Origin of the sequence: Shewanella sp. WXL01 (assembly GCF_012263345.1) — a bacterium.
Classification (GTDB): Bacteria; Pseudomonadota; Gammaproteobacteria; order Enterobacterales; family Shewanellaceae; genus Shewanella; species Shewanella maritima.
In genome coordinates this window covers 865073-980415 of the sequence record NZ_JAAIKQ010000001.1, presented here as the reverse complement: position 1 = coordinate 980415, position 115343 = coordinate 865073, and the positions used below count along the sequence as shown (strand labels likewise).

88 protein-coding genes and 8 tRNA genes (1 of these 96 cut by a window edge) are annotated in these 115343 nt (G+C 44.6%); 21 read left to right on the top strand and 75 right to left on the bottom strand.

What is annotated here, in order from left to right:
* Positions 1-782 precede the first annotated feature (782 nt).
* From G3R49_RS04225 to recA, 13 genes are all read right to left on the bottom strand, one after another.
* The gene (locus G3R49_RS04225) at positions 783-1913 is read right to left on the bottom strand and encodes a sodium ion-translocating decarboxylase subunit beta (protein WP_130598119.1); all 1131 of its coding nucleotides are present in this window, start codon (positions 1911-1913) and stop codon (positions 783-785) included.
* Positions 1914-1922: 9 nt separating this feature from the next.
* Entirely contained in the window at positions 1923-3719 is a 1797-nt protein-coding gene (gene oadA / locus G3R49_RS04220; RefSeq protein WP_167868713.1) for a sodium-extruding oxaloacetate decarboxylase subunit alpha, read from the bottom strand.
* A gap of 8 nt (positions 3720-3727) precedes the next feature.
* Positions 3728-3979, bottom strand: coding sequence for an OadG family protein (locus tag G3R49_RS04215; RefSeq protein WP_167868712.1), 252 nt, complete (start codon positions 3977-3979; stop codon positions 3728-3730).
* A 776-nt stretch (positions 3980-4755) separates the two neighbouring features.
* Positions 4756-4832 (bottom strand) — tRNA-Arg (locus tag G3R49_RS04210).
* Positions 4833-4899: 67 nt separating this feature from the next.
* Positions 4900-4991: transfer RNA gene (locus tag G3R49_RS04205), tRNA-Ser, on the bottom strand.
* Between the two features lie 10 nt (positions 4992-5001).
* Positions 5002-5078, bottom strand: a tRNA-Arg gene (locus G3R49_RS04200).
* A gap of 35 nt (positions 5079-5113) precedes the next feature.
* Positions 5114-5190 (bottom strand) — tRNA-Arg (locus G3R49_RS04195).
* Between the two features lie 35 nt (positions 5191-5225).
* Positions 5226-5302: transfer RNA gene (locus G3R49_RS04190), tRNA-Arg, on the bottom strand.
* Between the two features lie 23 nt (positions 5303-5325).
* Positions 5326-5417: transfer RNA gene (locus tag G3R49_RS04185), tRNA-Ser, on the bottom strand.
* A gap of 537 nt (positions 5418-5954) precedes the next feature.
* Positions 5955-6152: a carbon storage regulator CsrA gene (gene csrA / locus G3R49_RS04180; RefSeq protein WP_011865020.1), complete on the bottom strand. Its 198-nt coding sequence runs from the start codon at positions 6150-6152 to the stop codon at positions 5955-5957.
* Between the two features lie 747 nt (positions 6153-6899).
* A complete protein-coding gene (alaS, locus tag G3R49_RS04175) occupies positions 6900-9521 on the bottom strand; it encodes an alanine--tRNA ligase (protein WP_167868711.1) in 2622 nt (873 codons plus the stop codon).
* Positions 9522-9763: 242 nt separating this feature from the next.
* Positions 9764-10135 carry a regulatory protein RecX gene (locus G3R49_RS04170; RefSeq protein ID WP_245335263.1) on the bottom strand — a complete coding sequence of 124 codons (372 nt, stop codon included), beginning with the start codon at positions 10133-10135 and terminating at the stop codon, positions 9764-9766.
* Positions 10136-10212: 77 nt separating this feature from the next.
* Positions 10213-11265 carry a recombinase RecA gene (recA, locus tag G3R49_RS04165; protein ID WP_130598123.1) on the bottom strand — a complete coding sequence of 351 codons (1053 nt, stop codon included), beginning with the start codon at positions 11263-11265 and terminating at the stop codon, positions 10213-10215.
* A gap of 485 nt (positions 11266-11750) precedes the next feature.
* On the opposite strand from recA, the gene mutS reads away from it, so the two are divergent.
* Entirely contained in the window at positions 11751-14327 is a 2577-nt protein-coding gene (gene mutS, locus G3R49_RS04160) for a DNA mismatch repair protein MutS (RefSeq protein WP_130598124.1), read from the top strand.
* A 129-nt stretch (positions 14328-14456) separates the two neighbouring features.
* Here mutS and rpoS read toward each other — a convergent pair whose 3' ends face one another.
* The 13 genes from rpoS to rlmD all read right to left on the bottom strand — a co-directional run bounded on the left by rpoS (position 14457) and on the right by rlmD (position 29561).
* Complete coding sequence (gene rpoS / locus G3R49_RS04155; protein WP_130598125.1) at positions 14457-15434, bottom strand: RNA polymerase sigma factor RpoS; 978 nt, start codon at positions 15432-15434, stop codon at positions 14457-14459.
* Between the two features lie 77 nt (positions 15435-15511).
* Positions 15512-16429 carry a peptidoglycan DD-metalloendopeptidase family protein gene (locus tag G3R49_RS04150; RefSeq protein WP_130598126.1) on the bottom strand — a complete coding sequence of 306 codons (918 nt, stop codon included), beginning with the start codon at positions 16427-16429 and terminating at the stop codon, positions 15512-15514.
* Positions 16430-16493: 64 nt separating this feature from the next.
* A complete protein-coding gene (locus tag G3R49_RS04145; RefSeq protein ID WP_130598127.1) occupies positions 16494-17129 on the bottom strand; it encodes a protein-L-isoaspartate(D-aspartate) O-methyltransferase in 636 nt (211 codons plus the stop codon).
* Positions 17126-17875 (bottom strand): 5'/3'-nucleotidase SurE, encoded by a 750-nt coding sequence (surE, locus tag G3R49_RS04140; RefSeq protein WP_130598128.1) that lies wholly within the window; start codon positions 17873-17875, stop codon positions 17126-17128. The genes G3R49_RS04145 and surE overlap by 4 nt, the downstream gene beginning before the upstream one ends.
* A complete protein-coding gene (truD, locus tag G3R49_RS04135) occupies positions 17868-18971 on the bottom strand; it encodes a tRNA pseudouridine(13) synthase TruD (RefSeq protein WP_130598129.1) in 1104 nt (367 codons plus the stop codon). The genes surE and truD overlap by 8 nt, the downstream gene beginning before the upstream one ends.
* 94 nt (positions 18972-19065) lie before the next feature.
* On the bottom strand, positions 19066-19545 hold the full coding sequence (gene ispF / locus G3R49_RS04130) for a 2-C-methyl-D-erythritol 2,4-cyclodiphosphate synthase (protein WP_130598130.1): 480 nt from the start codon (positions 19543-19545) through the stop codon (positions 19066-19068).
* A 319-nt stretch (positions 19546-19864) separates the two neighbouring features.
* Positions 19865-20548 (bottom strand): 2-C-methyl-D-erythritol 4-phosphate cytidylyltransferase, encoded by a 684-nt coding sequence (ispD, locus tag G3R49_RS04125; protein WP_130598131.1) that lies wholly within the window; start codon positions 20546-20548, stop codon positions 19865-19867.
* A gap of 15 nt (positions 20549-20563) precedes the next feature.
* Complete coding sequence (gene ftsB / locus G3R49_RS04120; protein WP_130598132.1) at positions 20564-20866, bottom strand: cell division protein FtsB; 303 nt, start codon at positions 20864-20866, stop codon at positions 20564-20566.
* A 115-nt stretch (positions 20867-20981) separates the two neighbouring features.
* The gene (eno, locus tag G3R49_RS04115) at positions 20982-22283 is read right to left on the bottom strand and encodes a phosphopyruvate hydratase (protein ID WP_167868710.1); all 1302 of its coding nucleotides are present in this window, start codon (positions 22281-22283) and stop codon (positions 20982-20984) included.
* A 264-nt stretch (positions 22284-22547) separates the two neighbouring features.
* Entirely contained in the window at positions 22548-24188 is a 1641-nt protein-coding gene (locus G3R49_RS04110; protein WP_130598134.1) for a CTP synthase, read from the bottom strand.
* 223 nt (positions 24189-24411) lie between these two features.
* Positions 24412-25224 (bottom strand): nucleoside triphosphate pyrophosphohydrolase, encoded by an 813-nt coding sequence (gene mazG, locus G3R49_RS04105; RefSeq protein WP_130598135.1) that lies wholly within the window; start codon positions 25222-25224, stop codon positions 24412-24414.
* Positions 25225-25620: 396 nt separating this feature from the next.
* Positions 25621-27831 carry a GTP diphosphokinase gene (gene relA / locus G3R49_RS04100; protein WP_130598136.1) on the bottom strand — a complete coding sequence of 737 codons (2211 nt, stop codon included), beginning with the start codon at positions 27829-27831 and terminating at the stop codon, positions 25621-25623.
* 350 nt (positions 27832-28181) lie between these two features.
* Positions 28182-29561, bottom strand: coding sequence for a 23S rRNA (uracil(1939)-C(5))-methyltransferase RlmD (rlmD, locus tag G3R49_RS04095; protein ID WP_167868709.1), 1380 nt, complete (start codon positions 29559-29561; stop codon positions 28182-28184).
* A gap of 100 nt (positions 29562-29661) precedes the next feature.
* Here rlmD and barA point away from each other — a divergent pair, with 100 nt between their 5' ends.
* The 3 genes from barA to recN all read left to right on the top strand — a co-directional run bounded on the left by barA (position 29662) and on the right by recN (position 35160).
* Positions 29662-32685 carry a two-component sensor histidine kinase BarA gene (barA, locus tag G3R49_RS04090; RefSeq protein WP_245335231.1) on the top strand — a complete coding sequence of 1008 codons (3024 nt, stop codon included), beginning with the start codon at positions 29662-29664 and terminating at the stop codon, positions 32683-32685.
* Positions 32678-33292, top strand: coding sequence for a YjaG family protein (locus G3R49_RS04085; RefSeq protein WP_167868708.1), 615 nt, complete (start codon positions 32678-32680; stop codon positions 33290-33292). Before barA ends, G3R49_RS04085 begins: the two co-directional genes overlap by 8 nt.
* Positions 33293-33501: 209 nt before the next feature.
* Positions 33502-35160 (top strand): DNA repair protein RecN, encoded by a 1659-nt coding sequence (gene recN, locus G3R49_RS04080; protein WP_167868707.1) that lies wholly within the window; start codon positions 33502-33504, stop codon positions 35158-35160.
* Between the two features lie 345 nt (positions 35161-35505).
* On the opposite strand, the gene G3R49_RS04075 is transcribed toward recN, so the two are convergent.
* The 9 genes from G3R49_RS04075 to glyA form a co-directional block, all read right to left on the bottom strand.
* Positions 35506-36000, bottom strand: a complete 495-nt coding sequence (locus tag G3R49_RS04075) for a phosphatidylglycerophosphatase A (RefSeq protein ID WP_167868706.1) — start codon at positions 35998-36000, stop codon at positions 35506-35508.
* The gene (thiL, locus tag G3R49_RS04070) at positions 36000-36956 is read right to left on the bottom strand and encodes a thiamine-phosphate kinase (protein WP_167868705.1); all 957 of its coding nucleotides are present in this window, start codon (positions 36954-36956) and stop codon (positions 36000-36002) included. The genes G3R49_RS04075 and thiL overlap by 1 nt, the downstream gene beginning before the upstream one ends.
* 97 nt (positions 36957-37053) lie before the next feature.
* A complete protein-coding gene (gene nusB / locus G3R49_RS04065; RefSeq protein ID WP_167868704.1) occupies positions 37054-37458 on the bottom strand; it encodes a transcription antitermination factor NusB in 405 nt (134 codons plus the stop codon).
* Positions 37459-37469: 11 nt separating this feature from the next.
* Entirely contained in the window at positions 37470-37949 is a 480-nt protein-coding gene (gene ribE, locus G3R49_RS04060) for a 6,7-dimethyl-8-ribityllumazine synthase (RefSeq protein ID WP_167868703.1), read from the bottom strand.
* A 122-nt stretch (positions 37950-38071) separates the two neighbouring features.
* Positions 38072-39175, bottom strand: coding sequence for a bifunctional 3,4-dihydroxy-2-butanone-4-phosphate synthase/GTP cyclohydrolase II (gene ribBA / locus G3R49_RS04055; RefSeq protein WP_130598144.1), 1104 nt, complete (start codon positions 39173-39175; stop codon positions 38072-38074).
* A 157-nt stretch (positions 39176-39332) separates the two neighbouring features.
* Complete coding sequence (locus G3R49_RS04050; protein ID WP_167868702.1) at positions 39333-39995, bottom strand: riboflavin synthase; 663 nt, start codon at positions 39993-39995, stop codon at positions 39333-39335.
* A 39-nt stretch (positions 39996-40034) separates the two neighbouring features.
* On the bottom strand, positions 40035-41189 hold the full coding sequence (gene ribD, locus G3R49_RS04045; protein ID WP_167868701.1) for a bifunctional diaminohydroxyphosphoribosylaminopyrimidine deaminase/5-amino-6-(5-phosphoribosylamino)uracil reductase RibD: 1155 nt from the start codon (positions 41187-41189) through the stop codon (positions 40035-40037).
* 48 nt (positions 41190-41237) lie between these two features.
* Positions 41238-41687, bottom strand: a complete 450-nt coding sequence (nrdR, locus tag G3R49_RS04040) for a transcriptional regulator NrdR (protein WP_130598147.1) — start codon at positions 41685-41687, stop codon at positions 41238-41240.
* A gap of 174 nt (positions 41688-41861) precedes the next feature.
* Positions 41862-43115 carry a serine hydroxymethyltransferase gene (glyA, locus tag G3R49_RS04035; protein ID WP_130598148.1) on the bottom strand — a complete coding sequence of 418 codons (1254 nt, stop codon included), beginning with the start codon at positions 43113-43115 and terminating at the stop codon, positions 41862-41864.
* 237 nt (positions 43116-43352) lie between these two features.
* Between glyA and ettA the strand changes: the two genes are divergently transcribed.
* The 5 genes from ettA to G3R49_RS04010 all read left to right on the top strand — a co-directional run bounded on the left by ettA (position 43353) and on the right by G3R49_RS04010 (position 52123).
* Positions 43353-45020, top strand: coding sequence for an energy-dependent translational throttle protein EttA (gene ettA, locus G3R49_RS04030; protein WP_167868700.1), 1668 nt, complete (start codon positions 43353-43355; stop codon positions 45018-45020).
* A 373-nt stretch (positions 45021-45393) separates the two neighbouring features.
* Positions 45394-46578 carry a hypothetical protein gene (locus tag G3R49_RS04025; protein ID WP_167868699.1) on the top strand — a complete coding sequence of 395 codons (1185 nt, stop codon included), beginning with the start codon at positions 45394-45396 and terminating at the stop codon, positions 46576-46578.
* A gap of 148 nt (positions 46579-46726) precedes the next feature.
* Positions 46727-47203 (top strand): NYN domain-containing protein, encoded by a 477-nt coding sequence (locus G3R49_RS04020; RefSeq protein ID WP_130598150.1) that lies wholly within the window; start codon positions 46727-46729, stop codon positions 47201-47203.
* A 358-nt stretch (positions 47204-47561) separates the two neighbouring features.
* Positions 47562-51338: an EAL domain-containing protein gene (locus G3R49_RS04015; RefSeq protein ID WP_167868698.1), complete on the top strand. Its 3777-nt coding sequence runs from the start codon at positions 47562-47564 to the stop codon at positions 51336-51338.
* Positions 51339-51661: 323 nt separating this feature from the next.
* Positions 51662-52123 carry a thioesterase family protein gene (locus G3R49_RS04010; RefSeq protein ID WP_167868697.1) on the top strand — a complete coding sequence of 154 codons (462 nt, stop codon included), beginning with the start codon at positions 51662-51664 and terminating at the stop codon, positions 52121-52123.
* Between the two features lie 111 nt (positions 52124-52234).
* Here G3R49_RS04010 and G3R49_RS04005 read toward each other — a convergent pair whose 3' ends face one another.
* A complete protein-coding gene (locus G3R49_RS04005) occupies positions 52235-53827 on the bottom strand; it encodes a bifunctional diguanylate cyclase/phosphodiesterase (protein ID WP_167868696.1) in 1593 nt (530 codons plus the stop codon).
* 98 nt (positions 53828-53925) lie between these two features.
* Entirely contained in the window at positions 53926-54768 is an 843-nt protein-coding gene (locus tag G3R49_RS04000) for an HDOD domain-containing protein (protein WP_167868695.1), read from the bottom strand.
* A 272-nt stretch (positions 54769-55040) separates the two neighbouring features.
* Here G3R49_RS04000 and yegQ point away from each other — a divergent pair, with 272 nt between their 5' ends.
* Positions 55041-56432, top strand: a complete 1392-nt coding sequence (gene yegQ / locus G3R49_RS03995) for a tRNA 5-hydroxyuridine modification protein YegQ (RefSeq protein WP_130598154.1) — start codon at positions 55041-55043, stop codon at positions 56430-56432.
* A 10-nt stretch (positions 56433-56442) separates the two neighbouring features.
* Positions 56443-56694, top strand: a complete 252-nt coding sequence (locus tag G3R49_RS03990) for a YfhL family 4Fe-4S dicluster ferredoxin (RefSeq protein WP_130598155.1) — start codon at positions 56443-56445, stop codon at positions 56692-56694.
* A 138-nt stretch (positions 56695-56832) separates the two neighbouring features.
* Here G3R49_RS03990 and G3R49_RS03985 read toward each other — a convergent pair whose 3' ends face one another.
* Positions 56833-57342 (bottom strand): SCP2 domain-containing protein, encoded by a 510-nt coding sequence (locus G3R49_RS03985; RefSeq protein WP_130598156.1) that lies wholly within the window; start codon positions 57340-57342, stop codon positions 56833-56835.
* 135 nt (positions 57343-57477) lie between these two features.
* Between G3R49_RS03985 and G3R49_RS03980 the strand changes: the two genes are divergently transcribed.
* Positions 57478-58479: a peptidase U32 family protein gene (locus G3R49_RS03980; RefSeq protein WP_167868694.1), complete on the top strand. Its 1002-nt coding sequence runs from the start codon at positions 57478-57480 to the stop codon at positions 58477-58479.
* 11 nt (positions 58480-58490) lie between these two features.
* Positions 58491-59393, top strand: coding sequence for a U32 family peptidase (locus G3R49_RS03975; RefSeq protein ID WP_167868693.1), 903 nt, complete (start codon positions 58491-58493; stop codon positions 59391-59393).
* A gap of 31 nt (positions 59394-59424) precedes the next feature.
* On the opposite strand, the gene G3R49_RS03970 is transcribed toward G3R49_RS03975, so the two are convergent.
* Complete coding sequence (locus tag G3R49_RS03970; protein WP_130598159.1) at positions 59425-60117, bottom strand: hypothetical protein; 693 nt, start codon at positions 60115-60117, stop codon at positions 59425-59427.
* Between the two features lie 470 nt (positions 60118-60587).
* On the opposite strand from G3R49_RS03970, the gene G3R49_RS03965 reads away from it, so the two are divergent.
* The 3 genes from G3R49_RS03965 (at position 60588) to G3R49_RS03955 (ending at position 66232) form a co-directional block, all read left to right on the top strand.
* A complete protein-coding gene (locus G3R49_RS03965; RefSeq protein WP_165398972.1) occupies positions 60588-61946 on the top strand; it encodes a YjiH family protein in 1359 nt (452 codons plus the stop codon).
* A 157-nt stretch (positions 61947-62103) separates the two neighbouring features.
* Positions 62104-65811, top strand: coding sequence for a two-component regulator propeller domain-containing protein (locus G3R49_RS03960; RefSeq protein WP_167868692.1), 3708 nt, complete (start codon positions 62104-62106; stop codon positions 65809-65811).
* Between the two features lie 49 nt (positions 65812-65860).
* Positions 65861-66232, top strand: a complete 372-nt coding sequence (locus tag G3R49_RS03955) for a PilZ domain-containing protein (protein ID WP_130598161.1) — start codon at positions 65861-65863, stop codon at positions 66230-66232.
* A 115-nt stretch (positions 66233-66347) separates the two neighbouring features.
* Here G3R49_RS03955 and radA read toward each other — a convergent pair whose 3' ends face one another.
* The gene (gene radA / locus G3R49_RS03950) at positions 66348-67709 is read right to left on the bottom strand and encodes a DNA repair protein RadA (RefSeq protein ID WP_167868691.1); all 1362 of its coding nucleotides are present in this window, start codon (positions 67707-67709) and stop codon (positions 66348-66350) included.
* Positions 67710-67874: 165 nt separating this feature from the next.
* Here radA and G3R49_RS03945 point away from each other — a divergent pair, with 165 nt between their 5' ends.
* The gene (locus G3R49_RS03945; RefSeq protein ID WP_167868690.1) at positions 67875-70250 is read left to right on the top strand and encodes a PilZ domain-containing protein; all 2376 of its coding nucleotides are present in this window, start codon (positions 67875-67877) and stop codon (positions 70248-70250) included.
* Between the two features lie 54 nt (positions 70251-70304).
* On the opposite strand, the gene G3R49_RS03940 is transcribed toward G3R49_RS03945, so the two are convergent.
* Positions 70305-71222, bottom strand: a complete 918-nt coding sequence (locus G3R49_RS03940) for an alpha/beta hydrolase (protein WP_167868689.1) — start codon at positions 71220-71222, stop codon at positions 70305-70307.
* Positions 71223-71366: 144 nt separating this feature from the next.
* On the bottom strand, positions 71367-72386 hold the full coding sequence (gene serB, locus G3R49_RS20290; protein WP_348633903.1) for a phosphoserine phosphatase SerB: 1020 nt from the start codon (positions 72384-72386) through the stop codon (positions 71367-71369).
* A 323-nt stretch (positions 72387-72709) separates the two neighbouring features.
* Between serB and G3R49_RS03930 the strand changes: the two genes are divergently transcribed.
* On the top strand, positions 72710-73414 hold the full coding sequence (locus G3R49_RS03930; protein ID WP_167868688.1) for an AhpA/YtjB family protein: 705 nt from the start codon (positions 72710-72712) through the stop codon (positions 73412-73414).
* A 77-nt stretch (positions 73415-73491) separates the two neighbouring features.
* On the opposite strand, the gene deoD is transcribed toward G3R49_RS03930, so the two are convergent.
* The 11 genes from deoD to pnp form a co-directional block, all read right to left on the bottom strand.
* A complete protein-coding gene (gene deoD / locus G3R49_RS03925; RefSeq protein ID WP_130598166.1) occupies positions 73492-74202 on the bottom strand; it encodes a purine-nucleoside phosphorylase in 711 nt (236 codons plus the stop codon).
* Positions 74203-74305: 103 nt separating this feature from the next.
* Entirely contained in the window at positions 74306-75520 is a 1215-nt protein-coding gene (locus tag G3R49_RS03920; RefSeq protein WP_130598167.1) for a phosphopentomutase, read from the bottom strand.
* Between the two features lie 11 nt (positions 75521-75531).
* A complete protein-coding gene (deoA, locus tag G3R49_RS03915) occupies positions 75532-76863 on the bottom strand; it encodes a thymidine phosphorylase (RefSeq protein WP_167868687.1) in 1332 nt (443 codons plus the stop codon).
* Positions 76864-76974: 111 nt separating this feature from the next.
* Complete coding sequence (deoC, locus tag G3R49_RS03910; protein WP_130598169.1) at positions 76975-77748, bottom strand: deoxyribose-phosphate aldolase; 774 nt, start codon at positions 77746-77748, stop codon at positions 76975-76977.
* 393 nt (positions 77749-78141) lie between these two features.
* The gene (locus tag G3R49_RS03905) at positions 78142-78915 is read right to left on the bottom strand and encodes an outer membrane protein OmpK (protein WP_167868686.1); all 774 of its coding nucleotides are present in this window, start codon (positions 78913-78915) and stop codon (positions 78142-78144) included.
* Positions 78916-79248: 333 nt separating this feature from the next.
* Positions 79249-80523: a NupC/NupG family nucleoside CNT transporter gene (locus G3R49_RS03900; RefSeq protein ID WP_130598171.1), complete on the bottom strand. Its 1275-nt coding sequence runs from the start codon at positions 80521-80523 to the stop codon at positions 79249-79251.
* A 177-nt stretch (positions 80524-80700) separates the two neighbouring features.
* Positions 80701-81462, bottom strand: coding sequence for a TatD family hydrolase (locus G3R49_RS03895; RefSeq protein WP_167868685.1), 762 nt, complete (start codon positions 81460-81462; stop codon positions 80701-80703).
* A gap of 23 nt (positions 81463-81485) precedes the next feature.
* Positions 81486-81683 carry a hypothetical protein gene (locus G3R49_RS03890; protein ID WP_167868684.1) on the bottom strand — a complete coding sequence of 66 codons (198 nt, stop codon included), beginning with the start codon at positions 81681-81683 and terminating at the stop codon, positions 81486-81488.
* Between the two features lie 88 nt (positions 81684-81771).
* The gene (prfC, locus tag G3R49_RS03885) at positions 81772-83355 is read right to left on the bottom strand and encodes a peptide chain release factor 3 (protein WP_167868683.1); all 1584 of its coding nucleotides are present in this window, start codon (positions 83353-83355) and stop codon (positions 81772-81774) included.
* Between the two features lie 90 nt (positions 83356-83445).
* Complete coding sequence (gene nlpI, locus G3R49_RS03880) at positions 83446-84357, bottom strand: lipoprotein NlpI (protein WP_130598175.1); 912 nt, start codon at positions 84355-84357, stop codon at positions 83446-83448.
* 193 nt (positions 84358-84550) lie between these two features.
* On the bottom strand, positions 84551-86650 hold the full coding sequence (gene pnp / locus G3R49_RS03875) for a polyribonucleotide nucleotidyltransferase (RefSeq protein ID WP_130598176.1): 2100 nt from the start codon (positions 86648-86650) through the stop codon (positions 84551-84553).
* A gap of 369 nt (positions 86651-87019) precedes the next feature.
* Between pnp and G3R49_RS03870 the strand changes: the two genes are divergently transcribed.
* The gene (locus G3R49_RS03870) at positions 87020-89098 is read left to right on the top strand and encodes a bifunctional diguanylate cyclase/phosphodiesterase (RefSeq protein ID WP_130598177.1); all 2079 of its coding nucleotides are present in this window, start codon (positions 87020-87022) and stop codon (positions 89096-89098) included.
* Between the two features lie 142 nt (positions 89099-89240).
* Here G3R49_RS03870 and rpsO read toward each other — a convergent pair whose 3' ends face one another.
* The 14 genes from rpsO to rlmE form a co-directional block, all read right to left on the bottom strand.
* Positions 89241-89510, bottom strand: coding sequence for a 30S ribosomal protein S15 (gene rpsO, locus G3R49_RS03865; protein ID WP_130598178.1), 270 nt, complete (start codon positions 89508-89510; stop codon positions 89241-89243).
* Positions 89511-89726: 216 nt separating this feature from the next.
* On the bottom strand, positions 89727-90665 hold the full coding sequence (gene truB / locus G3R49_RS03860) for a tRNA pseudouridine(55) synthase TruB (protein ID WP_167868682.1): 939 nt from the start codon (positions 90663-90665) through the stop codon (positions 89727-89729).
* Positions 90665-91087, bottom strand: coding sequence for a 30S ribosome-binding factor RbfA (rbfA, locus tag G3R49_RS03855; protein WP_130598180.1), 423 nt, complete (start codon positions 91085-91087; stop codon positions 90665-90667). The genes truB and rbfA overlap by 1 nt, the downstream gene beginning before the upstream one ends.
* Positions 91088-91148: 61 nt before the next feature.
* On the bottom strand, positions 91149-93809 hold the full coding sequence (gene infB / locus G3R49_RS03850; RefSeq protein ID WP_167868681.1) for a translation initiation factor IF-2: 2661 nt from the start codon (positions 93807-93809) through the stop codon (positions 91149-91151).
* 25 nt (positions 93810-93834) lie between these two features.
* Positions 93835-95334, bottom strand: coding sequence for a transcription termination factor NusA (gene nusA / locus G3R49_RS03845; RefSeq protein WP_130598182.1), 1500 nt, complete (start codon positions 95332-95334; stop codon positions 93835-93837).
* A gap of 30 nt (positions 95335-95364) precedes the next feature.
* Positions 95365-95820, bottom strand: coding sequence for a ribosome maturation factor RimP (rimP, locus tag G3R49_RS03840; protein WP_130598183.1), 456 nt, complete (start codon positions 95818-95820; stop codon positions 95365-95367).
* A 167-nt stretch (positions 95821-95987) separates the two neighbouring features.
* Positions 95988-96064, bottom strand: a tRNA-Met gene (locus tag G3R49_RS03835).
* Between the two features lie 86 nt (positions 96065-96150).
* A tRNA-Leu gene (locus G3R49_RS03830) sits at positions 96151-96236 on the bottom strand.
* A 34-nt stretch (positions 96237-96270) separates the two neighbouring features.
* A complete protein-coding gene (secG, locus tag G3R49_RS03825) occupies positions 96271-96606 on the bottom strand; it encodes a preprotein translocase subunit SecG (RefSeq protein WP_130598184.1) in 336 nt (111 codons plus the stop codon).
* Position 96607: 1 nt separating this feature from the next.
* Positions 96608-97390: a triose-phosphate isomerase gene (gene tpiA, locus G3R49_RS03820; RefSeq protein ID WP_130598185.1), complete on the bottom strand. Its 783-nt coding sequence runs from the start codon at positions 97388-97390 to the stop codon at positions 96608-96610.
* 134 nt (positions 97391-97524) lie between these two features.
* On the bottom strand, positions 97525-98862 hold the full coding sequence (glmM, locus tag G3R49_RS03815) for a phosphoglucosamine mutase (RefSeq protein WP_167868680.1): 1338 nt from the start codon (positions 98860-98862) through the stop codon (positions 97525-97527).
* Positions 98863-98892: 30 nt separating this feature from the next.
* Positions 98893-99726 carry a dihydropteroate synthase gene (folP, locus tag G3R49_RS03810; protein ID WP_167868679.1) on the bottom strand — a complete coding sequence of 278 codons (834 nt, stop codon included), beginning with the start codon at positions 99724-99726 and terminating at the stop codon, positions 98893-98895.
* 82 nt (positions 99727-99808) lie between these two features.
* Positions 99809-101752 (bottom strand): ATP-dependent zinc metalloprotease FtsH, encoded by a 1944-nt coding sequence (gene ftsH, locus G3R49_RS03805; protein ID WP_167868678.1) that lies wholly within the window; start codon positions 101750-101752, stop codon positions 99809-99811.
* Positions 101753-101798: 46 nt separating this feature from the next.
* On the bottom strand, positions 101799-102428 hold the full coding sequence (gene rlmE, locus G3R49_RS03800) for a 23S rRNA (uridine(2552)-2'-O)-methyltransferase RlmE (protein WP_167868677.1): 630 nt from the start codon (positions 102426-102428) through the stop codon (positions 101799-101801).
* A 92-nt stretch (positions 102429-102520) separates the two neighbouring features.
* On the opposite strand from rlmE, the gene yhbY reads away from it, so the two are divergent.
* Entirely contained in the window at positions 102521-102820 is a 300-nt protein-coding gene (gene yhbY / locus G3R49_RS03795) for a ribosome assembly RNA-binding protein YhbY (RefSeq protein ID WP_130598189.1), read from the top strand.
* A gap of 299 nt (positions 102821-103119) precedes the next feature.
* Here yhbY and greA read toward each other — a convergent pair whose 3' ends face one another.
* The 8 genes from greA to dnaK all read right to left on the bottom strand — a co-directional run bounded on the left by greA (position 103120) and on the right by dnaK (position 114258).
* A complete protein-coding gene (greA, locus tag G3R49_RS03790; RefSeq protein WP_130598190.1) occupies positions 103120-103596 on the bottom strand; it encodes a transcription elongation factor GreA in 477 nt (158 codons plus the stop codon).
* 322 nt (positions 103597-103918) lie between these two features.
* Positions 103919-107137, bottom strand: a complete 3219-nt coding sequence (gene carB, locus G3R49_RS03785; protein ID WP_130598191.1) for a carbamoyl-phosphate synthase large subunit — start codon at positions 107135-107137, stop codon at positions 103919-103921.
* A gap of 27 nt (positions 107138-107164) precedes the next feature.
* Positions 107165-108316, bottom strand: a complete 1152-nt coding sequence (gene carA / locus G3R49_RS03780) for a glutamine-hydrolyzing carbamoyl-phosphate synthase small subunit (RefSeq protein WP_130598192.1) — start codon at positions 108314-108316, stop codon at positions 107165-107167.
* Between the two features lie 172 nt (positions 108317-108488).
* The gene (gene dapB / locus G3R49_RS03775; RefSeq protein WP_130598193.1) at positions 108489-109301 is read right to left on the bottom strand and encodes a 4-hydroxy-tetrahydrodipicolinate reductase; all 813 of its coding nucleotides are present in this window, start codon (positions 109299-109301) and stop codon (positions 108489-108491) included.
* Positions 109302-109414: 113 nt separating this feature from the next.
* Positions 109415-110032 carry an FKBP-type peptidyl-prolyl cis-trans isomerase gene (locus G3R49_RS03770; RefSeq protein ID WP_130598194.1) on the bottom strand — a complete coding sequence of 206 codons (618 nt, stop codon included), beginning with the start codon at positions 110030-110032 and terminating at the stop codon, positions 109415-109417.
* Positions 110033-110119: 87 nt separating this feature from the next.
* Positions 110120-110923: a M48 family metallopeptidase gene (locus G3R49_RS03765; protein ID WP_167868676.1), complete on the bottom strand. Its 804-nt coding sequence runs from the start codon at positions 110921-110923 to the stop codon at positions 110120-110122.
* A 155-nt stretch (positions 110924-111078) separates the two neighbouring features.
* Complete coding sequence (gene dnaJ, locus G3R49_RS03760; protein ID WP_130598196.1) at positions 111079-112212, bottom strand: molecular chaperone DnaJ; 1134 nt, start codon at positions 112210-112212, stop codon at positions 111079-111081.
* A gap of 120 nt (positions 112213-112332) precedes the next feature.
* Positions 112333-114258 carry a molecular chaperone DnaK gene (gene dnaK, locus G3R49_RS03755; protein WP_130598197.1) on the bottom strand — a complete coding sequence of 642 codons (1926 nt, stop codon included), beginning with the start codon at positions 114256-114258 and terminating at the stop codon, positions 112333-112335.
* Between the two features lie 355 nt (positions 114259-114613).
* Between dnaK and G3R49_RS03750 the strand changes: the two genes are divergently transcribed.
* A protein-coding gene (locus tag G3R49_RS03750; protein ID WP_167868675.1) for a DMT family transporter crosses the window boundary here: on the top strand, positions 114614-115343 show its 5' portion. It continues 170 nt past the right edge of the window; 730 of the gene's 900 nt are visible here — the first part of the coding sequence; its start codon is at positions 114614-114616; its stop codon lies beyond the right edge, outside the window.

Sequence of the window (115343 nt, the reverse complement as noted above, 5' to 3'; positions counted from 1 at the left end):
GAGTAAAAACTATGGTGTTCTATAAGGAAATAATTTGTTTTATAGGCTGTTAGCCAACTTGGTTTAACTAACGCCCCCAGTTAAATGTTTCACAATGTATCTCAAAAGGGATATTTCACTATCTGTGCCAATATTCATAAACCTTTGATAGTTAACACTTTGATTACATTTTGAGAGATAAAAGCAGAAATATGCACAGCTAGATTGTGCAGTTTGTGAGCATCTCACTACTTAACTGCACCAAAAGAGGTATATAAAAACCCTAAAAAGTCTAGGGGCAAAAATAAGGGAAAACGAACAAAAACAAGGAGAAACTAAAAAGGAAGGCTTTAGGGTTAATTACGACTAATCAGACAAAAAGTTAATCAATAAGGCTCTGGGTAAATACCGAATGTACCGACCTTTGAAGGCGACCTGTAAGTAGGCGTCAAAGCAGATTTAGACGAACAAAGTAAACGTATACCTGATAAAAAAGGTGGCTTGGTATGAGCTATCTTGAAGCAAGGCGAGATCATGAACATTTATCGCGCGTTATCTTATGTGATTAAGGAGCTTTGAGTAAGCAAGCCTCTTTAGCAGGGATGCTAAAGCGGAGGCATCAGGGATGATTTAACGGCGTCTTGCGCAATCAAAGTTCGTTAATCCTTAGTACATGGCTGATAATCAATCACTCATGCGCTCACCCTGATGCCCAACTAGTGTAGTCGGTGGGCTAAAGCTAAAAACAAAAAGGCGCCCCGATTAAGGTGCGCCTTTCAATACTAAATGGTTAACCTGTTGAGCTAGCCCAGAACCGCAAGCAATACACCTGCAGCAACAGCACTACCTAATACGCCAGCGACGTTTGGCCCCATCGCATGCATCAGCAGGAAGTTTTGTTGGTTAGCTTCAAGACCGACCTTGTTCACCACACGCGCCGCCATAGGTACAGCAGATACACCCGCTGCGCCAATAAGTGGGTTCACCTTACCGCCTGATAGTTTGCACATCAGCTTAGCCATTAACACACCAGCCGCGGTACCAATACTAAACGCCACTGCACCTAGTACCAGAATGCCCAAGGTTTTAATGGTTAAGAATTGATCTGCTGACAACTTAGAGCCCACAGCCAAACCTAAGAAGATGGTCACTATATTGATCAGCTCATTTTGCGCCGTTGATGACAGGCGATCGACCACACCACATTCTTTCATCAAATTACCTAGGCAGAACATACCAACAAGTGGCGTGGCTGCAGGTAAAAACAAAATAGTTAAACCAAGCACCATTAGCGGGAAGATGATTTTCTCTTGCTTACTCACCTCGCGCAGCTGCTCCATCTTAATTTCACGCTCAGCTTTTGTGGTAAGTAAACGCATAATTGGCGGCTGAATAAGTGGTACCAGCGCCATATAAGAGTAGGCAGCAACCGCAATTGCACCTAGCAGCTCAGGCGCAAGTTTGGATGCTAAGAAAATAGCTGTTGGCCCATCTGCGCCGCCAATAATGGCAATCGCTGCAGCGTCAGTCATGCTAAATTCAAATCCTGGAACTAAATTCAAGCCAATGGCACCCAGCAAGGTAGCAAAGATACCAAATTGGGCTGATGCACCTAACAACAGGGTTCTTGGGTTTGCAATCAAGGCGCCAAAGTCTGTCATTGCGCCTACGCCCATAAAGATCAGCAACGGGAAAATACCCGTCTCAATACCTACGTAATAAACGTAGTACAGCAGGCCACCTTCATCGGTAAATCCGCCGTTGGGAATATTCGCCAAAATGGCGCCAAAGCCAATCGGCAACAATAACAGAGGTTCGAAGCGCTTACCTATAGCCAAATAAAGCAGCAATAAGCCAACGCCTATCATCACTAACTGAGTTGCCTCAAAGTTAGCAATACCGGTTTCATTCCAAAATGCAATTAGTCCGTCCATGCCACCCTCTTATGCAATCGCTAATAAAGGTGAGCCGACCGATACGGTATCGCCTTGCTTAACAGCTAGTTGAGTCACAACGCCAGACTGCTGAGCGCGTACTTCAGTTTCCATCTTCATGGCTTCAAGAATAATGACCACCTCGCCTTCTTCAACGCTTTGACCATCACTTACTAGCACTTTAAAGATGTTGCCAGAAAGCGGTGCACTCATAGTTGTAGCAGCGCTATTGGCCGCTTGCGTGGCTGCTACAGGCGCAGTGTTGACTGGAGCTGATACAACTGGCGCGGCAACTGGTGCGATTTGGCTGATATCGCCTCCTTCAGAAACTTCAACCACGTAGCTTTGACCTTGTACATTCACAGTGTAAGTTTCAGGACCAGTTGCAGGCTTGGCCGCAGCAGGTGCGACATCATCAGCACTTGGAACAGGCTCAAAGGTATCAGGGTTACCGCGGTTTTCAAGGAACTGCAGACCGATTTGATTAAACAAAGCGTAAGTCATTACATCATCGTCTGTTTCATCTGCCAGCGTTAACCCTTTGTCTTTAGCAATGTCGCTAAGCTCTTGACGTAGCTTGTCTAGTTCAGGCGCAAGCAAATCGGCAGGGCGGCAAGTAATCGCTTCACTGTCACCCAGCACCCGCTTTTGCAGCTCAGCGTTAACGGCTGCCGGTGTTGCGCCGTATTCGCCCTTGAGCACGCCCTCGGTTTCTTTGGTCAGCGCTTTGTATCGCTCGCCCATCAGCACGTTAATAACCGATTGTGAACCAACAATTTGCGAAGTAGGCGTCACTAATGGCAAATAGCCAAGATCTTCACGTACCCGTGGGATCTCTTCTAACACTTCATCAAGTTTCTCAGCTGCGCCCTGCTCTTTTAGCTGGTTTTCCATGTTGGTTAGCATGCCGCCCGGCACCTGCGCGCGCAAAATACGTGAATCAATGCCTTTTAGTGCACCTTCAAATCGAGCGTACTTCTTGCGTACCTCTCTAAAGTAGGCTGCAATTTCTTCCATAATGGCTAAGTCATAAGTGGTTTCACGCTCTGTACCTTCCACCATAGCAACTAGGGTTTCACTGGCACTGTGACCATAGGTTTGACTCATTGAAGAAATGGCCGTATCAAGCACATCAACACCTGCCTCAATAGCTTTTTGATAGGTTGCAGTGCTCAAACCGGTAGTCGCATGACAATGCAGCGACACCATTAAGTCAGTTTGACTCTTAAGGCGACTAATAAGCTCATAAGCTTCCATTGGCTTGAGCAAGCCAGCCATGTCTTTGATACACAGAGAGTCAGCGCCCATATCTTCAAGGCTTTTTGCCATATCAACCCAGGTATCAAGAGTATGTACTGGACTAGTGGTATAAGAAATGGTGCCTTGCGCGTGTCCGCCTACATTCTTAACTGCTTTTACTGCAGTTTGAAGATTGCGTACATCGTTCATGGCATCAAAAATTCTAAATACATCAACACCATTGGTATGTGCACGCTCAACGAAACGTGTAACTACGTCATCAGCATAATGGCGGTAGCCTAGTAGATTCTGCCCACGAAGCAACATTTGCTGCGGTGTATTAGGCATGGCTTTTTTAAGCTCACGGATACGATCCCACGGATCTTCACCAAGATAACGAATACAAGAGTCGAACGTCGCGCCCCCCCAAGATTCCATTGACCAGTAGCCAACTTTGTCTAGAAGTGGAGCAATAGGTAACATATCGTCAATACGTAGACGGGTCGCCAGAATTGATTGATGGGCGTCGCGCAGCGCTACCTCGGTTAGTGCTAAAGGCTTGGTCATAACGTCTCCTAAGACTGACGATGTTGTTTACGATATTGATGAACAGCTGTGGTAATAGCGGCAACGAGTGCTGGATCTAACGAGCCTGCAGGTGCAGCTTGAGTGTTGGCAGCGGCTTGCGTTGGCTGTTGCGTTGCGGGAAACAATCTGGCAACAATGCTAATCCCTATGATTAAAGTACTTAAGAAGATAAATACCAATCCCATCCCCATTATCATGATGCTAAGAGCTTCAGATAACTGTTGGCTTAACTCTCCCATAATTTGCGACTTCCCCTGTTAATCCGCAATTCAATGCTTTACTACTGCAAGCAATGCGTAAATGTTTTATGAGTCTATTTATACATCTCAGTTGGCAACTTTATTCGAGCCCAAAGCCAATGTTTTGATGGCAAAAGAGGTTAAATCAGCTCGGAACCAATGACAAAACGTATTCAATCTATACCAAGAAAGGTACGCCCGTGTAAAATGGTCTTACCAAAAATAATAATTACTCAATCAAACAATTGAACATACCACAATAAAAACCACAAATTTCTAATGAATATTCAATAACACAAACTCACCAAGGATTATTTTTATAGTTTGTGAAAAACTGCTCAATTCACAGACAATTCGGTCAGCAACAGAATTATTCACCAATTAATGACATGATTAACAAGCTTTGTGTTAGTGATTAAACAAAACACAATACTGGTTAAATTTCTAGATATAAATCTAAGTCTGGCTGACAAATGATTAAGTTTGCTCGAGAAATGTTAGTTAGATAAGTAGTAATGCTTGCACGGTGGATGCAAAGTATTGTTTATGGAAGATTCAGGAACGAACTAGTTAAGTAACGCGATACGGGAAATACAGATTAAAGCAGCATGTTACTACCGCTTAAAAAGTGGGTTATGTGCGAGCAAACTATAAAGAGGGTCTAGCCTAACCAGCTGAAGTAGTAGCCTAATTGAACGATAACCACCTTATGAAATTGATGATCTTGGGTAGAAAACAAAAATGCCCCGCTATAAAGCAGGGCATTTTTGTTGATATGGTACGCGTGAGAGGATTCGAACCTCTGACCGCCTGGTTCGTAGCCAGGTACTCTATCCAGCTGAGCTACACGCGCAAATCAGTTTTGTTCCTTACAGCATAGACGAAGTAATTTAACTTGCCTCAGCTTATGCAGTAAAGAATGGCGGAGAAGGAGGGATTCGAACCCTCGATGGGAGATAAAGCCCATACTCCCTTAGCAGGGGAGCGCCTTCGGCCACTCGGCCACCTCTCCACACAAATAATGGTACGCGTGAGAGGATTCGAACCTCTGACCGCCTGGTTCGTAGCCAGGTACTCTATCCAGCTGAGCTACACGCGCATCTTATATCTTCTTGCAATAGTCCTTAATAAAAATGGTACGCGTGAGAGGATTCGAACCTCTGACCGCCTGGTTCGTAGCCAGGTACTCTATCCAGCTGAGCTACACGCGCATCTTATATCTTCTTGCAATAGTCCTTAATAAAAATGGTACGCGTGAGAGGATTCGAACCTCTGACCGCCTGGTTCGTAGCCAGGTACTCTATCCAGCTGAGCTACACGCGCATCGTTTTTTATCAAGTAAGAAATGGCGGAGAAGGAGGGATTCGAACCCTCGATGGGAGATAAAGCCCATACTCCCTTAGCAGGGGAGCGCCTTCGGCCACTCGGCCACCTCTCCGTTTTCTTGGCGCACATATTACTGTCTGCCGGAAATAAGTCAAACCCTTTTTAGGAAACACTCAGTCATTTGGGGTGTTTTTAATCACATTGCGGAGTTTGACGTCAAATCATGATGAAAACAGTGTTTTAAATTACAAAAATTATACTCGCCCGATAAAAACGGTACAAAATCAAAACACCAAATAAGCTCTTTAGCGCCTATCTACCAGTATAGTGGTGACTCCTTACGGCTTTTGAACTGTGCTAATCGAACTTTATTAAGCAAGTGATCATGTAAAGCGCAAAATGTGGGAATGTTATAATGAGGTATTGCTGGAGGGTTTTAGCGCAACTGCTAAGAAGAAGTTGATGAACCTCTCGCTGACTTGTCCATCACTGAACCTGAAGCCTGATATTAGTAGCGACTGCTAATCAGTTCTGACTATCGAAAAGCTAGGTTTAGGCAAGGACTAACCAATCAATTTGTGCTTTCGCCTTATCCCAAAAACAAAAAAGCCAGCAATGAGCTGACTTAATGTTACGCTTCCAACTTCGATTAGAAGTTGCCACCTTCTGAAGATGAACCTGATTTCTCAGATTGAATGCGCTGATAAATCTCTTCACGGTGAACAGAAACCTCTTTTGGTGCATTGACGCCAATGCGAACCTGGTTACCTTTAACACCAAGAACAGTTACAGTGACTTCGTCACCAATCATTAATGTTTCGCCTACGCGGCGAGTCAAAATCAGCATTCGATTGCTCCTTTAGTTCAATCTGCATAACACTTTGTCCGTAATATGCGCTCATTATAAGGTCAGCTAACGACAAAATCATAGTATCTATTACTAAATACGCCGTATAAATAAGATTTTTTGTTAATTAAGATGCCCTAGCGCTTTTTAACCGCATAAACCACCAAAAAAACCAAAGTATGACAAACATACTTTTAACATAATTTTCAATTTGAACATGTAAAACGTACATTTTATCGACACAAGCATTTACGACCTTATGTAAATGCATCACTTTGACTAAAGCTTAGTCGAAAAAGTGATCTCTAGCTTTATCCACTATGCCAAAACTCGGTTAGAGTCACAAGTAATATACAAATAATTCAAGCTGTTCCGTACACATCAAGCGAATAATTACCCTGACAATTTATAAGTGAATGCAAGCAACGTATACTTTTATTAGCCATTGCCTAATGAGATGCAGCTTTAACTCTTACCTGCGTTGACAGTTAAGGCCATGATAAAAAGACTATTTTCATAAAAACCTTTAAAAAAAACAGACAGAAAGTAGCGTACTTCGAACTTTGAACATCATTGCCATTTGAGTTGATTATTCGTTTAGACACATCGGCAGAGCACAAGCGTTTTCAGGCACATTCTATTTGATGATAATCACGTTTTCTAGTTCAATGGTCTAAGGTTAAAAATCAAAAAAGGCCTTCAAATGAAAGCCTTTTTGTTTATATACCAATGTTCAATGGTAATGAATTACAACTTATCGGTTATCCAAGGAATAACAGATGCAAGTGCAGCATCAAGGTTTTCTGGTTGGCTACCACCAGCTTGCGCCATATCAGGGCGTCCGCCACCTTTACCACCTACTTGCTGAGCGACCATAGAGACTAACTCACCAGCCTTAATTTGCTTAGTTAAGTCATTACTTACACCGGCAATTAAGTTCACCTTATTGTCGCCAGGAATACCTAACACGATAATCGCGGATTTAAGCTTTTGCTTTAACTCGTCTTGCAAGCCGCGAAGCGATTTAGGGTCAGCGCCTTCTAGCTTCTTAACTAAGACCTTAATGCCATTAACTTCCATGGCATCACCAGCTAAATCAGCACTTGCCGCAGCGGCTAGCTTATCTTTAAGTTGTGATAGTTCTTTCTCTAAAGACTTCACTTTATCAAGTTGAGCTTGCAGCTTAGCAACCACTGAAGCTGAATCTGACTTTAATAGTGCCGCAGCTTGATCTAGCTGGGCTTTTTGCTCAGCAACATGCTCCATTGCAGCTGCGCCAGTTACCGCTTCAATACGGCGAATACCAGCAGCGATACCACCTTCAGAGGTAATTTTAAACAAACCAATATCACCAGTGCGGCCAACATGGGTACCACCACAAAGCTCAATCGAGAAATCACCCATAGATACTACACGCACTTTATCATCGTACTTCTCACCAAATAGCGCCATTGCGCCCTTCTCTTTGGCTTCTTCGATGTCCATTTCAGCAGTAGTTAGCTCATGGTTTCGACGAATTTGAGTGTTAACCAAATCTTCAATCGTCTTTAGCTCTTCAGCTTTCACGCCTTCAAAGTGAGAGAAGTCAAAACGTAAACGCTCTGGCTCAACAAGAGAGCCTTTCTGAGTCACATGACTACCTAACACCTGGCGAAGGGCTGCATGCAATAAATGAGTAACCGAGTGGTTTAGCTCTGTGCGATGACGTAATTTTTTATCTACCTGTGCATTAAGCTGCTGGCCCAGTTTAATCTCACCTTGGCTCACTTCACCTTGATGACCTGTCGCGCTACCAAACTTTTGGGTGTCGCTAACTTTAAACTCAATACTATCAGCAGTTAGTAGACCTTTGTCACCTACCTGACCACCTGACTCAGCATAGAATGGCGTATTATCAAGCACGACAATACCTGATTGACCTGCACTCAATACTTCAACTGCGTTGCCGTCAACATAAATACCAGTCACCGCGCCTTGACCCACAAGATCGGTATAACCACAGAACTCAGTATCATTTTCAATAACTAGGCCTGCGTTGTAATCAGCGCCAAAGTTACCTGCAGCTTGAGCGCGGCTACGCTGCTCAGCCATCGCAGCTTCAAAGCCAGCTTCATCAACATTGATATCGCGCTCGCGACATACATCTGCAGTTAAATCAACCGGGAAGCCATAGGTGTCGTAAAGCTTAAATACTGTCTCACCGTCTAAGGTGTCAGATTTAAGTTCATTCAGTGCACCATCAAGAATTTGCAGACCACGTTCAAGGGTACGAGCAAACTGCTCTTCTTCGGCTTTGAGTGACTTTTCTACAATCGCTTGCATCGACACTAGCTCTTTGGCTGCATCACCCATCACTTCAATCAATGTTGGCACAAGTTTGTAGAAGAATGAGTCTGTCGCGCCAAGCTTGTTACCATGACGTACAGCGCGGCGAATAATACGGCGCAGTACATAACCACGCCCTTCGTTAGATGGCATGACACCATCTGCAATTAAGAAAGCACATGAGCGAATGTGGTCAGCAATCACACGTAGTGACTTGTTTTCTAAATCTTTAACACCAATGATTTCGGCAGTTTTGGCAATTAGCTTTTGGAAAATATCGATTTCGTAGTTTGAGTGCACGCCTTGCATAATTGCAGCGATACGCTCAATACCCATTCCTGTATCCACTGAAGGTTTTGGTAGTGGCAGCATTTCACCGTCCGCTTGACGGTTATATTGCATAAAAACGATGTTCCAGATTTCGATAAAGCGATCGCCATCTTCTTCTGGTGTACCAGGGCGACCGCCCCAAATGTGCTCACCGTGATCGTAGAAAATTTCAGTACATGGACCACAAGGGCCAGTATCACCCATTTGCCAGAAGTTATCTGACGCATAAGCTGCACCTTTGTTATCACCAATGCGGATAATATTTTCAGCCGCTACACCAATTTTCTTATTCCAGATTTCAAATGCTTCATCGTCTGTTTCATAAACGGTTACACATAGCTTTTCTGTTGGTAGCTTTAACGTTTGGGTTAAGAAGTTCCACGCAAACTCAATCGCATCTTCTTTAAAGTAATCACCAAAACTAAAGTTACCTAGCATTTCAAAGAAAGTGTGGTGACGCGCGGTATAACCCACGTTATCTAAATCGTTGTGCTTACCACCGGCACGAACACAGCGTTGTGACGTTGTTGCGCGGTTATAGCTGCGCTTTTCCATACCCAGGAAGGTTTCTTTAAACTGATTCATACCCGCATTGGTAAATAGCAGGGTTGGGTCGTTATGCGGGACAAGTGAACTACTGTCTACAACTTGGTGTCCGTTTGACTCAAAGTACTTTAAAAATGCACTTCTTAATTCGGCAGTGGTTTGAAACATGAAATGATCCTGGATATCAGTTTTGAAAACTCAATAAATATAAGCTCAGCGCAAGCCCAGCCTACACATAGAAATGTCGGCATTATATACCTATTGTGCGTCAATAAGCGAGATGATAAAAGCGATTAAATACAGCAGTAATTGCGATGCAAATGGGTAATTTCAAGGACTAGATTTAATTAACAATTGCTAATTAGGATATGCGAAGAAATATTAAGTGAAGGCGTTAAAAAGTTTGCTATTTAGTCTTCAAGATATGGGTCATAATCAAGGGCGTATGCAACTTGATCAAAGCTAAACCCTTGGCCAACTAGATGCCTAACCCGTCTTGCTTTTTCTTTATGATCGCTTGTCTTAGGTGTGCCGTACTTTTTAACCGCTTTTTGCTTGGCAAGTTCAAACCAATCACAATCGCTGGCGTCAATGGCTTGCCTTATCACGTTTTTAGCCAGGCCTTTTTGCGCCATCGCCTGGGAGATGCGCATTACACCATGACCTTTGGCAATGTGACTTTTAAGTAACAAGGCTGCGTAACGATCATCACATTGGAAACCTTGAGCTTCGCAGTAATCTAATGTTTGCTCAATTTCGAGTTGTTCGAAGTCTTTTTGCAGCAGCTTAGAGTAAAGCTGCTGGCGGGAGTAATCGCGGCGCGCTAACAGCGCTACCGCGTATGACTTTGCTGATTGGCTCAGAATACTTCACCAGTCTCTAAGTCGATATTTTCTTCACCTTCAACTGCATCTGCTTTGTTCGCTAGCAACATGCCGCGAAGCGCCGCTTCAATTTCAGCAGCAACTGCTGGGTTTTCGCCTAAGAAACGACCGGCATTAGCACGGCCTTGACCAATCTTGTCGCCTTTATAGCTGTACCAAGCGCCAGCTTTATCAAGTAGCTTGTGCTTGACACCTAGGTCAACTAGCTCACCAGTGCGGTTAATGCCTTCGCCATATAGAATTTGGAATTCAGCTTGCTTAAATGGTGCAGCAATTTTGTTTTTCACCACTTTGACGCGTGTTTCGTTACCTACAACTTCATCACCATCTTTAATTGCACCTGTACGGCGAATATCTAAGCGAACAGAAGCGTAGAACTTAAGTGCGTTACCACCGGTTGTTGTTTCAGGGTTACCGAACATAACGCCAATCTTCATACGGATTTGGTTAATGAAGATAAGCAGGGTATTTGACTGCTTTAAGTTACCTGCAAGTTTACGCATTGCCTGACTCATCATACGAGCAGCAAGACCCATGTGCGAATCACCAATTTCACCTTCAATTTCAGCTTTTGGTGTTAGCGCCGCAACTGAATCGACAATAATTACATCAACAGCACCCGAGCGAGTTAGCGCATCACAAATTTCTAATGCTTGCTCACCAGTATCTGGCTGAGAACAAAGTAGGTTATCAATATCAACACCTAGCTTTTTAGCATAAATTGGGTCAAGCGCGTGCTCAGCATCGATAAAGGCACAGGTTTTACCTTCTTTTTGCGCTGCAGCGATCACTTCAAGGGTTAATGTCGTTTTACCAGAAGACTCAGGACCATAAATCTCAACGATACGCCCCATAGGTAAACCGCCCGCGCCTAGCGCTGCGTCTAATGATAATGAACCGGTAGAGATAGTCTCAACGTCCATGGTGCGGTCTTGGCCAAGCTTCATAATTGAACCTTTACCAAATTGCTTTTCAATCTGACCTAATACAGCGTTCAGTGCTTTCTCTTTATTCGGATCAACCTTCATTGTAAAACCCTCTAAGGTATTCAATATTATGCAAAATATTCGTATTAACTTGTGATTACAGCTAACTAGGTGCTGCTCAATATGATGATAAGTATACTGTACAATCATACAGTATCAATAGCTGGATCGACTTTTTTTTAACAGTTAACTATTTCTTACATCGATTCAATTAATTACCTATGTAGTTAACCTGAACTCGGGATTAGAAAATGCCAATAAGTCCTTCGTACAGAGTTATACTCAGCATTAAGTTTCTAGCGAGATAGTTTTATTTAGTTCAAGGCGAAGCTACGCGTCAATAGCTAGCCTATTGCAAGTAGCTTCAACATCTTCACTTTACTAAGAGACAGCCAAAAATTACCGTTGAAAACCGATTTATTATCCTGTGCTCAGGTTAGTTACTCCTAGCTGATTCTACTCTTGCCATTAAATTGCTAAGATAGCCCCTTTGCGATTTCCCATCGAATAAAGAGTTCCAACCAAGCATGACACAAGTAGATACCTCAAATTTAGATAAACACACCCCTATGATGCGCCAGTACCTAACATTAAAAGCCGCCCACGCTGACATGTTATTGTTTTATCGCATGGGTGACTTTTATGAGTTGTTCTACGACGATGCCAAAGACGCTTCAGAGATGCTTGGTATCTCGCTCACCGCACGTGGCAAAAGTGGCGGTGACCCAATTCCTATGGCAGGCATCCCGTATCACTCAGTTGAGAACTATCTCGCTAAACTTGTGCAACTAGGTCAATCAGTTGCGATTTGTGAGCAAGTTGGTGACCCTGCTACAACCAAAGGCCCAGTTGAGCGTCAGGTTGTGCGCATCGTAACGCCAGGTACGCTCACCGATGAGGCTCTACTACAAGAGAAACAAGACAACTTACTGGCTGCGGTCTATCAGGCGAAAGTGGGTTATGGCTATGCCACACTTGATGTGTCATCAGGCCGTTTTGTTATTGCCGAGCTTGAAACCGACGAAGCATTAGAAGCAGAGCTGCAACGTACCAATCCTGCGGAGCTGTTATATAACGAAGAGTTTCATAACACCCTGCTACTGAGTCAATATAAAGGTAACCGTCGTCGCCCTGAATGGGAGTTTGATTACGACACCTGTATCAACCTACTGCTCAACCAATTTGGCACCAAAGACTTACGCGGTTTTGGCATTACAGATGCTCGCTCGGGTCTGCAAGCTGCTGGCTGCTTGATGCAATATGTTAAAGACACGCAGAAAACCGCCCTGCCTCATATCAACTCAATTGTACGTTTCAACCCAAGCGAGTCAATTGTACTAGATGCAGCAACCCGCAAGAATCTTGAGCTGACAGTCAACTTATCAGGCGGGCATGAAAACACCCTCGCTTCTGTGTTGGACAACACTGCAACGCCAATGGGCAGTCGTATGCTGCAGCGCTGGATCCACCAGCCGCTTAGAGAGCATCAAAAGATCACGGCGCGCCACAATGCAATCAATGAATTGATCGACAGCAATCTCTACGATGAACTGCACGACCAACTCAAAGCCTTAGGTGATGTTGAGCGTATCATGGCAAGACTTGCCCTGAGAAGTGCTAGACCACGGGATTTTGCCCGCTTAAAACAAGCACTGGCATTGTTACCAGAGATCCAACAGACACTAGCTAGTTGTCAGCAGCCGCAGCTGCGCGCTCTTGCCAAGCTAATGGGTGAATTTCCAGAGCAACACGCGCTGTTAGATAGCGCCATTATTGATAATCCTCCAGTGCTTATTCGTGACGGCGGCGTGATTAAACCCGGTTACAACGCTGAGCTTGATGAATGGCGCAGCTTAAGTGAAGGCGCCAGTGACTACCTTGTCGCATTAGAAGCACGCGAGAAAGAGCAAACGGGGATCAATACGTTGAAGGTTGGCTATAACCGCGTCCACGGTTATTACATAGAAGTGAGCCGCTTACAGTCTGACAAGGTGCCACTTAGCTACCAGCGCCGTCAAACACTTAAAGGTACTGAGCGCTACATCACCCCTGAGCTAAAGGAGTATGAAGAGAAGGTTCTTTCAAGCCAGGGTAAAGCGCTAGCGCTAGAAAAACAGCTTTGGGAACAACTATTCGACCTGCTACTGCCTAAGCTTGCAGAGCTTCAGGACTTTGCCACCGCTGCCGCGCAATTAGATGTACTGACTAACTTTGCTGAGCGCGCCGAAACCCTTAACTATCATTGCCCTGTGATGCAGTCAGGCATTGGCATCAAAATCGATGCTGGCCGTCATCCTGTTGTCGAGCAAGTGAGTCAAAGTGCCTTTATTGCTAACCCTGTCGAGTTAAATTCACAGCGCAAAATGCTGGTTGTAACTGGCCCAAATATGGGCGGTAAGTCGACCTATATGCGTCAGGTTGCTCTAATCACCTTGATGGCTCACATAGGTTGCTTTGTGCCTGCTGAGCAGGCTCAGATTGGTGAGGTAGACCGCATCTTTACTCGTATTGGCGCATCAGATGACTTAGCTTCTGGCCGCTCAACCTTTATGGTAGAGATGACAGAAACCGCTAATATCTTGCACAACGCAACACCTAAAAGTTTGGTGTTAATGGACGAAATTGGCCGCGGCACATCAACCTATGATGGCCTGTCTCTAGCCTGGTCTGCTGCTGAATACCTGGCTAACAAGGTCAGTTCCCTCACTTTGTTTGCGACCCATTACTTTGAGCTTACTCAACTGCCAGATATGATCCCAAGTGTGGCTAATGTGCATTTAGATGCCATAGAGCATGAAGATACCATTGCCTTTATGCACGCGGTTCAAGAAGGCGCAGCAAGTAAAAGCTATGGTCTACAAGTTGCGGCACTAGCGGGGGTGCCAGCTCATGTGATTAAGTCAGCAAAACATAAACTTGCCCAGCTTGAAAGCCGTGGAGGTCCGCTTGAAGCAAGCACACCAACTCAAGCAGCCTTACCACTTGCCGCTTATGATCCTGAGCCTAGTATGGTGGAGGAAAAGCTCGCTACTATTGAACCAGATAACTTAACTCCGCGTCAGGCGTTAGATGCCTTGTATCAGTTAAAGCAGCTGCTGGACTAGTTGATAAAGTGAGTTTTTACCGCTTATGAATAGTGCTTGAAGTTAATCTATTGGTTGCGAAGTAAAAAAAGGAGCATTGATACGCTCCTTTTCAATATGCAGTAAATATTTGGCTGATTAGTGGATCTACTACTCTCTAAACAGCGCCTCTACCGACAGGCCTTGAGAACCAAGCAGATCTTTCAAGCGTTTTAATGCTTCCACTTGAATTTGACGTACACGCTCTCGAGTTAAGCCAATCTCAGCACCAACATTTTCAAGCGTTGAAGGCTCATAACCAAGTAGACCAAAGCGTCTTGCAAGCACTTCACGCTGCTTAGTATTAAGCTCGTTTAGCCAACCAACAATCGATTTAGATAAATCTTCATCTTGTACACGGTAATCTGGGCCAACACTGTCATCGTCAGCAATCACATCAAGTAAGGCTTTGTCATTATCTTCACCGCCTAATGGCGTATCAACTGAGGTAATACGTTCATTGAGCTTGAGCATACGGCTAACATCGCCAGTAGATACATCTAATTTTTCAGCAATCTCTTCAGCTGTCGGCTCATGATCAAGCTTTTGCGCTAACTGACGCGCAGTACGCAGATATACATTAAGCTCTTTCACCACATGAATAGGTAAACGAATGGTACGGGTCTGATTCATAATCGCCCGTTCAATCGTCTGGCGGATCCACCAGGTAGCATAAGTCGAGAATCTAAAACCACGTTCAGGGTCGAACTTTTCAACGGCGCGGATTAAACCTAAATTACCTTCTTCAATCAGATCTAACAGTGCTAAACCTCGATTATTGTATCGACGGGCAATTTTAACGACGAGTCTTAGATTACTTTCAATCATGCGGTTGCGAGATTTTTCGCAGCCTTTGAGGGATTTACGTGAAAAGTAAACTTCTTCTTCCGCAGTTAATAGCGGTGAGAAACCTATTTCACCTAAATAGAGTTGAGTTGCATCGAGATTTTTTTGTAAGTCGTCTTGGACTTTTTCTTCAATCTCTAGTTCTTGCACTAGGCCACTGCCGGTTTCGGCAACTTCAGTTTGTGGTTCTTTAGCTAGATCGATTAGATGTTCTGCTGTCGCAGCGTTATTTTTTCGGCTCATATTGCTCTCCCAAACCTTGCTTGTGGTGATTAATCTACTGCACTTGCCTATCCTCCGATGTTTATGTTGCTAAACGATTACTGTTTAGGTAGATATTTTAATGGGTTAACTGATTTACCATGAAAGCGAATCTCAAAATGAAGCATCACTTTGTTGGTTCCTGTACTGCCCATTTTTGCAACTGTTTGTCCTGCACTAACGAATTGCTTTTCTTTAACCATTATCTTGTCAGCGTGGGCATATGCACTCAAGTAATCATCATTGTGTTTGATAATGACTAAGTTGCCATAGCCTCGCAGAGCATTCCCTGCATACACCACTCTCCCATCCGCAGCGGCTTTCACAATATCACCACGGTTGCCAGCAATCTTAATCCCTTGATTGCCTTGTTCGCTGGCAGAAAATCTCCCAATAATTCTGCCTTTGACTGGCCACAACCAACGCTTCACCTTTTTTGGTAGGGTCGACACAGGTTGACTTACAGTTTGGTTAACTTTTTGTTGGGTAGTTGTTACAGAATACGCAGACTCTTGGCTACGATCAAGCTCTTTTTTTGAGCGATTGTTCGCTGTAGTGGACGACTGGAATTTTACGCTTTGCTTTTGATTTTCCGAACTTTTTACCGTTATTGGGGTCGCAGGGGCGGTAGTGATCGCGACACCCTTGGTTACATTTGTCGCTTTTTTAGCACTGGTAGGAGCAGCAGGTTTTGGATACAAAGCAAGCACTTGACCTGGATAAATAGTGTACGGTTTTTGTAACTTATTCAGCCTCGCAACGTCAGAATAATTCTTACCCGCGCCCCAAGCTATCGAGTACAAGGTATCGCCTTTCTTCACCTTATACCAACGCTTGGTAAGCGATCCGCGATCATACTTAGGCTTAGATTTCGCCGAGAGGCTTTCGACCGGCGCGGCTTGATGTGATTGAAAACTACAACCAGTGCAAAGCAAGGCAATAAAAAGGGATACTGCTAGCCAAACACTGTATTTCAAAGTCGTTTCCTTGTAATCAATAACGTTGAAGTCGTTTAAATCAAAAAGCTAGCAAATAAAGAGCTTAAGCCAACTCACCATTTACCAGGGGCACAAACTTAACAGCCTCAATAGTTTGCGACTGGAATTGATCGCCACTGCGAGTGATCTTAAGCAGCTGCTGGCTTTCCTCCCCCACGGGGATAATCAATACACCACTATCGCTAAGTTGCTGCAGTAATGCTTCAGGTACGCTCGCTGCGGCTGCAGTCACCATAATGGCGTCAAATGGGCCGCGGTTACTCCAACCTTTCCAGCCATCACCATATTTAAATGATACATTGTGTAGATCTAAACGCTTCAATCGCTGCCTTGCCTGGATCTGTAAAGCCTTAATGCGCTCAATGGTGCACAGTGTGGGAAACAGCTGCGCCAAAATGGCCGCTTGATAGCCAGAGCCAGTACCAACCTCGAGTACATTTTTAGGCGCTAGTTGGCACAGTAGCTCGGTCATTCTAGCAACAATATAAGGCTGAGAAATAGTTTGCCCTTGTCCAATCGGAAGCGCAGTATTCTCATAAGCTTTATGACCAAGGGCTGCGTCAAGAAACAACTCGCGAGGCGTGTTAGCAACAGCCTGCAACACACGTTGATCTTGTATGCCAGCCTCTGCTAACTTGCGAGCAAGATTCACAGACAAAGTCGATGCTGCCAGCGTCATAGTTGAGTCACCCAATTTGCTAAATTATCTATTTGTCTGTACCCAGTTAAGTCAACAGTAAGTGGCGTAATTGATATATAACCTTCAGCGACAGCGCCAAAATCGGTGCCTGGCCCTGCATCTTGCTCGGTGCCAACAGGGCCAAGCCAATAGATATCTCTACCCGCCGGATCTTGGGTTTTAATCATACCCTCAGCCTTATGGCGAGCACCTAAACGCGTGACTTGAATACCTTTAATTTGCTCAAGCGGCAAGTCAGGCACGTTAACATTTAAAATTTGATCGCTATTTAACGGATGCTCAAGTAAGCCTTTAACTATCTTACAAGCATAATGCGCCGCTGTTTCATAATGATTAAGCTGCTTACCAACAAGCGAAATCGCAATAGCAGGCAAACCTAAAAAGCGCCCCTCCATTGCCGCAGCAATCGTGCCGGAATAGAGGGTATCGTCACCCATATTAGCTCCAGCATTAATGCCAGAAACCACAATATGAGGCTCATCAGGGCATAACTCGCGAATGGCTAAATGAACACAATCGGTCGGTGTGCCATTAACAGCGATATAGCCATTGTCTAAGCTATTAATTCTTAAAGGGTTCGTCAAGGTTAAAGAATTACTCGCGCCGGAGCAATTTCTATCAGGCGCAACAGTAGTAACCTTAGCTATCGTGGCTAACGCATCACTAAGCGCTTTAATACCAGGGGCATGAACACCATCATCGTTGCTAACAAGAATATTAATCACGTGCTTCACCTTGGCCAGTCTCAGCTTGTGCGCTTGCCTGTTGTTCACTTTGCTCTGCTACCATCTTTTGCCAGGCGATTTGCTGCACGTCTTGATAATCGACAAGCTCTCTAAGCACAGATGTCGCATAACTGCCGGCAGGCAAAATAAACTCTAATACCATTGTATTGTCAGCTAGTTGCCACTTCAGACCTTGTGGCTCAAGCATTAACGGGCGACGCTCTTGCTCAAGTCCTGCCTGCTCTAATCCTTTAAGGTCTTGCTCAAAGCCAGTTAGCGCGGCTTGCTCGATTTGCGCGGCATCACCTTGTGCCAAAGCAGCGCCTCGCCCCCATAAAGGAGCAGACAGCTGAATATCTTTGGTGATTAGTCGCTGCTCTATAGTGTCATCCCAACTGTCAGCCACAAAGTAGCTTTTGCTGCCAGAGAGCATGACACAATCGCCATCAAGTCCTTGTAAGCCACTCGTTTGCAACCTGTGAGAAACTACCAAATTAAAGATGTTAGAGCGCACGGCAGATAAGAACATGCTACGTTTTTTGCGGTCTTTAATCTTACGGCCGCCATTAAGCATATTGCGACCTAGCGTGAGGTTCTTACCATTGTGACCAAATCGCTGCTCGCCAAAGTAATTAGGCACTCCAGTTTTTAAAACTTGCTCAAGGCGAGCCTCGAAAGCAGCTGTATCTGAAACGTTGCGTAAAGTCAGGGTAAACTTATTACCTAGCAAAGCGCCAATACGTAGTTTTTTACTGTGACGACTGCTTTGCAGCACAGTGATATTTTGTTGACTGAAGGCTTGCCAGTCTGGCGTGTCTTTACCGGGAATGCGTATACCAAACCATTGCTCTGTTACCGCGTTTTTATCTTTTTGCCCTGCGTAGGTCACCTCTTTTGGGTGAACCTTGGCAAACTTGGCTAACATATCCACCACTTGATTGGTGTTAAAGCCGGACTTACGGATCTGCACTAAATGATGTTCGCCCTCTCCTGTTGGTGAGAACGGCAGGATTTCTTGCACTATAAAGTCTGCATTTTCAGTGCGCAAATCAGCGGTAACCTGAGGTTTACCATGTAAGTAATGTAATTGTGTCATCGATAAAAACTTGTATTAAATTGAGCAAATAAATCAGCTAAAGTTAGTTAACGCCGCATTTAGCTAAACGTAGCACTTAGCTCATAGCTAATAGTTAACTAGCAGTGAGCAACACCACAGACTCAACAGCTATGCCTTCTTTACGGCCAGTAAAACCGAGTTTTTCAGTGGTGGTCGCTTTTACGTTTACATTGCCAATGTCTGTAGCTAAGTCTTTGGCAATACACTCACGCATTGCATTAATGTGCGGCAGCATTTTCGGCGCCTGAGCAATAATAGTGACGTCTAAATTACCGATTTTAAAGCCTTGCTGCAGCGCTAGGTTAAAACAGTGACGCAGCAGCACGCGGCTATCGGCGCCTGCAAATTCTGGGTCGGTGTCAGGGAAGTGTTTGCCAATATCACCCAAAGCCATCGCACCTAAAATCGCATCGCTGACAGCATGTAACACCACATCGCCATCTGAGTGGGCGATTAAGCCTGTATCATAGGGAACAGTTACCCCGCCCAAAATAAGCGGTTTATCACCACCGAATTTATGTACATCAAAGCCATGACCAATACGGATTTTCACGTGTTTATCTCCAATACAAGCTGGATAAAACCTTACCAGCTATGCTAATTAAGCGCCTCAATTGTTGGTAAAGTTATACCAATAAGTATAAGAATGTGATCATTCTTACTGGTTAAAATCGCTTATAACGTCGTTAGAAATTTTGTAGGTAGAGCAACTAGCTAGCTGCAATTTCTGCCTTGTTCTAAACGATTTTTCCTGCGTAATATCTGATCACTCATTTATCCCAATTGGTATTACCAGCAAAAAGTAACCACTAAAACGTTACGAGTGAAAAACTACCAATAAAAAGTAACGCTAAAAGAAACCTGAAATTGACCTAAGCGCGATGCGACAAAAATAGTTTTGCCAGAGCTAGGTCATCAGGGTGGGTAACTTTAATATTATCAGCGCGGCCTACAACTAAGCCTGGGTTCACTCCAGCCCATTCCATCGCGCTAGCTTCATCGGTAATTTTAGCGCCAGCATCGAGCGCCGCCTGTAAATTGAGTTTTAACTCTGCACTAGCAAAATATTGCGGCGTTAACGCATGCCATAAAAGCTCACGCTCGACAGTATCAACTATTCGTCCATTCGCATCACTGCGCTTCATGGTATCGCGCACCGGCATGGCTAATATTGCCCCTTGCGTAAACTCAGTCCTCGAAGCAATCAGAGCATCAATATCTTGATGGGTTAAGCACGGCCTTGCCGCATCATGCACTAATGCCCAGCTATCTGCTGGGGCGGCTTGTAAACCTGCAAGCACGGAATCGGCGCGCTCTGCCCCGCCAATGACGATAACGAGCTTAGGGTGTCTTGCTTGTGGTAAGTCTGCAAAAAACTCATCTTGTGGATTGAGCGCTACTATCACCTGGGTAATTTGTGGGTGGGACAGCAGGCAATCTAGCGTATGGGCCAATATCGGCTGCTCACCTAACATTAAGTACTGCTTTGGGATATCCGCTTTCATTCGGCTACCTATACCTGCGGCAGGTACAATAGCGACGATTTCTGTATGCATAAATAAAATAGAGAGTTACTGTCCGAATTGACTACTTTGGCGAATGTCGCTGCCCACGACGCGATAAAAAGTCTCGCCCTCTTTGACCATGCCGAGCTCGTTGCGAGCCCGCTCTTCAATGGCTTCAGTGCCACTTTTTAAGTCGAGGATTTCTTGCTTGAGAATTTGGTTGCGAGCGATGAGTTTCTCGTTACTTTGCTGTTGCTCGAGGATCTGAGCTTCAAGCACCACGTATTGAGACAGGTTATTCTCACCAAACCAAAGGCGATATTGCAACATGGCTAAAATAGCAACGAGTGCAAAGCAAATCCGTTTCATCGTTAAATCAGGCCGTAAGTTAAGACAAGCTACATGAATAAGTTGCTTGGTATAGTACAACAAAAAAGGCCACCAAGTGGTGACCTTTTTAGTTCTTTTCAGCCTGAAAGAGCGATTAAGCTTGGCCTTTTACTTCTTTAAGACCGTTGTAAGGTGCTTTTTCACCTAGCGCTTCTTCAATACGCAGTAATTGGTTGTACTTAGCAACACGGTCACTACGGCTTAGCGAGCCAGTCTTAATTTGACCTGCAGCAGTACCAACGGCTAAGTCAGCAATGGTTGCATCTTCAGTTTCACCAGAGCGATGCGAGATAACAGCGGTGAAGCCTGCATCTTTCGCCATCTTAATTGCAGCCAAGGTTTCAGTTAGTGAACCAATTTGGTTGAACTTGATTAAGATAGAGTTGGCGATACCGTTGTCGATACCACGCTTAAGGATCTTAGTGTTAGTTACGAATAGATCGTCACCTACTAGCTGAACCTTGTCACCAAGTAGTTTAGTTTGGTGAGCAAAACCGTCCCAGTCAGACTCATCTAGACCATCTTCAATCGATACGATTGGGTATTGGTTTACAAGCTCTTCTAAGAAGTGGTTGAACTCTTCAGAAGTGAATTGCTTACCTTCACCTTGTAGGTCATAGATGTTGGCTTCTTTGTTGTAGAACTCAGATGCCGCACAGTCTAGTGCTAAAGTGATGTCTTTACCTAGCTCGTAACCTGCATTGGCAACCGCTTCTTTGATTGCAGCAAGTGCAGCAGCGTTTGACTCTAGGTTAGGCGCGAAACCACCTTCATCACCTACAGAAGTAGAATGACCAGCGGCTTTAAGTACTTTAGCTAGGCTGTGGAATACTTCTGCCCCCATACGCAGACCTTCGCGGAAATTCTTAGCACCAACAGGTTGGATCATGAATTCTTGAATGTCTACGCTGTTATCAGCGTGCTCACCACCATTGATGATGTTCATCATAGGTAACGGCATAGAGTAAACACCAGGGGTGCCATTTAGATCAGCAATGTGCGCGTAAAGTGGCACTTTCTTCGCGTTAGCAGCAGCTTTTGCCGTTGCAAGTGACACAGCAAGAATAGCGTTAGCACCAAAGTTTGCTTTGTTCTCAGTGCCGTCTAGGTCAATCATGATTTGATCGATTTCAGCTTGTGCAGATGCATCTTTACCTACTAGCGCATCAGCAATTGGGCCATTTACTGCAGCAACTGCTTTTAATACACCTTTACCTAGGTAACGCGCTTTGTCACCGTCACGTAGTTCTAACGCTTCGCGAGAACCCGTTGATGCACCAGATGGTGCTGCAGCCATGCCAAATGAACCGTCTTCTAGGTAAACCTCAGCTTCAACTGTTGGGTTACCACGAGAATCCATGATCTCACGACCAATAACTTTAACGATGTTAGCCATAACGTCCTCTTACTTCCTTCCGTAAAATTGAAATTTAAAATACAAAACTAAAAATAAATACTGATAAATTTCACAGTGATACTAATTTATCGCCGTCAAACTAAACTTATTAGTATTAAACTTTCATTTCTGTAAGTTTTATTCAGCAAGCTAAGAATAAAATGAATTCGCTTTGGCTTCAACTGAGTTTACTAAAGCTAGGTGGATTTAGTTCAAAAATCCAATAAAAAAGGCCGTGATATGTCATCACGGCCTTGGTATTCATTACGCGTTAATGTCACGCTTTTGGTATGTTGCTGCAGCAGCAACAAAACCTTCAAACAATGGGTGTCCATCACGCGGCGTTGAAGTAAATTCAGGGTGGAACTGACCCGCAACAAACCATGGGTGAGATGGAATTTCAATCATCTCAACCAGTTTACGGTCAGATGATAATCCACTGAACTTCAGACCCGCTTGTTCTAGACGCTCAATGTAGTTGTTGTTAACTTCATAGCGGTGGCGATGACGCTCAACACAAGTTGCACTGCCATATGCTTCAGCCGCTTTCGAGCCTTCTACAAGATGACATAGCTGCGCACCAAGACGCATCGTGCCGCCCAGATCAGAAGTCTCAGTACGCTCTTCAACTTCACCTTCTTCGTTGATCCACTCAGTGATCAAACCAACAACAGGGTGCGACGTTTCGCTGTTGAACTCTGAAGAATGTGCACCTTCTAGGCCTGCTACGTTACGAGCATATTCAATTAACGCTACTTGCATACCTAAACAGATACCAAAGTAAGGAAGGTTGTTCTCACGAGCAAACTTCGCCGCTAGAATCTTACCCTCTACGCCACGCTCACCAAAGCCGCCTGGTACAAGAATACCGTCTAAGCCTTGCAGCACTTCATCACCTTTAGCTTCAACTGTTTGTGAGTCAACGTACTTAATGTTAACTGTCACGCGGTTTTTAAGGCCAGCATGTTTAAGTGCTTCATTTACTGACTTGTATGCATCAGGTAGTTCAATGTACTTACCTACCATACCAATGGTCACTTCGCCATTTGGGTTAGCTTCTTGGTAGATGACATTTTCCCACTCAGATAGATCTGCATCTTGGCAATCTAGGTGGAAGCGTTTAACCACTAACTCATCAAGACCTTGAGAGCGCAGTAGCGCAGGGATCTTATAGATGCTATCCACATCTTTAAGTGAAATAACAGCACGCTCTTCTACGTTACAGAATAGCGAAATTTTTGCTTTTTCATTGGCAGGGATAGCGCGGTCACCACGGCAAACCAACACATCTGGTGCAATACCAATTGAGCGTAGCTCTTTTACTGAGTGTTGAGTTGGCTTAGTTTTCACTTCACCTGCAGCGCCAAGGAATGGTACTAAGGTCAAGTGCATAAATAGTGTGCGTTCGCGTCCTAGCTCAACACCTAATTGACGAATAGATTCAAGGAAAGGTAGTGACTCAATATCACCTACCGTGCCACCAATCTCAACGATAGCCACATCATGGCCTTCACCACCAGCAATGATTTTCTCTTTAATCGCAGAAGTAATGTGCGGAATTACCTGAATGGTTGCACCTAGGTAATCACCACGACGCTCTTTACGTAGTACTTCTTCGTAAATACGGCCGGTTGTGAAGTTATTACGACGGTTCATCTTGGTGCGGATGAAACGCTCATAGTGACCTAAGTCTAAGTCGGTCTCAGCGCCATCTTCAGTAACGAAAACCTCACCGTGTTGAGTCGGGCTCATCGTCCCTGGGTCAACGTTAATGTAAGGGTCTAATTTCATGATCGTAACGTTTAAGCCACGAGCTTCTAAAATTGCTGCTAAAGATGCAGCTGCAATGCCTTTACCTAGTGATGAAACCACACCACCAGTCACGAAGATATACCTTGTAGTCATGCTGAACCTGAGAATTTGTGTTGGAAAATACGTGCTTGTAAGAAAGCACTAGGACGGGGCGACATTCTAACAAATCAGGCCATGGACAACAATTAGCAAACGCAATTTTTTATTATCATCGCCCTTGAAATATCGAAAACTATTTTTCAGTCAGCTAAGTTAAGCAAACTGATTAACCACATCATCAAGCAAGTCAAAAAACGAGCACATTAGACTTACTCTATCAAGCTTGCTGTGACTTCACGTTATCCCAATAGGCATCGAGTTCTTCAAGTGTGTGCGCTGACATACACTTACCACTTTGAGCCGCAAGCAGCTCAACGCCGCGAAATCGTGTTTCAAACTTGCGATTAGCCTGGCGCAGCGCTTGTTCAGGATCTACCCCCAAATGTCTTGCCATATTGGCAACAGCAAATAGCAAATCACCCATTTCTTCAGCGACTTTTGGTTGGTCGTTAACCTTAACCTCATGCAAGACTTCATCGATTTCTTCTTTTACTTTGTCAACGACTGGCTCAAGTGTCGGCCAATCAAATCCTACTTTTGACACGCGCTTTTGAATTTTTACCGCGCGATTGAGTGATGGCAGAGCTTGCGGAATATCATCAAGTAGTGAAGTTTGCTGTTTGGCGCTGCGCTCTTGCTGCTTAATTTGCTCCCACGATTGTTTAACTTGATTAGCCGTTTGCTCTGGCGTGTCGCTCTCTAAATTAAACACGTGGGGATGACGGCGGGTCAATTTATTGCAAATGCGCTCAACAACGTCAGCAAAGTCAAACATGCCTTGCTCACGCCCAAGCTGACAATAGAACACCACCTGGAATAATAGATCACCCAGTTCATCTGGCAGAGATTCAAAGTCTGCTTGCTCAATGGCATCGGCAACTTCGTAGGCCTCTTCGAGGGTAAATGGCACAATAGTCTCAAAGGTTTGCTGTTTATCCCACGGGCAACCAGTTTTGGGGTCACGAAGCTTCGCCATGATATCTAATAATGGCTGCATCACATCTAAGTTGAACTTGTTGGCATTGGCCATAATGGTTGTTCCACCTTCAAAATCTGCTTTAAATTAAACCTATTTCAAATTGAATCTACTTCAATTTAATCTATGACGGTTAGCAAAAAACGCTAGGTTTGGCATATCTAGCACCAGTATCAAACCTTGTGAAAGAAGGTGTGAGTATAAGGCGGCGCGGGAAGTAAAGCAGTATGAATATAGGGTTACTCAAGCATAAAGGGAGGCGAATAACCTCAGTACAAAAAAATGGTGATAAACCCGAATCAATTTATCACCATTTAGCATCATAGTTGTCAGCTTTTAGCTTAGCTCTAACACCTTTCTAGCACCGCTCCAGCCCTATTCTAACGAAAAGAGTACTAGCGCAAGGAGTACTAGCGCAAAGAGTACTAGCGCATAGAATAGTAGCGAAAGTTACAAGCGTCTTGCCTGCAACACTCCATCAATTTGTGACAGTTTTGCAAGGATGCGAGACAAACCATCTAAATTATACAGCTCAAGCTCTAACTCAACAGTGGCGGTTTGGGTTTTCACATCTGATGTTGAGCTCATTGCCATCACATTCGACTTTTCAGCAGCGAGGACAGTAGTAACATCGCGCAGCAGACCACTACGGTCATTGGCTTCTACCCGCACCTTAATGCGGTAGCCACCTGAGTAATTCTCGCCCCAAACCACATCGACACTACGCTCAGGGTGCGCGCGCATTAACTCTTTTACTTGCTCACAGTCGCTGCGATGGACTGAAATGCCCCGCCCCATAGTGATATAACCAAAAATCTCATCACCCGGTACCGGATGACAACACTTGGCAATATGGCTCATTAAGTTACCAACACCATTAACCTCAACCTGACCAGAACCAGACTTTTTCGGTTTTGGCTGCGACTTTTTAATAATGTCTTCAACCAGGTTCTCATCGCTCTCAGGCTCTCGGCGAATTTGGGTTTCAGTGTAGTTAACCACCTGATTTAAACGCAAATCACCGCCGCCAATGGCTGCTAACATGTCATCCATAGATAACAGGTTAAATCGCTCAACTGCTATTTGCGCATCTTTAAGCTTCAAGCCAATGCGAGATAACTCACCTTCGAGCATTTCTTTACCAGCAATAATGTTTTTGTCTCTGTCTTGCTGCTTAAACCAATGCTGAATCTTCGAGCGTGAACGCGACGACTTGATATAGCCAAGGTTTGGATTAAGCCAATCGCGTTTCGGGTTAGGATTTTTCGAGGTGATGATCTCAATGCGCTCACCAGTCTCAACCTTGTAAGTGAACTGCACAATACGGCCATCAACTTTAGCGCCAATCGCTCTATGACCCACTTGTGAGTGAATATAGTAAGCGAAGTCCAGTACAGTTGAGCCTTGAGGTAAATCAACCACTTCACCATTTGGCGTAAACACGTAAACGCGATCTTCAAATACCTGGCTGCGAACCTCGTCAACCAGGTTACCACTTTCAGCCACATCTTCTTGCCATTGCAGAATTTTACGCAGCCAATTGATTTTCTCTTCGTAGCTGCTTTGTTTGGCTGTGTTTGCGCCTTCTTTGTATTTCCAGTGAGCCGCCACACCTAGCTCTGCATCTTGGTGCATTTCTTCGGTGCGGATTTGAATTTCAACCGTTTTGCCTTCTGGGCCAACGACGACAGTGTGGATAGATTGATAGCCATTAGGTTTTGGGTTGGCTACATAATCATCAAACTCACGTGGAATATGATGCCAAAGCGTGTGTACAACGCCGAGCGCGCCATAGCAGTCTTGCAGGCGCTCGGTAACAATACGCACTGCGCGCACATCAAATAGCTCATCAAACTTAAGGTCTTTGCCCTTCATTTTGCGCCAGATTGAATAGATGTGCTTAGGGCGGCCATAGACCTTAGCTAAAATGCCGTCTTTGTCTAATCGCGCTTGAAGGTCAGTCACAAACTTGTCGATAAAGGTTTCGCGGTCGAGGCGCTTGCCGTCTAGCTGCTTAGCAATATCTTTATAGGTTTGCGGATGTAGGTAGCGAAACGAGATATCTTCTAGCTCCCATTTCAGCTGACCAATACCTAAACGATTAGCAAGCGGCGCATAAACATCAGCGATTTCGCGAGCAAGCAGTACACGGGTTTCTTCATCGGCGGTTTTAACTGCCCGCAGCAAACAAATACGCTCAGCCAGTTTCACTACAACCGCACGCACGTCTTCGACCATGGCAAGTAGCATTTTACGAATATTGTCGACCTGCGGCTCGCCAGTACGCACTGAATGGCCATCAACTTTTAGTGCGCCAATGGCGTCCATGGTGATTACGCTAGAAACGAGCTTGGCTAGTGACTTGCCATAGGTGTCTTCAATCTTTTCAAGGTTGATAATGCCGGCATCTAACACCACAAACAGCACTGCTGCTTGCAGGGTTTCAATGTCCATATTAAGCGGCGCAAGAATTTCAATCATCTCGCGGGCGCGAGCAAGCAATTGAGTATGGGCAATTGAATTGTCTACTGGCAGGGCTTCTAGCTCGCCAATAAGCTCCAGTAAACATTTGGCATCTTGCTTGTCTTCAATATATCGTGCTACCCATTCTTCCAGGTGGAAGGGCTGGGTATTAAAATGCGCTTCACGAACCGATACCATGTCAATTTCCTTAACTTCTTCTAGCTTCCGACAACTTATACCAATCAGAACAAGTATATGATCATCCTAACTGGCCAAAATCGCTTATAACTTCATTAAAAATTTTGTAGGTAGAACAACTAGCTAGTTGTAATTTCTGCCTTGTTCTAAGCGATTTTTCCAGCGCAATCTCTGATCACTTATTTATCCTAACTGGTATTAACCTATTGCTATGACTTAAAAATAACCAGTTAATTCATCTAATTACTGCTAAATCCCAATAGTCGCCCTGCATTGTAATCTTATTCCATCAAATACTAAATAAAGCAAAACACTTGTTTAACGCTTTGCCCGCAAAAACCTAACTTTTATCACGTTTCAAGCTCAAATAGCGCCATCGCCTCGATATGATGAGTTTGCGGGAACATGTCGATATTAGCCAGTCGGGTTAATTGATAACCATACTTAACTAAAACTTCGATATCACGGGCGAGACTTGCTGGATTGCAAGACACGTAAACAATGCTTTTAGGCTGCATTTGCTCAAGGTTTTCTAGGCACTCATAAGCACCAGCCCGCGCAGGATCTAACAGTAATTTATCGATTTTTCCAAGCCATGGTTGCTCATTTAAGTCACTGCTTAAATCGGCGTGATAAAAGTTAATGTTATCCAAGCCATTAACCTTAGCATTCGTACTGGCTTGCTCGACCATTTCAGGAACACCTTCAACACCGATAACTTCAGCTTGCTTAAGCGCCAGCGGCAAACTGAAATTTCCCACGCCGCAGAATAAATCTAGTATTCGCTCTCCTGCTTGTGGGGCTAGCCAATCAATAGCCTGCTCGACCATTGCTTTATTCACCTGCGCGTTGACCTGCACGAAATTACCAGGCGTAAACGAGCAGCGAATGCGATCATCTGCGAGCAAGTAATAAGGTAAGGCAACGGCTTGGTCTTTATTTTGTTCCTTGTGTTCAAGCACAGGAAACAGCTGTAATAACTCGCCTTGGTCGTCTTGGAGTAATAGCCGAATTTTCAACTTCTCAGCTAAATTAATCAGCCACCTCTTATCTGAATTGGGTAGTGATTTAGTAACTCTTAGTACCGCGAGCACTTCATCTTCAGATTGTGTTAGCTCCAAATGCCCTAAACTCGTTTTAGCTTTTAATTGATTAAGTGCTTTTGCAAACGGCACAATCAATTCTGATAACGGCTTTGCTAGCACCTGACATTCGTCAATGGCAACAATCTTGTTAGAGCCAGGGGAACGAAAACCTAGCTTGAGTTCGTTCGCCTGTTTATTAAATAACGTGGCTAAGCGCGCGCGGCGGCGATAATGCACCGGCTCGCTCGTAATATCACCCACGAGTACAGCGTCATCAACTTGCTTAATCGGCGACAACTTTTTAATTAAATTCACCAAGCTAGTTCGCTTATGGGCAATTTGCTGATTATGCTGTAAATGTTGCATGTCACAGCCGCCACACTGCTGGTAGTGACGACAAAAAGGTTTGATTCTGTCATCACTAGGTTGCATGACTTTTAACAGCTTGGCTTTGGCGAAATTCTTTTTTTGCTCGACAAATTGAGCGCTTACAGTCTCGCCTGACAGGGCGCCAGGAATAAAAACCACTTTGCCATTATGCTCGGCTACGCCGGCACCTAAATGGTCAAGCTGGGTTACATCTAAAGTCAGCTTGCTTGATAATTGTTTGGATTTATTGGCTTTTGGTTTGTAAAATTGCGCCATTTCGGCCTCAAGTTGGCAATAAAAAACTAGTCAACACTGCTCAAAATCTGGCAGTCTAAGTGCTAGCGAAATTATATCAAATAGGACAGCTTTGGATACCATGGAAACAGCTAACAGTGTAACCAAATTCAGTTTGCGATCTTGGGTACTGGTACTCGCGTTAGCCCCCACCATTGTGGTTGGTATTTTACTTGGTAGCTATTTTACAATTAATCGTTTCTACGAATTAGAAGACACGTTAATTGCTAAAGGGCTGAGTATTGCTGAGCCCTTAGCCATTGCCAGCGAATTTGGTATTGTCAGCAACGACAGAGAATCCACCAAACGCCTATTATCTGCATCTCAGGTTCGCAATGCCTCTCTGATACACTCTATTGCGTTATTTGATACCAATAACCAACTGTTTGTTACCTCTCATTACCACAAAGATTTTGAGACCATGCGCTACCGCAACCCTGTTGCACAACTAACACAAAGCGAGCATGAAACCATAGGGGATACCATGATCATCCGGGTCCCTGTGGTAGCCAACACCGAACTCAAGCCCAAAAAGGCGGCGCAATCTCAGACTCAGCAAATCGATGTTCCGATAGTGTCAGAGCCAGAGCGAGCACACCCCAATAACAGGCCCATTAATGTTGATGCCGAGGATCTACTCGATGGCGCTGAGCAATATCAAGGGTATGATCAGACTTTGCCGTCAGACACTACTGCGCAGTTGATTGCGCTTGCCAATGATTCCCAAACATCTCGGACACAAACTGCTGAACCCGCAAGACCTGCTGCTAACAATGAAGTTTACAACGAACGTGACGAACGCCTTCTTGGTTATATGGCGATTTTAATGAACAAGGAAAATGCACTCCTTGCACAGCACCGCTCAGCCATCGCAGCGTTTGTGATTATCTTAATTGGCGTACAATTTAACCTGTTTTTTACCTTTCGCTTAGTGAAGTTTGTTAACCACCCTATTACCGAAATGGTGCGCGTGGTGGCTAAAATCCGTGAAGGTAAGCTCAGTGCTCGGCTTGAAGGTAATTTGATTGGTGAACTGGATTTATTGAAACGTGGTATTAACGCTATGGCAAGCTCCTTGTCGGAATACCATGACGAGATGCAGCAAAATATTGACCAGGCGACATCTGATCTTCGAGAAACATTAGAGCAAATCGAGATCCAAAACGTCGAGCTTGATTTAGCTAAAAAACGCGCCCTTGAGGCCAGCCAAATTAAGTCGGAATTCTTAGCTAACATGTCTCATGAGCTGCGCACACCACTTAATGGCGTCATCGGCTTTGCTCGTCAGTTAATTAAAACGCCACTGCACTCGAGTCAGCTCGATTACATTAAAACCATTGAACGCAGCGCAACTAACCTACTTGGGATCATCAACGATATTCTCGATTTCTCCAAGCTTGAAGCCGGTAAAATGGTACTTGAAAAAATGCCTTTTGCCCTGCGAGAAACCATCGCTGAGACCCTAGGCATTATCGCAGTAAGTGCACAAGAAAAAGGCCTAGAGCTGGTTGTCGATATTGACTCAAATGTTCCAGAAAGTGTTACAGGTGATGCGATGCGGATCAGCCAAATTATCACTAATTTGGTCGGCAATGCGATTAAGTTCACTGACGAAGGCAGCGTTAATATCAAAATCCACTTAGTGACCTTAAGTGATGAGACTGCCACCTTACGCTGTGAGATTATTGATACCGGCATAGGTATTGATGAAAGCCAACAAGATTACTTATTCCAGGCATTTGGTCAGGCTGACTCGTCGATTAGCCGCCGCTTTGGGGGCACAGGTCTTGGTCTAGTGATTACCAAGCGCCTAATCAACCAAATGGGCGGGCAAATCGGTTTTACCTCTAGTCCTAATCAAGGCTCAAACTTCTGGTTTATCCTGCCATTAGGCATTAGCCAATTCCAAATTGGTGAAGTTCTACCTATGGATGCGCTGCACCACAAAAATGTATTGGTGTTTGAGCCTCGCTCATTAAGCCGCGATACCCTGAACCGCCGCTTTGAGTCATGGCAAATGTCACTTACTAGTGTAGGGCAGCTGGATCACTTTGAGTCAACTTTAGACAATGACAAGGTGTTCTTCGACTATATTATTGTCAGCTGTAAAGGCTTCAAAACAGATGAAGACTTCACCAAACAACTGCAAAAAGCCAAGCAACATACTAAATGCCTAGTATTAATGCATGAGATTCAAGATCAAAGATTAATTGAAGAAGTGCTCACGCCAAATACCGATGTTCTACTAAAAACGCCAGTGAGCGACTACACTCTTGCGCGACATATGATTTACCCACCTGAGCCTAAACCGCTACAGCAAATCACCAAAACACCGGTTAAAGTACAAGAGAAAGCCAATGTTAACGTACTGGCAGTAGATGATAACCTTGCCAACCTAAAGCTTATCGACACGCTATTAAATGAGTTAGTCACCAACGTGACCACAGTCAAAAGCGGGGAAGATGCGGTGCAAGCATCCCGCAATCAAGTCTTTGATATCATCTTTATGGATATTCAAATGCCTGGGATGGATGGCTTAAAAGCCACAACCATTATTCGTGACAACTCACTTAATCGTCACACGCCGATTATTGCAGTTACTGCACACGCGGTTGCTGAGGAGCGTGAGAATATTTTACAAAGCGGCATGGACGGTTTCTTACCTAAACCTATTGATGAAGAGTCCCTCAAAACCGTCATCAACAAGTGGGTCGCCGCGCCGCAATTTACCCACTTTGATGTGCACACTCTCAATTGGGAACTATGTTTATCGCAAGCTAACCAGAAGCCAGATCTTGCATTCGACATGCTTAAAATGTTGATGGAGTCGATCCCTGAAACCATGAACAATATTGAGCAGTCGTTTGCCGAACACCAGTCTGAGCAATTACTGCAAGCCGTACATAAACTTCACGGCGCAAGCTGCTATAGCGGCGTACCGCGAACGCAAAAGCTGTGTCAGGAGATTGAATCGGCGTTAAAGCAGAAAACCCCGATTAATGACATTGAACCAGAAATACTAGAGTTACTTGACGAGTTAACTAAGGTAGAATCTGCAGCACAGCAAGTCATAGATCAATTATCGGTGGAAATCCCCAATGACTAACAAGACAGGTTTTTTTAAACGTCTTAAAGCCCTTAGCCTGCCGCAAAAACAAATTTTTGCTATCGCTTTATGCCAACGTATGCTTCCTAACTACCAACTGTTTAGCGAAGTGTGTGAATTTGGTAAACCACAAGTACTTAGCACAGCGCTTGAATTACTGTGGCAAAGTCAGTACGACAAAAAACTCAAGTTTAACCTTGATGTACACTTACAACGCCTTGAAGAAATCATGCCAGAGCCGGCAGATTTTGACGTTTATGGCGTCTATCCTGCTCTAGATGCCGCGGTTGCGGTTTCAACTTTACTCAGTGCGATCAACGCCCAAGCTGAAGAAGATATTGTTAACATCAGCAAGCTTTCTTCAAGCACGGTTGCGCACTACATTGAAGCCATGAGCGAGCAAGAGCTTGAAGGACAAAACCTAACTCACAAGCAACTCGACGACTATGTATTTGCCCACCCTATGATGGAGCAAGAAAAGCAATTGCAAGGTATGCTGCTTGATATCATTGAGCTAGAGCCTCTCAATGCCGAGTTCATTAAAGGTTTGCGCAAAGACATCATTGAGGCCGACGCCTCAAACCTCGGTATTAGCAGTAAAGCTTAATTACTGTATTAATAGCCGTTTTAATAACTCATTTCAAAGCTCGCGGTCGCGAGCTTTATTTTTATCTAAATAAAATTCAACAGCTTAACAGTATTAACAAGTTATATAAGCATACAAGGACACATTTTTTCAGCAACCGCCTTTACTGTATAAAAAATCAGTATATACTGTTTATCAATACAGTGGTTGAGTAAAAATAGGACAACAAGATGCTTTGCCAGCTAAACATTAACAACTTTGCTATTGTGCGCTTTTTAGAATTGGATTTTAAAGCGGGCATGACCAGTATTACTGGCGAAACCGGTGCAGGTAAGTCGATTGCGATTGACGCCCTTGGCTTGTGCCTAGGTAACCGAGTCGACACTAACTCTGTGCGCGCAGGAGCAAGCAAAGCTGAAGTAAGCGCCCGCTTTACTTTAGATGATGTGCCTTTGGCAAAGCGTTGGCTAGAAGATAACGATCTCGACTTAGATGACGACTGTATTTTACGCCGTACTATCAGCGCTGAAGGTCGCTCTCGCGCCTACATTAACGGCAACCCTGTACCTGTTACTCAGCTAAAGTCTCTAGGGCAATTATTAGTTGGCATTCATGGTCAACACGCCCACCATGCGATGCTAAAAAGCGAGCACCAACTTACCCTGCTCGATGCCTATGCTAACCATAAAATGTTGCTTGACGCTGTAAGCAACAGCTATCAAAGAAGTCGCCAAATTGAGCAGGAATTAAAGCAGCTTGAACAAGCTCAACACGAGCGCCTTGCGCGTAAGCAGCTACTGCAGTATCAAGTCGAAGAGCTTGATGAATTTAACCTGGGCGCGACTGAATTTATTGAGATAGAACAAGAACATAAAAAGCTTGCTAACGGCAGTGAATTGATTGAGAGCTGTCAGCACACCTTATCGCTATTAAGCGACAATGAAGAAGCAAACATTGGCTCACTGTTATACCAAAGCATCAGCCTTGCCGACAGACTCAGCGAGTTTGACCCTGAGTTAGCTCAAGTAAGTGAAATGCTCAATCAAGCACTTATTCAAGTTCAAGAAAGCGCCAGTGAAATTGAGTCTTACGTTAGCAATATTGAACTCGACCCGCAGCATTTTGAGTACCTGGAAAACCGCCTGTCCATGGCTATGCAACTGGCACGTAAACATCAAGTGTCAGCCGATGAACTTGCTAAGCATCACCAAGCTTTAAAAATTGAGCTTGAGGATCTCAGCAGTGATGAAACCAAGTTAGATGAAATTAAGCAGCAACTTGCACAAAGCCGAGAGGCTTACCAGCAACATGCGAAAAAACTGAGTCAAAGCCGCACTCGCTACGCGAAAGAGCTAAACAAGCTAGTGACCCAATCAATTCAGGAGCTAAATATGCCTAAAGGCAAGTTCTGTATTGATGTCGACTTTAACGAGGACGCTATGAGCGCAATGGGCTCAGATAAAGTTGAATTCACGGTAACCACTAACCCAGGACAACCACTGCAACCTATAGCCAAAGTGGCATCAGGAGGTGAGCTTTCACGTATAGGCTTGGGCATTCAGGTTATTACCGCAAAAAAAGTCTCTACACCGACACTTATTTTCGACGAAGTTGATGTGGGTATCTCAGGCCCAACTGCAGCGGTAGTCGGCAAAATGCTACGCTCACTAGGCGAGTCTACTCAAGTATTTTGTGTGACCCATCTGCCGCAAGTAGCTGGCAATGGCCATCAGCACATGTACGTTAATAAATTCAATAAAGGCGGCAAAACCGAAACCATGATGACGCCGCTCAATAAAGACCAAAGGGTTAACGAGCTAGCACGACTGTTAGGTGGCGATATCATCACAGAAAACACGCTTGCCAATGCTAAAGAGCTGCTGCAGTAATATCTATCGTTGATATAGATTGGCGCACAAGCTGCACAGCTTAATACATGCGTCTAAGCTAAACACCGTGAGAGTAAATATCGGCAAGATAGGCTCTTTGTAGATTAGCCCTTTGAAGATAAACACTTATAAGGAGGGTGTTTACATAAAAGGGTTTAGATACCAGACGGTTAACAGGTTGGCTATCAGATAGTTAGCGCCCTTAAACAGATGACCATTAGAATGGTTATTTAATCAATGGCTAAGACCTGTTCCTAGCATAAACAAGGTATTAAAAAGGCATTAAGTATCCACTTAATGCCCATTAGTTTTATCGATGCGACTTAATAGAGCAGCGGTATTAGCTTAAGCGAAAAAGTAAGCTAACCCTTGCAAGCAAATCAGTGCAAATACTCCAGCCAACACGTCATCAATCATAATACCAAAGCCACCATCAACCTTGGCATCTAACCACTTAATTGGCCACGGCTTGATAATGTCGAAAAAGCGAAATAGACCAAAGCCTACTAGCAGCCATATCCAGCCCGCTGGCGCCGCGATAAAGGTGATTAGTAAACCTGCCACTTCATCCCATACAATCGCCCCATGATCGTGCACCTGCATATCTTTAGCGGCTTTATCACAGATATAAATACCAGCGACGATGCTCACTAAGGTTAACGTAAGATAAATAGGTAAGCTAAGTGGCGCCATTAACAGATATAGTGGGATAGCAGCCAAAGTACCGAAAGTGCCGGGCGCTTTAGCAGCTAAACCGCTACCAAAGCCTAGCGCTAAAAAGTGAATTGGGTTAGCAAGCGATAAACGCTTAACTGCAGGGTCTTGAGATAGAAATTTCATTAAAAGTGTTCAAAGCCGTTTTGTTCAATCTGGTAAGGCTGGCCATCTTGTACCAACTTAAGCTTATCACCCGGGCAGATTTGACCAATTTTGACAAACTTAACCCCGGCATGAAGTAAAGCGGTATCAATGGCGCCGCGCTGAGCCTCAGGTACAGTAAATAGTAACTCGTAATCTTCACCGCCGGTTAATGCATAGCTTAACGCCTTTTCTTTATCGACACTCTCAAGCATGGAAGTTGATAAAGGAATGGCATCGACATCAATAATCGCGCCTACATTTGAGGCCTTTAAAATATGCTGAATATCTGAGATTAAGCCGTCAGACAGGTCAATTGCACTGGATGCTAATGAGCGCAGCGCTTGACCTGCAAGTACGCGAGGTGTTGGATTGTAATGACGGTTAATCAAGTAGCCTTTGTAATCAGAGCTAACCTCCTGCTTACCAAGCAAGATATCTAAACCTAATGCCGAGTCGCCTAGGGTGCCTGTAACATAAATCCAGTCGCCATTGTTTGCACCAGCGCGAGTAAGCGCTTTACCGTGCGGTACTTGACCATGAATTGTCACTGTAATCGACAATGGACCGCGAGTAGTATCACCACCCACCAGCGATACACCATAGTACTCAGCAGCTTCAAATAACCCCTGACTAAACTGAGTCAGCCATTCTTCATTAACTTCAGGCATGGTTAACGCAAGCGTCATCCAGGCAGGCTCGGCCCCCATGGAAGCAAGGTCTGATAAGTTTACTGCTAGAGATTTATAGCCAAGAGCACTGGCTGGTATTTCAGACAAGAAATGAACATTCTCGACTAAAGTATCGCATGAGATCGCCAGCGATTTACCTTCAGCAGGTAACACGATAGCGCAATCGTCACCAATACCAAGCTCAACATCTCGCCTGTTTAAACCATGGTCACGAAAGTAATGTTCAATTAATTGGAATTCTTTCACAGTGGTTGTTTGCGCTTACGCGCTACCTTGTTTGCACCTTGAATACGCCTAGCAAGCAACAAATGAAAAACGGCATCCGAAGATACCGTTTTCAGTGTTACTTTTGCTTGACTAACTTATCCAGCAATCCGTTAACGAACTTGTGGCTATCATCAGCACCAAATGCTTTCGCTAGCTCAATTGCCTCGTTAATTGCCACTTTAAATGGCACATCATCACGGTAGGTTAGTTCATACGCAGCTAGGCGAACAATAGCCTTCTCTACTGGAGAAACGTCATCAAAGTCACGGTCTAGGTGAGGTACAAGACGCTCATCGATTTGTGCAGTTTTAGACGCTACGCCCGCCAGTAACTCACGGAAGTAAGCAAGGTCAACGCCATCTGTCTTTTGTTCAGTTAAAAACTCATGTTCAACATCAGCAACATTGTTTTGGCTAAGCTGCCATGAATAAATAGCTTGAACAGCTAAACGACGTGCCTTACGGCGCTCTGAAGGCTTCATTAAATTTCCTACTATACCAACTGTTGTTCTAGATCTTGCAGCACATTAACCATTTCTAGCATGCCAAGTGCAGCTTCACCGCCCTTGTTACCAGCTTTAGTACCAGAGCGCTCAATCGCTTGCTCGATGGTATCAGTTGTTAATACGCCAAATGAAACTGGAATATCGTATTCAAGTGCCACTTGAGCTAGGCCTTTGTTACACTCGCCAGCCACCATATCAAAGTGTGGAGTGCCACCGCGGATAACCGCACCTAGAGAGATAATTCCGTCAAACTTACCGCTAGCAGCCACACGGCGTGCAGCAAGTGGAAGTTCTACTGCGCCTGGTACACGTACAATAGTGATGTTGTCATCTTGTACCTGACCAAAACGCTTAAGTGTGTCTAATGCACCTTCAAGCAGGCTTTCAACAACAAAAGAGTTGAAACGCGATACAACAATCGCCACTTTGGCATTTTTCGCTTCGATATTACCTTGAACTACGTTCATTCTTATCTTACCTAATTTAGCTAAAGCACCCAGCTCGGGTGAAAGAGGCGCTATGATACCATAGCCACCCTTGTTGAGCGCAATGTAATTAATGAAATTGTTAAATAGTAAGCTGTAAAGGCTTACTCAGATATATACTCTGTTACTTCTAACCCAAAACCTGATAACGAATGATACTGTTTTGGTGAGCTAAGTAGGCGCATAGTACTCACACCAACATTAGCTAGAATTTGTGAGCCAACACCAACGCGGCGTGACGTACCTTGCCACTTAGCAGGTGCAGCAGCTTCGCCTTTATCTTCCGCTTCAAACGCTTTGACTTTGGCAAGGATGTCACTGCTATGCTCTTGATTGCCCAGCAATACCATCACACCACCTTCAGTTGCAATGCGCTCCATGGCTTTCTCTAGTGGCCAGCTACGCTGCTGATCACGCTCAGAATGCAATAGGTCATTAAAGGTGTTTTGTAGATGCACGCGCACTAGGCAGTTTTCAGTCACATCGCCTTTGAGTAGCGCATAATGCAGCTGGTTGTCGATAGTGTCGCGGAAGGTCACTAGGTCAAAATCACCAAAGCGTGTTGGTAGCTTACACTGGGCTTCACGCACCACAGTGGTTTCTTTGTTGTTACGGTACTCGATTAAATCGGCAATGGTGCCCATTTTAATACCGTGCTTTTCGCTGAACACTTCAAGGTCTGGCATGCGCGCCATAGTGCCGTCTTCATTAAGAATTTCGACAATCACGCCTGAAGGTTCAAAACCAGCTAAACGCGCTAGGTCGCAACCGGCTTCAGTATGGCCTGCACGGGTTAACACGCCGCCATCTTGCGCCATTAACGGGAAGATGTGCCCTGGCTGAACAAGATCGGCAGCTTTGGCATCTTTAGCTACCGCCGCTTGCACAGTCACTGCGCGGTCATGGGCAGAAATACCAGTCGTCACGCCTTCAGCGGCTTCAATTGATACCGTGAAGTTAGTTGAAAACTGTGCGTTATTATTGGTTACCATTAACGGCAGATTTAGCTGCTGACAACGCTCTTTGGTCATGGTCTGGCAAATCAACCCTCGGCCATAAGTCGCCATAAAGTTGATTGCTGCAGGAGTAACACATTCAGACGCCATAATGAGGTCGCCTTCATTCTCCCTATCTTCATCATCCATCAAGATAACCATCTTACCCTGACGAATATCTTCGATGATTTCTTCTATGCTGTGTAACGCCATATAAAAACCTTTTTGCTAGTCGCTCGTTTTAGAGTTGTTGTCTCTATTATTGTCACCCGAACCATTTTAATACCAATTGGCATCAGGCTCAGGCGTTTGATTTATTCTGTATCTTTGCCGCAAACTTCGGCTTTTCTCTTGCTAAGCGGCGCTTGAGCTAGCGCATAAAACCTGACTTTGCCAGCAGCTCCATGGTTACACCTGAGTGTTCGCCTGCATCTTTGGCTGCACTCGGGTCCATCAACCTTTCAAGATAGCGGGCAATTAAATCCACCTCTATGTTGACGCTATCCCCAGCTTTCATGCTAGTTAACGTGGTTTCGGCTGCGGTGTGCGGCACGATAGTGAGGCGGAATTTACTGCCATCAACTTCATTCACCGTTAAGCTCACACCATCAATAGTAATTGAGCCTTTATGGGCTATATAACGCGCTAACTCTTTTGGCGCATCAAGCCAAAACTCAATTGCTTGACCACGCATTTCGCGCTTAACCACTTTGGCAATGCCGTCCACATGACCACTTACCATATGACCACCAAGACGCGTATTAGCCGTGACTGCTTTTTCAAGATTGACCTTTTGACCAACTTGATAGTTTGCAAAACCCGTAAGCGCCACCGTTTCAGCAGACACGTCTGCCACATAACCATTTGCTAAGCACTCAACTACGGTTAAACACACACCATTAGTAGCAATACTGTCACCTAGCTTTACATCGCCAAGATCTAACTTACCGCTATCAACCGTCAAACGGATATCATTACTTTGGCGCTCAATCTTAGTTAAGGTACCAAGGGCTTCAATTATCCCTGTAAACATATGCTCTCGCTTTGAAAAATTATTCTATAAACTCAGTTTCTAATTAGTTTGCTCGTTGCCAGTCATGCGCAGCACTATCTTGGTGTCTTGCCCTACCCTTGTTTGCTCAACAACTTCTCCAACAGGAAGCTGATCCATTTGTAAATAGTCAGGTAAGTTAAGCATATTTCTGCCCTGGCTTCCGAGGATTTTCGGCGCCTGATATATCACCAACTCGTCCACTAATTTTTGCGCCACAAAACTGCCGCTCAACGTGGCGCCAGCCTCAACAAACACCGAGTTACAAGATTCGCCCAAATGTACTAAAACTTGTTGCAAGTTAATGCGACCTTTATCATCTAAATCCGCCTTGAAAACAGAGACATGTGATGGAAGTTGGCTTTTTACTAATTCAGGGTAAGGTTTTGTAGTCACCAGCAAGATGGGGGAGTCGATTGCAAACAACCGATATTCTGCCGTTAAGCTCGCGTGGGTGTCTAGCACAACCCTAAGCGGTTGGTGAATCTGTGTTTCATGAAGGGAATTTTTAAGGCTACCTAACTCGTCATAACGCACATTGAGACTTGGATCATCCATAGTGACAGTGTTGACGCCTGTTATAAGCGCGCAGTGCTGAGCACGCAGGCGCTGCACATCTTGCCGAGCTTTTGGGCCAGTGATCCATTTAGACACACCATTACTCAATGCAGTTTTGCCATCTAAACTGGTGGCAACCTTAACTGTCACCCAAGGCAAGCTCGTTTTCATGCGCTTCATAAAGCTGCGGTTTATTGCATAAGCCTGTGCTTCAAACAAGCCCACATCAACTCGAATGCCCGCTTGTTCAAGCATATTGATGCCGCGACCTGCAACTTGTGGATTGGGATCTAATACTGCAACAACCACTCTGGCGACTTTTGCATTAATTAAGGCCTCGGCGCATGGCGGCGTGCGCCCATAATGGCTACAAGGTTCAAGGGTGACATACGCCGTCGCGCCCTGCGCGCTAACTTGCTGTTGTTTAAGAGTGTTGAGCGCATTCGCTTCGGCGTGGCCTTGCCCTGCCACCTTGTGATAATCCTCGGCAATAATAGTGTTGCCTTTAGTTATCACACAGCCAACACAAGGGTTTGGGCGAGTGGTATAGCGACCGCGCTCAGCAAGCTGCATAGCACGGGTCATCATTTGCATGTCGAATGTCGACCAAGTGGGCATTGAACGTCCTAGTAACTATATTAAGAAGAGATTATTCTTGTGCCGGCACTACTTTTGTAGCTTAGCGATGGCCTCACCAAACTGGGAAACATCTTCAAATGCGCGGTAAACAGAAGCAAAACGAATATAGGCAACTTTATCCAATGACATCAGCTGATCCATCATTAGATTACCTATCATCTCTGAGTTGACTTCCCGCTCGCCTGTAGCACGTAACATAGATTTGATTTTACTCAGTGACTGCTCAATTTGATCCATTGACACTGGACGCTTCTCAACCGCGCGCAGCATACCGCCGCGGAGCTTCTCTTCATCAAATGGCTGACGAGTGCCGTCTTGCTTAATCACTCGTGGCATCACCAGCTCCGCCCCTTCAAAAGTGGTGAATCGCTCGTGACACTCCATACACTCACGGCGGCGTCTAACCTGATGGCCGTCTGCAACTAATCTGGAATCAATAACTTTAGTATCTGTCGCGCTACAAAATGGGCAATGCATTGTGCCTCCGCAGAAAAACAAAATGGCCGCTAACATTAGCGGCCATTGAAGTTTATCTTATTTACAGCAGTAGGTTAAGGTGAAAGGCTAAAAACTGCGCCTCTATCTCGTTATGCAAAAGCACCTAAAGCATAAGCACCTAAAGCACAAGCGCCCTACGCATGATTGCGCTGATTAAGCGTAAACCGGGAACTTAGCACATAGCTCAAGCACTTGTGCTTTAACACGGTCAATCACATCTTGGTTTTGTGCATCATCAAGAATGTCACAGATCCACGTTGTTAGCTGCTTACACTCAGCTTCTTTAAAGCCACGGCGAGTGATTGCTGGCGACCCAATACGGATACCAGAAGTCACAAACGGTGAGCGTGGATCATTTGGCACTGAGTTTTTGTTTACTGTGATGTTGGCGCTACCAAGCGCTGCATCAGCTTCTTTACCTGTTAGCTCACGACCAATTAGGTCAACTAGCATTAGGTGATTGTCAGTACCACCAGAAACGATTTTGTAACCGCGCTCAAGGAACACTTCAACCATAGCTTTAGCATTGTTCACCACTTGCTGTTGGTAAACTTTGAACTCAGGCTCTAACGCTTCTTTAAATGCAACCGCTTTACCTGCGATAACATGCATTAGTGGGCCACCTTGGCCACCTGGGAATACTGCAGAGTTTAGCTTCTTATATAAGTCTTCATCGTCTGCTGCAGAAAGAATGATACCACCGCGTGGGCCAGCTAGCGTTTTATGGGTAGTTGACGTCACAACGTGCGCGTGTGGGATTGGCGTTGGGTATACACCAGCTGCAATTAAACCAGCAACGTGCGCCATATCAACGAATAGGTAAGCACCAATTTTATCAGCGATTTCACGCATTCTCGCCCAGTCAACAATACCTGAGTATGCAGAGAAACCACCAATCATCATCTTAGGCTTGTGCTCTAAAGCTAGCTTTTCCATTTCGTCGTAGTCGATTTTGCCTGACTCGTCGATACCGTAAGGGATGATGTTGTAAAGCTTACCAGAGAAGTTTACTGGTGAGCCGTGAGTTAAGTGACCACCGTGAGCTAGATTCATACCTAGAACTGTGTCACCTGGCTGAAGCAGCGCCATAAATACCGCACTATTAGCTTGTGAACCAGAATGCGGCTGAACATTGGCGTAAGTTGCACCAAATAGCTCTTTCACACGGTCAATAGCTAGAGTTTCAACGGTATCAACATACTCACAACCACCGTAGTAACGCTTGCCTGGGTAACCTTCTGCATATTTGTTGGTAAGCTGAGAACCTTGCGCTTCCATTACGCGTGGACTGGTGTAGTTTTCAGAAGCAATTAGCTCGATGTGCTCTTCTTGACGAAGCGTTTCGTCTTCGATCGCTTTAAATAACTGAGGATCATAATCGGCAATGTTCATCGCTTTTTTAAGCATGTTAACTCCAAGCAAGTTCTTATATATAGGGTTGCGCGGTATTCTACTCTGCAAGTGAGCTGAATCACACCCCAAATAACATGAAATTCACTGTGTTTTAAATTCAAAACGATTCATGCTTGATTGCCTATTGAAACCACAGCGATAAGCGCATCGCTTTCCAAGGGATTTATTATTGAGTTGTTGAACTTATCGCGTAAACTTAGCCAATCTAGATAAAAAGGATATAACAACCTCATGGCGCAATTCGTATATAGCATGCTGCGAGTGGGCAAAATCGTCCCTCCGAAAAAGCAAATTCTTAAAGATATTTCGTTAAGCTTTTTCCCTGGAGCAAAAATTGGTGTTCTTGGTCTAAACGGCTCAGGTAAATCAACCCTTCTAAAAATCATGGCGGGTTTAGATACCGAAATTGAGGGTGAAGCGCGCCCAATGCCTGGCCTAAAAATCGGTTACCTACCGCAAGAGCCAAAGCTTGATGAATCACAAACCGTGCGTGAAGCCATTGAAGAAGCGGTAGCTGAAGCCAAAAACGCCCTAACTCGTTTAGATGAAGTTTACGCTTTATACGCAGAGCCAGATGCAGACTTTGACGAGCTAGCTCGCGAGCAAGGCGAACTCGAAGCCATTATTCAGGCAACCGATGCACACAACCTTGATGCGGTGTTAGACCGCGCTGCTGATGCGCTACGTCTGCCAGATTGGGATGAGAAAATTGCGGTACTTTCAGGTGGTGAGCGCCGCCGCGTAGCGCTTTGTCGTCTACTACTAGAAAAACCAGAAATGCTACTACTTGATGAACCGACCAACCACTTGGATGCAGAGTCTGTCGCTTGGTTAGAGCACTTCTTACAAGCGTACACAGGTACTGTTGTGGCAATTACCCACGATAGATACTTCCTTGATAACGCGGCAGGTTGGATTTTAGAGCTTGACCGTGGTGAAGGTATTCCATGGGAAGGTAACTACTCTTCTTGGCTTGAGCAAAAAGATAACCGTCTTAAGCAAGAAGCGGCGACCGAAAGCGCTAAGCAAAAAACCATCGCCAAAGAACTGGAGTGGGTACGCCAAGGTAGCAAAGGTCGTCAATCAAAAGGTAAGGCGCGTATGGCTCGATTTGAAGAGCTTAATACTAACGACTACCAAAAACGTAATGAGACTAACGAGCTATTCATTCCGCCAGGGCCGCGCCTAGGTGATAAGGTTATTGAAGTTAACAACCTCACTAAATCATACGGCGACCGCATCTTAATTGATGACTTGTCATTCACCGTACCTAAAGGTGCTATCGTCGGTATTATCGGTGCTAACGGTGCGGGGAAATCAACCTTGTTTAGAATGATTTCAGGTGACGAGCAACCAGATAGTGGCTCTATTGAAGTGGGGGAGTCAGTTAAAATCGCTTCGGTTGAGCAGTTCCGTGACTCAATGGACGACAGTAAAACAGTGTGGCAAGAGATTTCTGATGGGCAGGATATTATGCGCATCAACAACACAGAGATCCCAAGCCGTGCTTACGTTGGTCGTTTTAACTTCCGCGGCGGCGATCAGCAAAAAATCATTGGCACCTTATCTGGTGGTGAGCGTAACCGCGTTCACCTAGCAAAACTGCTACAAGCTGGCGGTAACGTATTGCTACTCGATGAACCAACCAACGATTTAGACGTAGAAACACTACGTGCACTTGAAGAAGCGCTGCTTGAGTTCCCAGGCTGCGCCATGGTTATCTCGCATGACCGTTGGTTCCTTGACCGTATTGCGACCCATATTCTTGACTACCGTGACGAAGGTCAGGTTAACTTCTACGAAGGTAACTACACCGAGTACTCAACCTGGTTAAAGAACACTTATGGAGCAGATGTAGTTGAGCCGCATCGCTTGAAGTACAAGCGCATGAGCAAATAAGGCGGTAGCAAAATAGCTATGCCACACAAAAGCAGAGGTCAAATGACCTCTGTTTTGCTTTGTAAAAGTTTCCCAAAGCACATAAAAAATACATAAACAACAAGCGAACATAGCAAATACAAACAACAGAAAGCTAAAAAACGTTGCTCGCCAATCAAGCGTTCTATTTTATAGCTCAATCGTTAGTTAATAACTCGATCTTTATCAATAATCGGTCACCCAAACGCGGTAGTCGATGACAATCTGTTTGTAAAGCGAAAACAAGTTAAGTATGATTAATTCATAATGGATTATTTCGCCCTTAGCCGAATTTTTCATGGCGTTTTTGAGTGCTAATGGTTCTAGTCTATAAAGAAGAATAATGGAGAAATCAGTGAGATACGGTTCAATTGCCCTTGCCCTAGTATGCTTATATGCAAGTAACTCATATGCTGCACTGGAAGTCATAACAAGTTCAGAAAAAAACACCCTAAAAGATATTGAGCGTCAATATAATATTGACCCTCAGCTGATCTCTGTTAACGACAAGTTCTCTCGACACAACAAAAAAGCCAACGATATTGAAGAGTTAAAAAAGAAGATAGAGTCTGAAAAAGCACGCTATGAAGAACTTGTAGGTCAACTTCAAGACAAAATTCTTGCCAAAGCCAACATGCCAGCCTTTTACCGTCAAATTGAAGATACAGTTAACGGCATCGACTCACTAGAAACTCGAACCCGACTAGACACCCAAGCGCTGGAAGGTGAGCGTGAAGATATTCAAGCAGAATACAAATCAATTAATGCAAAGCGCTCAGAGAAAAGTCAAAAGCTGTTCAAGCTAAAAAAAGACATTACTGACCGTTTAGTAGCGGATTTATCTAAATCAAGCAGTGAGCTACCTGTTAATATCAATGGCTCAACTGAATGTAGTAAGTTCCAATCTATTGCAGACTGTTTAAAAGAGTCTAAAAGCTACATTCTTAGCAATACCCGCAACGAGTCACCTTTTCTTACCGACAAATCAGTATTGCTTGATTATGAAGTGCTTGATGCCAACATGAACATGCATGGCGAGCTTAACTACAAAGTAGCGATGAAGTTCAAGCCATCATACAACAAGAAAATCGATTCCATCATCAATGAAGAGCTTGGGTTAAAGTCTGCCATGATCACCCTAGTAAGTAACGTTGATGCCGACTGGTACATCAATGGCAACAAAGTGGGAACCGGTAAAAAACTGTTCCACGAAATTCCGCTAGGCAAACATGGTATTTTGGCTTCTTATCAATCGGAAGATAAGTCGAGCGTTGAGGACATCGAAGGTAATGGCGTATTTAACTACAACTTCGACAAGCCACAAGTTGCAAACAGTGTCGAACGTCTGCCTGAACAGCCTAAACAAGCAGAAAAAGCAAAACCTAAAGCCAAGTACACCCTATTTTCAGACAACACCAGCATGCCAAAAGGTGACGCAAAAAAAGTCACTACCGAAAAAGGTTATGAGTATTTTATGGGTGTGAAACCGTCGACCAAAAAACAGGTGATTGAATTCACTAACGAGCCTACAGAAAAGTAGTTACTCGTTCAGCTCAATTCAATGACTTATCAAAGCCAGCAATACTCACGCTGGCTTTTTTATTGAAATCGCCATACTCATGCCAAAATCGCGAGATAGTAGCAAGACAGTAGCTAAATTCTAGCAAACCAATATTGTTAAGGACGAGATCTTGAAACAGAAAGTCGCCGTGTTTGTCGATGTGCAGAACATCTACTACACCTGCAAGCAAGCCTTTAACCGCAGCTTTAATTACAGGCGCTTGATTGCAGAGCTTAATGATGAATATGACATCGTCTCAGCAACCGCCTTTGCTATTGCCCCGCAAGATGACGGTCAAACTAAGTTTCAAGATGCACTCAAATACATGGGGTTTAACGTTAAAACTAAACCTTATATTCAGCGCAGTGACGGTAGTGCTAAAGGCGACTGGGATGTGGGTATTACCATAGACGTGCTAGACGCTGCACCTCGGGTCGATAAAGTAATCTTACTTTCTGGCGATGGTGATTTTGATCTATTACTGAAACGCGTTCGCACGATTGGCTGTGAAACTTGCGTCATAAGTGTCAATACGCTTACTGCTAAGTCTCTTATTGACCAATGCGATCACTACCGCGCAATCTGCCCACAATTCCTTCTCTAATACTTCAACCTTTTCCAATAGGCATACATAATAGTCCGTCCATCAATACAAATAAGTAAATAGAGCCTAGCGTCACTTAGGTAACAGTTGCTTGTAAGATTGGCTATTATAATAACTGGGTTGTGATTTCAGCAAAGCAAATTCGGTAACCTTATACTTACGTAGCTACAGAGTATTAAGGCGATACAATTTGATCCAGCTTATAGCCGGCATGTTTAAAATGTGACATTTCCCCATAATAAATTATGTGCCACAATGACCATCGCAATTCTGCCCTTAATGTGACCTTCATAGGCGCGAAATAGCCAAGGAATTAGGCTGATTATTTGAGTAACAGTAACTAATCGACAAGGCATTGATGTTTAAAACAAAGCTTTCTTTTTGCTTATTTGTCATCAGCTTATTTTGCGGCTTAACTCACCTAGCCCAAGCCAAGCAATACTCCCTTGAGCAGATCAATGTATCTGAGGGGTTGCCGTCGACTCTAATCAATAAAATCTTCCAGCAACAAAATGGTTATTTGTGGTTTGCCAGTGACGGTGGAGTGAGCCGTTTTGATGGCATCAATTTCGTTCACTACCGCTTCTCGCCCGACGAGCCACGTCATATATCCAATAACTTCGTCAATGAAATCGTTGAAGATGAGCAAGGTAACCTTTGGTTCGCGACAGAAGACGGCTTAAACAAACTTTTGCCTGATGGCAGTATCGAAATTTACTACCAAGGACACAATGGCCTGCCATCTAGCTGGATAACAGACATATATATCGATTCAAAAAAGCAGATGTGGCTTGGCACAGGAGCAGGGCTAGCAAAAGCAAATCCAGACGGAAGCTATACAACATTCAAGCTTTTACACCAAACTGAAGATAACCAACCCAATTACTATAACAGCACTATCTACAGCATTGTTGAGGATGACAACGGCGCTATATGGGCTGGAACCGACATAGGTCTTGCTATTCTTAAGCCGGGCAAAAGTGAGCTAGTACTATTCAAGGAGCAAGACTCAAGCTACTACCTTGACACTTATGAAGCGCCAAAACAAACACAGTTTTTTGGCGATTACTTTTTAACTGCCCAAAAACATGAAAATGGTAAATTGCTGTTTGGCACTCAATACTCAGGTTTACTTATACTCGACCCAGATACAGGAAAAGTTGATCAATACTCTGCTACCGGCAGCCGCATCCAAGGTAGATTTATCCCGAATAATACCATTGAAGCAATCACTCAGAAAAACGCCAGCGAATATTGGCTATCAACCAATAGCGGCGCCATCAAGCTCAATATCGACACCGGTGAGTTCGAACATATCGAACCAATACCGTTTGAACCGACTAGCTTGCCTTCAAAATACGTCAATCACATATTTATCGACAACGCTGGTATCACCTGGTTCGCCACTAATCAAGGCGTTGCATTTTACAGTCCGCTGAGAGACGCAGGAGTATTTTATAAGCCGAGGCCGTTAGACACACAGTTATCAGCCAGTACTGCATTTAGTTTCGCAGTACAAAATGAAAACATACTGTATGCCGCAACTGAAGGTGGACTAGATAGAATTTTATTGGATGAGCAAATATCTCTACTTGATCCCTTAAAAAAATTTTTTGAAGATAATAAAACGGAAGTTTGGGGTGTACGTACTGATAAATTGGGCAATCTGTGGCTTGCTCACCCATACGGCCTGACTCGAATTAAGGGTGATAAAGTCGATCACTATTCTTCGGCGGAAGACAATAAACACGGTTTTCCAGAAAGAGAGTTCTACACTGCTGAGCCAGATAATAAAGGCGGAGTGTGGATAACAGGCTATATGATGGGCGCACTGTACTTTCACCCAGAAAACAACATCCTTAATTCTTACCTCGATGATATCAACGCACTATATTTACTCGGCGGTAACTTCAGCTTTCAAACCATAATAGCCCAAGATGGTAAATTGTGGCTGGCAACCACTAATGGCGTATTTGTCGTCACCCCTGGTAAAGAAGGCTTTGAGCATATTAGCTTTGGTTCAGCCCAAGAGAACATTCGTGTTGGCGGCTTGTTTCAAAGCCAAGATGGTGCAATTTGGGCTGCGACGTTGGGGTTAGGACTCGCCAAAATCGTCGTTGATGAAAGCTCTGAAACAGGCTTTAGCATAGAGTACTTTAATCAGGATCATGGTCTGGCTGATAATCGATTGAAAGCTGTTGTTGGCGATAAGCAAGGACGCCTGTGGCTCACCAGTCAACAAGACCTTGTGATGTTTAACCCTAAGACGCAACGTTTTGTTCACTACCCAAGTTTATTCAACGAGCGTAACCTGAATTTTTCAGAATCGGCTCTCACCATTACCGAAAAATATCTTATTGCTGGCAGCAACCGCGGCGTATTGCAAGTCGACATAAACAAGCTCACATACAATAGGTTTGAGCCTAAAGTACACATCACATCTGCGATTATCGCCGGTAACGACTACCATCAAGTCAATAACCAAGATGGCTCACCACTGACCTTTGACTACGATCAGAACGTAGTGCAATTTGCCTTTGCAGCACTCGATTATACCGAGCCGGCTCGCAACCAATATCGCTACCAATTAATGGGGTTTGACAACGATTGGATTGATGCTCAAAGCACCCCGCAAGCTATGTACACTAACCTGCCACCAGGAAAGTATACCTTTAGAGTGCAAGGCAGTAACAGCGATGGTATCTGGAGCCCTTACCAAGCTAACTTTAGCTTTACGATTAAGCAACCATGGTGGCTGTACACCCTGTTTATTTTGGCAAGCATTATTGTACTTATGACTTGCCTGTACGTGGTTAACCGCTTTAGACAGATCAATGAGCTAAAAATGCGAGCTAATTACGATACCTTGACAGGCCTTGCAAACCGATACTTCTTTAACCAAACACTGGACCGCACTTTAAGTAATGAAACCCAGTCTGGCGCAGTTGTCTTTATTGATCTGGACCACTTTAAAGAGGTGAACGACACCTTAGGTCACGATGTTGGTGACGAGCTAATTATTCAAGTGGGCAAACGTTTAAAGCACACCATCAAGCAGCAAGATACGCTCGCACGACTCGGTGGTGACGAATTTGCAGTTATTATTAACGGCCCTTTAGAACAAGAGAATTTAATCAAGATAGCCCAGCGCTTAAAAGAAGCAATGGCCGCAGGGTACCTAATTAATGACAACTGGATTAACAGTTCTGCCAGTATCGGAATTGCCCGTTTCCCTGAAGATGGAGCAGATAGTAAGACGCTATTAAAGCATGCAGATACCGCTATGTATGCAGCTAAAAATCAAGGTCGCAATGACATTTACTTCTTTAATCAAGCGTTATCAGATGCCTTAATGGAGCGTTTGTCCATCAAGCAAAAACTAGCCGATGCGATCACCGAGCAACAATTCAAACTCTACTATCAACCGAAACTGAGCTTACCTCACCAGCACATCGTTGGTTTTGAAGGCTTACTGCGCTGGCATCACCCTGAAGATGGTTTCATCGCGCCGGACAAATTTATTCCAGAGGCCGAGCAAAGCGGACAAATTATCGAGATTGGTTTATGGGTGTTAGAGCAAGCTTGCATACAAGGTAAAGCTTGGGATGATGCTGGGTTACTGCAAACCAACTTATCGATTAACATCTCACCAGTGCAATTAAATCACGCCACTATCGTTGAAGATATTGAGCAGATACTTGCGAAAACCGGCTTTGCGCCAAACAAGCTTGAGCTTGAAATAACCGAATCTATTCTTATTGAAAACGTTGAGTTGGCTAAAACCCTACTTAGCCGCTTAAAAGCTATTGGCGTACGCGTAGCACTAGATGACTTTGGTAAAGGTTATTCGTCTCTCAATTATTTAACTCAATTCCCAATCGATACCCTAAAAATTGATAAGGGCTTTATGGATGCGGTGCTCCAAAGCCCAGAAAACCACCTAGTACTTAAAAACATAATTAACCTAGGTAACGAGCTAAACCTTGATGTAGTTGCTGAAGGCGTTGAAACCCAAGCTCAGCTTAATCTGTTACTGCAATATCAATGTCACTGCGCTCAGGGCTACCTATTTAATCCACCAATGCCTGTCGATAAAATTATTCCTCTGCTTAATCCAGTGGCGCTTTCTAGCTAACCAGAGCTCGGGATTAGGAAGTGTCAATGACTCTCTATTCCTGAGTTATATCTAACATTTAGTTTCTAGCGAGATAGTTTTGTTTAGTTCAAGGCGAAGCTGCGCGTCAATAGCTAGTCTATTGCAAGTAGCTTCAACGCAGAAATAGACAAAAATAGCCGTTAGAAACCAATTTATTATCCCGAGTTCAGGTTAGCTAATGGCTGTTTAAGCAAATAACGCGCTAGCCAAGTGCATGCAACTCAAATGACAAGTTTCTCGCGCTACCATCCAAGGTCAATGTTAGCTAAACTCAGGCATCGACAAATTTAACTTGCCATTTCATGACCCAGCAAAAACCAACTGCCACAACTCAGCTAGATAATTCATTAAGTGAAGTGTTTCATTTCCCGGTGCAAATCTATTATGAAGACACTGACTTTTCAGGCGTGGTCTATCATCCAAACTTTTTAAAATACTTTGAGCGCGCCCGTGAGCACGTGATCGGCGCCGATATATTAAATCAGTTATGGAACGCGCAAGGGCTAGGATTTGCCGTCTATCGCAGCGACATGCTATGCCATGACGGTGTTGAATTTGCTGACGTGATTGATGTGCGCACGCAATTTTATTTTGAAAGCAAATTTCGTACAGTATGGAAGCAAGAGATCTGGCGCCCTAATGCCGCTAAGCCTGCGGTGACCGCAACCATAGAAATGGTGTGTATGAATACGAAACGCCAGCTACAGGCCATGCCAGTTGAGCTAATTACTAACTTACAATCTCAAGCAAAGCTTGGCAGCTAACATTCAAAGTAAAAATCAAATACTATGTTCAAACGGATAATTTAGACATTTTCGACAGAGTTAACCAACAGAGCACTTATTAACAAGATTAATGATTAACAAGAGCGTTGATTAACAAGCGGAGCGTTGATTAACAAATGGATATTTGCTCTGCTCGGCTGCAAATGAATTGGTAAGCAAGTGATGCTTTTCAATCTGCGCGGCAGCCATTGGCTCACTGATAAGCAAGCCTTGCACATAATCCACATTGAGACTTTGCACATAGTTAAGACTGGATGGGGTTTCAATACCTTCAACCGTGACGGTGCATTGTAATTGATGAGCTAGCTTAACCGTGGTTTTGACAATTTGCTTGGCGATATCGTCAGATTCAATATCACTCATAAATGCGCGGTCGAGTTTCACCTCATTCACTGGTAAGTGGCGCAAATATGCCAGTGAAGATTGCCCAGTACCAAAATCATCAATGGCTAAGCTCAAGCCTAATTCACGCAGCTGATTCAATACCCGTATGGCACATGACAGTGATGCCATCATCGCGCTTTCAGTAACTTCAATAGATATCCGATCAGCGCTGACGCCATGTTTTTGCAGACTTGAGGCAAGTGAATCCACCAGCTGAGTATTAGTGATATCGGTAGCGGATAAGTTAAGCGCAACCATTAAGTTAATATCGAGTTGCTGCCAGGCAGCCTGCTGTTTAACCACCTGATTGATCACCCAGAGGCTGATTGATGACATGAGTCCAGTCTTTTCAGCAAGGTGTAGAAACTCGTTTGGGTAAATCACCCCAAACTCAGGATGCTGCCAGCGAACAAGCGCTTCAACTTGATCAATATAGCCTTGGTGGCAATTTAACTTGGGTTGAAAAACCAAAAATAACTCGTCATTAGCCAATGCCTTTGCAAGCCCACTGCTAAGTAAAAGCTGACGTTGATGGCGCTTATCTTCGTTTTGTTCATAAAACGCAAACTTGAGCTTGTTACGCTTGGCTTTTTGAAGCGCCAGGTCTAAACGCCGCAAGGTTAAACTAATATCCGCACCATGTTGTTTTAGTGATAACACACCAGCTTGCAGCGTTAACTCCACTTTTTGCACTGGTTTAGCTGTTTGGTCTGCGTTTGATGAAATACCCAAATCGACTTCAATAGCGAGTTGGTAAGCTAACTCCAAGCGGCGCAAGGTATCACTGATTTGCCCCTGACTTAGGCCGTGCTCGAAGTACAATAAAAACTCATTACCATTCATGCGCGCAATATAATCAGCTTGTTGCGGCAGTTCGCTTAATCGCCTTGAAAAGGCAATAAGCAGCTGGTCACCAACATTAAAACCCCATAAGTCGTTGATAAAACGAAACTGACGAATATCAACCAGCATTAAGCAACCACTGGCTAAAGGTAACTTTTGCGTCAAAATACGCTTTATGCCAACCCGATTAATAAGGTTAGTGAGCTTGTCACGCTCAGATTGCGCCTGCTCAGATAAATGATAGCGCTCAATGATGGCAACGAGAGGTTTTAACAGGCGAGGAACAGTAGACAAATCGAGAGCTTGATGAGGCGTATCGAAACTCTCGGTTAAATATTTGAGTAAACGAAACTGCTTAAACGCGTTCCACACAAAGGCGATAACAATGACACTTAGTACGCAGGCTAAAAGCAATGGCAAACTTTGCTCAAGGAGTGCAATCATAGCGTCAAACATATTGGTGCCCTCCTCGGCTTTGTCGCTAACGCCCAATCTTCTAACGAGCTTGATTGACTGTCACGTTAACTCGACATATCTATATTAAAAGTTAGCGCTTATTCGTAACTTTGCTTAATTGAGTGATACGTATCTAAAAACTCATCACTGGCTAGTTCATCGGGTGTAACCGGCAAACCACGCTCGGCAAATATCGATAACCGTTCGTCCATCTGCCCACCAGAGCGAAGCTCACCAGTATAGAATGCCGCACTGCGAATGAAATCTAAATAAGTCACGGTTTCTGGCAGATAATGTAAGTCAGCCCAGCGCTCTACAACCTCAGTAACTTCTGGAGCAAAATCCCAACTCTTTAATACCGCTCTGCCAATTGGTCCCTGCATTTTACGCACTAGACTGCGCAGCTGATCGATACTACTAAAATGCTGGGGATTAGCTTCCGCTTCAGACAATACTGGCAGCGCACCGATGTTATGAACCAGCCCAGCCAACGTCAGTGTTTCTTTATCCAGTTTCTTGGTTGGGTTACGCTTGTTATAAAGCTCCAGTAACGCACACGATGCAGCCGTCACTTCAATCGAGGTTTTCCAAACTTCGTCCATCACTTCCCACACCATTTCATTGGTGGAGATAAACAGCTGCTCCATCGCAACTGACGTAGTAATCGACTTGATTTGCACCAGGCCAATCCGGTTAACAGCAGCGCTAATGTTTTCCGCTTTGGGACCACGGCAATACAACACACTGTTAGCAACTTTAATGATCCGCGCTGAGATTGCCGCATCTTGACCAATAATATCGCCAACCTGCTTCAAACTGGAGTTTGGACTAGCAACCACTTCCTGCACACGCATCGCCACTTCCGGCAATGTTGGCAACACCAAGGCATCGTCTTTCAATTTTTTTAATAATCCGACCAACAATTGGTGCTCAGTAGACATATTCGGCTTCCAAGATTAACAATTTGAAAACAGGATTATATACCAAGTGGATTATTTTCAGCAGCAATTGAACCACAAAAATATCCCTAAGCCCGTGACATTTAAACCATTTAGCACTTAAGTATCGAGAAAACTGCACTAAAGTCGTAACCCACAAGTGATACAAAGGTTATCTAGCGCTAATATTCGCTGCTGATATTTGCATCTAATACTATCCTTAAGTAAAATTCCGCCCCCGTTTTGCGCGATTTTGCGGCCAATTGAGAGAAGTTATGTTTAAACCTGAGCTATTGTCACCTGCAGGCACCCTTAAAAACATGCGTTACGCTTTTGCGTACGGCGCAGATGCAGTCTATGCAGGTCAGCCTCGGTATAGCCTTAGGGTTCGTAATAATGACTTCAAAATGGAAAACCTAGCAACAGGTATTAAAGAAGCCCACTCCCTTGGCAAAAAGCTATACGTGGTAAGCAATATTGCACCTCACAACGCCAAGCTAAAAACCTACATTAAAGACATGCAACCAGTGGTAGATATGCAGCCAGATGCGCTGATCATGTCTGATCCGGGCCTTATCATGATGGTGCGTGAAGCTTTCCCCGATCAAGTCGTACACTTGTCGGTACAGGCAAACGCGATTAACTGGGCGTCAGTGAAATTCTGGGAACAGCAAGGTATTAAACGCGTGATTTTGTCGCGCGAGTTATCGCTTGATGAAATTGAAGAAATTCGCCAACGCTGCCCTGACATCGAACTAGAAGTGTTTGTTCACGGCGCACTGTGCATGGCGTACTCTGGTCGCTGCCTGCTATCGGGTTACATCAACAAGCGCGATCCTAATCAGGGTACTTGCACCAATGCTTGTCGTTGGAAATACGATGTCCATGAAGCAAAAGAAACCGTTGAAGGCGACATTATCGCCGTGCAGCCACAAGGTATCGTCGACCAACACGGCGTGCAAATTGAAAACCCAACATTAGGTGCGGGCAAACCATCTGACGAAGTAGTACTGCTACAAGAGCCAGGTCGCCCTGGTGAATACATGCCAGCATTTGAAGATGAGCATGGCACTTACATCATGAATTCAAAAGACTTACGTGCAATTCAGCACGTTGAGCGCCTAACTAAGATGGGCGTGGATTCATTAAAAATTGAAGGTCGTACTAAGTCATTCTACTACGTAGCACGTACAGCGCAGCTTTACCGTCAAGCCATTGAAGATGCCGCTGCGGGCAAAGACTTTGACCGCACCTTAATGCGTAACCTTGAAGGTTTAGCGCACCGCGGTTACACCGAGGGATTCCTGCGCCGCCATACCCATGATGAGTACCAAAACTACGACTATGGTTACTCAATTAGCGACAGCCAACAGTTTGTTGGTGAATTCACAGGTAAGCGTAATGATGCGGGCCTTGCTGAAATCGACGTTAAAAACAAGTTTAGCGTTGGTGACAGCGTTGAGGTTATGACGCCGCAAGGTAACATCAACCTAACCATTAAAGAGCTTATTAACCGCAAAGGTGAGTCAATTGAAGCGGGTTTAGGTTCTGGTCACTTTGTGTTCCTTGATGTGCCAGCAGAAGTGGATGTAGATAAAGCCATCTTAATGCGTAACCTACCTCAAGGTCAGGACACTCGTAATCCGCATCAAGCGGCAAAGGCGTAAGGTTAGGCATATGGCACTGCTAATCGATGATAGCTGCATTAACTGTGATATGTGTGAGCCTGAGTGCCCAAATCAGGCCATCACTATGGGTGAGGAGATCTACGAGATAGACCCAGACCTATGCACAGAATGTGTCGGTCATTACGACAAGCCAACCTGTGTGTCGGTTTGCCCTATCGACTGTATTGACCCAGACCCAAACCATCAAGAATCTCAAGATGAGCTGATGGTTAAATTTGGCATTATTACTGGCAAAATATAGCCGAGCAATATCGATTAAAAAAGCGCTTAATGCTAATAACATTAAGCGCTTTTTTATTAGGCTTAGCTTGGAAATTTGCCAATAGAACTCCAGGCTCGTAGCCTTGTGCTAACCCCTTTAGACCATTGGCTTCGGAGCTTAGTGAATATCAAGCTGACCTTGCAAGGTCTGGATGGTAATCGCAAGCTTTTCAATGGCGATTTGTACAGGCTTTGGCATGGTATCTAGCTCGATACCTAACAGAAGATTCTTCACCTCAAGCCCTAGCTCTGTATCTCCTTCAATCAATAGCTTACGCTGGAAAAACAAGGTATCTGGGTCTTCTTTACCTGCAGCCACCAGCACTAGCTCTGGTACGTTGGCACTAAACACCACGTCACTGTCAGCCATTGGTCTTATCTGCAACTTGTTATTGTCTATCGATACCTCAAACGATAAGCCGATATCATCAACAACAATCCCTACCCACTTATGCTGTAAAAAATCGAGTTCTTGCAGCTTAATTTGCTCTGCAAGTAACAAGTTAAGTAGCTGGCTCAACAAGTCGAGTTTTAGCTTATCTGGCACTAAAGCTAGAGTTTGCCTGCTAAGTTTTGGCGCAAAAGTAAAAATATCTTTGGCGATTTTTTGAGTGATAGCCTGTGACATTGGATTCCCGCGATTAGAAGATTCAAAAAGCGCCATTTTACTGTGAGTTTATCAAGCGAAACCTGTTTTAAATCAATTCATTTACAGTCATTCACTTTTACACTCCATTTCTGCATAAAAACAAGAGCAATATCTATGGAATTACTTTGCCCAGCAGGCAATCTAGCATCAATGAAAGCGGCCTTTAATGCCGGCGCCGATGCGGTGTATTTAGGACTTAAAAACGATACCAATGCCCGCTCATTTGCTGGTTTAAACTTTAACGAGCAGCAACTCGCTAAAGCAATAGTGCTCGCTAAAAAACAGAATAAAAAAATCTTTCTCACGCTTAATACTTTCCCAAAACCAGGTGAAGAATCACGCTGGTATCAAGCGGTAGATATCGCTGCCGACCTTGGATTGGATGCTTTAATTGTGGCAGATTTATCCTTGCTTGATTATGCCGCCAGCAAACATAAACATTTACCTTTGCACTTATCTGTACAGGCCAGCGCTACCAACTTAGCTGCGCTGCAGTTCTACAAAGAAAACTTTAATATTGAGCGCGCTGTACTACCGCGAGTGCTGTCGATGAAGCAGGTAAAAGATCTCGCTAAAGTGAGTCCAGTAGATTTGGAAGTATTCGCTTTTGGTAGCTTGTGCATTATGGCGGAAGGTCGCTGCCACTTATCCTCTTATGTGACGGGACAATCACCCAATACAGGCGGCTCATGCTCACCAGCGCAGCATGTACGATGGCAAGATGATGGCGACGACAAACTCACTCGTTTAAATGAAGTGCTGATTGAGCGCTCAAGTAAAGATCAGCACCTTGGCTACCCTGTGGTATGTAAAGGTCGCTATCTCAGCGAGCATACACATGAGCCACAACACCTGCTCGAATCCCCTACTAGCCTCAATACCCTAAGCCTGCTTCCTGAGCTTGCTCAGGCTGGCATACGTTCTCTCAAAATTGAGGGACGCCAACGCAGCCCAGCCTATGTTGCCCAAGTAGCTAAAGTATGGCGTGAAGCCATTGACAGCTACCTGCGCTCACCCGAGCAGTTTGTATCACAAGCAAGCTGGGATCAGGCACTTGCCAAGGTATCTGAAGGTCAAATCACCACACTTGGGGCCTATGCCCGCCAATGGCAGTAGCGAGTAACACAATGAAAATATCTCTAGCCCCAATTCATTACTGCTGGTCAAAAGCAGATACTGAACACTTTTACAATCAGGTAGCTCAAAGCAAGGTAGACACGGTTTATCTAGGTGAAACCGTCTGCAGCAGGCGCCGCGAGCTAAAGTTTAAAGACTATCTTGCCATTGTCCATCAACTTAGCGATGCAGGTAAAAATGTTGTTCTGTCTACCATGGCGCTCATTGAAGCCCAGTCAGAGCTTACTGAGCTTAAGCGTTACGTCGACAATGGCCAATGGCAAATTGAAGCCAATGATATGGCAGGGGTTCAACTAGCTAGTCAGGCAAAGCTTGGCTTTGTTTGCGGCCCGACAATCAACAACTACAACCGCGCCTCACTTGAGCTATTACATAAACAGGGTATGACTCGTTTTGTCATGCCTTATGAACTGTCTAAAGCCTGGCTCGATAACGTGATGACGCCCAAGCCTGCATTTGAAGTAGAAGTATTCGGTTTTGGTCATATCCCATTAGCGCACTCAGCAAGATGCTTTACCGCTAAGCACTTCAATCTAAATAAAGACAACTGCCAAACCATCTGTCAGCAGCACCCAAAAGGGCTGTTGGTTCAGACTCAGGAAAATCAACCACTACTAAGGCTCAATGGCATTCAAACTCAATCAGCCAGGTGCATCAACTTGTTATCTGAATTGGATGATATGAAGCAAATGGGTATCGACTATTGGCGTTTATCAGCAAGAAGCATTGATGATCTTGTCATTGCTGAACAGGCATTTGAGCAGCTTGCAGCACCGGCGCTCTCAAGAGCTGACGAGCTTCAATCCCATGAGTTGGGCATAAATCAAAACACTCAATTAGATTGCAATGGTTATTGGTTTGGGCAAGCTGGTATGACTTCGCAAACAAGCTAGGGATATTTCAACATAACTGTGTGCGCAGCGATTAGCGATAACTGCTGCGCACAGCATTTAGTTTAATAATTGCTGTAGTAACTACACACGCCAAACTACTCCAGTAAGTCATGGCTTGCCACCAAATCTCAGGTTTTGGTGAGATAGACGTGATTTGGTCGACAACGATAAGGTAATTAAGCAGTGGTTTTGACTGCGACATTTCAATGTATTGTGGGATAACCAATAAAGCGACATGGGCAACAACCACCCAAAACGCAATAACTCTAGCTAACCACATCAGCTTCGGCGATAAGTATTTGCTAACACTCAATAAACTCACCGCTAATAAAACGCCTGAACAAAGATAAGCAAATACCGCATTCATATGCAGGTGGTGCACATTCATAGGGAACAAACCCGTAGCGGCTAACGTGATAAACTGCAAAGCTAAAGCAAACCAAAAGACGCCGTGAGCGACGCCTTTTGATAATTGCAATGCCAGTAAACAGCTTAGAGCAACACTTAAACTACCAAAAAATAATCCACCATTTAAAAAAACCGCTGCAGGCGATTTTGAGTAGGTACCTAGCTCGCTTAAACTGGTGCGCGCCATAAACTCAGGGATATGCAACAGACTGTCGACCTCAATCAAAATGGCAATAGCCCATCCTAGTGCAATCCCAAATATCCCTAGGGCACCGAAGCGAAATGCTAGATTTGAAATTCTTTTTTGTTGTGTCATCAGTATGCTTTTATTTTTTATCAACTCTAGCTTAACTCAAGTTGAACAAAAAAAAATGGGGCTGCCTCTTGCTTTCACGTAAAGTTAATCAGTTTTTCGTTCAGTAATTATACTACTGGCTATACTCGTTATTAATTTCATTCTAAGTTCCATGATGTGGCAGCTGGAACTGACATGCTCAAAACAAAAAATAACGCCCCACCAAGTAACATACATTTCACACCAAACAAGACACCCACAAACCAGTGGTAAACATTTATTTAACACATTGATTGTTATATATTTTAATATGTGAACCAGACAGCAAAATAACTAATCACTTTAAGCAAATAAATATTCAAACCACTAATCATTTTACTTCAAACTATATTGAGAGTAATCTTGCGCCCTTATGGGAAGGAACTCCTACCTAACTGCGACGGCAAGCTAAACGCAACCTCAGTTGCACTTAAGAACAAAGGCCAAATAAAGTGACCACACAAAAACAACAACACAGTTTAAAAACCATACTGACCTTTTTGATCCCATCAATCATAGGTCTGTTATTATTTATGACACCGATTAGTCATAACGATGCAATCACGATTCCAATTGCAGTATTGTCAAAAGGTGTGCAAGCCTACTTTGGCGATATCATTCCAGCCATTGCAACTGGCATTGTCGTGTTAATGGCTTTAGTCACTATAGTTGTGAAAGTCAGCCAACCGAAACAAGTCACTCAAAGCCACTTTCTCAATACCTTACTTAACGTATCGCCATTTTGGAGCGTAGTACGTGTTTTCGGTGCTATTTTCATTGTGATGGCACAATTTCAGATTGGCCCTGAACCAATCATTTCGGGGGCAACAGGTGGATTTGTACTAAACGACTTGATCCCAACACTCTTCTCAGTATTTATCTTTGCAGGTATGTTACTCCCACTACTGCTCAACTTTGGCTTGCTAGAGTTTTTTGGCACTTTGCTAACCAAAATCATGCGCCCGGTATTTAATCTTCCGGGTCGTAGTGCAGTTAACTGTATGGCTTCATGGTTAGGCGATGGCAGTGTTGGTATTTTGATGACCAATAAGCAATACGAAACAAACTTCTACACTCAAAGAGAAGCCGCTGTAATCGGTACCTCTTTCTCGGCGGTATCCATTACCTTTAGTCTGGTAGTAATTTCACAAGTTAAGCTTGAGCACTTATTCGTACCTTTTTACATCACTGTCTGTTTAGCCGGTATTATTGCTGCGATCATAGTACCTAAGCTGCCACCTCTGTCTTGGAAGAAAGATGAATACATCGATGGTAGTGAAGCCAAACAAGATAGCGAGAGCATTCCTACCGAACATGGAATTTTTAGTTGGGGCTTTGGTCTAGCGCTAAAACGCGCAGAGAAAGCGGGCGGCGTGAAACAACTTTTATCTGAAGGTTCGAAGAATGCCATTGATATGGTCTTTGGCGTTATCCCTGTTGTCATGGCGATTGGTACAGTTGCATTGATTCTAGCTGAACATACGCCAATCTTTACCTACCTAGGCATGCCATTTATTCCACTGCTAGAGCTATTGCAAATCCCTGAAGCAAGTGCTGCCTCGCAAACGATTGTGGTGGGTTTTGCGGATATGTTCATTCCATCAATTCTTGCAAGCTCAATTGAGTCAGATCTCACTCGCTTTGTGATTGCTGCGCTATCAGTCACTCAGCTGATTTATATGAGTGAAGTGGGTGCGCTACTGATTGGTAGTAAGATCCCGGTTAACTTCTTCGAGTTATTTATGGTATTTATCCTACGTACTCTGGTCACCCTACCTGTGATTGCCCTAATGGGTCACCTATTGGTATAAAACCTGACCTATCAAGCGGCTTTGCGCAGAGCCTAAAACCTTAAAAGGAGCACTTCGGTGCTCCTTTTGTATTTCATTGATTTTCTCGCAATTATTCAAATTCCACCTACACTTATTTCAGTATCGTTAATACCTTTTACTGAAATAGGAATTGTGCTTGAAAGCGCTTGTAAACTCCCTCAGCCAACTTTGTTTAACCTTGATGGCCACTCTTGCTTTGAGTGGTCAAGTTGCCGCATCTATACAGTTTGAAACCCTAGCAGCTGAGCATGGTTTATCGATGAATACAGTCAACGATCTAGTTACAGATCAAAGTGGCTATTTGTGGGTCGCGACGCAAGCAGGGCTAAATCGTTACAATGGCGCTGAAATCAAAGTCTATTTAAAAAATGGCAACTCAGGCCCATCAGCCAACCACATAAGCCACCTTTACTACAGTAAGAGCGGACAACTCTGGCTGAGTACCTTAAGCGATGGTATTAATCGCTATGACCACAAAAACGATGCCTTTGAGCATTTTAAAGATGTCACTGATCTGCCACAAACTGGTATACAAGCTATTAGCGAAGACAATGAAGGAAACATCTGGTTCGGTAGTGACCAAGGGATTTTTATCTTTGACCCTAAATCTCTCAATGTCACTGGCCAATATAAACTTAATCAAGCCAATTTAAGTGGTGAGAATATCTCCCACATCTACTTTGACGATTTAAAACGGGTGTGGGTAGCGCACGAAAATGGGCTGCAGCTATTTGATAGTCATGCCAAGCGATTTCATGGTTTTCAACACCCTGCCTTAAATCAACCGATTCACGCTATAACTCAGGGAGAAGACCACAGGTTATGGGTCGCCAATGAGCAAGATGCGCTAATTTGTGTATCACTACTTGCAGATCAATACAGCAACCCATTAGTTGAGCTTAAACAAGATATGTTACCAGCAAGCCTAACGGGCTTTGCAATAAGTGATCTACAGCAAGACAGACAAAATAATTTATGGATTGCATTTGCAAATGCAGGCCTAGGATGGCTTAGTCAGGACAGAAGTGAATTTAAGCACCTCAAATACGAGCCGGGCAATATCACTAGCCTGCGCAGCACGGCAATGACCAAACTCTGGCTTGACGAAGAAAACCAATTGTGGATAGGCAGCAAAGGCGATGGTTTAAGCAAGACCTACCTCAATGGCTTGGTTTTTAACACTATCAATCAATACAGCTTTGACAACCATAACCTGCTTGATACCGACATACGTAGCATCTATCGAGACAGCAGTAATCAGCTATGGATAGGCACTGCTCAAGGTTTGTATTTAGCAGATGAGTCTGCAGACAAACAAATCATTGGGTTTAGCCGCTTTGAACATCCTGATTTTAACCCTTACAGCTTTATTAGCTTCATTAAACAAGACGCCGAAGGGACGTATTGGATAGGTACCCGAGGTGAAGGCCTATACCTGTATGACAGTCACAATGCCAATATCAAGCAGTATCGCCACAACGCCAGCGACCCAAAAACCATAGCTAGTGACTACCTCTACAGCCTGTATTTTGATAATCAGCAACAAGCCTGGGTGACGACTAAAGATGGCGGTTTAAGCCTATTCTTGGGGCAAGAAAATGGATTTCGAACCTGGGCTGCAAGTAGCGATGATAGTTATGGATTGCCAATCAACGAAGTGACAAACGTTCTTCAGGACGATGCAAACAACTACTGGATTTTAACCTATGGCGGCGGCCTTATTCAGATGACGCCCCAAGGTAAAATGACCGAATATTCGCCGCAAACACTGCCACAGTTCCCCAGCAAGCACCTATTTAAAGCTTATATCATTGACGAAAAGCTATGGATTTCCTCCAGCGATGGCGTTTTTGCTTTCGACCCGAATAGCAAACAGGTACAACTATTAAATAAAGACTCAGGCTTAATCGACAATGTTGCCTACCTCATGTTGAAAGACAATATTGATCAGCTTTGGATTGGCACCTCGAACGGTTTATCTGTCTATAATCCCAAAGAAAATTCCTACAAAAACTATACCGATATCGACGGACTGCAGGCGAACGAATTTAACTTTGGCGCAGGTTTTGTTGATAGTGATAATCGCGTTTATTTAGGTGGCATTAACGGATTCAACCATATACTAGTATCTGCATTACCGCCTGTTCGCGCACCAAAAACACCGGTTATTGACGAGTTTCTATTGCTCAGCAAAGTACAGCAATTAGGCCCGAATAATCGCTTCTCACAAGCAGGCTATATTGGTTATGCAAAAATGCTTAACCTCAGTCATAAAGATGCCCTGTTTGCATTTAAATTCCATAGTGTGCACCTGCATCACGCGAGTCAAATCAGCTATGAGTATCGAATGCAAGGTCTACATAACCAATGGTTTAGTGACCAAAAAAGTTACAGGGCACATTTTACCGGGCTCGCGCCAGGGCAGTATCAATTTCAAGTTAGAGCTCGTAACATCAACCAACAATATAGCCCTACCAGAACCTTAGATATTTATATCGCTCCTGCACCATGGCAAACCTGGTGGGCTTATCTACTCTATCTTTTAGCTGCAACAGTAATTGTGTGGTTACTCGTTTCAATGCAGCTAAAGAAGTTTCGAACCAAGGTTGAAATGATGGAAAAAGTCGCTAAAAGTGAACAGCGACTGCAACTTTCATTATGGGGCAGCGGAGATGAGTTTTGGGACTGGGATTTAGCCGCAAAGAAAGCAATACGTTCCAATGTATTCTTAACCTACCCCGAGGTTGAAAAAAATTTAGCGCACACTCTAAACACTGTCGTGCACCCAGATGATTTACTTGAGGTTCAATCCGATATTGAAAAGTGCCTTAAGCTTGGCAAACAAGATTTTGAGTTGACCTATCGTGGTTTAGGACTTGATGGTTCTTGGATTTGGGTACTTAACCGCGGCAAAGTTGTTGAGCGAGATGAACAAGGCAGACCCAAGCGCATAACAGGCACAATCAAGAACATTCAAACCTTGAAAGAAACCGAGGCACAGCTAAAAGCGCTCAACATTGAGCTAGAGGATAGAGTTAAAGCACGAACAGAAGAGCTTCAGCTCACGCGTGACGAACTCATCGACAAAGAAAAAATGGCAACGCTTGGCGGCCTAGTGGCCAGTATTACTCATGAAATAAATACACCTATTGGGATCAGCGTGACCGCGATATCGCACCTTGCAGATAGCGTTGACGAGTTTAACCGCAAATATGATGCTGGAGAGGTATCCCATGAAGACTTCCAAGCTTATCAAGACGAAGTGGCAGACTGTACTAAGCTGGTGCTGTCCAACCTTAACCGCGCATCAACATTAATCCAAAGCTTTAAGAAGGTATCGGTAGATCAATCCCATGAAGACTTGCGCGACTTCAACCTTAAACATTATCTCGATGAAATTTTTGTTTCACTTAAACCATTACTGTCACGTACGCCACACAATTATCATTACGAGTGCCCTGACGATATTATGCTACATAGTCACCCTGGCGCCTTCTATCAAATCATCAGTAATTTAATAAATAACTCTATTATCCATGGTTTTAAGCAGGGCGAATCAGGTAATTTGTCACTAACGTTTGTGGAGCACCAAGATGGACTCACAATGACCTACCAAGATGATGGCCATGGCATGACGGAATCAGTAAAGCAGCAAATATTCACCCCTTTCTTTACCACCAAGCGAGGTAAAGGCGGTAGCGGCCTTGGGATGAACATTTTATTTAATTTGGTTAATCAGGTGCTAAAAGGCAAAGTTGACCTTATTACTGAGCCAGAAAAAGGTGCTAAGTTTGTGATAGAGCTACCAAAACAAATCTACTCCTCAGAGGTACATAAGGACTGATTTTGACGTATGATACTTATAAACTCCTTTTACTCTTAAGGACGTAACCATGGATGAGCGACGTAAGTTTTCACGAACCCTATTTGCAGCCAGTGCCTACATTATCCAGACGGATCAATCTTGGCGCACTAAAATCCTTGATTTGAGTTTAAACGGCGCACTGGTAAAACGCCCTGATAATTTTACTGGTCAGGTAAATACAGGATTCAAGCTAGAATTTATTTTGCCAGACTCGGATGTTGAGTTGCATATGGAGACCACTTTAATCCATAAAACTCCTGAATATTTAGGATTAAAGTGCCATCACATTGATGTAGAAAGCATTAGTCACTTGCGCCGGATCATTGAACTCAATGTCGGGGATGCTGAGCTACTTAATCGTGAAATTGAGCTACTAGCCGAGTTAAAAGACAACGAATAACGAGTGCGATAGCATGCTCCCTACATTGGTTGGAGCGATTCATACCCAAAAGCGCTCTTTTGAGCGCTTTTTTGCATTGACTGTATTCCGCTCTACATTATCTCGCGAGCATAATTTATAACGCTTCTAATGCTTGAGCTAATTTAGTCACTCCTATCACTTCCATACCCTCTGGCGCTTTTTTTGGCATATTCGCTTTAGGGACAATCGCACGTTTAAAGCCATGCTTAGCCGCCTCAATCAAACGCTCCTGCCCATTCGGCACAGGCCTAATCTCGCCAGACAACCCCACCTCACCAAATACCACTAGCTCAGGTGACATAATCTCACCACGAAAGCTTGAAACCATAGCTAACAACAAGGTTAAGTCCGCACTGGTTTCGCTGACTTTAACGCCGCCGACCACGTTGACGAATACGTCTTGATCTGACATTTGCAAGCCACCGTGACGATGCATAACCGCAAGCAACATCGCTAAGCGGTTAGCATCCATACCAACTGCAACCCGGCGCGGGTTCGCCATGGCGGAATTATCCACAAGTACCTGCAATTCCACCAACAAAGGGCGCGTGCCTTCCCACACAACCATCACCAATGAGCCAGAGCTTGCCTCCTCGCGAGACAAAAAAATTGCAGACGGATTCGCCACTTCTTTTAAACCACGCTCGGTCATGGCAAATACACCTAGCTCGTTGATCGCACCAAAACGGTTTTTATGTGAGCGTAAGGTGCGATAGCGACTATCACTATCACCTTCAAACATAACCGAGCAGTCAATACAGTGCTCCAACACTTTAGGACCAGCTAAGCTACCATCTTTAGTGACATGGCCCACCATAATCACCGCAATGCCCTGCTGCTTAGCAAAGCGCGTTAAATACGACGCCGACTCCCGCACCTGAGACACACTGCCAGGTGAAGACTGAATATCAGCCATATGCATTACCTGAATCGAGTCCACCACCATAATTTTTGGCTTTTCATTTAAGGCAATATCGCAAATAGCTTCTACCGAAGTCTCAGAGAGCATGCGAAGTTTTTGTGTTGGCAGTCCTAATCGGTGAGCACGCATAGCTACCTGTTGCAGTGACTCCTCACCCGTTACGTACAGTGCATTCATCGACTCGGATAACTGACACAGGGTTTGCAGTAGCAAGGTACTTTTACCGGCGCCAGGATGACCACCAATTAAAATCGCGCTGCCTGGCACAATACCACCACCAAGCACTCTGTCGAACTCGCCAAAGCTACTGGCAATACGCGGCAGCTCAGACAAATCAATTTGATCTAAGGTTTGTACTTGATTACTGGTTTGCCCTGCATAGCCAGAAAATTGATGAGTACGCTTCGCGCTTGAGCTGCCTAAACGTACTTCGGTAATCGTATTCCACTCGTTACATGCGCTACATTGACCTTGCCAGCGGGGAAAGTCTTGTCCACACTCATTACAAACGTATGCGGTCTTATTTTTTGCCATAAGTCTCTATCTTGTTTTTACTTGGCTGCAACACTTAAGATTATCTAAAGATTGGAAAAACATTATCTCACCTGAGATAATCAAGTATCGCCTTTGTCTGCCGATAAGACTATCAGCCGCACTGACAATAATCATTATAAAACTAATCAATAAAACGATGCCAGAATGAGTTTAGACAATCACAGCGAATTAATTGAACAGTTAAAACCCTTGATGATGGAGCCTGACTTCGCCGACATCTTCGAGCAATTAACCGCGGGTGAAAGTAACTCTAGCCGTTTTTTGATAAAAATGGAGCTAAACCGCATCACTGCGGCGTGTACGCGTATTATTGATTTGCGCGATAAATCTGAGCTGCCATGTGAAGAAGTGACCATAGCCGAGCAGCGTCATTTTCTTGATGAACCAGCCAAAGAAGCGCTATTAAGCGCACTCCCACTCTATCGAAACAAATACACCCTTGGTGTCTATGAGCATGTGATTGAATCTCACCGTCAACGCAGAGCCAAAGCTAGAGACACGGTTAATGAAGCGGAATCGCCTACTAACCAATTTTTGGTTCCGGGTGTGGTTTTAGGCAGCTATTTTCACCGCAGCGAAGAGCGGATGAACTACAGCATTAAGATTGAGGCCAGCCAGGCAAACGGCGCGAAAACATTTGGCGCTACGCTGGATTTATCTGTCGGTGGTGCCCGCGTCAAATTACCGATTAAGCATAGATTTGATCAAGATGAGCCACTTAAGGTCAAACTACTGGACTTGAATGAAGAGTTCTTCTTTGAAGATTTACAACATGGCGTTGACTATCAAATCGTCAATATCGAAAACAAAGACAACAACGCCATATTTCGCCTTAAACGCGTCGGCGGCGGTAAAGAACTAGATCAGGTCATTACCCAGCTAATTCGCGGCTACAAGTTTCGCTATAAAGTTGACATTAACGACGTAAATGTAACGGCAAAAGGCTTAGGCCATGAGCGTCACTACCTGCCGCTGCAGCCTCATTTACCGCTGTTTATCGCTATGGTCAATGGCAGACCTCAGATCACTCATGAGCTGCTTGCCAGAGGTAACCAACCGCTCCAGCATTACTTCTCTGATGAAAATAACGTTAGCCAGCTACCTGAACTGCTCACCTTTAAACGCCTGGTTAATCTGGTTAAACAACCGACAAACCCCGATCATCATTTGATGTTTTGCTTTACCCACAATGCCAACGGGCAACTGAGGTTTTACTCAGCAACCCTTGCTGAACTTAAAGAGCATGATAGCCTGCCTCTGTTTTTAGGTTTTAGTGCTTCAAAAGCAAGCTGGCGGGTATTTAAGGTCACGGTGCAAAAGATCGATCACAGTAAAAACTATAAAACCTCAACCTTGCCCGGTGAAGATCAACGCTACGCAAGCCTCACTGAAACTGAGTTGGCTAAGTTCACTCACGTGCTACAACTTATCGACCTTACCAATGATGAAATAAAAGCGCAGTATAAGCAGTGGTTTAATAACGATAACGTCAATAAACTTAAAGTCTTTACCCAGAAAAAAGTCGCTAAAGATACCATTAGAAAAGTATCCATGCCTTTTAGCGAACGCCGCCGTGAAGCACGCTTTGCCTTTAAAACTCTGGTGCATGTGCTGCAAAATGGTAAGAAAGCGGTAGGGATTACCCATGATATATCGAGTCGCGGCTTACAGGTTTATTTAGATGAACCAATTGACTTCCAATTTCCTGCAGAGGTTCAACTTAGCTTCCCTAGGCTGCAAACCATGGCTGGGAAAACCGATCTGAGTAATCAGCCCTACCAATTACTGCGTGCTCGTCAGAATGGACAGATCTTGCATCTTAGTGCCAATATCGGTCATAGCACTCACAATGGTGTTGAGTTTCTCAATAAACTCATCGTCCACAACAAAGAAAAACTCGCTCAGCTATCTGACACTCAAGGAGAGCAGAAAGAGCTCGCTGATGGCATGAAAAACTTAGCGATGAGGCAACTGGTGGGTGTGCCTTACTTTATTGAAAAGACCGCTAAGAACCTGCAAATGGGCTGTTTAGGAGTAGGCACAAAACCTGATGAAATAAGTCATTTATTTGCTCAAAATGCTGACAAAGTTTTGCAATACGACATGACACCTCTGCTGGACAATGGTGTTTTAAAAGAACACATTCTTGACCCTATTAAGGCAATGAAACCCACTCATGATATGGACTTTTTTGAGGTATTCATTCAGCTTACAAAACATGCCCGCGGCAACATTCATTTAGTTTGTCAGGTGGTGTCTGAGTTTGAATCGAGTGAATCACAAGCTTTGTTCATCAAGCAGAGTAAATCGACGGGTAAATTTATGGCACTGCGAGTTTACCGAGGCGCAACAGGCAAGCCAGATATGAAGTACATTCGCCGCGAGTTAGAGTTTATCAATGTCCACGCACCTCATAGGGCAAAACAACTGGAAGAACAGCTTTGGCGCGTGGTGGGTACTGGTGAGTTGATTGATATTACCGCCGAGGTTGAGCTGCGCTTTCCTGAGCTTAATCAGTAATAGCAACGCTCCGCTGCTAACTAATATATTTCAGTCCAAAAATACTTTTGCACCTCAACCAAGATCATGCGCTAAGTACCACTGACGGATCTGCACAAAATGATCGTCAATGGCATGAGGGGCGGTAAGCATAGATGCATGATCATAATCATCAAGATAACCATTTCGCTTAGCTAGCAAGGTATACTTAGCCTCGTTTAGGCCACACTCTGCCAGCATATCTTGTACATCAGATGGATTACCTAACACGCGATCTTTTTTAGCCGCAATAAACCAGGTTTTAGGCCAGTTAACATCTACAGCAGCCTGACGGTAGTCAAAACCATCATCAGTGTCTATCCAGTCACCTCGTACCCAATCTATGGTATTGCTAAGCGAGGCTCGGGTTTCATTATCCATACCCATTTTAAGCTTTTGCGCATTCAAAAAACCGGTCTTTTTAGCACAGGCTGGTGCCAGTCGATTCCACACCAAATCCACCATTAACCATTTGCGCCAGTTCTGAACCTTAATGGTTCGCTTAGTACCAAAGGTCAGTAGTGACAATACACTTTGCTGAATATGCTCAAAGCGCACGATACAGCTCGCCATTAACACGCCGCCCCATGAATGGGCACACCAATGCACTTTTTGCTCAAGAGGATGACGCTTTAAAATAAACGCTTGTGCTAGCGGCAGTTGTTCTTTAATCACATCGCTTTGCCCAAGGTTAAAATCACGGCTAATTGGAGGCTCGCTTAAACCGCGCCCAGCACTATCAAGCACATAAACATCAAACCCAGCTTTTGCTAAAAAACACGCTAAGCCCTTACCTTTATCGCTATAAAACACCTTGCCGTTAGACATAGCGCCATGCAGCATCAAAATGGGTGGATGATTATGTGTAGCTAGCTTTGGGGCAATGTGGCGTAAATGCAGCTGCCCTTGACGGTAAGGAAGGAATAATGACTCTTGTTTAATAGCTAGATTCAAAACAGGGTAAAATTTAATTAGAGTGATAATACTAAACTAGCGTTTCAATTGCCCAAGCGCAACCGCTTAGGCAATAAGGCGCTTTCAAAACAAAACCTTTTAACTCACTGTTGGTCCAGTACAGAAACTAGCCCAGTAAAGAGATTAGCCCTGTAAACAGAATACCAGCGCGCGCATATCTAGCCTATCGATAGCAATATCGGCTTGCTGTTTTAATTTAGGTTTCGCGTGAAATGCCAAGCCTAAATCAGCCTGATTAATCATAGGAATATCGTTAGCACCATCACCAATTGCAACACGCTGCCCGCACCCTATACCCCATTGCTCAGCCATACGTACCACCACATCGGCTTTGTACTGAGCGTCGACTACATCGCCCGTAACGGTGCCATTAAGCGTGCCGCTTTCAATCACCAGCTCATTGGCAAACGCGGCATCTAAACCCAGTTTTTGCTTTAAGTCGTTCACAAAAGGTGTAAAGCCACCAGATGCAACCACTAACTTCCACTGGTGCTGCTTAAGCTCACTAAGCGAATCCTCAAGCCCTGGCATAATCGGTAAATTAGCGCAAAGCTCAGTAATAATTGCCTCATCAGCACCAGCAAGTTTACTCACTCTGGTGCGCAGGCTTTGCTCAAAATCAAGCTCTCCACGCATGGCCTGAGCCGTCACTTCAGCGACCGCATCACCTACTCCAGCCATCGCGGCTAACTCGTCAATACACTCAATTTCAATGGCTGTCGAGTCCATATCCATCACTAGCAAACCTGGCTGAGCGAGTTTTGCTAAAGGCTGAGTCATCCAAAAATATTGCGCTAAACTTGAGCTGGGAAAATCAGCTACCACGTCTTGATGTTGAGCATTAAATGTCAGCTCAAAGCCAAGGTAACTGTTACTACGCGTTAGCAAACATATCGAATAGTTTGATGTTACTCGTGTCAATGTTAGCTTTGCCAACCAGTTATCAAGCGCGGCGCAGGTATCAGTATCACTTGGGTCAAACACCACTCGCAATTGAGCGCTTGTAGCTGAGCTTATTTTATCGAATTGAGATTCCTGATAGCGGCTAACTTGCCCGTGTTCAAGGTCTAAAACACTTGTTGTTTGCTTGGTTAACCAATTTAGAACGCTAACTTCAACCACAATATACTCCGCTGTTATCACTGCTAGTCTGCTTTACTAGCGTTATTGTTACATAGGGAAATGAATGACGGTTTATTCTCATCAGCACGATATATCGCTGTAAGGACTCAGCTGTAACAAGAATAAAATAAACGCACCTTCAGCCGTGAATACCATTGCTTTTCGCTTTGGATAACATAAACTTATTATGCTCTTGATACTCTTTCCACTAAGTGCTCTTTAGCCAAAAAATATAAGCGTGACTTGAAAGCTAGCTTAAAACTTACATTCTCTAGTGAGTCTAGTAGGCGTCATACCTCGGCTCGAACCACTCACATTAAACAGAATAATAACTGAGGATTAAAGTGATATTTGTTAAAGGTCTTAAGAAAAGGCAACAGTTTAGCCGCCTGCTCCAAGTCATCTCAGCAATCGCGTTGATTTTTGGCTTAGTGAACCTTTGGCAAACCAGTCTTAAAAACGGCCAAGAGTTAATACAATCCCAAACTGAAATCATGGCAAGGTTACTGGCTAAACAGGTGGCGACGGGCGCAGCACCCGCTATGTACCTGCAAAATGATGAGCAACTGCAATGGTTAGCAAACTCGTTAACTCAAGACCCAAAAGTGGTTTCAATCCATATCTATAGTTCACAGGGATTGCGTCTAGCCTTCTCGCAAAGTCTCACCTACGAAGAATACGCGGCTAATTCAGACGAAATGAAGCGCTTACTGCAAAGCTACCCACCACTTATCGAAAATGTCATCCAAAATGGTAATAATCTGGGGTATGTTGAAATTCGTCTCAACCTAAAGCACTTCTTTGAAGAAATTAAGGTGCTACATGAAAAGAGCATGGAGCTGCAGCAAATGATGTTGGTTGTCGCGGGGGTAATTGGTTTAATGCTATCGCGCGCGCTATCGTTTAAGCGGGCTGACTTTATGCGTAGACGTACCCGCGCTAAAACCAGGCTGGCGCCAACTAAGGTAAGAAAAAAAGCGACAAAATCAGCTGAGAAACGCGCTAAAGGTAAAGCACAACAGACAGAAGTTGAAGCTAAGCCCAAATAATTGCAGCAGTTAAAACAGCAACAAAAAAGGGCTCTATGAGCCCTTTTCTAATTCATTCAACTAATTAAAGCTAATGATTATAGGTCAACCGCAGCATCTAATGTCATGATAATCATGTCATTGAAAGTCGTTTGACGCTCATCAGAAGTGGTTTGCTCACCAGTACGGATGTGGTCAGAAACAGTTACAACACACAGCGCTTTTGCACCTAGTTCGTGTGCTACGCCGTATAGACCAGCAGCTTCCATTTCTACACCAAGAACGCCCATGCGCTCCATTACGTCAAACATTTCTGGGTCTGGCGTGTAGAATAGATCAGCAGAGAATACATTACCCACTTTTGTCTTAATATCATGCTTTTTAGCAGATTCAACAACAGCGCTTAGTAGACTGTAGTCAGCAATTGCCGCAAAATCTTGGTTTTTAAAACGTAAACGGTTTGCTTGTGAATCAGTACAAGCACCCATACCGATGATCACGTCGCGAAGCTTAACGTCAGCACTAATCGCGCCACAACTACCAACACGGATTAGGTTTTTAACACCGTATTCTTTGATTAGCTCGTGAGCATAGATAGAGCAAGATGGAATGCCCATACCACTACCCATAACAGAGATACGCTTACCTTTGTAAGTACCAGTAAAACCTAGCATGTTACGTACGTCAGTCACTTGCTCTACATCTTCTAAGAAAGTCTCAGCAATGTACTTAGCGCGTAGTGGATCGCCAGGAAATAAAACGGTTTCAGCAAATGCGCCTTCAGCTGCATTAATGTGTGGTGTTGCCATGAATATAACCCCTATGTTTCTTTAAATATTCAACTTATGAGCCCACATGCTGTTATTCGCAAGTTAGTTGGGCTCATGATTAAATGTGTTGTTGGTAAAGCCGTTAAATGAACGACTCACCGTAATCCATTGCAGGTAAACCAAAGTAACTTGCAATAGACTGACCAATATCAGCAAATGAATTACGACGCCCTAATGAGCCAGCAGCTAAGCCGCCACCTAGCGCCAGTACTGGCACGTGTTCGCGGGTGTGGTCGGTGCCTTGCCAAGATGGGTCACAGCCGTGATCAGCGGTGAAAATCACCAAATCATCTGGCTGCAAAATTTCAAATAGCTCAGGTAAACGTGAGTCGAAATACTCTAGCGCTTTGGCATAACCGGCAATGTCGCGGCGGTGACCATAATGCGAGTCAAAATCAACAAAGTTAGTAAACACGATAGTGTTGTCACCTGCGCGTTTAACCTGCTCAAGTGTGCTATCAAACAGCTGCTCTAAACCGTTCGCCTTGAACTTTTGCGTAATACCGCAGTTAGCGTAGATATCAGCAATCTTACCGATAGAAACCACTTCACCGCCGGCCTCTTTTAGCTTATCGAGCACAGTTGGCGCAGGAGGTTGAACCGCATAATCATGACGATTGCCAGTACGAGCAAAGTCACTTGCATCGCTGCCCACAAATGGACGAGCGATAACGCGGCCAATGTTGTACGGCTCAAGCTCTTCACGAGCGATTTCACACAAGCGATACAAGTTCTCAAGCCCAAAAGTTTCTTCGTGACAAGCAATCTGAAATACTGAGTCAGCAGAAGTATAGAAAATCGGCTTGCCGGTTTTCATGTGCTCTTCACCCAGCTTTTCTAGGATCACAGTACCCGATGAATGGCAGTTACCTAAAAAGCCATCTAGCCCTGCTCGCTCGAGAATTTTATCGGTGAGCTCAGTTGGGAATGAGTTTTCAACGTCTTTGAAATAACCCCATTCATACAATACTGGCACACCAGCCATTTCCCAGTGACCACTTGGAGTGTCTTTACCTGAACTTAGCTCTTTAGCGTGGCCGTATGCACCTATCACTTCAACTTTATCGTCAAAGCCATCAGCAAACTTACCGGTTGACTCAAAACCTGCGTGACCTAGACCAAGCTTAGCTAGATTTGGCAGAGTTAGCGGGCCGCTGCGGCCATCTTCAGCCTCGCCCTGTGCACACGCCTTGGCAATATGACCAAAGGTGTCAGAGCCAACATCACCGAATTTATCGGCATCTTCTGTCGCACCTAAACCGAAAGAATCTAGCATTAAAATAAATGTACGTTTCATAACTTTACCTCTTAGCAATCGCCGTGGCGGATATAGCGGTAAATTTCTGGTGTCGCCTCAGGCGCTGTATCGGCAATAATAATTGCTGCTTTCACCGCTTGCTCGGCCTCTTCAAAAGCCGCTTGCGTTTGTGCATGTATCACTGCAATAGGTTTGTCTGCATTAACTTGACTGCCAAGCGCTACAACATCTGAAAGACCTACACTGTAATCTAACGCATCACCAGGTTTACGACGTCCGCCACCTAATGTCACCACAGATAGTCCAAGCTCACGGGTGTCCATTTGATTTACAAAGCCAGCTTTATCTGCGTAAACAGGTTTAATGATGCCAGCTTTTGGTAGGTACTTGTCATACGCTTCAACAAAATCTGTTGGCCCGCCTAATCCTGATACCATTTTAGCGAACTTTTCAGCCGCTAAACCATTATCTAGTACCATGTTGAGTTTATTTCGTGCTTCCGTCTCATCCTTGGCCAGTCCGCCAAGTTGCAACATTTCTGCACACAGTCCCATGGTGACTTCATAAAGACGCGGATTACGATACTCGCCGGTTAAAAATTGAATAGCCTCTTTTACTTCAAGTGCGTTACCTGCACATGAAGCTAACACTTGATTCATGTCGGTTAGCAAGGCGGTAGTTTTAGTGCCTGCGCCGTTAGCCACTGCAGTGATACTCTTAGCAAGCTCTTCAGAGGCTTCATAGGTTGGCATAAATGCGCCAGAACCGACTTTGACATCCATTGCTAAGGCATCTAAACCAGCTGCTAGCTTTTTCGATAGAATCGAAGCCGTGATCAGTGAAATAGACTCAACTGTCGCTGTATTATCGCGAATAGAGTAAAAGCGCTTGTCTGCAGGGACTAAATCACCCGTTTGACCAATAATCGCCACACCAGCATCTTTCACTACCTTACGAAATAGCTCGCTGTCTGGCTCAGTTTGATAACCTGGAATCGCATCAAACTTATCTAAGGTGCCACCGGTATGGCCAAGGCCGCGGCCTGAAATCATAGGTACATAGCCACCACAAGCTGCCGCCATTGGGCCAAGCATAAGGCTAATCACGTCACCTACGCCGCCTGTACTATGTTTGTCGATAATTGGGCCATGAACTTTTAAGCTGTCCCAATTAAGCACTGTACCTGAGTCGCGCATGGCACTGGTTAATGCAATACGCTCATCCATGTTCATATCATTAAAGTAAACAGCCATTCCCAGTGCGGCAATCTGCCCTTCAGAAACACTGTTGTTGGTGATGCCATCCACAAAGAACTGGATCTCAGCTTGTGACAGGGCTTCACCATTACGCTTTTTACGAATAATCTCTTGTGCTAGAAACATATACTGCTCCTCTAGTCACCTAGGGTTAGGTCACTTTAAATCAAACAACCTGCAACCGAGTCCAAAAATGACACCGCTGCAGGTACTTGAATACGGCAAACCTAATTGAAATTAGTAACCCTGGTTTGCTTGAGGTGCTTCTGCAAGCTCAAGAGTATGAAGCAAGCTGTTTAATAGGCTTGATGCACCAAAGCGGAAGGTGCGCGGGCTAACCCAGTCGTCACCTAGAATACGCTGAGCAACGCCTAGAAACTCTGCTGTTTGCGCAGCATCACGTACACCGCCTGCTGGTTTAAAACCAACTTTAGTGTTCTTTTCGCTGATAACAGTTAGCATGATTTCAGCAGCTTCAATGGTAGCGTTAACTGGCACTTTACCTGTAGAGGTTTTAATGAAGTCAGCACCGGCGTCGATTGACAACTCAGATGCTTTACGGATTAATGCTGGGTCGTTTAGCTCACCAGATTCGATAATCACTTTTAACAGTACGTCTTCACCACAGGCTTCTTTACACGCTTTTACTAGCTCAAAACCAACAGTTTCATTTCCTGCCATCAATGCACGATATGGGAATACAACGTCAACTTCATCTGCGCCGTAAGCAACAGCTGCGCGAGTTTCAAGCACAGCAATTGCAATGTCATCGTTACCATGAGGGAAGTTAGTCACTGTGGCGATTTTTACATCTTCGCAGTTAAGCTCGTTCAGCGTTTTACGAGCGATTGGGATAAAACGTGGGTAAATACAAATTGCCGCTGTGTTGCCAGCTGGCGTTTTCGCCTTATGACACAGATCGATAACCTTTTGATCAGTATCATTATCATTCAAGGTGGTGAGATCCATTAATTGAATTCCCATTTGGGCGGCTTGCTTTAAATCAGTCATTTTTGTTCTCCGAAACAAATATAAAAAATAGTCTGAATAGGCAACATAATTAGCTGGCTTATATGATTATTGTTATGGCCGGGCCTTCTCAATTTATTGCCAACAAACTCACAGTAAAAAGTCATGAGCTTGCTCAATGTTGTATTCAATCTGATAGCGAGTACCACGACTTGAATCCATGAAGACCGGAAAAGAGAAACATAGACATGTGACATCTATTTCCGCGAAAAGTCCGTTTTAGCGCGTTTAACCTTTAATAAAGTACATTGGTTATTATGATATAGGGAACAATGTACTTTACTAAAAATTTATGAAATTCCCATATTTTTATGTAAATTTTACGTAAATTCACATAAAAATATGGGAGCCATAAATGGCTCCCAAAAGTACAACTTAGAAGTTGTACTTAGCAGAGAAGATTGCTGCATTTTGGTATTCTGCAGAACCTAGCTTCTGGTGAGCGTAACGGTATTGAACACCTAAAGTGAAATCTTTAGTTGCATTCCACCATAGTGCTACCGCACCGTTTAGACCAGTTTTACCACCGTTGGCACCAGCGTGCTCATCGCTACGGCTGAATTCGATTTCGTTCCAGTTAGTGATCATCATGTCTTGGCCACCTAGCTTGAAGTTGTAGCCAAGTACCCAACCACCCATGCCGCCGTTAAAGCCAGCGCCGATGAAGTTGTTATGAACAAAGTGAGCGCCTAAGAAAGGCTTAACCCATAGACCAAAGTCAGTATTGTAGTCGTAGCTAACACCTAATACTGTGTTTTGCTCGTAGAAACCTGAAGAGTCAGAGATGCTGTATAAGTGACCATAGTAATTGAAGTTGCTATCGCCCATGTTTACAGCAACAGAACCCTTAGCAGCAATACGGAATTGCTTTTGTGGGTTTTGAGTTTTTTGCTCTTCTTTCCAGTTCATTTTGGTTGGGTTTTCGAAGTCGATGAAGCCATATACATCACCCCAATCGTAACCCGCACCACCTTCAACTTCTAAATATACGAAGTCTTCTTTACCAGAACGTTCAGTCGTGTTTGAAGTCCAGTCTAGGTAGTTTATAGACACATTAGCAAAACCGTAGTATTGCTCAGCTTGTGCTGTAGTTGCAGTCATAGTAGCTGCCGCAGCTACTGCTAATGCTAAAGTTTTAACGTTTTTCATCATCAACCCCATTTTTCATCAATTCGCTACCATTTATGTAGCGTTGGTTTAATGACTCGATATTATGTGCCAGTGATTCAATTAACATCACGGACTATCTGCTTCGAGACATTAAATTTTGTACTAGTGAGCACTTCGGTTTCATGTCAAAAACCATGTAAACCGCCAACAAGTTCTCACCGATAAAGCGCGTTCTTAGCGATTGCTCGCAGGGAATGCAACTCAAATTTACTTCGTGGAAAAGGTGGTACAACACATGTTTACACCTACTGTTTGTGCTCCCCAGCACAGCAGCAGATATAAACAGGAGCCAATTAAGGCTCCTTATAATTATTAGATTGCTAAGAATAAACCAGCTAGTGTTGCACTCATTAGGTTAGCTAGAGATGCAGCAATCACTGCACGTACACCTAACTTCGCTAAATCGTGGCGGCGTGACGGCGCCATTGCACCAAGACCACCAAGAAGAATCGCGATAGAAGAAAGGTTAGCAAAACCACATAATGCGAATGAAATAATCGCCTTAGTACGATCACTCATTACTTGACCTGTTGCTTCAACTAATAGGCCGCCGTCAGCAACGTCTTTTAGGTAAGGAGCAAAGTTCAGGTAAGCAACGAATTCGTTAACTACGATTTTTTGACCGATGAAAGAACCCGCAACCATTGCTTCGTTCCAAGGTACACCGATTAGGAATGCTAAAGGCATGAAGATATAGCCAAGGATTAACTCTAGAGATAGGTTATCCATGCCAAACCAACCACCGATGCCACCTAACATGCCGTTGATCATTGCGATAAGACCAACGAATGCCAGTAGCATTGCACCTACGTTTAACGCTAAGTGCATACCAGAAGAAGCACCTGCCGCAGCAGCATCAATAACGTTAGCTGGCTTGTCTTCTTCTTCAGGCAAGTCAGTCATTTCGTTTTTGGTTTCTTCAGTTTCAGGGTGCATCAGTTTAGCCATCATTAAGCCACCAGGAGCTGCCATGAATGACGCTGCAACTAGGTACTCAATTTTAACGCCCATACCAGCATAACCCGCTAATACCGCACCAGCGATAGAAGCTAGACCACCTACCATGATGGCAAATAGCTCTGAGTTAGTCATTGAAGGAATGAAAGGACGAACAACTAAAGGCGCTTCGGTTTGACCAACGAAGATGTTTGCAGTTGCAGACATAGACTCTGTACGGCTAGTACCCAGCGCTTTTTGTAGACCACCACCGATGAACTTAATTACTGCCTGCATGATGCCAAGGTAGTAAAGAACAGCGATTAGAGAAGAGAAGAAAATGATAACTGGTAGTACGCGAACAGCAAATACGAAGCCTACACCGTTACCAAACATAGCGTCAGTACCTAAACCACCAAATAGGAAGTCGATACCCGCTTGAGAATAACCAATTACGTCAGCTACTGCTTGAGAAACTCCACCAAGCACTTGTTGACCGATTGGAACATAAAGTACAAAACCCGCGAAGAAAGCTTGAATAGCTAACGCACCACCTACTGTGCGTATGTTAATTGCTTTCTTGTTTGTTGATAATAGGTAGCCAATTGCAAGTAAGGTGACCACCCCTACCAAACTCATTACTATATCCATTAAACATCACCCTTTTGTTAACAGTTATTATTAATGTTGTTAACTCACCAAATTTCCGAGGTAGATTATAACCGAGCGTTGGCAGAAAAGCGCCGTTTTGATCAAATTTTTAGAGTTTAATTTCAGGATCTTAGGATAAGATTGGTGTTTATTCCAACGACGTTTGCAAAAAAAGAATTAAACCTCAAGCAGTTGCAAACTGTTGCGAACAAGCTGTTCTACGACAAAAACAGTAGGTAAATTTTGTAAATTTGCGATTTTGGTTGTGATTTTTTGAATTTTTTGGCAATAGGCAGGAAAATCGCTGGCATCTTGTACGGTAAATTTTACGTTATCGGTCTCAACCACCATATGCTCTAAAGGAATATGAGCAACAGCTTCTTGTAACTTCTTGGCATTGTCGCGCAGTAATAGCCCTCCAATTCCTAGTTTATAACCAAGACTGATGTAACGTTTTGCCAACTCTGTTGAGCCATAAAAGCCATGCACCACTCCGGCTTTTGCCAGGTTTTGTTGCTTTAATCTTGCTAATACCTCCTCGTGAGCCCTTACGCAATGCAAGATCACCGGCAGCTCATATTGATGAGCAAGAGCTAATTGACCTTCAAATAACTCCACTTGCTTATCAAAGCCATCAACGAGCTTATCGAGCCCGCACTCCCCCAGAGCAACTAGGCTAGCATCTCCCCTTTGCTCACTTAGTAGGTTATCTAATTTAACTAGAGATTGGCTGATATCTTTGGGTAAATACCAGGGGTGCATGCCCAGCGCATAGTAACAATCGAACTGTTTGGCCACTGAAATTTGCTTAACGCTGCGAGATAGTGATACCCCAGGAATTAATACTTTATTAACGCCTTGCTTACTTAACTCATCAAAAAGCTGCGCTCGCCAAGGGTCAAAGTCATTAAAGTCATAATGAGCGTGAGTATCAAACATGCTAGCCTTCCTACTCCAATTTACTATTTTGCCTTTTGCGGCGATTTTTGCCCATTCAAACCATCATTGATCTTTTTAGGTTGTGAGTCTTCTATGTCGGGTTCTTCACGCCTTGGCGCGCAGCTACGCTTATTCTCAAGGGTGAGTCCCATCTCATCACACCAGCTTATATAAGCTCGCCACGGGCGAATAACGCATACTCGTAGAAATTTTTGCAGCATGATGATCTCCAAATACTCAGCCTATTCATTAAACTGCATAAAAAAAGGTGACGCAATGGTCACCTTTTAGGTTCGAGCAAACTAAGCGCTAGTTTTCACGAGTCTTAGCAAATTCAATATCAGGGTAACGCTCCATCGACAGGTTTAGGTTAACCATAGTCGGCGCGATATACGTTAGGTTATCACCGCCATCTAATGCCAAGTTACCACTGCACTTACGGCGAAATTCTTCGAGTTTACGTTCATCATCACAGTAAACCCAGCGAGCAGTGCTCACGCTAATGGCTTCGTAAATCGCTTCTACGTTGTATTCGCTCTTTAAACGGCCAACAACCACTTCAAACTGCAGCACACCAACTGCGCCAACAATCAAGTCGTTAGTATCAAGCGGCCTAAATACCTGCACCGCACCTTCTTCAGAAAGCTGAACTAGGCCTTTAAGCAACTGCTTTTGCTTTAATGGGTCTTTTAGGCGAATACGGCGGAACATTTCCGGTGCGAAGTTAGGAATACCTGTGAACTTAAGCGCATCGCCTTGAGTAAAGGTATCACCAATTTGAATTGTGCCATGGTTATGCAGACCAATGATATCACCCGGGAATGCTTGTTCAACCTGCTCACGATCGCCCGCAACAAAGGTCAACGCATCAGAAATACGCACATCTTTACCCACGCGCACATGGCGCATCTTCATGCCTTTCTCGTATTTGCCTGAGACAATACGCATAAAGGCAACGCGGTCACGATGTTTTGGATCCATGTTAGCTTGGATTTTAAATACGAAACCGGTGAATTTGTTATCTGTGGCTTCAATCGTGCGTATGTCGGTCTCACGAGGCTGCGGCTTAGGCGCCCACTCAGTTAGGCCATCTAGCATGTGGTCTACACCAAAGTTACCTAGCGCTGTACCAAAGTAAACCGGGCAAAGCTCGCCTTTCAAGAAAGCATCATGGTCAAACTCGTGTGATGCACCAAGTACTAACTCAAGCTCTTCACGTAATAACTCAGCAAGCTCGCTGCCGATTTCAGTATCTAGCTCAGGGTTGTCTAGTCCCTTAACAATGCGCACTTCCTGAATAGTGTGACCTTGACCCGTTTGGTACAAGATAGTCTCGTCACGGTGTAGGTGATAAACACCTTTAAAGGATTTACCACAGCCTATCGGCCAAGTAACTGGCGCACAAGCGATGTTAAGCTCAGTTTCAACTTCGTCTAGCAACTCCATAGGATCGCGAATATCACGGTCACACTTGTTCATAAAGGTGATAATTGGCGTGTCACGTAGACGCGTGACTTCCATTAGCTTACGGGTACGATCCTCTACACCTTTAGCCGAGTCAATAACCATCAGACATGAGTCAACTGCAGTGAGCGTACGGTAGGTATCTTCCGAGAAGTCTTCGTGACCAGGCGTATCAAGCAGGTTAACTAGGCAATCAGAGTAAGGAAACTGCATGACTGAGGTAGTAATCGAAATACCACGGTCTTTTTCCATTTCCATCCAGTCAGACTTGGCATGCTGTTTTGAGCCGCGCCCTTTAACTGTACCAGCTGTTTGAATCGCTTGACCAAACAACAAAACCTTTTCGGTAATGGTGGTTTTACCCGCATCCGGGTGAGAAATAATAGCGAAGGTACGACGTTTATCGACCTCTACAGCAATACCTGACATGATAACCTTGTGCGCTAGACAATAAAAAAGGCGCAAATTATAGCGCCTTGATGATAATTTAGCTAGGGGCGAGCCCCTATCGCTTCGGCTTTAGCCTTGAGAAGCCTGTGACATTAAGCTTTTCATTTTAGCCAGCTCAATGCGAGCATAACGGTGCTCAACAAAGTCATAAATGTTGGTTGCCAACACTAAGCGATACAAGTTTGCCGCTTGCTGGTAATCACCTTGACGATCCGCTTGCTTAGCCATGTAAAAGTAAGCTTCACACAAGCGCTCAGCGTACTCTTTTGGGTTAGTTAAATTTTGCTTTGCCGCTTCAAAAACTTGCTCTTTTGACATTTTCCCCAAGTAAAAGTCGACTAATACACTCGACCAGGCACTGTCTTTAAGCTGAGTTCGGTTATTAGCTAAAGCTTGCTTGGCTTTTTCAGCGTCATTATCAAGCGACACTATATATAGCCACAGCGCTCGGTAGCCGTCGCTTGGGTCACGATCATAAAATGACTGCATATCAGCCTGAGCTAGCTCGTAGCGCTCACCATAGTGCAATGCGATACCACGATTAAGGTATGCATAATCATAATTGGGCGCTAATTCTAAAACGCCATCGAAAGATTCATAGGCGCTTTCAAGCTCACCTTCTTGGGTAAAATAGATCCCAAGGAAGTTGTAGGCATCAGCTAAGTTAGGCTGCAGCTTAATTGCTTGATGAAAATCAATACGGCCGAGTAAACGCAAACCAACACTGTCGTATATCACGCCGCGATCATAATGAAAACGGGCGCGTTGCTCGTCAGTTAATTCCATTGTCGCGAGAATTTCATTTAATTTCGCTAGTGTGACTTCCAATTTGTAGTCAGGCATCACTGGCGCGACTTCAATATGACTCGTTGTTGCTGATTGCCCTGACTGAGTCGCAGCGCAACCTGACATCAACATACTGGCACCGACTACTATCGCTGCTAACTTGGCACTGAAACCGTTGCCTAGTTTTAATTCCATTGGTGAAACCTATTCAGGGTGAGACATTAGCCTCATCATAGCAATCTGATTGCTTTAGGGCTATGACAGAGCGGGATTTATTTGTCATGTAGGGAAAGTAAATCACCACCTACTGAAGTCGATGGTTTAGCGCTTAAAATAAAAAAGGAGAGCAAATGCTCTCCTTTTAAAACACTTAAAGTTAACTAGAAGCTTACTCTGCAGCTTCTTCTTTAGCTTGTGCTTCTTTAATAGAAAGACGAACGCGACCTTGGCGATCAACTTCCATTACCTTAACTGCCACTTCTTGGTTCATTTCTAAGTGATCAGATACGTTAGCTACGCGCTCTTCGCTGATCTGAGAGATATGAACAAGACCGTCTTTACCAGGTAAGATATTAACGAACGCACCGAAATCAACGATACGGATAACTTTACCCTTGTAGATACGACCCACTTCAACTTCAGCAGTGATTTCTTCAATGCGGCGAATCGCTTCTTTAGTCGCAGCGCCATCAGCAGAAGCAATCTTCACTGTACCGTCGTCATCAAGCTCAATAGTCGTGCCAGTTTCTTCGGTAAGTGCACGGATAGTCGCGCCACCTTTACCGATAACGTCACGGATCTTCTCAGGGTTGATTTTGATAGTCGTGATACGTGGAGCGTGATCAGAAATCTCTTCACGTGCACCAGAAATCGCTTGGTCCATTACGTTTAGAATGTGAACGCGAGCGCCGTATGCTTGTTGCAGTGCGATATCCATGATCTCTTTAGTAATACCTTCGATCTTGATATCCATTTGCAGAGCGGTGATACCGTCGCGAGTACCCGCTACTTTAAAGTCCATGTCACCTAAGTGGTCTTCGTCACCTAGAATGTCTGAAAGAACAACGAAGTCGTCGCCTTCCTTCACTAGACCCATAGCGATACCAGCTACCGAAGTCTTAATTGGTACACCCGCATCCATAAGCGCAAGTGAAGTACCACATACAGAAGCCATTGAGCTTGAACCGTTAGATTCAGTGATTTCAGAAACCACACGAACGCTGTATGGGAATTCTTCAGCAGAAGGCATTACCGCATTGATACCACGCCATGCCAACTTACCGTGACCAATTTCACGACGCTTAGGCGAACCAACCATACCTGTTTCACCAACAGAGTAAGGAGGGAAGTTGTAATGAAGCATGAAGCGGTTAGTACGCTCGCCCATGATGCTATCAATTTTTTGAGCATCACGTTCTGTACCAAGAGTACAAGTCACTAACGCCTGAGTTTCACCACGGGTAAATAGTGAGCTACCGTGAGTACGTGGAAGTACGCCTGCTAATACGTTTAGCGCACGGATCATGTCAGGCTCACGACCATCGATACGTGGCTTGCCGCTGATAATACGGCTACGTACTACGTTCTTCTCTAGGCTACCTAGTAGACCGTCGATTTCACGCGTGTCAGCTTCTGGATTCTCTTCAAGTAATTTAGCTTTTGCTTGCGCTTTAACCACGCCAACTTGTGCGTAACGGTCCTGCTTAACTTGAATTTGGTAAGCTTCAGTCAAACCAGCTTCTGCTAGGTCTTTGATTTTAGCTACTAGATCTTGATCTTGCTCTGGTGCACTCCAGTCCCAAGTAGGCTTGCCCGCTTCAGCCTTAAATTCGCTGATTGCGTTAACAACAACTTGTTGTTGGTCATGACCATAAGTTACCGCACCTAGCATTACTTCTTCAGGAAGTGCTTCAGCTTCAGACTCAACCATAAGTACCGCGCTTTGGGTACCCGCTACCACTAGGTCAAGTTGGCTTTCAACTACTTGATCAACGCTTGGGTTTAGTACGTATTCGCCGTTGATGTAACCAACGCGCGCAGCACCTAGTGGACCATTGAATGGAATACCTGAAACAGCCAATGCTGCTGAGGTACCGATCATAGCAACAATGTCTGGCTCGATTTGAGGATCAACCGAAACAACAGTGATAATTACCTGAACTTCGTTTTTAAAACCGTCAGGGAATAAAGGACGAATTGGACGGTCGATTAGACGTGCGATTAGGGTTTCATCTTCAGAAGGACGACCTTCACGCTTGAAGAAACCACCAGGGATTTTACCTGCAGCGTATGTCTTCTCTTGATAGTTAACTGTCAGCGGGAAAAAATCACGGCCGGCATCAGCCTCTTTCTTACCTACAACAGTAACTAATACAGTTGTATCTCCCATACTCGCTAGAACTGCAGCGTCTGCTTGACGTGCGATGACACCTGTTTCTAGGGTGACAGTATGTTGACCATACTCAAAACTCTTTACAATTGGATTCACGAGACCCATTCCTTAATTTATTTAACCTTTAAATTTCGCGCATAAGTATACTGCAAATGTCTGAGATAGTTAAACACCGTATTAATTCAGACGAAAAAATAATTAAGACATTCTTCGTACTTAACCGCCCTATCGATACAGATTTATACAAAACTATGGCTCATTTAACACCTTATACCACTGTGGTTTTTGGTAATATGAATTGTTGATGACAATATCTATGATTTTGACTAGAGTTAGTGTAGCCCTGCTGACAAAAGTAGTACGATGCAAAAGACTGTAACTAAACGCTAAAGATAGCTGAGTGTCGGTCGTTATATATTGATTTCACAATAATAATCACGTCTAACAAGACACGGAAGCAACTGAATGAATGCAAGCTTTAAATCTCTGACTTGGAAACAAACCAATTTAGTTGTGTTTACAGCACTGTTCTTCGCGATTGCTATTTTCATTGTTGAAATTGCCCTCGTTGTTATTAGCACCAAGCAACAATTAACTGCTTCTCAACAAGAACTACTTGATTCGGTTGAACAAACTACTGCAAATGCGGTTTGGTCACTCGACGATAAGCTGGCAAATCAAACCCTTGAAGGCATCATTAAAGTTGACCATGTGGGTTCAGCCGTCATTGAATTAGACGACGGTAGCTTATTTGTGTCTGCCGCCAACGAAGCCGCTGAGCTGTCAGAAAATTACTATATGCTCAGCACCAAATTATTTGGTGGTTTAAAAGAAATCTCGCGCCCTTTGTACCGACCGTTTTACTTCGAAGGCAGTAAGCAGCAGCAGCTTATCGGCACCTTAACGATTTTCTACGACACACAAAAACTGACTAACAGCCTATTTGATCAGCTGCAGCTGAGCTTTATCGCCACCCTTGCACGCGCATTGCTGTTGACCTTAGTGCTTACTGTCGTGTTCCACCGTTTCTTGACCCAACCCATCGCGCAGATCAGTGAAGCTATCGACAAAATTGATACCGACAGCCCAGATGAAAACCTGCTACCGACAGCTAAAGCCCACAAGGACGACGAGCTCGGGCTAGTAACCAGTAAGTTTAACCAAATCCTGCTGCAATTTAGTCAGACGCAAAACAAACTGCGCAAAATGGCGACCCGCGACCCGTTAACAGGCTTACCAAATCGTACTTTGCTGCTAGAAACGTTAAACGTCACCATTCAGCGCTCTAGGGTACATAAGCGCAACTTTGCCCTATTGTTTATCGACTTAGACCGCTTTAAAAATGTCAACGACTCACTAGGCCATGCACTTGGCGATCAATTCCTCGCTCGTATCGCACGCATTTTAGAGCGGGTGGTTGGCGATAATGGCAGCGTGTCACGCCTTGGTGGCGATGAATTCGTTATTCTTGCTGACGACATTGAAAACCCAGATCAAGCTGCAGACTTTGTCGACAAGCTATTGATGCACCTCAACGCACCTGTGCAACTAGACGAGCATGCCATTCACCCAGCAGCGTCTATCGGGATTTCAATCTACCCAGAAGATGGCGTGTGCGCTGAAGACTTAATTCGCCACGCTGATATTGCCATGTACAGTGCCAAAGCTGCAGGCTCGAACCAATGGTCATTCTTTAAACAACAGATGACAGAGCAAGCTGCAGTGCGACTGCGCACTGAGGCATCTCTGCATGACGCGCTCAAAAACAACGAGTTTTTGTTGTACTTTCAGCCAAAACTAGATTTGCAAACTGGTGATGTAGTCAGCTGTGAAGCGCTTATTCGCTGGAAAAAGGACGGCAAACTGGTTAGCCCAGTTTCATTTATCCCGGTAGCTGAAGAGACCGGGATCATTATTCCAATTGGTCGCTGGGTTATCGAGCAAAGCTGTAAAATCATTCGCGAGTGGCAAAAGCAATACAATTTTGCCCTGCCGATTTCAGTCAATGTGGCTTCGCAGCAATTTGCTGATGCCAGCCTTATTCCTGATATTAAACAACTTGCTTTGCGCCATCAGGTGTCACCTGAGCTGCTTGAAATTGAGATCACCGAAACCTCATTAATGAATAACATTGATGAAGCTATCGTTAAGTTAGAGCAGCTTAAAAACGCTGGCTTTGGTATTGCGGTTGATGATTTTGGTACGGGCTACTCATCGCTTTCTTATTTGCGCCACCTACCCATTACTACCATGAAAATTGACCGTGCGTTTGTGAATGACCTGCCTGATGATAACGCCATTGCTTCGACCATTTTGATGTTAGGTAAACAGTTGAACCTGGACATCGTTGCCGAAGGAATTGAGACTCAAGAGCAATTAGACTGGCTGAAAGAACACGACTGTCCAATCGGTCAGGGCTTCTTCTACAGCCAACCATTACCGCTTGAAGAGTTTGAGCTAAAGTATGTCCTACCCAATGCCAATGAAGTTGGTACAAAGAGCAGCTTAACAGCTATCAACGATCAACAAAGCATCGCTAACTAGCAATTGATAGGGGCGTCAGCCATAAATTGTGGGCAAGTAAAACACAAACTCCTAAAAACGAATTAGAAAAGATCAATAAAAAAGGAGGCGTTAGCCTCCTTTTTTACGGTCTCTCGGTTGTCGTCACAACCAAGAAGTCGAATTAACGACGTAGACCTAGCTTTTGGATTAAAGCAGTGTAGCGAGCTACTTCAGTACGCTTAAGGTAAGCTAGAAGCTTACGGCGTGAGCTAACCATACGTAGAAGACCACGACGAGAGTGGTGATCATGGATGTGCTCTTTGAAGTGACCTTGAAGGTGGTTGATTTGAGCGGTTAATAAAGCAACTTGTACTTCAGTTGAACCAGTATCGTTCTCACCACGACCAAATTCAGCAACGATTTTTGCTTTTTGTTCATTACTTAGTGACATGAAAATCTCCAAAAAAATTTCTTAAGTTAACCCCAGCCGATCACTAACTCAGCCGAAGAGGGCGCGCTATTCTAACGAGAAAGCTAGACTAGCGCAATAAAAACTCGATTTAACCTACGATACTCAGCTTGCGCTTAGGCATTTGGCCAAGAATGTATTCGATAACGAACGAGTTAATCGCTAGATGGAATATGCTAAGAACTCAAAAACTATGAACTAATCGCGAAGCACAACGAGGCGCTTAGGAGCGAGCAAACCATCATTATTCATGCTGCCAATACCCACAAACTGTTTAGCATCACCTATGGTGATCCTAACGAGTTCATCAGGCTGTAATCCAGGAGTCTGAATCGCTTGTCCACGCATAACATATTCAAGCATAGCTTGAGGTAGATTAACCTCTGCAAAATGGCTTACAGCGGTATCCATTGGCAGTAAAAGCGGGTCGAGTAAATCACTCGGCTCTACCCCCTGCTCTTTAGCTTGATCAACGAGCTTTTCTAGCTGAGCTAAACTTACCATGCGATCATAAGGATAAGTTGCGACCTGAGTACGGCGCAGCATAATCACGTGCGCGCCACAGCCTAGCATCTCGCCCAAATCGTCAATAATGGTACGAATATAAGTACCCTTAGAGCAGTGAATATCTAAGGTGAGCTCATCACCTTGTAAGCCTAAAAAGTTAAGCTCATAAACGGTAATTGGACGCGCCTCACGCGGCACTTCAATCCCTTCACGAGCATACTTGTATAACGGCTGGCCTTGATACTTAAGCGCTGAAAACATTGATGGCACTTGCATGGTATCGCCGCGAAAATGCTCAAGTGCAGTTTGCAGCTGCTCATCATTGAAATTGACTTCACGCTCTTGTACAACTTCGCCATCTGAATCGCTAGTGTCGGTACGCTGACCTAACTTGGCGATAACCGTATAACGCTTATCAGAGTCGAGTAAATGCTGCGAAAACTTAGTCGCTTCACCAAGACACACAGGCAACATACCCGTTGCTAATGGGTCTAGCGCACCGGTATGCCCTGCTTTGTTGGCATTAAAGAAACGCTTAACGCGTTGCAGAGCATGATTCGAGCTCATGCCAGTATCTTTATCTAGCAGCACAATACCGTTAATAAAGCGACCTTTTTGACGACGAGCCATTAGTCTTGCTCCTTGCCTTCGTCGTTGTCTACTTCATCTGCGCGGCCACTGTCGATTTGTTTTTGTTTATCTTTACTGATCACCTGGCTAACAAAGTTAGACATCTTCATGCCTTCAACCAGTGATGAATCATAAACAAAACGCAGCTCAGGCATAACGCGCAGCTTTAAACGACCAGCTACTAGCGTACGCGCATATGGAGCAGCGGCTGTCAGCGCTTCGATTTTCTCTTTGACTAACTCTTGGTCTTCTTCAAAGAAGGTCACAAATACTTTGGCGTAGCTTAAGTCACGTGACACTTCAACGTCGTTTACAGTCACGAAACCTACACGAGGGTCTTTAATATCTCTTTGCAATACTAGCGCTAATTCTTGCTGTAATTGCTGGGCGATACGACGAGTTCGGCTAAATTCATTTGCCATAATGTTGCCCCTTAAAATCTTGTTTAATCAAAAAGGGCGGCTAATGCCGCCCTTAGATATCTTAAAGTGTTCTAGCCACTTCGACGGTTTCGAAGACCTCAATTTGGTCGCCAACACGTACGTCGTTGTAGTTCTTAACACCGATACCACATTCCATGCCGTTACGAACTTCGTTTGCGTCATCTTTGAAGCGGCGTAGAGACTCTAGCTCACCTTCATAGATAACCACGTTGTCACGTAGTACACGGATTGGCGCGCTGCGCTTAACCACACCCTCAGTCACCATACAACCAGCAATTGCGCCAATCTTAGGAGACTTGAACACGTCACGTACTTCAGCAAGACCAATGATTTCTTGTTTGAATTCAGGAGAAAGCATACCGCCCATCGCTGATTTCACTTCGTCAATTAGGTCGTAGATTACGCTGTAGTAACGTAGGTCAACGCTTTCTGCTTCGATTGTCTTACGCGCCTGTGCATCAGCACGTACGTTAAAGCCAACCATGATAGCGTTAGAAGCTGCTGCTAGTGTTGCATCAGTTTCAGTTAGACCACCTACACCGCTAGCGATGATGTTAACTTTAACTTCATCAGTAGACAGTTTGTTCAGAGAGTCAGAAATCGCTTCAAGCGAACCTTGTACGTCTGCCTTAAGTACGATGTTCAGCTCTTGAACTTCGCCTTCAGTCATGTTGGCAAACATGTTTTCTAGTTTAGACTTCTGCTGGCGAGCTAGCTTAACGTCACGGAATTTACCTTGACGGTAAAGTGCTACTTCACGTGCTTTACGCTCATCACGTACAACTGTTGCTTCGTCACCCGCTGAAGGCACACCAGATAGACCTAGGATCTCAACTGGAATAGATGGGCCAGCTTCTTTAATTGCTTTACCGTTCTCGTCTTTCATCGCACGAACTTTACCGTACTCTAGACCACATAGAACGATGTCACCTTGCTTCAGAGTACCTTCTTGTACAAGTACTGTAGCAACTGGGCCGCGACCTTTATCAAGTTTAGACTCTACAACCACACCTGCAGCCATACCTTCACGTACCGCTTTAAGCTCTAGTACTTCAGCTTCAAGTAGGATGCCTTCTAGCAGCTCGTCAATACCAGTACCTTGCTTAGCAGATACGTGTACGAACATGTTGTTACCGCCCCAATCTTCTGACATCACGCCATGCTGAGCTAGCTCAGACTTGACGCGATCAGGATCAGCTTCAGGCTTATCAATCTTGTTCACTGCAACGATTAGCGGTACATCACCAGCTTTAGCATGTTGAATCGCTTCAATCGTTTGTGGCATTACGCCGTCATCAGCCGCAACAACCAGAATTACGATATCGGTAGCCTTAGCACCACGAGCACGCATTGCGGTAAACGCGGCGTGACCAGGCGTATCTAGGAAGGTGATCATACCGTTGTCGGTTTCAACATGGTATGCACCAATGTGCTGGGTAATACCACCTGCTTCGCCTGACGCTACTTTCGCCGCACGAATGTAGTCAAGTAGCGATGTCTTACCATGGTCAACGTGACCCATGATGGTAACAACAGGAGCACGTGGCTCAACTGAAACATCACCATCACGGTCTGAAAGTACTTGATGCTCTAGCTCGTTTTCACGAGTCAGTACTACTTTGTGGCCCATTTCTTCAGCAACAAGTTGCGCAGTTTCTTGGTCTAGAACCTGGTTAATGGTAACCATAGAGCCCATTTTCATCATTTGCTTAATGATCTCGGTAGCTTTAACAGCCATCAAGTGAGCAAGTTCAGAAACCGTTACCGTTTCACCAATACGTACGTCGCGAGTTACCGCTGCAGCTGGCTTGTTAAAGCCGTGAGCCATTGACTCTGGCGCTACAGTGCGGTTGTTACGTGCACCGCGGTTGTCACGACCGCCTTTGCCGCCACGTTTCTTGTTGGCGTTCTTGTTACGAGAACGACGACCGCGCTTTTCTTCTTCCATATCAGACTTGTCTTCAGCAGCACGAGCTTCTTTAGACTTAGTGATATGGTGGTCGCTGTTCTTTTCAGCTTCCAGGCGCGCGCGCTCTTCTTCAGCCCAACGCTTTTCGTTTTCTTCAGCAAGCTTGCGTGCTTTTTCAGCTGCTTCATCAGCTTCTTGCTTCTGCTTTTGCTTAAGCGCTTCTTCTTGCGCTGCTTTAATGCGGTCAGCTTCAGCTTTTGCTGCTGCAGATTCAGCATCATCTTCAGGCTTAGCTTGTGCTTTCGCTTCTGCTTGCTTAGCTGCTTTTTCAGCTTTTGCTTTAGCTTCAGCTTCTTTTTTAGCTTTTGCTTCAGCGTCAGCTTTAGCCTTAGCTTCAGCTTTTGCTTTTGCATCGGCTTCTGCCTGCGCTTTAGCCGCGGCCTCTGCCTCTGCTTTTGCCTTCGCTTCAGCTTCAGCTTGTGCAGCTAACTCTGCTGGATCACGCTTAACAAAAGTACGCTTTTTGCGTACTTCAACTTTTACGTCTTTAGACTGACCACCGTTACCGGCAACACTCAGTGTTGATACGGTTTTACGTTGCAACGTCATCTTGGTCGGCGCGCTATCACCACCATGTTGCTTTTTCAGGTGCTCAAGAAGCTGCTGCTTTTCGTCTTCTGACACAGTGTCAGCTTTCTTCTTGCTAATGCCAGCTTCTGAAAACTGTTCAATGAGTCTTTCAACAGTTTTGCCAACTTCGCTAGCTAACTTTTCTACGCTTGTATCTGCCATTCAATAAATCCCCCTGTTGATCGACTTATGCTTCTTCGCCAAACCAACAGATGTTGCGGGCTGCCATGATTAGCTCACCAGCTTTTTCTTCTGTTAATTCTTCAATGTCGACTAAATCGTCAATACCTTGCTCAGCAAGGTCTTCTAGCGTTACTACGCCTTTACTTGCTAGTACGAACGCTAAATGACGCTCTAGTCCTTCAAGAGCAAGTAAATCTTCACTCGGCTGTGCACCATCTAATGCTTCTTCTGAAGCCAGTGCACGAGTTGAAATAGCGGCTTTCGCACGCTCACGTAAAGCTTCAACAATTCCTTCGTCAAAACCATCAATTTCTAGTAGCTCAGCCTCTGGTACATAAGCTACTTCTTCAAGTGAGGTGAAGCCTTCTTCAACCAGTACAGTTGCAAAGTCTTCATCTACATCTAGTGAAGAAACGAATAATTCGATAATTTTCGCGCTTTCAGCTTGGTGCTTAGCGTTCATTTCTTCAACTGTCATTACGTTCAGCTCCCAACCAGAAAGCTCGGTAGCTAAACGTACATTTTGACCGTTACGGCCAATGGCTTGCGCTAGGCTGTCAGCTTCAACCGCAATGTCCATTGAGTTGTTGTCTTCATCAACAATGATTGAAGCAACATCTGCTGGCGCCATCGCGTTGATAACGAACTGTGCTGGGTTATCGTCCCACATCACAATATCCACACGCTCGCCGCTTAGTTCATTCGATACAGCTTGAACACGCGCACCGCGCATACCTACACATGCACCAACTGGGTCAATACGCTTGTCGTTGGTCTTAACCGCAATCTTAGCGCGCGCACCTGGATCACGAGCTGCTGAAACGATTTCAATCATTTCATCAAGAATTTCCGGTACTTCCACACGGAATAGCTCAACCAGCATTTCTGGCTTGCTGCGAGTTAAGAACAACTGGGCACCACGAGCTTCTGGACGTACAGCGTAAAGCAACGCACGTACACGGTCGCCTGGGCGGAATGACTCACGACTGATTAGGTCTTCTTTGTAAAGTACGCCATCAGCGTTATTACCTAGGTCAACAACCACACTGTCACGGGTGCTCTTTTTCACCACACCAGTTACAATCTCGCCTTCGCGCTCGATAAACTGCTCAACAATTTGCGCACGTTCAGCTTCACGTACTTTTTGTACGATAACTTGCTTGGCGGTTTGTGTCGTAATACGGTCGAAAACCACTGATTCGATTTCGTCTTCGATGTACTCACCAGGTTGAATTTCTGGATTTTCGTAACGCGCCGCTTCTAGTGTGATTTCTGCAAATGGGTTTTCTAATGCTTCACCATTGTCATCAACTACCATCCAACGACGGAAAGTTTCGTAATCACCAGACTTACGGTCGATAGAAACACGAACTTCAATATCGCCTTCGTATTTTTTCTTGGTTGCAGTCGCAAGTGCAATTTCTAGCGCTTCAAAAATTTTCTCACGCGGTACAGCTTTCTCATTCGAAACCGCTTCCGCGACTAACAGGATCTCTTTATTCATTTGGTCTTGCCTCGTTCTTCACCTGAACCATCAAAACTTAGCGATAACGTTGCCTTTACGGATATTATCCAATGCAACAATTAACTCTTTTCCATCTACCGTGAAGGTAAGCATTTGCCCATCAACAGCGGTTATCTTTCCTTTTAAGTTACGACTGCCATTAACTGGCATCGTTAACTGTACCTTGGCGTCTTCACCAATGTATGCCGCGTATTGTTCAGCACTGAACAAAGGACGGTCTACACCAGGAGATGACACTTCAAGGGTGTATTCGGTCGAGATAGGATCTTCAACATCCAAGATTGCACTGACCTGACGACTCGCCTCAGCACAATCTTCAATATTGATGCCATTCTCAGCATCAATGAAAACTCGGATAACTGAATGCTTACCAGCTTGAATATACTCAATGCCCCATAAGTCAAAGCCTAATGCTTCAACAGGACCGGTTAGCATTTCAACCAATTTTGATTCTAAAGTTGCCAAAAATGACCCCCAAAAAAACGAAAAAAGGGCATAAAGCCCCTAAAACGATCCACTACATGGATAATTATAAAGTCCAATAACAAAAAAACCTCGTAAATACGAGGCTATTTATTATAGAACCTGTAATGTTGAGATGATTACATACTGAATTCATCTACAACAGGAGCTGGTTGCGGGAGCCGGATTTGAACCGACGACCTTCGGGTTATGAGCCCGACGAGCTACCAAGCTGCTCCATCCCGCGTCAACTGGTGCAAATTATATTGACTTACGTCTTAACTTGCAATGACAAACTCTTTAAAAATCACTTTTATCCGAGTCTATCGAAAGTGGTGCGGATGGTGGGACTTGAACCCACACGAGCATAGCTCACCACCCCCTCAAGATGGCGCGTCTACCAATTCCGCCACATCCGCATTTAAATCTTTCAGCTTCAATAGAAGCTAGGTCTTAGTCAGGGATTTCTGACTCAGACGCTGGGTTTGTTGCAGGTACTTCTTCGACAACTTGCTCAGCTGTAGAGCTTAAATCGTCAAACGCTTTGTCGTCTTTAGCGTGGTTGGCACTCAAGTTACCAATGATCAAGCTAAGAGTGAAAAAGCCAATCGCTAAAATAGCGGTACTGCGAGTCAGGAAGTTACCTGAACCACCAGAGCCAAATAGTGTGCCTGAAGCACCAGCTCCGAATGATGCGCCCATATCAGCGCCTTTACCCTGCTGGATTAGGATTAGACCGATAAGGCCAATCGCTACCAATAAATAAACTACTATAAGAACTTCGTACATGTTACGCGCTCATTGCTATGGTACATAAACTTAAAAACTCCGACGAGTTTAAGCTAGCACCGCCTATCAGTCCACCATCAACATCAGGTTGCGCAAAAATATCTGCGGCGTTATTCGGTGTCACACTGCCACCGTATAGAATTCTGATGTTCTCTCCAATAAATGGAGACACTTCAGAGAGGCGGCTGCGAATAAACGCATGAACTTCTTGTGCCTGCTCTGGTGTAGCGCTCTTACCTGTACCTACTGCCCATAAAGGTTCGTAAGCGATAATCGCGTTATCAAAAGCCATGGTACCGTTTTTTTCAATAACTACGTCTAGCTCTTCAGCGATCACCTCAAAGGTACGTCGTGCTTCACGAGCTGGACCTGACTCACCAACACATAGGATTGGAGTCAAACCGTGCTTCTGCGCAGCTGCGAATTTTTCAGCTACGATGTTACTGGTTTCGCCATACATGCGACGACGTTCTGAGTGACCGATAATCACATATCGACAGCCAGAGTCTTTAAGCATTTGACCTGAAATTTCACCAGTATAAGCGCCAAAGTCGTGTTGACTTACATTCTGGGCGCCCATTCTAACAAGCGCACCATCTAGGGTTTGCTTGTTATCCTCAAGTAGTTGCCTCACGCTTTCTAAATAAATAGTTGGCGGGCATAACACCACTTCAGCAGAATCATTCTGGAGTTTTGCAGCAAACTTCTTGAATAGCTCTTGCGCAAGCTGTGCGCTGCCATTCATTTTCCAGTTGCCTGCGACCATTGGACGTCTAAGTGCCATCACTGTCTCCTCTGAAAGCGGCGTGAATAATAGCGAACCACTAGATAAGTTACAATAGATAAAGCGGGAATTATTGAGATAAGTTGTCGAAATGCCTATTTTTTAGGCTCGCGACAACCTAGCTCAAATTGATGTTAACACGCTGTTTTAACAACATCAGCAATTGCGTGAGCGTGAGCATAAACTTGGTCGTAATCTTCACCCTCCACCATAACGCGCAGCAGTGGTTCAGTGCCTGATTTACGCAGCAATACCCGGCCAGTTTCGCCAAGTTTAGCTTCCACGTCGGCTTGTGCTTGTTGTACTGGACTTGACGTCAGCGGGTCAGCATCACCTTCAAAACGTACATTTACCAGCACTTGCGGCAGCATGGTGACCGGTTTAATCAAATCAGATAGACTTAAACCTTGTCTACAAATAGCAGCGAGCACAAGAATACCAGCGACAATACCATCACCGGTAGTACCATGGGCTAAATCAAGAATATGGCCAGAGTTTTCGCCGCCAATACGCCAATTGTTTTGCTTTAGTAGCTCCATTACATAGCGGTCACCCACTTTAGAGCGTGCAAACGGAATGTTTTGCGCTTTTAACGCGAGCTCAAGACCAAGGTTAGACATTAGCGTACCCACTACACCACCTTGAAGCACTCCGCGTTTTTGCGCATCGTCGGCAATGATGTAAAGGATTTGGTCGCCATCAACCACTTCGCCCTCAGCATTAACCATCATAATACGGTCGCCATCGCCATCTAAGGCGATACCAAGGTCTGCATTATGCTCAGTCACTGCCGCGCATATCTGCGCCATTGATGTAGCGCCGACTTTATCATTAATATTAGTGCCGTTAGGTTTATCACCAATGGTAATGACTTCTGCACCTAACTCGCGAAATACGTTTGGCGCAATGTGGTAAGTCGCACCATGGGCACAATCGACAACAATTTTTAACTTGCTAAGCGAATATTGACTAGGAAAGTGACCTTTACAGTATTCAATGTAACGCCCAGCGGCATCATCAATACGCTTAGCCTTACCTAGCTCATGTGACTCAACGCAGGTAAGTGGTTTTTCAAGCTCAGCTTCAATCGCCAGCTCAATGTCGTCATCAAGCTTACTGCCATCGGCAGCAAAGAACTTGATGCCATTATCGTAATAAGGGTTGTGTGATGCGCTAATCACAATGCCGGCCTCTGCACGGAAGGTGCGCGTTAAATATGCCACAGCTGGCGTTGGCATAGGGCCAAGTAAAAATACGTCTAAGCCAGCAGCAGATAGACCAGCTTCTAGCGCAGACTCAAATAAATAGCCTGAAATACGCGTGTCTTTACCAATAATCACTTTTTTGGTGCCATTCCGCGAAAGCACACGCCCAGCAGCCCAGCCAAGTTTAAGGGCGAGTTCAGGGGTCATCTTGCCTGAACCTACTTTACCGCGAATGCCATCTGTACCGAAAAATTGTCTTTGTTTCACTTTATTATCTCTTTTCTTGCTTTCGCTAACCTAAACACTGGCCATGGTCGCTGACATAACACGCAATACGTCGCTAGTTTCAGCAACATCATGCACTCGCAAAATTTGCGCGCCTTGCTGTGCGGCAATTAACGCTGCAGACAAGCTACCCGCTAATCGCTGCTCTACCGGGCGCTCAAGCAAATCACCAATCATACTCTTACGCGACATACCGATCAGTAACGGTAGGTGTAACTCATGAAATCTTGGCAGACAGGCTAGTAAGCGATAGTTATGCTCTAATGTCTTACCGAACCCAAAACCTGGGTCGAGTATTAAATTGGAGCGATCAATTCCTGCCGCTTCACATGCCACAATACGCTGCTCAAAAAAATGCAGTACCTCTTCTACCACATCGACATACGCAGGCGCATCTTGCATTGTCTCTGGACTACCTTGCATGTGCATTAAGCACACAGGTACTTGCAGCTTAGCTGCAACCTCAAGCGCACCGGGCTCTCGCAAGGCTTTCACATCATTAATCATGTGTGCGCCGGCTAGCACAGCTTGCTCCATTACCTGCGGCTTACTGGTATCTACGGAGATCCACACATCATGCTTTTCAGCCGTGTACTTAATGATAGGGATCACCCGTTCAAGCTCTTCTTCTACTGAGACAGCCTTAGCTCCAGGGCGCGTTGACTCGCCGCCAACATCAATAATTACCGCGCCTTCTGCCACCATGTAATCGACATGTTCACACGCCTTTTTAAAGGACTCGAACTGACCACCGTCAGAAAAGGAGTCTGGGGTAATATTCGCTATCCCCATAATTTGTGGAGAGCTTAAATCTAAGGTTTTGTCAGCACTTGTCAGTTCAAACACACTTTACCTACTACAACAATTTATTTTTTTAAACCCACAAACAAGAAAACCCCTCGCGGGGTTTTCTCAATAAGCGGCTCAATTACTTCGCTGGAGACTCGTCAGCTTCATCTGCTGAAGCATCCATTTTTGTCTCTTCAGACTCTTGAGCTTTTGGCGCATTGCCACTGCTGCTGTCATCAGATGAATCATCTGCCTGCCAATCTGCAGGTTGGCGCACCTCACGACGGTTCATCAGATCATCAATTTGCTCTGAATCAATGGTTTCATACTTCATCAGCGCTTCTTTCATCGCATGAAGAATATCCATATTGTCAGTTAGCATTTGATTAGCGCGCTCATAGTTTTTATCAATGAAAGTTTTCACTTCACTATCGATAAGCGCAGCAGTATCACCTGACATAGCCTTAGCCTTACCCATACTGCGACCTAGGAATACTTCACCTTCTTCCTCAGCATAAAGCAGTGGACCTAACTTGTCAGAGAAGCCCCACTGGGTAACCATGTTACGAGCAATCGATGTCGCGTATTTAATATCTTGTGACGCACCAGTTGATACCTTGTCGCTACCGTAAATCAACTCTTCGGCGATACGGCCACCGTATGCCACTGAAATTTGTGATTCCAGTTTTTGACGGCTTTGGCTAATCGCATCAGCTTCAGGCAAGAAGAAAGTCACACCAAGTGCACGGCCACGAGGGATAATAGTTACCTTATGCACAGGGTCGTGCTCAGGTACCAGACAACCAACGATTGCATGACCCGCTTCGTGGTAAGCGGTCATTTCTTTCTCGTCTTCAGACATCACCATAGAGCGGCGCTCAGCACCCATCATGATCTTGTCTTTAGCACGCTCAAACTCTTCCATACCGACCATGCGGCGGTTGCCACGAGCAGCAAATAGCGCCGCTTCGTTAACAAGGTTGGCAAGGTCTGCACCAGAGAAACCAGGTGTACCACGGGCAATCACACTTGCCTTAACATCGTCAGACAAAGGCACTTTGCGCATGTGAACTTTAAGAATTTGTTCACGGCCTCGTACATCAGGCAGGCCTACAACCACCTGGCGGTCAAAACGGCCTGGACGCAATAATGCTTGGTCTAATACGTCTGGACGGTTAGTCGCAGCGATAACAATAATACCTTCGTTACCCTCGAAACCATCCATCTCAACTAGCATTTGGTTAAGTGTTTGCTCACGTTCATCGTGACCTCCACCAAGACCAGCACCACGTTGGCGGCCTACCGCATCAATTTCATCGATGAAGATAATACAAGGCGCTGACTTTTTCGCTTGCTCGAACATGTCGCGCACACGCGATGCACCGACACCAACGAACATTTCTACAAAGTCTGAACCAGAAATGGTGAAAAACGGTACTTTAGACTCGCCAGCAATGGCTTTTGCCAGTAGCGTTTTACCTGTACCTGGAGGTCCCACCATCAACACACCGGTAGGAATTCGGCCGCCAAGCTTTTGGAATTTAGTTGGGTCACGAAGATAGTCAACCAGCTCTTTCACTTCTTCTTTTGCTTCGTCACAACCAGCTACGTCAACAAAAGTCGTTTTGATTTGGTCTTCGCTCATTAACTTGGCTTTACTCTTACCAAAGGACATCGCGCCCTTTCCGCCGCCACCTTGCATCTGACGCATGAAGAATATCCATACACCAATTAGCAGTAACATTGGGAACCAAGAAATAAAAATTTGCGTCAAGAAGCCAGATTCTTCTGCTTCCTGACCTTTCATCGCGATACCTTTACGATCAAGTTCATTAATCAAATCGCGGTCGTACATAGGCATAATGGTGACAAATTTTTCGCCACTACGCTTAGTACCTTCAATGGTGCGTTGGTCACTTTTCACTTCAACCGAAGCGATCTGACCATTATCAACACTATTTAGAAACGCGGAATAATCCATCTTCTGCGAGTTCGTAGAAGAGGGGGAGTAACCCTGAAATACCGACATCAACACCACGGCGATGACGACCCAGAGTATTAAATTTTTTGCCATATCACTCAAATTATTAGACCTCTATTAAAGTCTCGAGATTGTTACCACTAGACTACTATAACTTGTAACCGGTCGCCACTAGGTAAACTTCTCTAGAGCGGGCTCTAGAAGATTCAGGCTTACGGGTTTTAACTACTTTAAATGCTTGTTTAACGGCTTTCATATACTCGTCAAAGCCTTCCCCCTGAAAGACCTTAACCGCAAAGCAGCCGTTAGGTGCCAATACTTGATGACACATGTCTAACGCTAGCTCCACCAAGTACATAGCACGCGGTTGGTCGACCGCGCCTGAACCACTCATATTGGGCGCCATGTCTGATAGTACCACATCGACTTTGTCTTCACCTACACGTTCCAACAAGGCTTCAAGCACCTTGTCTTCACGAAAATCACCTTGTAGGAAATCGACGCCAACGATTGGGTCCATCGGTAAAATGTCACAAGCGATCACTTTACCCTGCTCACCTGCAAGCTTGACCGCAATTTGCGACCAACCACCTGGTGCGGCACCAAGGTCAACCACCGTCATTCCTTGCTTAATCAGGTTGTCTTTTTCTTGGATTTCTTCCAGTTTAAAAGCGGCACGAGAACGAAGACCACGCTTTTGTGAGAGTTTCACATAATGATCATCGAAGTGTTCTTGCATCCAGCGAGTTGAACTCGCACTACGTTTTTTAGCTGCCATTAAGTATCCGCAACAAAAATAAAAGTTACATAAGCTGTATATAAGGGTAGAATAGCGGCTTTTCAACAGTAACCTAGAAAAAGTTGGTAGAAATGAACTTAACAACCAAACAAAAACAGCACTTAAGAGGATTGGCGCATAGTTTAAAGCCAGTTGTGCTGCTTGGTGCCAATGGACTGACTGAAGGTGTACTCGCTGAAATTGATAGCGCACTTAGTCACCATGAGCTGATTAAGGTAAAAGTTGCCACTACTGACCGAGAAATGAAAGCTGCAATCATGGACGCCATTGTACGTGAAACTCAATCAGTAAAAGTTCAGGTAATTGGCCATATCTTAGTTTTATTCCGTCAATCGGAAGAAATGAAAGTGGCATTGCCTCGGGCAAAATAATCTCGCTCGTCATATCGCGAAGATAACCAATAAAAAACCACTGCCAAGGCAGTGGTTTTTTATTATGTAAAGCTAATATCAATCAACAACATTGCTGATTAACCTGAACTCTGGATAAGGAAGTGCCAACCACTACCTAGGCCTGAGCTATACCTTCCATTATGTTTCTAGCGAGATAGTTTTCGTTTAGTTCAAGGCGAAGCTACGCGTCAATAGCTAGCCTATTGCAAGTAGCTTCAACGAAGAAATGGGCAAAAATAGCCGTTAGAAACCGATTTATTATCCAGAGCTCAGGTTGACTAGATATACTCAACTTTTAAGATTTCGAAATCTGTCATGCCGCCAGGTGTGCTGATAGACACTTCATCGCCTTCGTTTTTACCGATAAGACCACGAGCAATAGGTGAGTTAACAGAAATCAGGTTTTGCTTAATGTCGGCTTCGTCATCACCTACGATGCGGTAAGTTACTTCATCTTCAGTATCAATGTTCTCGATAGTAACAGTAGTACCAAAAATAACGCGGCCAGTGTTTTCCATGCTAGTCACATCAATAATCTGCGCGTTAGAAAGCTTACCTTCAATATCACGAATACGCGCTTCACAAATACCTTGCTCTTCGCGTGCTGCGTGATACTCAGCATTCTCTTTTAAGTCACCTAGTTCACGTGCTGAAGCAATGGCTTCAGAGATCTTTGGGCGGCGGTCAAACTTCAATTCATCTAATTCTTTACGTAGTTGATCAGCGCCAACAATTGTCATAGGAACTTTATTCATAATTGTCTTTCGTCTCCTTTAAAACAAAAGCAGCCTCTGTCGGCAAATTTGGCCAACAGGGAAAATATAAATGTGGGATGAACTCATTCTATACAAAGCTGAGATCAGATGCTATCCCAGCGCGTGTTATCGCTCGAGTATGTCGCCTATATCAACTAATTGATTGCCGAAGTTAACCAATTTCGCTCGCACCAAAATCTAGCACGCATTGAACAATGACGCCATTTTATGGCAACAAGGTTGAACTAGGATGATGTCGCTAATTCAAAACGAGCAACAAAAAGGGCCGCTAATGCGACCCTTTAAACATCAACAAACTTAATTACTTAAGGCGTTGGTGCAACTCTTGAACAGAGTTTACATTGCTGCGGTCATCCGCTGAATGCGCCATACAAGTCGCAAATGCTGCGTTTAAGGTTGTGGTGTAGTTAACCTTATAACGCAGTGCGCCGCGACGAATTTGACGTGAATCTTCAATCGCTTGGCGACCTTCTGTGGTGTTAACAATGTAGGTGTACTCATCATTCTTAATGCGGTCAAGAATGTGTGGACGACCTTCATGTACCTTATTCACCAAACGTGGGTTAATACCCGCTTCACCTAGTACTACAGCCGTGCCGTGAGTCGCGTCAATCTCATAACCAAGCTCAATCAGCTTAGCTGCGAGGTCAGCCACACGGTGCTTATCGCTGTTACGCACAGAAAGGAGTGCGCGGCCAGACTTAGGTACTTCAGCTGTGGCACCAAGCTGGGCTTTCGCATAAGCCTCAGCGAAGGTTTCACCAACGCCCATCACCTCACCAGTTGAGCGCATTTCAGGGCCAAGTAGTGGGTCAACACCTGGGAACTTGTTAAATGGCAGTACCACTTCTTTAACTGAGCAGTACGGTGGTACGACTTCTTCAGTGAAGTTTTGCTCTTTCAAGCTTTGACCAGCCATAACGCGTGCAGCAATCTTAGCTAGCGGTACACCGGTTGCTTTTGACACAAATGGCACAGTACGCGCAGCGCGAGGGTTAACCTCAATCATGTAGATCTCGTTGTTTTTAACCGCGAACTGGACGTTCATCAGACCAACAACACCTAGCTCAAATGCAAGCTTAGAAACCTGCTCGCGCATTTGTGCTTGGATTTCAGCGCTTAAGCTATATGGCGGCAGTGAACAACCTGAGTCACCTGAGTGAACACCGGCTTGCTCAATGTGCTCCATAATCGCGCCTACAACCACAGTCTCACCGTCGCATACTGCATCGATATCCACTTCGATGGCATCATCTAGGAAGTGGTCAAGCAATACTGGCGAAGAGTTAGATACGCTAACCGCTTCGTTGAAGTAACGCATTAAGTCAGCCTTGTCGTAAACGATTTCCATCGCGCGACCACCTAGTACGTATGATGGACGAACAACAAGTGGATAGCCGATATTTTCAGCTTCAATTACCGCGCCTTCAACAGTAGTAACAGTCGCGTTTTCAGGCTGTTTCATGCCAAGACGCTCAATTGCTTGCTGGAAGCGCTCACGGTCTTCTGCACGGTCAATTGCATCAGGGCTAGTACCGATAATTGGTACGCCTGCAGCTTCTAGATCACGAGCAAGTTTAAGTGGCGTTTGACCACCATAATGTACGATGACACCTTTTGGCTGCTCAATGCGCACAATTTCAAGTACGTCTTCTAGCGTTACTGGCTCGAAGTACAGACGGTCAGATGTATCATAGTCTGTCGATACGGTTTCAGGGTTACAGTTAACCATGATGGTTTCATAACCGTCTTCACGCAGCGCAAGTGCTGCATGTACACAACAGTAATCGAACTCAATACCTTGACCAATACGGTTAGGACCGCCACCTAAAACCATGATTTTGTCACGGTTTGAAGGCGCTGCTTCACACTCTTCTTCATAGGTTGAGTACATGTAAGCTGTGTCAGTTGAAAACTCTGCAGCACAAGTATCAACACGCTTGTAAACTGGGAAGATTTCGTGACGTTGACGTAGCTTACGAACTTCACCTTCGCTCACGCCTAATACAGCAGCAAGACGAGCATCAGAGAAGCCTTTACGCTTAAGCTGACGTAAGAAATCTTGATTTAGACCTGATAAGCCCGCTTCAGAAACTTTGCCTTCAAGCGCGATAAGATCTTCAATTTGAATCAAGAACCAGTGGTCGATGTTGGTTAGCGCGAAAATATCATCACGTGATAAACCAGCGCGGAATGCATCAGCGATGTACCAGATACGGTCGGCCCCTGGCTCTTTTAGCTCGTGACGGATTTTCTGCATTGACTCTGCCGCAGTTACATCAATGATTGGGTCAAGACCATTACGACCAACTTCTAGACCGCGTAGCGCTTTTTGCATCGACTCTTGGAAAGTACGGCCAATTGCCATCACTTCACCAACTGACTTCATTTGAGTGGTTAGGCGGTCGTTAGAACCAGCAAACTTCTCAAAGTTAAAGCGAGGAACCTTAGTTACCACGTAGTCAATTGCAGGCTCGAACGATGCAGGTGTTTTACCGCCTGTAATGTCGTTGTTTAGCTCGTCAAGAGTGAAGCCTACTGCAAGCTTGGCAGCGATTTTCGCAATTGGGAAACCCGTTGCTTTAGATGCTAGTGCAGATGAACGCGATACACGCGGGTTCATCTCAATGATCACCATGCGGCCTGTTTTCGGGCAAATACCAAACTGAACGTTTGAACCACCAGTTTCAACACCAATCTCACGCAGTACCGCAAGAGATGCGTTACGCATGATTTGATATTCTTTATCAGTTAGGGTTTGCGCTGGTGCAACTGTGATAGAGTCACCTGTGTGCACGCCCATTGGGTCGAAGTTTTCGATTGAACACACGATGATACAGTTATCATTGCGGTCACGAACCACTTCCATCTCGTACTCTTTCCAACCGATTAACGACTCATCAATAAGCAGCTCGTTAGTTGGTGAAAGGTCTAGACCACGAGAACAAATCTCTTCGAACTCTTCCTTGTTGTATGCGATACCGCCACCGCTACCACCCATGGTGAAAGATGGGCGAATAATACAAGGGAAGCCAACTTGATCTAATACGCCGTATGCCTCTTCCATGCTGTGGGCAATACCCGCACGTGGACATTCAAGACCTATAGACTTCATTGCGGCGTCAAAGCGGCTACGATCTTCTGCCTTATCGATCGCATCAGCTGTGGCACCAATCATTTCTACGTTGAACTCTTTTAATACGCCTTTGTCTTCAAGCGCAAGTGCACAGTTCAATGCAGTTTGACCACCCATGGTCGGTAGAATCGCATCTGGGCGTTCTTTTTCAATAATGTTGCGAACCACCTCCCAATGAATAGGCTCGATGTATGTCGCATCGGCCATTTCTGGGTCAGTCATAATGGTTGCAGGATTCGAGTTAACCAGAATAACTCGGTAACCTTCTTCGCGTAGGGCTTTACATGCTTGTGCGCCTGAGTAGTCAAACTCACACGCCTGACCAATTACGATTGGACCAGCACCTAGGATAAGAATACTTTTAATATCGGTACGTTTTGGCATTGCTTCTATCTTCTCCTGGGTAACAGCTTAAGCTTGACGGTATTGTTCAATGAGCTCGATGAAATGATCGAACAATGGCGCGGCATCGTGCGGTCCAGGGCTTGCTTCAGGGTGGCCTTGGAAACTAAATGCTGGCTTATCAGTTAGGTGAATACCTTGCAATGAACCATCAAATAATGACTTATGAGTCACCTTGATGTTCTCAGGTAAGCTTGCTTCATCAGCTGCAAAACCGTGGTTTTGGCTGGTGATCATCACGTTACCTTGTTTAATGTTGCTCACCGGGTGGTTAGCACCGTGGTGACCAAACTTCATCTTCAGCGTTTTAGCACCTGAAGCTAGGGCTAGTAACTGATGACCTAAACAGATACCAAATACTGGGATATCGGTTTTTAGAATTTCTTGAATGGCGGCAATTGCATAGTCACATGGCTCTGGGTCACCAGGACCATTCGATAGGAATACCCCATCTGGGTTCATCGCTAACACTTCAGATGCTGGTGTTTGTGCAGGCACAACAGTCACATCACAACCGCGGTCAACTAGCATACGTAAAATATTGCGCTTAACACCGTAATCGTAGGCAACAACCTTAAACTTAAGCTCTGACTCTGGTGTGTCAGATGGTAAGCCACCAACTAGCTTCCAGCTACCTGAGCGCCAAGAGTAAGTTTTGTCAGTTGTAACTTCTTTTGCTAAGTCCATGCCTTTAAGGCCTGGGAACGCTTTAGCTTGCTCTAACGCTTTTGCTTCATCGATGTCACCAACCATAATGCAGCCAGCTTGCGCGCCTTTCTCGCGTAGGATGCGAGTTAGCTTACGGGTGTCGATGTCAGCAATACCAACAATGTTGTTGGCTTTTAGGTAATCACTTAGTGATTGCTGGTTACGGAAGTTACTCGCGATAAGCGGTAAATCTCGAATAATTAGACCACATGCGTGAACTGCTGCAGATTCAACGTCTTCATTATTGGTACCTGTGTTACCGATATGTGGGTAAGTTAGAGTTACCATTTGGCGAGAATAGGAAGGATCCGTTAAAATCTCTTGGTATCCAGTCATAGAAGTGTTAAAAACAACTTCACCAACTGATGTTCCTTGTGCACCGATTGCTGTGCCAGAGAATACGGTTCCATCTTCGAGTACGAGTAAGGCAGACTGTGTCAACGCGACCTCCAAATAGAGCCAAGCTACTTATTAAAAGCTTATAAAATGTAAAGATGCGAATTTATCAAAGGGCGGATTTTTGACAAATTCGGGCGATCTTATAGTGTTTTGTGAGATACGTCTAGTTTGAAAAAACGTATTTAGTTTCCAAAAAAAACCACCAATGAATGGTGGTTTTTATAAATTAGTTCAGACCTAAAACTTGCTGCATATCATAAAGGCCAGCGTCTTGTTCATTGAGCCAGACTGCGGCGCGCATTGCGCCATTAGCAAAGGTCATACGACTCGATGCTTTATGGGTAATTTCGAGCCTTTCACCAATATCAGCAAACATAGCGGTATGCTCACCAACTAAGTCACCAGCGCGGACAGTAGCAAAACCAATGGTTTCGCGGTCACGCTCACCGGTAATCCCTTCTCGGCCATAAACGGCGCACTTTTCTAAGTCGCGGCCAAGCGTCTCTGCAATCACCTCGCCCATTTTAAGGGCGGTGCCAGATGGGGCATCTTTCTTAAAGCGGTGGTGACCTTCAATGATTTCGATATCGGTGTAATCGCCCATCACCTCAGCGGCAAGCTCAAGTAGCTTCCACATTAGGTTAACGCCAACTGACATGTTCGGCGCGAGGACGACTGGGGTTTTATCGGCATAAGCATTAATCTGCTCTTTTTGAGCATGGTTAAAACCTGTAGTACCAATGACAATCGCTTTTTGATTACGTACGCACCAATCTAGGTTAAAAAGCGTTGCTTCAGGTGAAGTAAAGTCCACCAGCACATCAAAGTCATCAACGACATCATCCAGCGAATCAACAATCGCTACATTCATGCTACCAACGCCAGCCAACTCACCAGCGTCAACACCGATCAAGGTAGAGCCACTGCGTTCAATAGCTGCACCTAAATAAATTGCGTCATGATGTTTAGCAGATTCAATTAATGTACGTCCCATACGGCCACTTGCACCAACAACGGCAATTTTTACTGTAGCTGTCATTTCTTCTCCTAGGTTCATTAATTTGGGTTGCTAAACATGGCTTTGAGCATCTCAATAAAATTGTCAAAGCCTGATACAAAAACGCCTAAGCAAGCTTAGGCGTTTGAATGACATTAAAGAATGTCTAGTAGCTCAACTTCAAATACTAAAGTTGAGTATGGTGGGATTGATGCACCAGCACCACGCTCACCGTAAGCTAAGTGTTGAGGAACAAATAGCTTTAACTTAGTACCAACAGGCATTAGTTGTAGTGCTTCAGTCCAGCCAGCGATTACGCCGTTTACTGGGAACTCTGCAGGTTGACCGCGAGATACTGAGCTATCGAATACTTCACCGTTGATGAAAGTACCATGGTAGTGAGTACGTACAGTTGACTCAAGTGTTGGCTTGTCGCCTTCACCTTGTACAAGTACTTCGTACTGTAGACCAGAGTCAGTTACAGTTACTTCGTCACGTTTTGCGTTTTCAGCTAGGAAGGCTTCGCCTTCAGCAGATGCTTCAGCAGCTTTCTTTTCTTGCTCTTCTTGCAGACGACGGCTGATTTCAGTGAAAGCAGTTTGTAGATCTTCCATTGAAACTTGGCTTTCGCTGCCAGAAAAAGCGTCAGCTAGACCAGCTTGTACTGCAGGAATGTCGATTCCTTCGAAAGGGTTAGCCGCTAGTTGCTCACCCATTTGACGACCAACACCATAGCTTGCTTGCTGCTCGATTGTGCTGAATTTATCAGACATATTTTCTACTCTCATTGATAGATTAAAAATTCGCACGGATTTTATCACAAAAAATACGAAATTGTTGGTCTATGCATGAGCTATTTGTTAGTTATTTCGCGCTATATTACAGCTAGCTAAAGACTGTTTTTGCGCCTGCGCATAAAGCGGCATCACCTGTTGTTGCATGGCTTGTAAATCTTCAATGCGTGTACCGTGTGACGGGTGGGTAGACAACAACTCAGGCCCCTGAGCGCCGCCGGCTTTTGCCATATTTTGCCAAAGCGCGATGCTTTCTTTTGGATCAAAGCCCGCTTTGGCCATTAACTCTAAGCCCATCACATCAGCCTCACTTTCTTGAGCGCGGCCAAATGGCAGCATAATGCCAACTTGCGCGCCAAGCCCCAGCCCTGCCATATACAAGTCTTTATTATCGACACCACTGGCGCCAAGCGCGGCATCCGCCACCTGCATACCTATACCCGTTAGCTGAGCCCGGGATACCTGCTCATTACCATGTTGCGCTAGCACATGGGCAACCTCATGCCCCATAACCGTAGCTAGTTGATGTTGGTTCTCTGCAACCTCTAACAAGCCGGTATACACACCAATGTAGCCACCAGGTAAAGCAAAGGCATTGACCTGCTCAGACTCAAACAACACAACTTCCCACGGCTGCTGAGTGCCAAGTACATCGGTAATTCGGTCAGCAATACAATTCACATAAGCGGTTTTGGCTTTATCATTACTGATCTTCTGCTGCTTTTTTATTTGTGCAAACGACTCTGCGCCCATTTGCGACATCTGCGCATTGGTAAACGTTAGTACTTGCGAACGCCCCGTTGGCGACTTAGACACACAACCTGCAACTGCAACGCTAAGCAATGCTGCGACAACCCAATTTAGCTTCATCAATCTAATCCTTGGTTATGATGATCATCTGCTAAGTTTATCAAACTTGGCTCAAGAAATGACTCAAAAAAGGCGCAAAAAAATGCCTTGCGATTGCAAGGCATTTATTCAATTCAGTTACTGGCTGTCAGGTTACTAGCAGTTAAATATAGAGGCTAGCTATTTAAGTCCTGAAAGAACTTCTTCACGCCATCAAAGAAACCGTCAGCTTTAGGGCTGTGTTTCTTCGACTTACCTGTGAGCGTTGCTTCAAACTCACGTAGCAGTTCTTTTTGCTTTTCATTCAGGTTAACTGGCGTTTCCATCACAACCTTACATAGCAAGTCACCTACAGCGTGGCTACGCACTGACTTAACACCTTTACCGCGCAGACGGAACATGCGGCCAGTTTGGGTTTCAGCTGGGATCTTCAGGTTCACTTTACCATCTAAAGTAGGCACTTCAATCTCACCGCCTAATGCTGCTTTAGAGAATGAAATAGGCACTTCGCAGTACAGGTTGTTGCCGTCACGTGTAAAGATATTGTGCTCACGCACACTTACCTGAACGTATAGATCGCCTGGAGGCGCACCGAACTCACCCGCTTCACCTTCGCCCGATAGACGAATACGGTCGCCAGTATCAACACCAGCTGGGATCTTAACGCTAAGAGTTTTACTCTTCTCAACGCGGCCTTCACCATGACACTTCTTACAAGGGTCTTTAATGATCTTACCGCGACCATTACAGGTAGGACAGGCTTGCTGAACCGCAAAGAAGCCTTGGCGCATTTGCACCTGACCTTGACCATGACAAGTACCACATGTAGTCGCAGATGTACCTTTTTTCGCACCGCTGCCATCACACTCATCACAGGTAGCTAGGGTCGGAATGCGTAGCTCTTTAGTTAAACCACGAACCGCTTCTTCTAGCGACAGCTCAAGGTTGTAACGAAGGTCGCTACCGCGAGCCGCTTGACGTTGTCCGCCACCGCGACGACCGCCACCAAAGATGTCACCAAACACATCACCAAAGATGTCTCCAAAGTCGCCTTGGCCACCAAAGCCACCGCCACCACGGTTAGGATCGACACCGGCGTGACCGAACTGATCGTAAGCCGCTTTCTTGTCGCTATCAGTTAAGATCTCATAAGCTTCTTTGGTCTCTTTGAACTTAACTTCAGCTTCTTTATCACCAGGGTTACGGTCTGGGTGATACTTCATCGCTAGGCGCTTGTACGCCTTTTTAATCTCACGCTCTGAAGCGTCACGGCCGACACCTAGAACCTCATAATAATCGCGCTTTGACATAATATTTTTGTTTCTCGAAGATAGTGTGAATAACTAAAATTTTAAAAGACCAACTTATACAAACGGGCGTTAGAGGTGAACCTCAACGCCCGCTTCACAGTTAATTAGTCAATTGACTAATTATTTTTTGTCGTCTTTCACTTCTTCAAATTCAGCGTCAACAACATCGTCAGCAGGCTTAGCTTCTTCAGCGCCTTGTGCTTGTTCAGCACCTGGTGCACCTTGAGCTTGTGCTTTAGCTTGAGCAATTTCCATTAGCTTAGCTGACGCTTCCATTAGTGATTGAGTTGCTTTTTCAATCGCTTCTTTGTCGTTACCTTTAGTTGCAGTATCAACTTCAGCCATTGCCGCTTCGATTTTCTCTTTTTCGTCAGCAGGTAGCTCTTCGCCCGCTTCTTCGATTTGCTTCTTCGTCGCGTGAACCATGCCATCAGCTTGGTTACGTGCTTGAACTAGCTCTTCGAACTTAGCATCTTCGTCAGCGTGCGCTTCTGCATCACGTACCATTTGCTCAACTTCTTCTTCACTTAGACCAGAAGAGGCTTTGATGGTGATGTTTTGTGCTTTGCCCGTTTTCTTGTCAGTTGCTGACACGTGCAAGATACCGTCGGCATCGATATCGAATGCAACTTCAATTTGTGGCATGCCACGTGGAGCAGGCTCAATACCTTCTAGGTTGAATTGACCTAGAGACTTATTACCGCTCGCTTGCTTACGCTCACCTTGAAGCACGTGAATAGTTACCGCACTTTGGTTGTCGTCAGCAGTAGAGAAAGTTTGCGAAGCTTTAGTCGGGATAGTGGTGTTCTTCTCGATAAGCTTAGTCATTACACTACCCATGGTCTCAATACCTAGAGACAGAGGCGTCACGTCAAGTAGTAGTACGTCTTTCACGTCACCAGAAAGTACGCCCGCCTGAATTGCAGCACCTACTGCTACCGCTTCGTCTGGGTTCACGTCTTTACGTGGCTCTTTACCAAAGAATTCAGTTACTGCTTGTTGAACCTTAGGCATACGTGTTTGACCACCAACTAGAATCACTTCGTTGATGTCAGAAACTGAGAGGTCAGCGTCTGCTAGTGCAACTTTTAGTGGCTCTAGTGAGCGAGTGATTAGGTCTTCAACTAAAGACTCTAACTTAGCACGAGTGATCTTAACCACTAAGTGCTTAGGACCTGTTGCATCAGCAGTGATGTATGGCAGGTTCACTTCAGTTTGGTTAGTGCTAGAAAGCTCAATTTTCGCTTTCTCAGCCGCTTCTTTAAGACGCTGCATCGCTAGTGGATCTTGACGTAGATCCATGCTTTGTTCTTTTTTGAACTCATCGGCTAGGTAGTTAATTAGACGGTTGTCAAAGTCTTCACCACCTAAGTGAGTGTCACCGTTGGTCGCTAGTACTTCGAAAGTTTGGTCACCGTCATGGCTGTCAATTTCAATGATAGAGATATCGAAAGTACCACCACCTAAGTCGTATACAGCAACAATGTTGTCACCTTGCTTCTTGTCGATACCGTAAGCAAGTGCTGCCGCAGTTGGCTCGTTGATGATACGCTTAACGTCTAGACCAGCAATACGACCAGCATCTTTAGTTGCTTGACGTTGTGAGTCGTTGAAGTATGCAGGTACAGTAATTACTGCTTCAGTCACTTCTTCACCTAGGAAGTCTTCTGCAGTCTTTTTCATCTTTTTCAAGATTTCAGCAGAAACTTGTGGTGGAGCCATCTTGTTACCGCGTTGCTCAACCCAAGCGTCACCATTGTCAGCGCCAATGATTTTGAATGGCATGATGTCAACGTCGCGTTGTACTTCATCATCTTTAAAACGACGACCAATAAGACGCTTAATTGCAAAGAAAGTGTTAGCTGGGTTTGTCACAGCTTGACGTTTAGCAGGTTGACCTACAATTGTTTCATCATCGGTATATGCGATAATTGAAGGAGTAGTACGCTCACCTTCAGCATTTTCAATTACGCGTGGTGTATCACCGTCTAAGACTGCCAAACAAGAGTTGGTTGTGCCTAAGTCGATACCAATAATTTTACCCATGGGGTCCTCCGAAATGACGCTTTGCGTCGTAAACTTCTGTTATCTGATTGCTGATATGGGGTCAGGCGATTTAATTTCAAGCCCTTTTAGTTGCCCGCTGTATCATCCTTGATACCTATATAGGGACGACAAATTCTTTTACAAGGGCTAAAAAACAATTTTTTTAAGGATTTTTTCATATAGAAGGAAATTTGGTTCAATTGCTGCTTGCGGCTTAGATTACGCTTTACTAAACTAGACAACTGAATATTGTATACAATTCTGACACCAACAATTTTGACGATTGATGGTAACTAACCGTGCTGAATTACCTTTACCTAACTTTTACCAAGCTAACCAGTAACTGAGTATTATCTTGACTACCAATCAACTTGCTTATATCTATGCCCTTGGCGCTGTGCTGCTATGGTCTACCGTTGCCAGTGCATTTAAAATCGCCTTAAGTTATTTCACTCCGTTACAGCTAGTATTAGTTGCGGTAACCACTTCGATAATTGCGTTAGTCATCATCTTGCTAATACAAGGGAAGATGCACCTTGTAGGACGCCAGTTTAAACAAAAGCCTAAGTTTTACTTAGTTACTGGATTGCTGAACCCATTTCTGTATTACTTTGTGCTGTTTGAAGCGTACGACTTATTGCCTGCGCAACAAGCTCTGTCACTCAACTACACCTGGGCGATTCTGTTGCCTTTGCTTGCAGTGCCTATTCTTAAGCACAAACTGATGGCAACCGATGTTATTGCAGCGCTGGTAGGTTATTGCGGCGTGTTTGTTATCGCAACTAAAGGGCAAATCACTGACTTTGAATTACAAAGCCCGCTAGGTGTGGCTCTTGCACTGACCAGCACACTCGTGTGGTGCAGTTACTGGATGGTCAATGCCAAAGACAAAGGTGATGCTATCGTCAGCTTATTACTGAGCTTTTTAGTGGGTCTGCCAATCGTATTATTCACTCTATTACTAACCCAGGAGTTACCCACGCTGAGTTTAAAAGGCTTGGCTGCAGGCATGTACGTAGGACTATTTGAAATGGGCGTGACTTTTGTGCTGTGGTTAATGGCGCTTAAACACACAGATAAAACGG

Coding starts and splice junctions, on each gene's coding strand:
- G3R49_RS03895 (WP_167868685.1), bottom strand. CDS start 81,462: ATGTTTGATACTCACGCTCATTATGACTTTAATGACTTTGACCCTTGG.
- deoC (WP_130598169.1), bottom strand. CDS start 77,748: ATGACTGATTTAAAGCAAGCCGCCCAAATGGGAATTCAATTAATGGAT.
- G3R49_RS04145 (WP_130598127.1), bottom strand. CDS start 17,129: ATGACGCTGGCAGCATCGACTTTGTCTGTGAATCTTGCTCGCAAGTTA.
- ispD (WP_130598131.1), bottom strand. CDS start 20,548: ATGCATACAGAAATCGTCGCTATTGTACCTGCCGCAGGTATAGGTAGC.
- relA (WP_130598136.1), bottom strand. CDS start 27,831: ATGGTATCGGTTCGTGAAGCGCATTTTAATACCCAGCCCTTCCACCTG.
- rlmE (WP_167868677.1), bottom strand. CDS start 102,428: ATGGCAGCTAAAAAACGTAGTGCGAGTTCAACTCGCTGGATGCAAGAA.
- greA (WP_130598190.1), bottom strand. CDS start 103,596: ATGAATAAAGTTCCTATGACAATTGTTGGCGCTGATCAACTACGTAAA.
- ribBA (WP_130598144.1), bottom strand. CDS start 39,175: ATGGCGTTACACAGCATAGAAGAAATCATCGAAGATATTCGTCAGGGT.
- eno (WP_167868710.1), bottom strand. CDS start 22,283: ATGGCTAACATCGTTAAAGTTATTGGTCGTGAGATCATGGATTCTCGT.
- rlmD (WP_167868709.1), bottom strand. CDS start 29,561: ATGGCGCAATTTTACAAACCAAAAGCCAATAAATCCAAACAATTATCA.
- ettA (WP_167868700.1), top strand. CDS start 43,353: ATGGCGCAATTCGTATATAGCATGCTGCGAGTGGGCAAAATCGTCCCT.
- rpoS (WP_130598125.1), bottom strand. CDS start 15,434: ATGAGCCGAAAAAATAACGCTGCGACAGCAGAACATCTAATCGATCTA.
- secG (WP_130598184.1), bottom strand. CDS start 96,606: ATGTACGAAGTTCTTATAGTAGTTTATTTATTGGTAGCGATTGGCCTT.
- G3R49_RS03985 (WP_130598156.1), bottom strand. CDS start 57,342: ATGTCACAGGCTATCACTCAAAAAATCGCCAAAGATATTTTTACTTTT.
- dnaJ (WP_130598196.1), bottom strand. CDS start 112,212: ATGTCAAAGCGCGATTATTATGAGGTTCTAGGTGTCGGCCGTGACGCT.
- G3R49_RS03770 (WP_130598194.1), bottom strand. CDS start 110,032: ATGTCTGATAAATTCAGCACAATCGAGCAGCAAGCAAGCTATGGTGTT.
- G3R49_RS04000 (WP_167868695.1), bottom strand. CDS start 54,768: ATGTCTACTGAGCACCAATTGTTGGTCGGATTATTAAAAAAATTGAAA.
- G3R49_RS04215 (WP_167868712.1), bottom strand. CDS start 3,979: ATGGGAGAGTTAAGCCAACAGTTATCTGAAGCTCTTAGCATCATGATA.
- deoA (WP_167868687.1), bottom strand. CDS start 76,863: ATGTTTCTAGCACAAGAGATTATTCGTAAAAAGCGTAATGGTGAAGCC.
- recN (WP_167868707.1), top strand. CDS start 33,502: ATGCTTTGCCAGCTAAACATTAACAACTTTGCTATTGTGCGCTTTTTA.
- mazG (WP_130598135.1), bottom strand. CDS start 25,224: ATGGCCAATGCCAACAAGTTCAACTTAGATGTGATGCAGCCATTATTA.
- G3R49_RS03870 (WP_130598177.1), top strand. CDS start 87,020: ATGAATGCAAGCTTTAAATCTCTGACTTGGAAACAAACCAATTTAGTT.
- G3R49_RS04010 (WP_167868697.1), top strand. CDS start 51,662: ATGACCCAGCAAAAACCAACTGCCACAACTCAGCTAGATAATTCATTA.
- yhbY (WP_130598189.1), top strand. CDS start 102,521: ATGAACTTAACAACCAAACAAAAACAGCACTTAAGAGGATTGGCGCAT.
- yegQ (WP_130598154.1), top strand. CDS start 55,041: ATGTTTAAACCTGAGCTATTGTCACCTGCAGGCACCCTTAAAAACATG.
- G3R49_RS03970 (WP_130598159.1), bottom strand. CDS start 60,117: ATGACACAACAAAAAAGAATTTCAAATCTAGCATTTCGCTTCGGTGCC.
- G3R49_RS03990 (WP_130598155.1), top strand. CDS start 56,443: ATGGCACTGCTAATCGATGATAGCTGCATTAACTGTGATATGTGTGAG.
- G3R49_RS04085 (WP_167868708.1), top strand. CDS start 32,678: ATGACTAACAAGACAGGTTTTTTTAAACGTCTTAAAGCCCTTAGCCTG.
- G3R49_RS03975 (WP_167868693.1), top strand. CDS start 58,491: ATGAAAATATCTCTAGCCCCAATTCATTACTGCTGGTCAAAAGCAGAT.
- rpsO (WP_130598178.1), bottom strand. CDS start 89,510: ATGTCACTAAGTAATGAACAAAAAGCAAAAATCGTTGCTGAATTTGGT.
- ftsB (WP_130598132.1), bottom strand. CDS start 20,866: ATGAAACGGATTTGCTTTGCACTCGTTGCTATTTTAGCCATGTTGCAA.
- G3R49_RS04225 (WP_130598119.1), bottom strand. CDS start 1,913: ATGGACGGACTAATTGCATTTTGGAATGAAACCGGTATTGCTAACTTT.
- G3R49_RS04005 (WP_167868696.1), bottom strand. CDS start 53,827: ATGTTTGACGCTATGATTGCACTCCTTGAGCAAAGTTTGCCATTGCTT.
- dnaK (WP_130598197.1), bottom strand. CDS start 114,258: ATGGGTAAAATTATTGGTATCGACTTAGGCACAACCAACTCTTGTTTG.
- csrA (WP_011865020.1), bottom strand. CDS start 6,152: ATGCTGATTTTGACTCGCCGCGTAGGCGAAACATTAATGATTGGTGAC.
- nlpI (WP_130598175.1), bottom strand. CDS start 84,357: ATGGAATTAAAACTAGGCAACGGTTTCAGTGCCAAGTTAGCAGCGATA.
- truB (WP_167868682.1), bottom strand. CDS start 90,665: ATGGCTCGTCGTCAAAAAGGTCGCTTTATTAACGGTATTGTGCTGCTA.
- G3R49_RS03980 (WP_167868694.1), top strand. CDS start 57,478: ATGGAATTACTTTGCCCAGCAGGCAATCTAGCATCAATGAAAGCGGCC.
- recA (WP_130598123.1), bottom strand. CDS start 11,265: ATGAAGGTTGATCCGAATAAAGAGAAAGCACTGAACGCTGTATTAGGT.
- barA (WP_245335231.1), top strand. CDS start 29,662: ATGGAAACAGCTAACAGTGTAACCAAATTCAGTTTGCGATCTTGGGTA.
- radA (WP_167868691.1), bottom strand. CDS start 67,709: ATGGCAAAAAATAAGACCGCATACGTTTGTAATGAGTGTGGACAAGAC.
- glyA (WP_130598148.1), bottom strand. CDS start 43,115: ATGCTTAAAAAAGCGATGAACATTGCCGATTATGATCCTCAGTTATTT.
- alaS (WP_167868711.1), bottom strand. CDS start 9,521: ATGTTTCAAACCACTGCCGAATTAAGAAGTGCATTTTTAAAGTACTTT.
- G3R49_RS03765 (WP_167868676.1), bottom strand. CDS start 110,923: ATGAAGCTAAATTGGGTTGTCGCAGCATTGCTTAGCGTTGCAGTTGCA.
- rbfA (WP_130598180.1), bottom strand. CDS start 91,087: ATGGCAAATGAATTTAGCCGAACTCGTCGTATCGCCCAGCAATTACAG.
- nrdR (WP_130598147.1), bottom strand. CDS start 41,687: ATGCATTGCCCATTTTGTAGCGCGACAGATACTAAAGTTATTGATTCC.
- mutS (WP_130598124.1), top strand. CDS start 11,751: ATGACACAAGTAGATACCTCAAATTTAGATAAACACACCCCTATGATG.
- G3R49_RS04075 (WP_167868706.1), bottom strand. CDS start 36,000: ATGAAATTTCTATCTCAAGACCCTGCAGTTAAGCGTTTATCGCTTGCT.
- ribD (WP_167868701.1), bottom strand. CDS start 41,189: ATGCCCACTTGGTCGACATTCGACATGCAAATGATGACCCGTGCTATG.
- ribE (WP_167868703.1), bottom strand. CDS start 37,949: ATGAACGTAGTTCAAGGTAATATCGAAGCGAAAAATGCCAAAGTGGCG.
- deoD (WP_130598166.1), bottom strand. CDS start 74,202: ATGGCAACACCACACATTAATGCAGCTGAAGGCGCATTTGCTGAAACC.
- G3R49_RS03900 (WP_130598171.1), bottom strand. CDS start 80,523: ATGGATATAGTAATGAGTTTGGTAGGGGTGGTCACCTTACTTGCAATT.
- truD (WP_130598129.1), bottom strand. CDS start 18,971: ATGACACAATTACATTACTTACATGGTAAACCTCAGGTTACCGCTGAT.
- G3R49_RS03920 (WP_130598167.1), bottom strand. CDS start 75,520: ATGAAACGTACATTTATTTTAATGCTAGATTCTTTCGGTTTAGGTGCG.
- G3R49_RS03955 (WP_130598161.1), top strand. CDS start 65,861: ATGGATGAGCGACGTAAGTTTTCACGAACCCTATTTGCAGCCAGTGCC.
- G3R49_RS03905 (WP_167868686.1), bottom strand. CDS start 78,915: ATGAAAAACGTTAAAACTTTAGCATTAGCAGTAGCTGCGGCAGCTACT.
- G3R49_RS04110 (WP_130598134.1), bottom strand. CDS start 24,188: ATGACTACAAGGTATATCTTCGTGACTGGTGGTGTGGTTTCATCACTA.
- oadA (WP_167868713.1), bottom strand. CDS start 3,719: ATGACCAAGCCTTTAGCACTAACCGAGGTAGCGCTGCGCGACGCCCAT.
- tpiA (WP_130598185.1), bottom strand. CDS start 97,390: ATGGCACTTAGACGTCCAATGGTCGCAGGCAACTGGAAAATGAATGGC.
- G3R49_RS03945 (WP_167868690.1), top strand. CDS start 67,875: ATGAGTTTAGACAATCACAGCGAATTAATTGAACAGTTAAAACCCTTG.
- dapB (WP_130598193.1), bottom strand. CDS start 109,301: ATGACAGCTACAGTAAAAATTGCCGTTGTTGGTGCAAGTGGCCGTATG.
- nusB (WP_167868704.1), bottom strand. CDS start 37,458: ATGAAGCCTTCAGAGCGCCGTAAGGCACGTCGTTTAGCTGTTCAAGCT.
- G3R49_RS04050 (WP_167868702.1), bottom strand. CDS start 39,995: ATGTTTACAGGGATAATTGAAGCCCTTGGTACCTTAACTAAGATTGAG.
- nusA (WP_130598182.1), bottom strand. CDS start 95,334: ATGAATAAAGAGATCCTGTTAGTCGCGGAAGCGGTTTCGAATGAGAAA.
- infB (WP_167868681.1), bottom strand. CDS start 93,809: ATGGCAGATACAAGCGTAGAAAAGTTAGCTAGCGAAGTTGGCAAAACT.
- carB (WP_130598191.1), bottom strand. CDS start 107,137: ATGCCAAAACGTACCGATATTAAAAGTATTCTTATCCTAGGTGCTGGT.
- prfC (WP_167868683.1), bottom strand. CDS start 83,355: ATGTCAGGTATTGCTGTAGAGGTCGATAAACGTCGTACCTTCGCTATT.
- G3R49_RS04015 (WP_167868698.1), top strand. CDS start 47,562: ATGTTTAAAACAAAGCTTTCTTTTTGCTTATTTGTCATCAGCTTATTT.
- G3R49_RS03890 (WP_167868684.1), bottom strand. CDS start 81,683: ATGCTGCAAAAATTTCTACGAGTATGCGTTATTCGCCCGTGGCGAGCT.